Consider the following 115,343-nt stretch of genomic DNA (forward strand, 5'->3'; position numbering starts at 1 on the left):
CCGTGTTTCCTTTATCTCAGTCAAAGCGCTCCAGTCCATACGCCGCTAAACGGGCGCTTGCGCTTTTTTGATAGAGTCAGGCATTTTTTAAAGATTGCTATAATCTAAGAAATATAATGTGAAGAAGGAGTGAATTCGATGAACCTAACGGCATCCACCATTTATCTTAAGGAAAATAATTTTTTCCTTGAGGTTTATCTAGATCCTTTTAATAAACGTATCCGTGTGGATGATTATCGTGGAAACACAAATTTACTTCTCAAGAAAGCCGAAGAACTTGTCCAGCAGCATCAAGCCGAAAAGTTAATTATTAAAGGGCGCAGTGAAGATTTTCTGCTTTTTTTTGAAAATGGCCTTCAGCCTGAGGCAGTTGTTGAGCGCTATTTTCTTGGTTCGGATGCCCATTTCTATTCAAAGTTCTATACTCCTGAGCGCAAGAAAAATGACCACTGGCTGACCGAGGATGGGATGATCCAAAATATTTATCAATTAGACACATCTATTCAAAAAGCCTATCCACCAAAGGAATATGAATTAAGAAAGGCCGACGAAAATTGTGCTGTGGAGCTAGCAGCATTGTACCGTCAAGTCTTCCAAATCTATCCTACCCCATTGCATGATCCCGATTATGTAACAAAAACGATGCAGGAGGGGACAATCTATTATGTCTTTTTTCATGAAGGAAAAATTGTCAGTGCTGCATCAGCCGAAATTAATTCCTTTTATAAGAATGCTGAATTAACAGATTGTGCAACATTAATAGAACATAGGAAATATGGTCTTATGAAAATTATTCTTCAGGAACTTGAAGCAGAACTGAAAAGACAAGGAATTTTTTGTGCTTATTCGATAGCGAGGTCGTTATCCTTTGGCATGAATGCCGTTTTATTTCAGCTCGGATACTCGTACCGGGGAAGATTAATGAATAATTGCTATATCTATGACAAGTTGGAAAACATGAATATGTGGGTAAAGAATCTGGCAAACCGCTAAGATTTCGGCTTCACGTGACAACTTTTCGGCACCCTAGCATTTGTTAGAAGGGCAGGTGAAATAAATGCTCCAATTAACCGCTTTAACGCAAGAGGTTCTTACAGCTATTCTAAAAGGGATTGATGAAGGAATCCATGTAGTCAATACAGAAGGAAAAACGATTTTTTATAATGATGTGGCCGCAAAGCACGATGGTATGGATGTGAAGGAAGTTCAGGGGAAGTATTTAATTGATGCATTTCCTTCCCTAACGGAAGAGTCAAGTACCTTGCTTAAAGTGATTAAAACAGCTAAGCCTATTTACAATCAAACACAGGTTTATATGAATTTACATGGAACAAGGATTGATACAATTAATACTACATTGCCAATCTTTCTAGGGAAAGAAATCATTGGTGCTGTAGAAATTGCAAAAGATTACTCTCGAATGAAGATACTTGCAGAAAGATTATTAGATTTACAAAAGGGCTTGAAAAATAACAGTAAGAAAAAGGCATTGAAGCAAGTAAACTATACCTTTAATGATTTAAAGACAATTAACCCCACCTTTATCAGCATGAAGGACGAAGCTAGGAAGCTGGCAAAATCAGATTCTCCCATCCTCGTTTATGGTGAGTCTGGAACGGGAAAAGAGTTATTTGTTCAAGGGATTCATCAAGAATCATTATGTAGGGAAGGGGCATTTATTGCCCAAAATTGTGCGGCCATACCCGAAACCTTGCTTGAAAGTATTCTTTTCGGCACGGCAAAGGGAAGCTACACAGGAGCTGTTGATCGAAAAGGGTTGTTCGAACTTGCAGACGGTGGAACGCTTTTTCTTGACGAATTACATACGATGCCGATTGAATTACAAGCAAAGCTTTTAAGGGTCCTAGAGGATGGGATGGTTAGAAGGGTTGGGGGTTCGCAGAATATCTCTGTTAATGTTCGGGTTATCGCAGCGATGAACGTCCATCCAAGCAAGGCCCTCCAGGATCAAAGGCTGCGTTCAGACCTATATTACCGCTTAAATGTCTTCACTTTTTCACTGTTACCGCTAAGAGATAGAAAAGAAGATATTCTTTATTTAACGGATTATTATATAAAGGAATATAATCAAAAACTTGATAAAAATATTAAGGGGCTTGAGGAAAAGCTGGAGTTATTCTTCCTGAACTACCAATGGCCTGGCAATGTCAGGGAACTAAAGCATACCATTGAATATATGATGAACGTTTGTGCAGCGGGAATGTTAAGACATGAAGATTTACCAATCATGCTTAGACATCTAGCAGCCCCTGCTAAAGGTTATGGCGGGGTATCCGAAGGTCTTTCATTAAGAAAAAATATCGAAGAATTAGAAAAAAGACTGATCACGAATGCCCTTGACTTGTGCGATGGGAACATTAACCAAGCTGCGAAGCTTTTAGAGATTCCAAGGCAAACTTTACAATATAAAATGAAAAAAATTACAAAGTGAGCTGCCGATTTTCCGGCGCTTTTTTTATTTAAAGGAGACTGAAGTATAGGAATTTTCAACAAAAGGTGATTCCAGCGCTATTTTAAGTAGTTGGCATAATTCTTGCAAGGTATCTAGTATAGCGAGATGGGAGGAATTCACAATGAAACAATTTTTATATAAACCTAAAAGGCATTGGAAGGATATAGAGCTGTGGAAAGATATTACTGAAGAGCAATGGAACGATTGGCTCTGGCAATTAACGAATACAATCCGCACCTTAGAAGATTTAAAAAAAGTGATTCACTTAACCCCAGATGAAGAAGAGGGCGTCAGAATATCGACGAAGACCATCCCCTTAAATATTACACCTTATTATGCATCCTTGATGAATCCTGATGACCCGCGCTGCCCAATTAGAATGCAATCGGTGCCTATTTCTAAAGAAATTTATAAAACGAAATATGATCTTGAAGACCCTTTATATGAGGATGAGGATTCGCCGGTACCTGGGTTGACACATCGCTATCCTGACCGTGTCCTCTTTCTAGTAACCAATCAATGTTCGATGTATTGCCGTTACTGTACAAGAAGGCGTTTTTCAGGGCAAATAGGGATGGGTGTACCTAAGAAACAACTCGATGCTGCTATTGCCTATATCCGGGAAACGCCGCAAGTTCGCGATGTGTTGATTTCTGGCGGGGATGGATTGCTAATTAATGATAATATTTTGGAATACATCCTGAAAAACTTGCGGGATATCGACCATGTTGAAATTATTCGGATTGGGACGAGGGCTCCTGTTGTGTTCCCGCAGAGAATCACTGAAAACCTGTGCAATATTTTGAAAAAGTATCATCCCGTCTGGCTTAACACTCATTTTAATACCTCGATTGAGATTACAGAGGACTCAAAAAGAGCCTGTGAAATGCTTGCAAATGCTGGTGTTCCCGTTGGAAACCAGTCTGTTATCCTTGCGGGAATCAATGACAGTGTTCCAATCATGAAAAAACTAATGCATGATCTTGTAAAAATTCGCGTCCGCCCTTATTACATTTATCAATGTGACCTGTCAGAAGGAATTGGCCATTTCCGTGCCCCTGTTTCTAAGGGTCTTGAAATTATTGAGGGGCTTCGCGGCCACACTTCAGGATACGCTGTCCCGACCTTTGTTGTTGATGCACCTGGCGGCGGTGGGAAAATTGCACTTCAGCCCAATTATTTACTCTCGCAAAGTCCTGAGAAGGTCGTCCTGCGTAATTTTGAAGGTGTAATCACTTCCTATCCAGAGCCGGAAAATTATATCCCTGGAAGGGCGGAGGGCTATTTCCAAGAGGTTTACCCCGATATGGAGGAAAAAAGGTCTCTTGCCGGTATCGCCGGTATTATGAATGATCAACACTTTAATCTTGTGCCAGAAGGCCTGTCAAGGCTAAATCGGCGCAAGGACTACATCCAAGATCCGGCCCATTCCTCGCTAAAGGATAAGCGAAGTAAACGGGATGAGTTAAAGGATAAGAAATATAAAGCATTGACACAAAAGGAAATGGCAAGCCAGCATGAAGTTGATCAGATAAAGGACTAGGGGGAGTCTTAGTGGAGAATATATGTGAATGGTGCGGGAGCACGAATATAGAAAGAAAAACCAATTCGGTGTATTGGGAACTGCCCGATGGAACAAGAGCAATCGAAATCACTGAAACCCCAACATTATCATGCCCTGACTGTGCCATGATTTATCAGAGTGAACCGATTGTAAAAGAAATAGAGAATCATTTATATTTAATTGATTGTAAACAGCTTGGAAAAGTAATTACTTTTGAAGAATTAATGAGTATCCCAAGATTATTGAAGAAAAATTATTTTGATTTTTCCTCATAATGAATCAGCAGCCTGATTTCAAGGCTGCTTTTGTTCATTTTGTAGCTTTTTATGAAATGCTGGACGATATCGCAAGTATCCGTTATAGTATTTCATAGAAATACAACGTACCGAATCTAGATAAGAAAGGCGTTTATGTATGATTAAATCATTTTATCATTTTTTAATGAAATATAGGCACCCTGCCCCAAAGGATGCGATTAGTGCCTTCGCTAATCACGCCTATTTAGACCATAGTTTTCCTAAAGTTTCCGAGGACTACCATGAGCTAAGTTCTTATCTTGAGCTGAGTGGTCATTACTTGGAATCAATGTCCGTATTTGATGAAGCATGGCAGCAATATTTGATTTCTGAAAGCAAAATATAAGCTAAATGTTATCGCCACGTTTCCAGGGGCGATTTTTTCTTTTTATAAAGAGCGATATCTTTAATTGTGCATATACTATTGTAATCAAAATTCACGACTAAACAATTGAGAGGATGGGAGGACATGGCGAATAGGAAAAAACCGAAGTATAAGATTGGTGATACGGTCGTGATTACAATCTATGGTACAGTGGGCAGGGTAACAGATGTAACTTTCCAATTTTGAATGGGTATACTACATATCAAAGGAGTGGTAAAAACAAAATGTCTTTGGCTGCTATTTATTTACGTTTGTCAAGGAACGAAGAACAATTAAACATCGAGGAGGTATTAAGTAGTCATCGACAGGCTTTAATTAAACTTGCAAATCAACATCATTTAAGCTTTGACCTATATCAGGAAATTTCTAGTGGTGTAAACACGGAAAGACCTGAATTGAACAAATTGTTGAAGAGTTTGGATCTGTATGATTATATAATTGTGATGGATATTGACCGACTTTCTCGTGACAATGCCTACGCAGAATATATAAAGACCATGCTGATTGCCCATGACATAAAAATTTTGACTCCTACTGGAACGATCGATCTGACCCAAGAAACTAGTGAGATGACATATTCAGTTCAAGCGATGTTGGCAAATTTTGAGTATAAGCAAATCAGAAAGCGTTTAGGTAGAGGACGGCTTGCTGCCGCGGAACAAGGCAGATGGGTGATGAGTAATCAAGTTCCTTTGGGGTATAAAAAGGACCAAAATCAAATATTAAAGATTGTTGAGGAAGAAGCAAGGATTATTAGATACATCTTCGAAAAAACGAAAGATAGAGTCTCTGCAAATGAAATTGCTAAACAATTATTTATGCTTGGTTGGAAGAGCAGAAATGGAAATGTGTTAACCACCGCCCATATTTCTTCTATAAGAAGGAATGTAGTTTATTACGGTGTTGTGGCTGCATGCAGAAGAGTCAATGGGAGAGTAGTAGATGAAGTATTTGTTGAAGCTGCTCACGATCCCATCATTTCGAAACAGCACTGGTTAGAAGTTCAAAAAATATTGGATGAAAATACAACAGGCAATTTCTTTAATAAAAAGAAGGCGACTAGAAGGCTTCAAAATTTACTGTTTTGTAATCACTGCGGTAGAAAAAGATACATTCAAACGGACGGTAGCGGTACGGATTTCATTAAGACATGTTCATACAAAATAAGCAATAATGCCTGTAAAGATAAAGGTATTAAGTATCAGCCTGTTGAAGAATTTGTTATCCAAAAAGTTAAGGAAAAAGAGGTAGACTTTCGTCAAGCATTATCAAAATTAAAAGATTCTGATACATCTAATGAAGAAAAGAAATTAATTGTTCAAATGGATTCCCTTGATAAACAGTTAGAAAAGTTAAATAACAGAGAAAAAAACCTAAAAATAATGCGAATGGATGGAGAAATTACGAAAACAGACTTTTTAGATTTAAGTAAGGAAAATGAAGAGAAGATAAATCAAATTAAGCAGCAAAAAGAATTAATTACAATTCAATTAGAAAATTTAAATCATACAGAAGAAGAACAAGAGCGATTAGAACTTTGCATTAAAACATTAAATAATCTAGACTTATTGGAAGCTGAAGAGTGTAATACTTTCCTTAAAACATTCATAAAGAAAATATGGTTCTCGACAAATGCAACAGCAGACCATAATACCAAAAAAGAACCTCCCGAAGTCACAATAGAAATTGAATGGCTTTAATAGAAAATAAAAAGGAGCGATGGTCGCTCCTTTTTATATTAATTACAAACCATTTTTTCTAATAAATAAACTGAATATCTTTTTTTATCCCTGTCAATTCTTCAAGTGTATCACTGATTAAATTTGTATATCTCTCATCTAACCAGTCTTTAGAGAATTCTGTTTTAGTGCGTATCACAACTTTATTATCATCCAGATAGATAAGCTCACAAGGTTTAATCCATGTTTCAAATTGTGGATTATTGATTTTCTTTTTGATTTCTTGCAATAGATTATTCCATATTTGTTTTTCCATGTTTTTTTCTCCTTATAAATTATTCGATTTCATCCCAATTTCCGCAAATAATATCAATCCGATTTTTATATATTCTATTTTCGATATGTTTTAAAAAAGATAATGAGTGCTTTTTTTCGATTGGTTTTATAACCGTTTTTAAATCAGATGTAAACCATATTTTAAATCTAACTCGATATAAGACAAATTCACTTTGTAATAATAATTCACCCTCAATCATCGATTCGTTTGGATAATGCCTCACATCCAATACAATCAAATTCCATTTATTTAAATCCATCTCTATCATTTTATATATTCCTGTTCATCTCCGAATGGCTCAATCCAAAAAGTAATGTCCGCAGGTAACTCTTGAAGCCACTTTTTAACGCCTTCTTCTCCCTTTATTCGTGGAGTTGCAATACCAGGCTCTAATACCTCTAGATTATTATGGTTTGCCGACCACACGACTTTGAATGGCTCCTGTAGCTCTTTTCCGGGCAGTAATATATTAATTTTCTCTTTTAAGCGACCCACTATGTTCATGATCAGAATTCTGTTTATATTGGGTGAATTCATATGTTTTTCCTCGCTCCTCACCTTATTTCATTTATAAATCCAAGCATACTCTTGTCCCATAAAGCAGTTTTGAAACATTGCTATTGATTCATCACTTACTTCCTCTTGGTAATAGTTAAAATATTTGTCTTTTAAAAATGCTGCAAAGCTTTTTGAGTTACATTTGTTGTTAACAAACTCATGTTTGTCGATTGGAAATGCATTTCGGAATGGAATAATACCAGGTGATTTCGCATGATACACTTCAAAGCGCTCTTCCGGATTCAATAGCAGTATATCTTCCATGAAGAACAATAGACCGGTATGTTTTAGGTTTAACAAATCTAATTTCAATTCAAGTAAGTTGCGGGATTTTTCTGACGCAAGCAGCATTTGATACAGCGTGAAACCTTTCAAATAAACACCTCCTCCTATCCCAAAGGTAGCAGTGGGAAGGAGATGATTGCAAACGACATTTTGGGTAGGAAATTTAAGAGAAAAAATACCAGGATAAAAATCGCTGTATCAAATCAAGGTTAATGACAGTTTTTAAGATACGAAGGACCTATATTTTTACTGAAAAAATAAAAATATATTAAAAATTACGTTTAAGTATTACATAAATGGTCATACTGATAATATCTCGTTAAGGATGGTGTCATTTTTGGAAAAGAGGAATGACGTTTTTGATAAATTTTATGAAAAAAAGAATAAGAAAAAAGTAGAAGATACCCATACTAGAACCACTTTTTTAATGAGGAATGATCTGGTGGATAAAGTAAATGCTCTCTCTACAGAAAAAGGTAAAGGTTTCAAAACACATTTCTTCAACCAAGCTATTGAAAATTTGTTGAAGGAAATCGAATAAATGGTGTTGATAGATGGAAGAAGATTTTTTAATTATCGTGGGTCAGGAATTGAGGAAGCATTTCCAATCAGATGTAAGTGTTGGGATAGGTTCTAATGGATTTGGATTCACCATTAAAAAAACAGGGACAATTATTTTATTTACAATGGATGAATTGCTTGTGTCTGATACTCCAGAAGCTGCTGCTGAGGTTTTAATAAATCAACTAATTGAGACAATGTCTTAAAATAATGGAGGTAATGAATTTGAATTATGAATTTGAGAAGAAACTTGGATTAACTCCACAATTAAATAAATTATTTAAAGCGATACCGGATGAATCGGTGCTGACACCGGAGGATATTGCTGAATTATTAAACAGGAGCAAAGAAACTGTAAGAAGATGGTGTAGAAAAGGAAAATTACCCTCATATAGTTTTGGAGGCAAATATACGATTCTGGGTAACGATTTTAAAAAATTTATGTTGGATTCCCATAGTCGAAGTAAAAAGAAGGAGAACACTATTTCATGAGTTTAAAACTCCACGCTCTAGCTTTTTTAAAAGAGAAAAGGGTGAATTATTACATCATTGATGATGTTATCTTTTTTTCTTGTTTCCATTGTGGTTTTAAAATAGAAATGAATGCGGGCACAACTGAATGGAGCTGTGATTGTGGAAACAAAGGAAATCTAGGCAGCTTAATTAAATTTGAAAAGAATAAGATAGAACTATTGAGTGATCTTGCATTTATAAATCCTAAAAAGGAAAAGTATGAAATAAATTACTTGCTTAACAAATTAAACAATAAAAACCAAGTTGATAGTAAAGACTTGAAATTGATCCAAGATAAATTTAACAAGCTTTGCAAAGAATTAGGAATTTAAAGGAAATGGAGATTTTACTTATCTCCATTTCCTTTTTTTACTTCTTGATGAATTTCTATATTTGATATAACTTTTATTAGAACGAAAAGTACGATACACACATTTCGCACGTTTTGTTCCATTTTATGTAGGCATTCAACCACAAACGCGGTGAAAAAATGGGATAAAACGTTCGTGTCGTGTCCATACTATAGTGGGGTGAATTTATGAATTCTTCAGATAAAATTCCTACTTGGGAAGAGTTAGAAAAAAGTATGGGTAGAAAATTTTATGTTTTGAGAGACATAACTCATCAAGGCATTATGCAAAACGGAGTCTTTAAATATATGGTGGAAAACCCACCAGATTGGTTCAGAGGGATGGTTTTTAAGGTTGGTGTTGACGTCCAACGAAAAAAAACTACTAATCCTAATACGGCAAAGTACGCAATCGATGGGGAAAAGTTAATTGATTTTTTAGAAGCTCATAAACCTGTTCCTTATTTTGCGAAGCTCTTAGGAATGGCTGCTAATACTTTAAGAGTCTGGATAGAAGAAGGAAAAATTAAAGGGCTAACTGCATACCCTTATGGCAAAACAACAATGTTATACAATGTTGATGATTTGCTCAATAGAATCAAGGAACAAGAAATCGCAATTCCTTCTGAGAAGGTGCACCGCCCCGACGATCTTCTTTCTCTATACGATAATTATTTGCCAAATGAAATTTTAAGTACCATTCATGAATATATCAGACACCGCCTATCAAAAACTCCTGGTATCAGTATTGGTGGAGTTTCATTGGTCAAAAAAGGTTTTATTAAGGAAGAAAACGCAGAAGCCCATCGGCGGGCGCTTAAAAACCTTTTTTTCGATATCATAACCTCTATAGAGGGGATACAATTCGATGGAGATACCAAACTAAAGTTTTTTTGGGGACATGATGTTGAAATTTTGGAATTAGAAAAAGTTTCTAATACCGAATTTAGTTTGGATGATTTTGATGAAGAATGTGTAAGCCTGCTAAGTGAAAAGTATAGCGACATTACTCTACAAAAACATCTGCTAAATGTTTTAAAACCTTTTTATTGTTTTTATTTAATGAAAAAAGAAAAGGTACTAAAAAAAGAGAAACGTAAAAATAAAACGTCTTTCGAAGAAAGATACCGAATGCAAGAGGATTTTGAAGATATAAAAACGGCAATTCTTGATGTTTTTAATAATGTTGTTATTTTTGAACCGGCACCTGATGAAAAGAAAAAATCTTATTTAACCAGAGAGCAATATGCAAAGTTATATGCTAGGGTAGAAGAAAAATATGGAATTTACAAACTAGTTCCATTAGAATTAGGTTTCCGTTTGGGTCTACGCGCCAAGGAGACAACCTTGGTTGCCGTAGAAGATTTTTGGATTGATGAAAATGGATTTTTAAAAACCGATGAAAACGGATTTGGATGGCTCTTCCTTCCTGCTGCGAAATGTAAAGGTGGTAAAAATGGAGGCGCAGAAGAGAGGGGTAAACTAATTCCGCCAGCAACAGTGAAGTTAATAAACGAATACTTGGAAGAATTGTACAAAAAGTGCCCTTTTGAAACTCATAAACAGGATGCTGGAAGAACATTTACTACCATTTTCGGAAAAAAAGTTTATGAAACAGGTCATGGCTTTTTAATTCGCGATTCCAGATTTCCAGAGAGGTTTGACAAACCGACCACAAAACAAACGGTTCAAAAATTTATACGAGAGACTCGTGGCGAGTGTGGTTTCTTAACTTCTAACCAAAAAAAATATTTACACTATCATGATGGAAGGCATTCGCTAAACGAGTGGATAGAAACAGCCATCGTCGAACCAAAACTTAGTAAGTTTACTGATTTTGTTGCTGATTTCCAAGTTCATCATTCAAGTTCCGGTGATATTGGAAAATCCAATTATCGAAATAAAGATATAATCGATACCTATACAGCCATTATCAATATAAGTATCAATTTTCCATTAGAGTTACCAGCTCTTAGAGAGTGGGAAATTAAGCACCTGTATAGAGAAAAATATGAGAAAATGATTAAAATCGATGAAAATACATCGATTATGATAGAAACGGACAAAATTAAAATTAATGATGTTTATAAAAAGAGTCCTGATGCTCTTAAACCGAGATTGAGCCCCGAGGAAGAAAAACATTTGGCTGCAAGGTATAAGGAATTACAGGATCTCTTGAATTCCACTACTCAACCGCCAAGTGAGGGTAATGCAATGGAATGGGCTACTAAAAGAATGCACTGGTTGGATGAGCTTGAGAAAATTAAGGAACATTTAGCGTAGGTCAATTTCTTCTAGGAGAGGAGAAAAACAATGGAATTCGAAGATTTTATGAAATATAAAAGGCGCTTAAAAGAAATAGGGGTTTCTGTTCCTGATTATTATTTTTTTATTGATGATACAAATCAATTAACTCCTGTGCAAATAGGTAAAATATTTGGAAGATCCCCAAAAGTCGTACGGGATTGGTTTTCTAAAGGTCTCAAGAAACAAGGTCGAATACAAAGTCAGGATCCAACGCGACGAAAAGTGTCTGGATATGAATTAAAAAGATGGTGTTACAAAAAAGATATTGAGGAACTTGCACAGGATGATAAATTCCGCTACTTTTTTGACTGATGAATAAAAAACTCATCAGTCTTTTTTTAATTAGAAACTAAAAAATGAAGGCATCTCAATATTGAGTTGCTCAAGTGTTTTATAATATTTTGTATGGAGTATATAGCCATATAATTCTTCCAGGGGTCTGTTCTTTTAATCGTTCAAATAATTCGGAAGCATAAGGCGATAATCCGGTACAGACATCGAAGGACTTACAAAATGGGCAGTTTTTTTCTTCTTCATCTTCATGACATATAATTTCAGGATAGTAAACACCATCTTTATCTAAAGCAATTACTATGTAATATTTTACATTTTTAGTTTCAAAGTCAATACAATAAAAATCGTTCTCTTTATCCCAGGGTCCAGTTGAATCGTTTATGAATCTTTGGGAAACATTTGAAATTTCAAGGTCATCCAGGAAATTTGAAATTGCAAACACCACCTTTTATTTATCTTTAGTAAAATCTAAAAAATTATGCATACTTTATCATCACTATGTGAAAAATATTTAAGTTTGAAACAGAAAATTAAAAGCATATTCGTTGTAAGTGAAACAAATAATTGAGAATTTTGATATAATTGTCAATATACTAGTGATAAATTTGGAACTGAATCGAATCCAAGTCACATTAACGCAGTTGTTCTGATGATACGGAAATCTATTTAAATTGAAATTGGAGAAAATGGCGATATGAAAATGTCAAAGACGGGTTGGTCTCTTGTTGCGGCAGCGGCAACAACGATAGTTCTTGGGTATGCTAAAAAGGGGAAAATTCCTTTTATTTCATCTAAGGCAGTTTCTGATATAACAAAAGTTGCTTCTGATGCTGTAATTAATGAAGAAAAATCATTTGGTGGACTTAAAGAGAGTGTGATAAATGGGATAGCGAAAAATACTTATAAAGGTGTGAAAGCATTTATTGACGGCAATGAATTAGTGTACCAGTTTAGATCTAATTCGAATAAAACGGTTCTAGAGTCGAAATTTATAATAGAAGCTGGAAAGTTAGTTATGACTTTTGTATCGGGGAATTATGGAAACCAACCTAATGCACCATTGTTTTTTAAAGATAATCTAGTAGAAGCAATGAATAAAGCCAATGAGAATTTGTAAAATGATTATATGATGGAGTTTATGTCTGTGAAATACACTCGGGTAATACCGAATGTATTTCACATTTTTGTTTGTAAAACTAAGATATAAACTTTCCTGCTCGAAGCATTATTAATATTTTTGTATGGTAATATATACTAAATAAAGTAAATAAAAATGCGTGGGTGAGATTTTTGAAAAAACCAATGGATTTAAACTCTTTAATAAGCAGTTATAACTTTTTAGCAAAAGAAACTTTTAATGAACTTCTGAGCTTTTTTGATTTTGATTTAAGAAAAGATGAAATAGAGCAGATTTCAAAGTTTATAGCTAACTTAACAATTGAAAATAAATATTTTGGTTATTTTTATTTGGGTTACAAGATACCTCAAATAGACAAAGAATTTGATTTACTTAGATTTGGAGAAAACTATATCTTAAATGTTGAAATAAAATCCATCTTAAAAATAGATGATGCAAAGGCACAACTAATTAAGAATAGATATTATTTAACTTCCTTAGGCAAGAAAATAAAGTCGTTTACTTATGTTGCAGAAGATAACAGTCTATATCAACTAGATGATGATGATAACTTTCAACAAATAGATTTTGGGGTATTTGAAAAACTTTTGACCAGTCAAAAGGTCGAACACCATTCGAATTTAGATGACTTATTTGATCCTTCTGATTATCTTGTATCTCCCTTCAATGATAGTGAAAGATTCAATATTGGCTCTTATTTTTTGACCAAACAACAACAGCAGTTTAAGAATGCCATATTAAAAAGTTCCGCAAAATTTAAAATTATTGAGGGTCTACCAGGAACAGGAAAGACATTGTTGCTCTACGATTTAGCTAAAGAATTTAAAAAGGATCATGAAATTGTAATTATTCACACAGGAACCTTAAATACGGGGCATTTGATATTGAATCAACAATATAAATGGAACATCATTCCTATTAAAGCGTGTAAAAGGATTGAGGAAATCAAACCTCAATATATTTTTGTTGATGAGACTCAAAGAATGAGACCTTACCAACTTGACTATCTTATTAAATATGTAATAGAAAATGATATATTTTGTATTTTTTCAATTGATCCAAAACAAATTCTCTCCATTCAAGAGTGGGATTACGATAATAAAGGTACACTCATGAACTTGGATGATTGTGAAGTATATAAATTAAGTAAAAAGATTAGAACAAATAAAGAGCTTGGTGCTTTTATTAAAGGTTTATTTAACTTAAATCATATGAAGCATTGCAATAATACCGATAATATATCTATTCACTACTTTGATGATATTGATCGAGCTAGAGGATTTGCAGAAGGATTGGAAATAGAAGGATGGCAGGTTATCGACTATACCGGAGAAAATTGGAATGGGTATATAATCGAAAGAATGAGATTATACAGAGGATTAAATGCGCATGGTGTTCTGGGGCAAGAGTTTGATAAGGTTCTTGTTTTAGTAGGATCTACTTTTTACTATGATGAAGATGGTGGTCTTGCTGTAAAAGGAAAAAATCATTATGATCCGGAACGGATGCTTTATCAATCAGTTACCCGTGCAAGAAAACAAATAATGTTGCTTATTGTAAATAATCCAGAATTCATGACTGAGCTCATTAATGCATTGAATAAAAAGAAAAAGCAATTGTCATATAAATAAATACCTTCGACTAAATGATGAATTAGTACAACAGGGTGTATAATCAAAACAAAATTGTCTTAAATGGCTGCCGAGCATTCTACAAATATATTGAATGGTTTTTGGATGGTGTGCATCAAAATAATAGGAAGATTGAATATATTAAGGAAGTGCAAGAGATATGGGACAATGAAAAAGCGACCTAACGAGGTCGCTTTTTCGGCATTTTTAGACTATGGACGTTTATTTTCTTAGCGTTGTTCCTTATGATGGTGTTTTAGTAATTTAACCTGATTTTCCGTTTTTCCTGATTCGGAACAAAGTGAAAACATATCTCCATCGATTGCAAAAACATACGTATCAGCTGTGTTTATTTCCTTTTTATCGTTAATAACAATTTTCTCGTACGGTATATATATTTTTACAATGTGGGTATAGCTAGCCTCACCTTGAGCAGGTTTAGCTTCTTGTATCCAGATACGAATATTTTCTGATTTAACTTCTCCCCATCCAATTGACTTTGCATTGTATTTTTTATGGTAAAAATTTGATGCAATATGGTGTATGTATGGTCTCGATAGTATTTGGTACATAAATGTTTTTGTTGTTTTGTCTTTTATTTCTACTACTTTACCTTCACCTGCAACTTCTGCAGAAGCACTGCTACCAACAAAGAAGAGTGCTATTGCTAACATTAATAAAATTTTTTTCATGAGGTTCACTCCTATATTGGAATCTTTATTCTCTAACTTTGTCCTCCATGCAATTCCCATAAAAACATTCCATTATTTTGCTTGAGTTGTTGTTTCACCAGTTCTAGTTCGTAGAAGCTTAGGTTTGTTTTTTTCACAATTTCTTCGTTAGTTTTTCCTTTTTTTAGGAGTGTTCTTGCTTGCTCGTATCTTGACATTTCAAACTCGAAATAACCATGATAGAGCTTGAGTTGTTCTCTTACGTCTTTTAATTCCACATAACTTGTTGGTATCATGCGAACAAGCTCTTCATCCGTTTTTCCGATTTGAATCAGGCTTCTTGTGATTCGATACCTTTCATTTACAGCTCCTGTGCCATAACCCGTCCAATAACCGTCATCCCAAGCGGTATCATAGCATTCTTTACAATGAAGGCATTTATCTTGGTCTTTCTTAACAAAACCTGTAAGACTGGTTACAGAAATTAAGAAAAAACATATCCATACTTTCTTCATGGCGCTTACTCCTTTGGATTATACGGATATGTTGCTAAGTGCGTGTGGTTTATTAGTTTTACCTCTGGTCCAACGGAAATTCGGTATGTCATTCGGTCCTTCCCTATTGGAACCCAATGCCCACCATCGGTCGGCTCAATATCAAATGTAATTTCCAATAAAAAGCCGCGGAAGTGATCTACTCTTCTTGTTTGCATCACTTCTATTTTCCATGGAGCGACAATAGGTGAAAAATCCTTATAAATATTTGGATAATAATAGCTACGCAAATCTTTTTCAATATAAGGTGTCAGCATGTTCATGAGCATATCCTGCAGCCTTAGTTCTTCAGAGTCTTGAGTTGGTTTATTGACATTAGCGAGCGCTGATTTTGCAGTGTTTTTCCTGAGATCAGATTTACATCCATGTAAGTTGGCTTGTAAAATAGCAGGACCCAATTTCTCTGTTTTTGAGTTGGAGGGTCGAACCTCGACAATTGCATTTTTAGGAATTTTTGCAGATATCTCATCAAACTTACCTACCCATGGGTTTCCACCAAACCAGCTTGGGTTATGTTCTTTAACAGGATACATCTTAAATCGCCAACTGATTTCGCCAGGTATTTGGGCGAATCCTTCGTATTGATCATAATGTCCGAATGATGAAGGCTTCGGAAGCCAATCTGAATAAATGCCCACACTTTGACGTTCTCTAATTGGGCTTGATGGTGAAGAAGTATAAGGCTTTTTAACTTTTGTAATTAAAGCAGTTCCTTGAGCGTTAGGAGTACCTTTAACCGGATGAAGAACCACGCTGCATGGATATGATACTCCTTTGCTTGTTTGAGCATGAGCAACACCTATATAAGGGAAAATTAGCAATAGCAATGCGGTTGAAAATTTCAACATAAAACCACTCCTAAATTCAGTTCTCCCGTCTACACTGAATGCGTCCTTCTTTTCCGGAGATATTTTTTTGGATTGTAATGTTATTAATTTTTACGCCATTTTCAGGTGTATCCGTCAACGTGATATGAATTCTATGAAGCGGTCCTGCATGATGCCCTGAAAAATTTAACGCACTCATGTGAATGACATGTCTTCTTCCATCACCGTTTATTCTTTCGATTTTATCTATATTGGGGCACATAAAAAAATCAGGGTACGATTTGTCGATATAGTTGAAGTACCGTTGATATAAGGTTTCATCAAGCAATTCTTCCTTAGAGGCTCCCACACTTTCATTTTTCCAACCAACCAGGAGCCAATCAAATAGTTCAATGGATTTTAATCGAATATTTTTATGATTCCGAGTCAAAATCACCTCACCATCGGCTAGCAAGCATTTTTTTGTTTGTTTTTCAGTGATACAGTTATAAGCAGGTTGGATAATTAAAACATCACCATTTTTCATTTGTATTTTTAAAACAGCGATTGGTGTTTTGTGATTTTCTGGCTTAGTTGTTTCTTTTACAGAACTTGTTGCATTAATCCAATTCACAACTTTATTGATGACGACTTCTTCATAACCATCAGTTTCTTTAAATACGCGTGATCCTCCAGAGGAGCGGTTTATTTTAATAAAATTGATGTCATGTGTTACTAAGGGGGATATTGCCTTAGTTGATGGTATCTGTGCGAAAAAACCTGTAAACATCAGGATAAAAATAATAATCTTTTTCATGATCAAAATACACCTCTGGTTGTTCAGTCTTTTAGTAAACTACAGCATGTATTCGTTAATAACCTATTTCATCGAGTGGGCAAAAACGGAGACAACTTCTGGTGTTCTTATATTAGTATCTCCTGACTTATCATTAATAAATTTGTTGTTTATTGATAAAAGGATTATAAATCATTAAATGAATTATTATTTGGAGTCACGGGGAAATTATACATATAGTAAAATCGGAATAAGTATACCGAAGAAGTGAAATGGGTGAAAACATTTGAAGCCCTGGAATGGCTAACCACTAACAAAAATCCATCAGCTTTAGCAAGTGATCGCTTCGGCGAAACCGCTAATGCCATCAAATTTGTTGAAAAGCTTTACGAGCTTGGTGCTCTAAAGGTCAATGTGATTGGTATCCTGGATGAACCGGAACGAATTGAGGAGGAGGGCGGTCCTTACGCCACAGCACTGATTGTAGAATTACCGCAAGAAGATAAACGAGAAAAGCTCATCCAATTTTACAAAAAGGAAATGGAAGAGCAAGGCATTGAAGAAGGCGAAGGAATTTTGGAATGGAATGAAAGCAAGATGAATGAAGGAAAGCTGGATTTTGGCTGGGGCTAATAAAGGTGGGAGAATTTCATGAGGAATAAGTTAAAACCCATTTTAATCACTATAATCGTTATAATTGCTGTGTATTTTGCCGGTAAGTATGCACTGGATACATTATTTGGGGATATGTGCGGAAATGACATTAAACAAAAAGTTCTTTCTCCTAATGGTGAAAATGTAGCTTATATCTTCGAAAGAAATTGCGGTGCTACAACGGGACTTTCTCCACAACTATCCATTTTAAATAAAGGTGAAAAATTTCAAAATGAATCAGGTAACACATTTAGGACCGATAAAGAATTTTCCGTTGAATGGCTAAACGATAAGAACCTGAACGTGATTTATGATAAAACTTCGGAAAATTACGAAATGGATAAAAAGGTGAATGGCATAAAGATTCATTATATAAGCAAATAGGATATAAAAAAATGTGATTAAAAGGGGAGTTTGGAAGGTTTGCGAGAGATGGAAATAGAATTTGAAAAATTAAATAAGGTAATTAAAGAGTTACCTGAAGGCGAAGCGAAGCTTTTTCTTTTACATATTTTAAAAAAAGTCTATTTCTTAAATGAGAAGGATGATTGGGGTTTTTCTGAAGAAAAATTTGTAAAAGATATAAGAAAGGTTTACAAAATGATTTTAACCAATGAAAAGGCTGAAAAGAAGGAAGAAGGACCATTTAAAATGATTCATATTCTCTTTAGTCTATCTGCTGCTGGGACATTTAAGAATGTCCTTAAAAATTTAGGTCTCCTAAATGAAGAAAAGGTTATTTCATTTTGGGAGATGTTTTCTGTGGGTCCGATTTGGCATTTGCATGATGAAATTGGACAACAAGCTAGGTTTGATTGGATGGAAAAAATCCACACTAATGAAAATAGTGAATTTGATGAATATAAGGAATATTTTCAAAAGGCATTAAATCAAATAAAATCTATTCCAGAAAGTGTACCAATTACAATATGGACTTCCGAAAGCGCTCATGAACAGACAGGATTGCGGTTTGTTTTGCATTTATTGAAGGATAGAAACAATAGCATTTCTGTTATTAACACGACTAAAGAATACAATGAACTTTTTCAGAAAAGAAAAGTAAAATATACTGTTTTGCATTCAGGTGAAATCATACCAGAAAAATTGCAATTAATATATGAGCAAGGGAAGGGTGAAAACTTTACAGACCATGATATAGAGGAGGTGCAAAAAGAATGGCAATACCTTGCGGACAATCAAGATAATTTAAGATTATGGAGAAACGGGAGAATCCATTGTGTTTCGGAAGATTATTTAGATGAATTTATTGTTAAGGCAGCAAAAAGATTGCATGGAAAAACAAAGACAAAAGTATTCATAAAATCTGCAAGATTAATCGGTGAAGTATTGGGGCATTTAGACCAATTTGTAGGGGATTCTTTCTTGGAATATCGCCTTAAAAAAATGATAGAAGCAGGGGTATTTGAGGCAGAAGGTAGTCTTGAAGCTATGAGACTTTATAGTATTAGATTAAAACAGTAATGGGTGAGGATATCGAAAGTTTCTGTAGTTTAATAAAAATGATTACATAATAATATCGGAGGTGTTGGTATGATTAACGTTAGAAATGCCGAAAGTTACCTTAAAGATAAGATCGGTGAAGATGCCAATGATATAAAAAAAGTTTGGGAAACTTTTAAGGATTTTTGTAAAGAACCAGTTGAAGGGGAAGAAGATAAAGAAATACTATTTCAATGTGGTGTTTATGATTTTACTGGAGAGGAATTTTTTCATTTTGATTTTGTACGTCAGTTTACTGTATATGATGAAGACGAATATTCTAATATGGAACAGCTTCACTGTGAATTTTTATTTAAACCAACAGTTGAGTTAAGAAAATTAGAGGTATCAGAATGGTCAATGGATTATGATGATATAAATGATTTTTTCAATAATATTGAAAACCTTCAGGAGTTTAAAATACCTTTGAATATAAAGCCAATAAAATCAGAAATATATCGGGAGGAAATTTAATTCTTAATATCATAAAGAGATGCTTGCTTATCGAAATTAATTGAAGTATGTTTTGAGAATAAGTCGATATATAAAAAAATGCTCAGAGTTTTTTATACCCTGAGCATTTTTTTATGTCGATTATTGTGTTAATTCGTTTGTTTATTCAAATGCTAATTTCGCTGTGATTTTAGCCTTTAATTCGAACTTTGTACTTCAAAATCGAACTCGTTGATTGAAAAATGAGAGGGTTTATTCCTCATTATGCTTGATGGTCTTGATGGTTTCCAGGAGTAGGCTGATTTGATGTATTTTTTAAACTTTCATCGAGAGCAATTTGTAAAATGACAAAGGCTAAAGCTATAAAAGGCATTCCAATAACAAGATTGCCATCGTCAGTTAAGTATTTATAGATAGCAAATTTCAAGAAAAATATATCTGCAGCAAACAATGCCATAAAAAATACTGTAACAATCAAAATTACCCACCAGCAAACAAGAAGAATCCTTTTGTTAAGGCTTTTATTTACTCTAATTAATCTTTTCGATAGCCTAAATAATGAAAATGCTAAACTAAAAAACGCAATATCAAGAATTACTTTCGGGTTTTGTATTACCAAACCAATCGCAAGTAATACAATTCCTAATCCTACTAAAAAAAATTTCTTCATCCTTATTTCCCCTTTTTTCCTATATTTCCAACTTTTATTATTAAATAACTTGGACACCGTGTAAATAAAAAATTTTCTTTTAAATTAAAATCACATAAATAATAGAAAGGATATTTGATAAGATAAATATTCTCTTAATTTTGTCTTCTGAGAAACCAGTAAATAGATATGAAACAATCACAGTAAGACCGCAACCAAAAAATAACGATAAACATATCTTAAATATAAATAAAAAACCAGATATCAAACCTTCCCCCTCCTCTTAAACACCCTGCTTAATAATTTATTTTTAAGAGCTCTTTCCCTTTCTTTTGTATTAGGTGTAAGCAACATGTATTTACCAAAAGGTATTAAAAGTTAAAACTTGTACCATAATAGCGGTGTTCAAAAAACGACCGTTTAATTGATTTATTTTCAACCAATTTAAATTGGTATTTTTTGAGCTAATTTCATATTAAAAGTGTTCGAAAAAGGGTACGAAAAATATATTGTCCGTAAAAAAATATATTTACCCTTTTTCGAACAGAATTGGAGGGAAAAATGAAGTTGGGATATTGCAGATGTTCTACTGCTTTTCAAGACATGCTCATGCAAATTGAAGCACTAAAAGCTGCTGGTGTGAAAGAGGATAATATATTCAAAGAACATGTATCAGGAATGAAAAAAGATCGTCCTGAGTTAAAACGATTGCTTGAATACGCCCGTGAAGGGGATGAAATTGTTGTTTTCAAGCTCGATCGCATCAGTCGCAGCTTAAAACATTTAGAGGAACTCGTGGAGGAATTTCAAAACCGTGGGATTGAATTTATTTCCATTCATGAAAAAATCGATACATCGACCGCTATGGGGAAATTCTTTTTCCGTATGATGGGATCGATTGCTGAACTTGAGCGCGACATTATATCAGAACGCACAAAAGAACAATTGGCTGCCAAAAAGAAAAATGGTATTAAACTGGGTCGACCAGCTGTTGATAAAGAAATATTGAAAGATGCCTTTACTTTATACGAATCAAAACGTTATTCAGTAAAAGAAATTACAGAAAAATTCGGTATCAGCCGAACCACATTTTATGATTATTTAAAAAATCGTCCTGCCAATTAGGACGATTTATTTATTTTTACATGTCGGTATTTGTTCTTTCATTTTATAAATATAATGAAACGTTACTTTAGTTGGGTTAAAATAAAAAGGAAAATAATAAAAATATATCAAAAGTCTCAATAGAGGTGATTCTAAATTATGGAAATTAATAATAATGAATTTGTCAATTTTATTTGGAAAAATGCTGAAATCCTACGCGGTCCATATAAAAAAGAAGAGTATCAAGATGTGGTTTTGCCACTAGCTGTTTTAAGAAGATTTGACTGTTTATTACAACCCACAAAAGAAAAGGTTTTAGAAAGGGCTAACACAGTAAAACATGACGCAATATTAAATAAAATTACTGGATACGATTTCAATAATATTAGTAAATTTGATTTTCAAACACTATTACAAGATCCTGATAATATAGCGGCAAACTTACGCAACTATATTCAAGGATATTCGTCAAACGTTCGTATTATATTTGAGCGTTTTGAATTCGATAAGCAAATTTCAAAAATGGACGAACATAATCTTTTATATAGTGTAATTCAAATGTTTTCTAACATTGATCTAAGTGTGAAGCGTGTTTCGAATATGCAAATGGGATACATATTCGAAGAATTTATCCGTCGTTTTTCTGAAAATGCTGAAGCAGGCGATCATTATACTCCACGCGAAGTTATTCAATTAATGGTCAACCTTATTTTAAACGAGGATCAATCTGAATTAATGCAAGAAGGTAAAATTGTTCAGATAGGGGATTTCGCCTGTGGGACTGGCGGTATGTTATCAGAGGCAACTCGTTTCATCCAAGAGTTAAATCCTAACACACAAGTTGAAGTTTTTGGGCAAGAAATTAATCCGAAATCCTATGCTATTGCATGCGCCGATTTATTAATTAAAGGACAAAATGCTGGTCATATTGCATTTGGTAATTCTTTAACGGATTCGGATGGACACAAAGGGTTACAAGTTCGTTATGCACTTATGAATCCTCCGTTTGGTGTGGATTGGAAACATTATGGTGAATCCATAATAGCAGAACACGATGATAAAGGAACTGATGGACGTTATGGAGCAGGTCTCCCACGTACATCAGACGGTTCACTTTTATTTTTGCAACATATGGTATCAAAAATGAAACAAGATGAAAAAGGAAGTAGGATGGCAATTATTTTAAATGGGTCCCCACTTTTTACTGGTGATGCCGGTAGTGGAGAAAGTGAAATACGCCGCTGGTTAATCGAAGAAGATTTGTTAGAAGGTATCATAGCATTACCTGATCAATTATTTTACAACACAGGTATTTCTACATATATTTGGATTCTATCAAATAGAAAAAATGATAATCTAAAAAGTGGTGCTATTCGTAAAGGCAAAGTTCAAATAATTGACGCTTCAAGTTTTTTTGTAAAGATGCCTAGAAGTATGGGAAACAAACGTAATGAAATTACAGAAATGCAAATAGCTGAAATAACACGTCTATATGGTGAATTTAAAGAAAATGAATATTGTAAAATTTTCGACGGTGTTGATTTCGGGTACAGAAAAATTACAGTAGATAGACCACTTAAATTAAATTTTAAAATCTCAGTAGAACGTATTGAAAGCCTATATTATGAATCCACCTTTGGTAAATTATTTGATGAAGGAACTTATTTAGAGCTAAATAATAAAAAAGAAAAAAAACCAACTGATATAAAAAAACTAGCAATTTTAGAAGAAGGAAAAGAACTTCAAGAAAAGATAATTTCTATATTAAATGATAATACATCAGAAAAATTATATAAAAATCGTGACGAATTTTTAAAAGTGTTAAAACTAATATTCAAAAATGTACCGGAAGTAAAGGTATCACTCTTAAAGAGTATATATATGGGTTTATCAGAACGTGACGAAACTGCTGACGTATGCCAAGATACCAAAGGTAAAATTGAGGCTGATCCTATGCTTCGTGAAACTGAAATTGTGCCACTGAAAGACAGCATCTATGAATACTTCGAAAGAGAGGTTCTTCCGTATGCGCAAGAACCTTGGATAGACGAAAGTAAAACTAAAATCGGTTATGAAATACCGATTACACGCTTTTTTTATCAGTATGAACAGCTTGAAGGTTCTTCTGTTTTGAAGCAGCAAATTCAAAATTTAGATGATAGCATTCAAGAGATGTTAAAGAAGGTGCTTATATAATGAGCTACAAGACATATGAGTTATATAAAGACAGCGGTGTTGAGTGGATTGGCAAGATCCCGAAACATTGGGTGACAAAAAGGGCTAAATATATTTTTAAAGAACTTAGCATTAAAAATCATCCAAATGAAGAATTACTTTCCGTGATGAAAGGGAAGGGACTGGTGCCAAGAAAAGATGTTGAATCTGGTGTAGTAATGGCTTTTAAAGATTTACAAAATTTTAAATTAGTATATCCTTATCAATTTGTTATTCATTTGAGAAGTTTTCAAAGTGGTTTTGAAATGTCTAAAATAAGGGGAATAGTTAGCCCTGCTTATTCAGTTTTTGAATTGAGAAATTGTGAAGATTCTCCATCATTCTTTAAATATTTATTTTATTGTGAAACTTTCATTAACTATATTTCATCTCTTGTTTTAAGTCTAAGGGATGGAAAGCCTATATCTTATCAGTTATTCGGAAATATGTTACTTTTTTTACCACCAAAAAATGAACAAATAAATATTTCTGATTTTCTTGATAACGAATTATCAAAAATAGATTTTATTGTAAACAACAAACAAAAACAAGTTGATACTCTAAAGAAATACCGTCAGTCTCTTATCAATGAAACCGTATTACGTGGGTTAAATCCAAGCACAAAAGCGAAGGATAGCGGTATGAAATGGATTGGAAAAATTCCTGAACATTGGGATTTAGTAAGACTTAAATATTTAGCAATTAATAAAAGTGATAGTTTTGTTGATGGTCCATTTGGGTCAGATTTAAAAACAGAACATTACACGGAATATGGCGTTCCTATTATTCAGCTAAATAATTTAGGAGACGGAGTCCATATAAACAAAAATACTAAATTTACTTCTGAGGAAAAAGCAGATAGTTTAAAGAGAAGTAATACGTTTCCAGGGGATATTGTTATAACAAAAATGATGCCAGTCGCAAGGGCAGCCATTGTTAATTATGATTATGATAAATATTTAATTTCTTCCGATTGCATTAAATTTTTAGCAAACGAAAAAATTGTAGATAAAAAATTCATTATTTATTCAATCAATGCAAGATATTTTAGAATTAATGCTGAATCGTACTCAACTGGGTCAACCAGACTTAGAACCAATTTATCTTTGGTGAAGAATTTTAAAATTGTTTTCCCACCAAAAGAGGAACAAATAGAAATTGCTAATTATCTCGATAGAACCACTCATGAAATCGATGAAACTGTATTAAAAATAAATGAACAGATAGAGATTTTAAAAAAGTATCGTCAATCCATTATTTACGAAGCTATTACAGGCAAAATTGATGTTCGAAATTACAAAAAACAAAATATGGAGGTGAAATTATGATCTTAACGCCAGATATATTAAAGGAACGTGCATTTCAAACAGTGGTCAAAGAATATTTGACCACTGTAAATGGTTATTTGGAGGGAACAAATCAGGATTATAGTCGTCAATATGCATTTGATGAAACTCAGTTATTTGCTTTCCTCGAAGAAACCCAGGAAAAACCATTAGCCAAACTTAAAGAAATTTATAAAGGGCAATACAAACAAAAAATTCTTTTTCGATTAGATACTGAATTAAAACGACGTGGCATCGTTGACGTCCTTCGTAAAGGTATTAAAGATTACGGTGTACAAATTGATTTAGCATATTTTAAACCACCTACAACCCTAAATCATGATTTAATAGCCCTTTATAATAAAAATCGTCTCTCTGTCACAGAGGAATTGGTCCATAAAGAAGGTGAACGAATTGATCTTGTCATTTTCTTAAACGGTTTGCCGGTTCTAGCATTCGAGTTAAAAAATGAGTTTACAGGTCAAAATGTAGATGATGCAAAATATCAATGGATGCATGAACGAAGCGGTAAAGACCTTTTATTCCGTTTTAAACAACGTGTTATTGCTTGTTTTGCTATGGATACAAATGATGTATTTATGGCAACTAAGTTAAACGGTACAAAAACATTCTTTCTTCCATTTAATAAAGGATTTAACGGTGGAAAAGGCAATCCTTCCGTTGAAGGTAAACTAAAAACCCATTATGTATGGGAAGACGTTTTGTCTCGCGATAGCATACTTGAAATCCTTTTTAAATTCGTTTATTTAAAAGTGGATGAAGAAGAAGATGATGAAGGGAATATCATTACAAAAGAAACATTGATATTTCCACGTTATCATCAACGAGATGCTGTCCAAAAAGTTTTAAATCATGCAACAACATTTGGACCGGGGCAATCTTATTTGATTCAGCACAGTGCCGGAAGTGGAAAAACAAACTCAATTTCATGGTTATCGCATCGTCTTGCAACTTTGCATAATGATTTTAACGAGTCGGTTTTTGAAGGTGTTATTGTCGTTACAGACAGAAAAGTCTTGGATAAACAATTACAAAAAGCTGTTTATCAATTAGAACATAAAGCAGGTATGGTAGTAAAAATCGAGGAAGATTCATCGCAACTTGCTGATTCATTAAATAAAGGTATCAAAATTATCATTACAACTATTCAGAAATTCCCATACATATTAGATAAGCTAGGTACTTTAAAAGATAAGAATTATGCCATAATAATTGATGAAGCACACTCTTCAACAAGCGGTAAGAACATGGCAGCGCTAACGACAACACTAACTCTTGAAGAAGCCCAGAAGCTTGATGAAGAAGCAGAAGAAAATCAAATTGATGCTGATGAAAAAATACTTGATGAAATTAATCGTGTAGGTAAACAGTCTAATATTAGCTTCTTTGCTTTCACGGCTACCCCAAAAGGTAGTACGTTAAAAATGTTTGGAACTGAGGATGCTGAAGGAAAGCCGCATCCGTTCCATTTATACAGCATGAAACAAGCGATTCAAGAGGGATTTATCATTGATATTCTAAAAAATTATGTCTCATATAAAACCTATTATAAAGTTGCAAAAAAAATAGAAGATGATCCTGAATTTGAAAGTGCAAAGGCTACAAAAGCTATTTCACGATTCGTAAGTTTGCACCCGCATAACATCGAACAAAAAACAGAAATCATAATTGAACACTTTCGAAAAGTTACAAGTAAAAAAATAAACGGACAAGCTAAAGCAATGGTTGTTACAGCTTCCCGTTTACATGCTGTAAGATACAAGTTGGCATTTGATGCTTATATTAAGAAAAAAGGTTACAAAGACATGAAAGCGCTTGTTGCATTCTCTGGTACGGTGAAAGATAAGGGTGAGGAATATACAGAGCCTGGCATGAACAAATTCTCTGAAAAGCAACTGCCTAAAAAGTTTGATAGCGATGAATATCAGGTTTTACTTGTAGCTGAAAAATACCAAACTGGATTCGACCAGCCAAAGCTTCACACGATGTTTGTAGATAAAAAATTATCTGGACTTAAAGCTGTTCAAACTTTATCAAGGCTTAACCGGACACATCCCGACAAAGAAGATACATTCATTTTAGACTTTGTAAATGACCCAGATGATATTCGAAAAGCTTTCGAACCATATTATGAGGATACTGTTTTAAAAGGCGATATCGAACCAAATGAGCTTTATAGCATTCAACAAGAAATTGAAAGTTATATGGTGTTACATGAGGATGATGTTCAAAAATTTGTTGATATCATTTATAAAGACAAAAAAACAAAGCGAGATACAGAGTTATCGAATAACTACATCGATTCTGCTGCGGATCGTTTCAAACGTTTAACCGATGAAGAACAACGCGATTTTGTTAGCAAAGCAAAAAAATTTAACAGCATTTATATGTTTATACTTCAAATTACACCATTTAAAGACGTTGATCTTCACAAATTGTTTGTGTATCTTCGCTATCTTTTAAAGAAAATTTCTATAAAAGGAACAGGAAATATTGATTTAGATGATAAAGTAGTGCTGGAATATTACACGATAAAAGACAAGGGTAAAAAAGACATCTCGCTGGGTGAAGATAGTGAAGAGTATTCTGTTTCCATTACAATCGGTGGTGGTCGCAGTGGAGAAGAACCGCCAACAGACCCTTTAACTGCTATTTTGGAGAGGTTAAACTCGAAGAACGGCACAGAGTTTGGTGAGCATGAAAAGTTAAACATCCAACAAATTGTCGATATTGCTTCTAGTGATGAAACACTTCGGACCCAAGCGAAAAACAATCCGTATGATGATTTCATTTTAGGCTTTAGAAAAAGGTTTATGGATTACGTTGTTGAAGGATTTGAAAAAAACCAAGGGTTTTTTGGCAAGGTACTTGAAGATGATATTTTCCGAACACAGTTAGAAGAATATATGGGTGAACATGTTTTTAACGTATTAAAATCAAGTGATAACGACCCTGACCCCGATCATGTAAATTAATCTTGAAAAAACAAAACGCCTATTTTTGCTCCTTTAGGCGTTTTGTTGTATATTTTCAAACAGGAAAAGGAGGGAGATAAATGAGTGATATTCAAGCACGTTCAAAAAGTATTTATGATACATTGAATAATCAAAAATATGAAATAGACTATTACCAAAGGGAATATCGGTGGGAAACTAAGCAAATTCGTGAATTACTTGAGGATTTAACGGATAAATTTCTTGATAATTATGATCCCAACCATGAACCAAGTGAAGTTGAAAAATATGAAAATTATTTTTTAGGTTCAGTTGTGATAAGTAAAAAAGACGGAAAAAAATATATTATTGATGGTCAACAGCGCCTAACCTCAATTTCTTTGCTGTTAATTTTCCTTCATAATCTACAAAAAAACAGGAATCAAAGGAAAGTTAATATCAGCGAACTAATCTTTTCGGAAAAGTTCGGTGTAAAATCCTTTAACATGAATGTTGAAGATCGTACACCTTGTATGAACGCTTTATATAATGAGCAACAATTTGATTTTGAAGGGAGTCAAATAGAATCTGTTCGAACGATTGGAGCTAGGTATGAAGATATAAAACAACTTTTTTCTGATGAATTACAAGGAGATGCTCTTCCTTATTTTATCGATTGGTTACTCCATAAAGTAATGTTGGTACATATTGAAGCGGATAATGATGAGGATGCCTATACCATTTTTGAAACTATGAATGATAGAGGGCTAAGCCTTAATCCAACAGATATGTTGAAGGGTTATTTATTGGCTAACATTAAAGATGAACGGGCAAAAGAGAAAGCCAATTCATTATGGAAAAAGAGGATTTTGGAATTAATAGAAAAGGGAAAAAACGAGGAAGTTGATTTCTTTAAACACTGGTATAGAGCAAAATATGCACAAAGTATTCGTGAAAGAGGTAGAGGCAAAGAAAATAAGGATTTTGAAAAAGTAGCTACCGCATATCATAAATGGACTCGTGATAATAAAGAATTGCTAAATCTTCAAAAAAGTCAGGATTTTGAAGAATTTATTACTAAACACTTTGATTTTTATTCGAAGCAATATCTGCATATATTAAAGGCTGCCGCCTTATATACTAAAGGCTTAGAATACCTTTATTATAATAGCCATAATAATTTCACACATCAATATCATTTATTGTTGGCACCTTTAAAGGTCACAGATAGTCAGGATATTGTTAATCGTAAGTTAAATCTTGTCTCATTTTACATCGATATGATGATCGTGAACAGATTCATTTCATTTACAACTTTAAATTATTCTGCGATTGCATATACAATGTATAACCTAACAAAAGATATCCGGGACAAAGACTTGGATGAATTAAAAATTATCCTAAAGTCAAAAGCAAAAGAGATTAACAAAATAGAGAAAGTAAAAACATTTTATCTTCATCAACAAAACAAAAAATATGTTCACTATTTACTTGCACGAATTACACATCATCTCGAAATAGAGAGTGGTATTGATTCCAAATTTGAATCCTACGTAACGAAAGAATCGAAAAATCCATTTCAAATTGAGCATATTTGGGCAAATAAATTTCAACGGTTTGCAAGTCAGTTTCAAACGGAAACAGAATTTCAAAATCATCGAAATCATGTCGGTGGGCTTCTATTGTTACCCAAAGATATTAATCAAAGCTACGGAGATAAGGACTATCCTGTAAAAGTGTCGAAATATTATGGGCAAAACTTACTGGCAAAGTCTCTGCATACTAACTGTTATCAAAATAACCCAGGCTTTTTAAATTATAAAAATAACAGTCAATTACCATTTAAAGCATACAGCACATTCGATAAAGATGATTTAGAAGAAAGAACAGCACTTTATGAAAAAATATCAGAGCAAATCTGGAATACGGATATCATTGACAATTTCTAATCACATAAAAATGAAATAATTTAAATCCATGCATCAATTTGAGGTTAGAAAGTAAATAAATAACTGATAAAAGAAATTTTTATGAAAAAATGTTGGATATATTCCAACATTTTTACTTTTTACTTAATAAATTTAACATTTCAATGGGATAATTTTTTGATTTAATCCAAACAATATCTTCTTCGTTTAAAGAAAACCATTCACCATTAACTCTTTTGTTTTTAAAAATGTCATGAAAGGCACTTTCCAGTTTAGTGTCGTTCCATGTTTTTATTAAATAAACAACTTCCAATTCAAATGGAATCTTCACACCAAATCCATTAACAATTCTATCGTACGGATCTTTAGCTTTACCAATTTTAATAGCGCCCTTTGTATTTTCTTTAACAAAATAGACATATCCGTAACCTAGCTTTTGAATATACAAATTATAATTATTTAAAATGGCAGCTTTTTGTTCTCTTTCGTTTTTTGTTAAATGGTGTTTTTGTATATGTAAAAGTTGATTTAAATATTGTATGATATTATATATCTCCTCGTCTAAACCGTAAGCTTGCAAAATAGATTCTTTCTCTTGCTGCTCACGCTGGAGACGTTCTATCCGCCGTTGTTCACGTTGTATTTTAAGCGAATTTCCCTTCTCAAATTGCTCCCACTGTCGTGCCTCTTGTAATTTTCGATGAATACCTTTCTTACGTATCTCTTTATTGTCCACATTTACTTTTTTATTTCTATGTTTGAGAAAAATTTTATATCCAATAACCCAAAATTGGTATCCTGCAATTCCTATGATTATGAAAGGAGATATAAAAGTGTACCCGGGTGGATTACATATAAATAATCCAAAAAATATAAAAAGCAAAAATAAACGTTGAGGCTTCGAAAAGAACCATCCGAAAAAAAACAAATATATAATAAAAATAAAAAAATTCATTGTCTGTTCAAACACCCCCATATAGGTCTTTTTAATGGCATATATTAAAATTAGCAAGAAATATAATCATATTATTTTAATGAATTTTAGAAGTTAGTATTAATGTGTAAAAAGAGCCCATTGCCGCTTGAATTGATTCAAACCGTTACTAGAATTCAAACATGGAGTGAAGTCTTTGTCCAAAGCAAAAAGATATTACAATTTAATTCATGTTGAGCCAGAAGGGTATTTACCGAAAAAGGGCTCTCATCGGTTTGGACTGAAATTTCAGTCAAAATCGCATCGTAATGGAAAAAGTGCAGCGGTAATTCAAATGAATGGATCGATGGCTGGTCCAACAGAAAAAAAGAATAAATGGAAATGTGATTCAACTATCGGAAAAGTCCTTAGTTGGTGTTATGAAAACCCAGCAAATCCAATTGATATTGTCCATTGCCTGAATTTATTTTCATATGTTGACCCTCACCCCAAAAATCTATCTGGTATGAATGAAAAAGCCTTAAATAGCGTAAAAAACGATAATTGGATAAAAACAATTTGTAAGGACGTGGATTACATTATTCTTGCTCATGGAAATTGCAAGGGTATTGATAAAGTAATTGTAGATAAAAGGATAAAACAAGTCTTAAAATGGTTAGAAAAATATGATTTATACAGAGTAGGAGAGTTAACAAACAAAGGTAATCCAAAGCATGGTAGATCGTGGAACAATAGCCCGGTTCTAACCTTGCACAGAGAAAAAGTAGACATTATTGAATATATTTCTTAAAAAACCAGAAATATAGGATTTTTGTATAAGAAAGAAATAGAATTTTTTGACTCACAAAGATAATTTGTATTTAAAATGAAGCGATTTATCGCTTCATTTTTATTTCTAGTGAAAGAAATGGTAGAAAGTAGTATAATAATTGTTTGAAATAAAGTAAAAAACGGGGGTGGAAAATGTCAAGGTTTATCGATCGTTTTGAGAACCATGCTCTGCATAAAAGCCTGGAGAACAGCATCAATACTGTCAATGAGCTGTTAGAAATAGAAAATGCACAACCTGATGCTCTTATCGAGCTTGAAAGGGTCAAACAGGTATTGTTTTATTTGAAAGAATTACTGGACAATTGCGATCCAAATCTTGTTCATATGGGATATTTGGATAGTATTCAAAATAGTTGCATTAACAACGTCTTAAGCTATTTAAATAATTTTAGAAATGACCGCAATATATCTCAACTGCATTCAGCCAATAATCATTTAGATAGCTACATTCCAAGCATGACAAATATCGCTACTACGAAATTCCCACATGATGTTGAAGGCATTAGAGAATCAATCGTTTCTTTTCGTAGATCTGCAGCTCAGCATTTACGGAATACAGAGGAAGATTATAGAAGAGTAGCTGCAGCTAAAACAGAATTGGAACAGGGGTTTAGCCAAGTATCTTCGACGGTGGAAGTCCAAAAAGGTCGACTTGATACAGCTATTTCTGATTTCCAACAACAATTCTCCAATTCTGAAGAAAGCAGAAGAGATAAATTTTCTCAGGCGGAAGAACAAAGAAAAAATGATTTTGAACTACTCGAATCAGAATGGGATGAAAAATTTAAAAACTTAAAAGATGGTTCGGAAACGACTTTTAATGAATATGTCGCATCCTTTCAAGATAAGGAAAAACAATTGCAGGAAAAGTTTAAAAGTCAAGCCGAACAATACATTCAAACTCTTGAAGGATACAAAAGTAAAGCTGCTCAAGTGCTAAATATTATATCCAATACCAGCATGGCTGGGGGATATCAACAAGTTGCAGATCAGGAAAAATCATCCCGGAAATTTTGGAGAACAGTTACAATGATAACAATGGGTTTACTTGTTATTGCCTCCATCTACAGCTTTTTTCATCCAATAGGGGATAAATCTATTTGGACGGAAATCGCCAAAAGAGTGTCTGTTGCAGCTACACTTGCTACGGTTGCCGGTTATGCTTCTAGACAAGCGAAAATTCATTTAGATGCTGAACGTCGCTACAGACGAATGGAATTGGAACTGACTACATTAAGTCCATACCTAGTTGAACTGGAAGATGAAAAACGAAAAGAAATTTTGGCTAATATGGTGGACCAGTTTTTTGGGAAAGCAAACGAGGAACAAGTGCAAGGAAATTCTTCTAACCAATCAAATCCGGAAATTTCAAATAGTGTTACTGAATTATCAAAGTTATTTGAAAATGTTTTGTCATTGATTAATCCGAAAAAATAGCATCGAATGCTTCGATGCTATTTTTTCGTTTATCCATTTAGGGTTGGCTGTGTCAGAGAATAATTTACCCAATTATGTGCAGAATAACGATAATAATGAATATTAAATAATCTTTGAGGAGGAATAGCACTCGTATGGTTGAAACAATAATTATTAATGCGTCTGATTGAGTAAAAAACCACTTTTAAAATTTTTATATGATGCTTCTGACAAATTATTAAAGACAAGATACCAAATAAGTTCCAAAAGCATATTTTGCTATGAGGTGATCTCATGAAAGCGAAATATGCAGAACGAGGGACATTCGATGCCGAAAAAGCAGCCAGGGGACTGGTTGAACTGACGAATAAAATGAAGAAACAACCTGATAAGGATAAAAAAGGGAATGACAAGATAAAGTAAACTCATGTATCATCTGATATATGAGTTTTTTGTTTTAAAAGCTTATAAACTGCCTTAATTACAAGGTTCAATTACCGATTAAAAATAGAAAAGTAACAGATGTTAAATGGCTGGATGGAAAGTATGTATATGAAGTGAATAAAAGTGACGGCCTTTTCAATGAATCGGCCTTACAAATACTTTCAGAATATGACGGAACTGTGATGGAGCAAGAACAAATTGATATTGAATATATGTTTTTTTTCGGTGATTTAGTTCAAGTAAGCGGTTATGGTGCAGACCTATTTAAGGTCGTTGGCTTCCGAACGGAAATTTGGCGTTATAAGGAAGATGCTTGGGAAGATGTCATTTATGAGCTTTCGAGAGTAAGTGATGGAGAATGGCTCGAAGCGGGAGAAGAAGAGATTACATTAGTAGCCGATGCAGAAAATGCTGACACGTTCATTCAAAAACTAGGTCTCCTTTACTTAGTGAATAAGCAGGAAAAGTTAGAAAAAAGTCCAAAAACCCAGAACCTGATAAGGAAAGCAGAATTTGAAGAAATGGATCGAAAAAATGAAAAAAAGGAATTAATCGATAATTTATTGGACATATTTAATGATTACCGGATTTTATTTGAATTGTTTCAAGATCAAGAATATTATCAAGTGATGCGGGTAATCCTTAGGAAATTAGAAAGTCTTGTCGGCAACGATGGGAAAAGCCATGTATAGCCCCTCTTACCACCTTGCCAACTCAAATAATAAATAAAAAACGAACGGAATGCCTGCCCATTTTATTAAGGAAAACAACGTATTGATTATCTTTTCAAATAGTCGAAGGGTGTGACTATCCTCCTTATTAACGTCTTCCATCCATGCCTCAAACTTTAATTGTATATTGGACATTTTATCTCTCCTCAAGTGTTCTTTTTAACAGCCTATGCTTGTCCAATCAAAAAAAGACATCTTCTTTTCCAGAAAATAATATGTTCGAAATAATACGGTTTTATACCGAATCAAATAGTGATTCCTTTCCAAAGTAAATAGCATGAAAAAGCCATGTACATCATACATTCTCTAAAAAGGGGGCGATGCTATGAGAGAAATTCAAGTATTTATTGATACAGAGGAGATTGCCGAATTTTTCTTTCATGAGCTTGTAAAAAGGGGATACGTTCCTAGTGAAGAAGAATTAGAAGAAATCGCAGATATAACCTTTGAATATTTGGTTGAAAAGAGCATTATCGACGAAGAAGATGAGGATGAATAGTGAATCCTTAAATCAAGAAGAGGAAAAAGATCCCTTCTTTATATATTAGATTTTTAATAATTCTTAAAAAAGATATTAATCGACAAAAATAGTGGATATTCTACAGAGGATTCGACAAAGCGCATCGCTAATTATTAGAGTAGACAAATAATTCTAATAATTGGAGGTAAATGATGATCAAAGTATTAACAAATAGAGCATGTATTCAATATGATGTGACGATCTTTCAAACTCCAAAGTACCGAGAGAATAAAGGGTTTAAAGAGGTCTATCGTGTAACAATCCCAGCGAATAGCCGTGAGCAGTGTTTACAGGAAACCTTTAGCATCTTTAATGTGACCGACAGAATTCCAGTAAATTATCAGGGCAGATTTCTTTCAACAGGAGATATTATTTTAATTGATGAAGGCCGAGGCGGCCAATATTATTACCAATTGAAGCCTGGTGGTTGGTTCCCTATTAATCGAATAATCATACGCTGAATGTTATTTTCAAAAAACCTAAGGAATCCCTTAGGTTTTTTTCTGCTTACCTCTTTCGTCCGCCTGTTGCATTATGCTCTTTTGCATGTGCATCATGCTCTGCCGCAATTGCCTCTGCAGGTATGTGATTATTTTTCTTAGGTGAATTGGTTCGGCTTCGATGTTTTTTACCCATTATCATTCTTCCTCCTTTTAAATCTAGAAATAGCTTCCCACAAATTTAACAAATCATGTCTTTTTCAATGAAAGGTTTTTCATTAAAAATTGTTTATGATATAGTGTCTATGGTACGGACTAACTGTACTTACTTTTGATAGGGGGTTAATTTATGAGCGTACATATTGGTGCCAAAGAAAATGAAATTGCGGAGACGGTATTGCTGCCTGGGGACCCGCTTCGGGCAAAATATATAGCAGAGACCTTTTTAGAAGACGCGAAATGTTATAACGAAGTTCGGAATATGTTTGGCTACACGGGTACGTATAAAGGGAAAAGAATTTCTGTTCAAGGAACTGGAATGGGCGTCCCGTCCATATCGATTTATGTAAATGAATTGATGCAAAGCTATCATGTCCAAAATCTAATTCGAGTCGGTACTTGCGGCGCGATTCAAAAGGATGTTAAGGTTCGCGACGTTATTTTGGCGATGACCAGTTCCACTGATTCGAACATGAACCGGCTTACCTTTGGGCATGTTGATTTTGCCCCGACTGCAAACTTTGAATTACTGAAACATGCCTATGATGCGGGGATTGCCAAAGGACTTAATTTAAAGGTAGGAAATATCTTTACGGCTGATTCGTTCTATAATGACAACGCAGACCTTGAAAAATGGGCTAAATATCAGATACTTGCGATCGAAATGGAAACCACAGCTCTCTATACTTTAGCCGCTAAATTTGGCCGCAAGGCTCTTTCGGTTCTTACTGTCAGCGATCACATCTTAACTGGTGAAGAGACGACAGCTGAAGAAAGACAAGTGACCTTTAATGATATGATTGAGGTTGCTTTAGAAGCTGCATCTAAAGAATAATGATGTTTCCCCCTTCCTATGGAAGGGGTTTTTCCATTTTAGGAGGAACAACGCTAGGTAATGGAGAATTTATTTAAACAAGCGAGGTGAGTAAAATGAAAGAGCAGCTCAAAATAGATATAACGGGAATGACCTGTGCCGCCTGTTCAACCAGAATCGAGAAGGTATTGAATAAAATGAACGGTGTTGAAGCGAATGTCAATTTGGCGATGGAGAATGCAGCTATTTCGTATGATGAAGATGTAGTTTCTAGTCATGATATCATATCCAAAATTGAAAAACTTGGTTATGGTGCAACAGAAAAGGTCCAGAGGGAGACAAAACAGCAATATAAGGAAGAAGAAATGAAACAGAAGAAACACAAATTTTTCCTTTCAGTGATTTTGTCCCTTCCGCTTTTGTATACGATGCTAGCTCACTTGCCCATCGATACGGGAATACCTATGCCACAGATTTTAATGAATCCCTGGTTTCAATTACTATTAGCAACGCCGGTGCAGTTTTATATTGGCGGCCAGTTTTATGTTGGTGCCTTTAAAGCCCTTAAAAATAAGAGTGCTAATATGGATGTACTTGTCGCGTTAGGAACATCAGCTGCCTACTTCTACAGTCTTGCGGAAGGAATCAAAACAATTGCAAACCCCTTTTATATGCCACATCTTTATTTTGAAACAAGTGCAGTATTGATTACCTTAATCCTTTTGGGTAAATTATTTGAAACCTTGGCAAAAGGAAGAACAACGATAGCGATTTCCAAACTATTAAACCTACAGGCAAAAGAAGCAACAGTAATTAGAGAAGGGAAGGAATTTCAAATCTCGATTGAAGATGTGAAGGTTTCTGATCGATTATTAGTAAAACCTGGGGAAAAAATTCCTGTTGATGGTCAAGTAATCTTAGGGCAATCATCTGTTAATGAATCGATGATAACGGGTGAATCCATACCAGTAGAGAAATCTGTTGGTGATAGCTTAATTGGCTCAACCATAAATAAGAATGGAACCTTAACAATGAAAGCGACAAAGATTGGTAAAGATACAGCCCTTGCTGGTATTATAAAGATTGTTGAGGAGGCTCAAGGCAGTAAAGCGCCAATTCAACGAATTGCCGATACCATTTCTGGTTACTTTGTACCAGTTGTTGTCGTCATCGCCTTGTTTACCTTTTTAATTTGGTACTTATTTGTAGACCCAAGTGATTTCCCATCCGCACTGGAGACAGCGATTGCGGTTCTGGTTATTGCTTGTCCTTGTGCACTTGGGCTTGCCACACCAACCTCAATCATGGTTGGGACTGGAAAAGGGGCTGAAATGGGTATTCTTTTTAAAGGCGGTGAGCATTTGGAAAGGGCCCATAAGATCAATGCGATTGTTCTTGATAAAACGGGTACTATTACAAAAGGGCAGCCAATTGTTACTGATTTTATAGCTTTTCAAGAGGAGAAAAAAGTAATCCAATATCTAGTATCCGCCGAGAAATCTTCTGAACACCCCCTGGCTGAGGCCATTGTGAAGTATGGGATGGAAAAGAGGTCAAGCACTCTTCCTGTCAAACGGTTTAGGGCTATACCTGGTTATGGAATTGAAGCAAAGATAAACGATGATGAAATATATGTTGGTACTCGTAAGTTGATGGATTTAAAAAGTATTGCTCATACCGATATTGAAAAGGACCTGCTCCGCTTTGAAAACGAAGGGAAAACGGCAATGTACATTGCTATTAATTCAACCATTATGGGAATCGTTGCAGTGGCGGATACGGTAAAGGAAACGGCAAAACTGGCGGTTCGGGAATTAAACCAATTGGGTATCGATGTTTATATGCTGACAGGTGATAATGAACGGACCGCAAAGGCGATTGCCGCAAAGGTGGGAATTAAAAATGTTATTGCCGAAGTCCTTCCGGAGGAAAAGGCCAATCATGTGAAAAAACTACAGCAAAAGGGAATGGTCGTTGCAATGGTTGGGGATGGAATAAATGATGCACCAGCCTTAGTAGTAGCTGATATTGGAATTGCCATTGGCACGGGGACAGATGTTGCAATCGAAGCAGCCGATATTACAATACTTGGCGGGGAACTGACCTTAATTCCAAAAGCAATGGCATTAAGTAAAACGACTATGAAAAATATTCGTCAAAATCTTTTCTGGGCGCTCATTTATAACTCTGGAGGGATCCCTATCGCTGCATTAGGATTTTTAGCACCATGGGTCGCCGGAGCAGCAATGGCATTTAGTTCAGTGTCTGTCGTCACTAACTCACTACGCCTAAAGCGAGTGAAGATATAAACATTAACTTTTCTTTGTAAATTTTATAAAAAAGATGTTATTCTAATCACTAAGGGTTTAAACTTTTATATATTTGAAAATAGCTTCTGAAAATTTGAAAAATTAACTCGCTGTAACTGAAGCTATCAGTGGGTACATTTCTAATTTTTATGGTTAATGAAAGTGGTGAAGGCTTTGGATGAAGAGAAAGTTGAACAGGAACAACCAGCAGAAAACAAATTGAGTTATATTCGGTTGAAAAAATTTCACTTTATAATGCTGTTGTTTTTGGTTGTTTTTCTGTCTGCGGGGATTACAACATTTGCCCTTGCATTTGGAAAAGGAAAGGTAGTACAAGTTAACACGGAACGGCCGGAATTTAATAAACTCTATGAAGCCTTTGATACATTAAAGAATAAGTATTATAAGGAGCCAAATCAAAAAAAGCTTATTAATGGCGCTATTAACGGTATGGTTGAGGCGCTCGATGACCCATACTCTGATTATATGAGTAATGAGGAAGCAACAAGTTTTCACAGCAGTATTTCTTCTTCCTTTGAAGGGATTGGTGCTGAAATTCAGGAAAAGGACGGACACATTGTCATCGTTTCACCGATAAAAGGCTCTCCTGCTGAAAAAGCCGGCTTAAAACCGAATGACATGATTATGTCTGTGGATGGAAAAAGCCTTCAGGGCATGAATTCTACCCAAGCGGTAACATTGATACGCGGGAAAAAAGGTACGAAGGTTGAGTTGTCTATTCAACGTCCTGGTATGGATGCTCCCATGACTGTGCCAATTGTCCGCGATGAGATTCCAATCGAAACTGTTTATGGTGAAATGGTTGGGGATGGTATTGCGAAGGTGCAAATTACTAGTTTTTCAAACAATACATCCAAGGAACTTGTTACAACCTTGAATGATTTACAAAAGAAGGGCATGAAAGGTCTAGTTTTAGACTTGCGCCAAAATCCTGGGGGCTTATTAGAACAAGCTGTAACTATTACCAGCATGTTCGTTCCTAAAGGAAAGATTATTGTAAAAGAAGAAGATCGGAATGGAAAGATAACAGAAATCCCTTCGCGAAATGAGGGGAATCCAGACCTTCCATTAGTAGTTTTAATTGATAAAGGCAGTGCAAGTGCATCTGAAATTCTTGCCGCTGGGGTAAAGGAATCCGCTGGCATCCCGCTTGTGGGTGAGAAGTCATTTGGAAAAGGAACAGTTCAAACGGCGGAGGATTTCAAAGATGGCTCGAATCTAAAATATACAATCGCAAAATGGCTGACACCGAATGGGAATTGGATTCATAAAAAAGGAATCAAGCCCGACGTGGAGGTAGCCTTACCTAAATATGCTGAATTACCAATTATAAATCCTGATAAGGAACTAACACTTTCTACCGCATCAACAGAGGTTCAAACAGCCCAGAAGATGTTGAAAGCGGTTGGTTACGATCCAGGCCGTGAAGACGGATTTTTCGATGAAAAAACAAAGGCAGCCGTAAAAACCTTTCAAAAAGCTCAAAAGCTTCCAGCGAATGGTGTTTTAAAAGGCGAGTCCACCATGAAGTTAATGGATCTTTTAAGAGAAAAAATCAAAAAAAGTGATACCCAGCTGCAAAAAGCAATGGAAGTATTAAAAGGTAGAATGAAATAAGGTTGAACCCAATTCCCTATGGAGTTGGGTTCAATTTTAATTAACAGACAATAAAAAGTTAGGGGGAAATAGAAGATGAATACGGCAGAGGTTTATATTTTATCTGGATTTTTGGGTAGTGGAAAAACTAGCCTTTTAAAACGATTGCTGGAGGATGAACGAAAGTTAGGCAGGAGAGTAGCGGTAATGATGAATGAATTAGGCAAGGTGTCGATTGATTCTGATGCTGTTACGGGTGACGATGTTGCACTAAAGGAACTGTTAGGCGGCTGCATTTGCTGTTCCATTAAGGACAAACTTGAAGCACAGCTTCAAGGATTATTTTTTGAGGAAAAACCGGATGTTATTTATATTGAGACCACTGGCGCAGCCCACCCTGTTGAGGTCCTCGATGCGATCCTTTCTCCATTGTTTGCGGACAAACTTATGATGAAAGGTATTATAACCACGGTTGATGGCACAAGATGGATGGATAGAAAGTCACTAAACCCGCAGCTTCAGCAGCTTATCCTCGAACAGGTAAGGCATGCAGATTTAATTATTATTAATAAAATGAATGAATTAAGAGAGGCCGACCAGGCAAAGATTACATTTGAAATTCAGGGCATCAATCAGAACGCAAGGTGTCTATTATCGAACTATTCACAAATACCCATGGACTATGTTAGAAAGCTTTCGGTAACAGTTGGAAATTCAGGGGAGGTACCCCAAAAAATAAATTTAAATTTAACGACGTTTGTTTACCAATTTAAGACTGCAATAAGCCATACAAGGTTTGAGGAGTTTTTAAGAGGATTACCTGATTCGATTTACCGGATCAAGGGTTATGTCAAGTTTGATTATTCAGATCAGCCTTTTTTATTTCAATTTTCATATGGGATGCCTTTGTACATGAAGGAAGAGATGAATTTGCCATTAAACCTCGTCTTTATTGGTGAAAATATTGATTGGATTGAGATTCAGGCTCAATTAGTAAATCTTGAAAAAGAAGATAAAACTCTGTAATGGGTGAATGATAATTTCCTCTTCAGGTAACTCTTTTAATGTAACAAAAAAAACCATTAAAAGGGGGTCTTGAATGAAGAGGGCAGTTTGCTTGATTGTGTTGATTTTTATTCTCCTAAATGGTCATGGGGTTTATGCAGCATCCCATATAAGCTATAAAATAGATATGCCGAACTGGAACGAAGTGAATCATTTACTGCCAAGGTACACAAAATTCACAGTAATGGACATTGAAACCGGAAAACAATTTAAGGTGCAGAGGCGGGCCGGAAGTCACCATGCTGATGTGCAGCCTTTGACCCCAAAGGATACAAAGGTAATGAAAAAAATATACGGGGGTAAATGGAGCTGGAAACGCCGGGCTATTATTGTTATCCATAAAGATCAATGGATAGCCGCCTCGATGCACGGGATGCCGCATGGGGCAGGTGCATTGGAAAATAACTTTCCAGGTCACTTTTGTATTCATTTTTATGGGAGTACCACCCATCGAACCAATGCAATGGACTTTTCACATATGCTCATGATCTTAAAGGCGTCCGGAAAATTAACTGATTACTTAGGTAGTGCGAACCCATATGAGGTGATAAATGCTTATATGGCGGGATTGAAACAGCAGGATGTCAGGATTGCTTCACAAACCTCCTTGCAAAGGATGAAATGGAAACCAATTTTAACAAAAATTGAAAATGTAAAGATAGCAAGGATGGAACTATTGCCCCCTGAAGACTTAAGAGCAGAAATTAGTTTGAATGTTCCTGTAGAAATTGATTGGTACATAGAAGGCAGAGGCAGACAAACGTTTAAAGGAGAAATTCATTTGGTGCGATTTTCGCCTTTTGATGCTTGGAAGGTGGACTCAAAGCATTTTTTAAAAGAAAACCAGCTTCGATAATGGCTAAAGAAAAACACCTTTAATGACGGGAGCCCGTTAATAAAGGTGTTTTACTTTCATAGAAAAAACTATATTGGCTGCTCGCCGAATTTGATAAAAGTACGTTCATCCTCAATTAAGCCGCATGCGCCACATTGAATACGGTAATCCGGGCCATTGTATGGAATGTGAAAGGGTTCCAAATCGTTTTCTCCAAACTCGCGGACGACCGCGCCCGTTTGAGGATCGAGTTTCACAGATTGGGACACTTGTTGAATGATATTAAAGCGACTTCTGTTTGTCTTACAATTGGGACATTTGTATGGGGTGGACATATGTTTCTCCTTTCTTCATGTAGTTAAAATCTATTTTTTGCAATAAGGTTGTTAAATATGTAACAATGCAATGGAAGGCAAAAGGGGGGAATCATTTGTTAGAAGAAAAAGTGGATTTTGCCGTTTTATTAAACGAATATCGGACAATTTGGAATAACCGTTTATTAAGGACAGAGAAAATAGGTAGTAAAGCGACTTTGCTAGAGGTAATCAAACGGGAACTGTTGGATGAAAACTCACATCCGAGAATTAGGAAAAATAAATATGAGAAATATTTTTCTGCTATAAAAAGAGTGACTGATTCCACAATCTCGTCAGATGCAAAGCTGAAGTTAATTAAAATTCATAATGAAATAATGGAAGAGCTAAGTTAGGAGAGAATAATGTGAAAAAGATTATCATTATTTTTATGGCTGTACTATGTTTAAGTATCGTGGCATCATGTAGTAATCAAAAAGAAAAAGCTGACACGCTGCCTAAAATGGTAAAAGTAGACTTGTCGATAAAACCTGATAAAGGTGAAGTAACACAACCGATTACCTTTGAAGCGAAGGTCACCCAGGGAAAGGAAATCGTAAAGGATGCGGAGGTCATCTTTGAAATTTGGCGAGCAAACGATGAAAAACATGAAAAAATGGAAATTAAACATGCCGAAAATGGAATCTACCGCCTTGAAAAAACGTTCAGCCGGGAAGGAACCTATTATATCATTTCGCACGTCACAGCTAGAGATATGCATAATATGCCAAAGAAGGAGTTTACAGTTGGAAAGCCTAGCGAGCCTGAAGATTCCAAGCATAAGGACTCTATGGATGGAATGAACATGGACGAACACCAAGATCAAGATAATCATGATAAATCGAATAAAGGCAATTAATTTCATTTACTGCTAAAAAGACAGCCATTGATGCTGTCTTTCTTGTTAGTTGATTTCTTATATTGCAGATTAATCGAAGCCAATAGGGATATTTTCTACATCTTCTTGGAGAAAGGGCATGATAATGTATAAAATACCATCACGGATTTCTGTTGTTATCTTGGTTACTAAGATCGGATAGGGGAGTGTTATTTCCTTTTTAAACGTTCGATTGGTACGTTCTTTTAAATAATATTTACAATTCTGCTTTAATGCTTTAAATTCCCCGCTGATCGTTAAAAGCTGCTGATGGACAGAAATATGAAGATCCTCCTTTGCAAGACCAGGAATTTCAGCTTCAATGACAAGTTTGTTATCGTTTTCGAATAAGTCACATTTTGGGAGATATTCTTTTACCGTTGTTAAAGGAGTTTGGGAAAGGTTGGTACTTGAACTAGTTGTATGATGATCATTAAAAATTTGATTCCAAAATTTTTCTGATTGAAATTGTTGGGCCACATCCAGCCATTCCTTGAGTTTATCTACTTCCATATATGTCACCCCTATATGTCATCACTAGTTATATCCTATTTTCTGTTAACAGGAACATTCGAAGAATTTGTTATTAGATGATTTCCGTTACGTCAATTTGCGAAAATTGCATATCAACATTTTTGGGAATTTTCACCTCCAACATGGAGTCCTTATAGTTAGCGGATGCTCCTTTCTTTTTTACGATGGCAGGAAGGGTAATCGTATGTTTATCCTCAGGCTGCGGGATATGCTCTACAATCAGTTGATTGGATGTATGATAAATACGGAGCTGCCTTACCCATTCATCATTTTTTATTGGAATTCTGACAAACACAAAATCATGGGTCTCAAAGGCTGTTGAATTCAAAATTCCAGTTGTTTGCTGCTGGGGCGGAGAAGATTGGGAACCTGTGAACATTTCTTGGGGGTTCATCATTCCTCTCATGTTGCCGGGCATAACTTTTCCCATGAGATCTTGGACAAAATTCTCGATTTGGTCAGGCTTCATTTTTGACATGGAATCCTTCATATCTTTATTAAAAGGAAACATATTCCAGGGGAACATCGTAGCACATCCTCCAAGGTAAGTCTTAAATCGGCAGCCGCTGAAAAAGGCACACCGTTTTTCTTTGATATCTCATATTATGCAATCACATGCTCTTCCGTTATTAAAACTTCCTTCGGGTCGTTTTTGGGAGAACGTAATCAGCATGTTCTTTTTATTAAAATTTGCATATATAAACGATTCTTTTTAACATATAGTAAATAGATAAATGACAGAAATAGAGAGGTAATGGCATTGAATAAGAAAACGGCTTTAATAACAGGAGGAGCTTCTGGTATTGGCAAAAAAACGGCAATACATCTTGCTGAAAAGGGGTATCATCTAGTGATCAATTACCGTACTAGTGAATCTGAGGCCCTAACTTTAGCAAACCATTTGACTAACTGTTTTGGCACGAAAGTTATTACAGTCCAAGGGGATGTGGCGATCAAGGAGGATTGTATTCGAATTGTAAATGCAGCACGCTCTGCCTATCCAACCGTGGATGTTTTAGTTCATAATGCAGGTCCTTATATACATGAACGTAAAAAAATGATTGATTACTCTTTTGAAGAATGGAACTACCTATTACAGGGGAATTTAAGTGCTGTTTTCTATTTGTCTAAACTGATTATACCTATGATGCGGCTACAAAAATGGGGAAGAATCATTACTTTGGGATTTGATCGGGCGGAAACCGCACCAGGCTGGATTTATCGTTCTGCCTTTGCTGCTGCAAAGACGGGATTAGCCTCGCTAACTCGGACAATTGCCATTGAGGAAGCGGAATTTGGGATAACAGCAAATATGGTCTGTCCAGGTGATATTATCAACGAGTGGAAGGAAAATAATATTGAAGAGTCAATCGCCGCATTAGACGGAAATGATTCAATCGAAAGGCAGGGTACAGGGGAGGATATCGCGAGAGTCATTGCCTTTCTTACAGACGAAAAGTCAGACTTTATTACTGGAAGCATTATCCCGGTAACAGGCGGTGTTGACGTACTGGGAAAGGTTATGAAGATTTAGTAAAAAGGTTCTGATACTTTTACAATTTTTTGAAATCATTGATTTCCTGGAATGAAAATGGTTCCTTTTGTTGATAATAGACTTAATCATCTATGAAAGGAGCAAAGAAAATGAGTTTTAACATCAACAGAATTAATCCAAATCAAACCCAAGTATTTTTTCATGATGGCCGCTTTGAAACATTAACGAATGAGGAATTAGATGAATTTTTGCTCCAAATGGGTCTTAGTGATGTAAACCAAACAATCGAACAAAGTGTTACGGAATAATAAGAACTAATTTTTAAAAAAATAAAAGCAATCGGCCAGGAGCCGATTGCTTTTTATGCTTCCAACAAATGCGAATCTTCTGTCTCGACAATACTATTACGCATAAGATAAAAGGTGTATTGATCTTTTGGAATTTCATACAAATCATATACTTCGCCGTTCGCATTCAATTGCTCATAGATTGCCTTCCTAGTTTCATTTGCTTTTACAATATACGGAAGCTTTTCGGCAGCTTTGATGGAGCGTATATTTACCTTCCGAATACGCATAAAAACTGTCTCAATCCCCACCTCATAAAAAAGCTCTTGAAAAAAGGCATCCTTAGCCGGGTTATTATAACCCTTACCATGAAATTGTTTTCCTAGCCAAGTTCCTAAAAATCCGGCCTTCTCTTCAATATCAAAAAGATTAATCGTACCGATAGGCGCTCCCCATTCATCAAGAATGGTCCGTGAAATTAATTCACCGCGCTCTTCAGCCTCAATGGTTTGTTTGGTCATAAATAAGAATTCTTCATAGGAATCAGCTTTTTGGCGTACAAAAGGGAAGACATCAGGGTGCGTCATTAATTCGTACAATGTGTGGCTGTCATGAAGATCACGTTTTTTAAGCATGAATTTCCCTCCATTAGGGCAGTTCGATCCCATGTCAAAAGATGGATCCACCCTCGAAATTTTTTATAAAGTTGCTAAAAAATTTCGGGGTGGGAATCGAACCCACTAGAACCAGTTAAACTGGTGGCGCACCATTTGCCTTCCCTATTTCATTTTTTTGTTAACGGATTATGTTCGTAAACCCCCAAATTTTTTCAGGTCTAAAACAGTTTCACTTAGAGTATGATACAAGAAAAAAGGAAAAAAATAAATAGTTTTTTTGTTGATTTTTCGATAATATTTTTTGCCAAATTTCAACAAAATTCTACGTTTCTAAAAAGACGATTTCACCGCCAATCATCGTCCATTTTGGCTTTGCTAAGTAATGGAAAGGATGATGACTCCAAAGGACTAAATCCGCATCTTTCCTTTCTTCGATACTGCCAACATTTTGGTCTATTTTTAAATTCCTTGCGGGAAGAATGGTAATTCCCTCTAAGGCTTTTTGCTCTGGTAAACCTTCACGGACGGCAAGACCTGCACAAATATTAAGGTATTGAATAGGTGTATAAGGATGATCGGTGGTAATCGACACCTCAACACCATGATTAGTCAGTTCTTGATACGTTTTCCAGGTCTTATTTTTTAATTCGACTTTCGATCTCCTTGTTAATGTGGGACCGACGGATACCATTAAATTCCTTCCCGACATTTCACTGGCGATTAAATGTCCCTCAGTACAATGCTCAATTCGTAAATCAAGATTAAATTCTTCGGCAAACCGGATGGCCGTAATGATGTCATCAGCACGATGGGCATGAACTCTTACAGGGATTTCTCTTTTTAGAGCCATTACAATTGGGGCGATTCTAAGTTCATCGGGGTTATCCGCATGAATCGCTTGGTAGAAAGCTTCCCTAAGCATTCCCATAATCCCCATCCGTGTAATTGAACCATTATTGCCCTGGCTATGAATCCTTTTTGGATTTTCTCCTAAGGCTATTTTTAATCCAGCAACCTTTTGAACAATCATTTTCTGGATATTTTTCCCGGTTGTTTTGATGACAGAGGTGGTTCCACCAATTACATTTGCACTACCTGGCATAATATGCGCTGTAGTAATTCCGCTTTTTACCGCATCTGTGAAGGCGGGGTCCAATGGATACACACCGTCTATTGCCCTTATATGGGGTGTGAGTGCTTCGGCTGTTTCATTGGCATCATTCCCGGCCCAGCCAGTGCCTTCATCATATAGTCCTATGTGGGTATGAACATCAATAAAGCCTGGAAAGAGAAATAATTCTCCACAATCGATTATTTTTACATTTAAATCAGTTGTGATATTATTTCCGACCTTTATGATTTTTCCGTCTTCAATTAGGACATCTCCATATTTAATTGGTTTAGATGTAATCGGGTAAACCGTTGCATTTTTCAAGAGTATTTTTGTCATAATAAAACCCTTCTGTAAGTTGTTTATAGTATTTTATCCATTTTACCAACTAGGGTGCTTGAGTAAAAGCGAGTGTCGATGTCATTTTTATTTAAATTGGTGGAAATCACACAAAAGGCGAAACCTTTAAATCTTCTTTGCGTAAATAATAGGGAAGAAAAAATTTTTTAACCATTGGGGGGGAAATGAAAATGGTGAAAAGTGATGAAAGGTTACTGGCGGCGGGTATTTATGTGTTAAGCTTATTCTTTCCAGTTTTAGCTCCATTAATTATTTGGCTGATAAAGAAGGATGAGTCATCATTTATTGATTATCATGGCAAGGAATATTTTAACTTTTTGATTTCCTATGCTGTTTACTTCTTTGTTAGCGGAATATTAACCATAATTATTATCGGTTTTGTGGCAATGGCCATCTTAGGAGTTATGTTATTTGTATTTACCATCATTGCAGCAATTAAAGCCTATGAAGGAAATGAATATCGCTTCCCGTTGATATTTCGGCTAATTAAATAAAATGCTTAAAACCCGGCAAAAAATTTTGTCGGGTTTTTTTGAACGTTTTTCTATTTCAAACGTCATATGAATGAAATAGATGAAAAAACAAGGGGGAAATGACATGGAAGAATTAGCAAAGTATGCGCCTATATTAGCTCCAATTCTTATTATTCAGCTAATTTTATTTATCGTAGCAATTATTGATCTAGTGAGGATAGAGAAAACCAATGGGCCAAAGTGGTTATGGGCCCTCATTATTTTATTCATTAATATTATTGGACCGATTCTTTATTTTGTCGTTGGAAGGAGAAGTAACTAATGTCCCTGATTCAAATAAGCGGTTTAAAAAAGAGCTTTCAAGGGACAGAAGTAATTAAAGGCATTGATTTTACTTTAGAAAAAGGGAGATGTATCGCTTTATTAGGACCAAATGGGGCGGGGAAAACCACAACCCTAAGAATGCTGTCTGGATTAATGAATCCGACGAGTGGAACGATTAGCTTTACCGATGCCAAAAAAGGCGAGGATATCCGCGATTTAATCGGGTACCTCCCGCAGTTCCCTGTCTTTTACGAATGGATGTCCGGACTTGAATTCTTGTCCTATGTAGGCAAATTAGCTGGTTTAACAAGTAAGGAAGCGAAGGAACGATCACTAGAACTTTTAGAGCTTGTCGGTATATCTGATGCAAAAAATCGAAAAACAGCTAAATATTCAGGTGGGATGAAGCAAAGATTGGGAATTGCTCAAGCCCTTATTCATCGCCCCCAGCTTATTATGTTGGATGAGCCTGTATCTGCCTTAGATCCAATTGGCAGAAGAGAGGTATTGGATCTTCTTGAAGGCTTAAGGAAAGAAACAACCATTCTATTTTCAACACATATTTTAAGTGATGCGGAAGAGGTTTGTGACGAGATTCTGTTCTTACATAACGGTAAAATTGTCGAATCCGGGACGATGACAGAACTCCGTGAACGGCACCAGCAAGCCAAACTTGACCTGTACTTTAAAGGGAAATCTGAAGGATATACCCCATATTTCTCAAATCATGAATTAACACTATCTGTTATGACAGAAGGGAATCGAGTTAGTATTTTTGTGAGGGATATAGCTCTTGCAAGAAAGGCATTTTTACAGGAAATTGCAGAACGCAACTGGCCGCTTGAGAAGTTTGAAGTAAGCAGCATGACCCTTGAAGATGTATTTATGAAGGTGGTGGGAAAATGAGTCAATGGATGACCTTATTACAAAAAGAGATGTTGGAGATGTGGAGAAATTTCAAGTGGATTTGGGTCCCGATTACCTTTATTTTATTAGGCGTCAAGGAACCAATCACCAGTTATTATATGCCGCAAATTCTTGATGCAGTTGGCGGACTGCCTGAAGGGGCGGTGATTAATATTCCGACACCTACAGCTGCGGAAGTGTTAATCAGCGGTTTAAGTCAATACACAACACTTGGTGTGCTAATTATTGTCCTTACAACGATGGGGATTATTGCTGCTGAACGAAAAAGTGGTGTGGCTGCGATGATTTTAGTCAAACCTGTTTCTTTTCATTCGTTTGTAACGGCTAAATGGGCCGGAAGTATGATTTTAATGTGGTTATCCTTTTTTATTGGCTACTTATCAACTTGGTATTATACCGGTTTGTTATTCGAATGGATTCCATTTAGTGAGTTTTTTCAATCCTTTTTCTTTTATGCACTATGGCTTACTGTCATTCTAACCGTTACAGTGTTCTTTAGTGCCTCGCTCATGGCACCTGGGATGTCGGGGTTTATCTCATTGGCTGTCGCTATTATTATCAGTTTAGTAAGCAGCACGCTTTCCAATTGGCTTGAGTGGAGCCCAGCACAATTAACAACCTATGCAAACGAAATTTTAATGGATAAGGAAATTCCGGACAGTACGTTACCAGCTAGTCTTTTAGCTGCGGTCTGTATTATTCTTTTGTTATATTTTAGTGTGTTTATTTTTAGGAAAAAAGAGCTTGCAGCATAAATTACCGAGAAGGGCCTACGTTGTAGCTCTTCTTTTTTCTATCTGAATTCGGAAATCTCCTATCATTTTTTAGACTACTACTAAATAAACTGGTATAAGAGGAATGGATAAGGAGTTTTTCTAGATGAAAATTCACGAATATTACCGGGAAACAGCTAATATAAACTTAAATGGTAGTATAGCATCACTAATACCAACAATTTTGATTGTGGTTGGAAACCTTTCTTTTATTAATAATAGAGAAATCATGCTATTAACGATACCATTTTTAATTTATAGCTTGATTAGCTTTCAACTCTATCTTTTTAGAATGAAACAGTCGATTGCGATTAGTAGGAAAATGACAAAATCTAAAAGCTTCCATCAGTCTTTTTTTGAAGCCAGTCATTTATTAGTTTTAAATATGAATACTCACTCATCAAAGTTGCTGCTTTATTTTCCAAACGGTCATTTGGCAGGAATGATTAAAAGGTACCGTGGAATGGGGTTAAATAATCTAAGACTTTCAAAAGTGTATGCCCTCTATAATTCATATGGTAACGCAATTGGTTTTTTTGTGATAAAACATAGAAAAGTAATCAGGGTAGAGGTATACGATCAAAGAAGGAAGTACTTAGGCATGCTTAGAAAAAGGAACCAAGGTTTTAGGAAAAGCAAAAAGGAGTTATTTGATGAAGAAAGAAGGTATGTCGGTGCCGTAGAAGGATCAGCTGTTTTTATGGATGAGCAGGTGGTAAATAACAGCAATCGGCATCTTGGACGACTTCGCAGGGGATGGATGCCGTTAGAATGGAGTCCGCTATTCCCAGAGCCCAATACGCCCGTGTTATCATTTAGGGAGAATCTTTCGGAAGAGGATAAGCTTCTCAGAATGTCCTTGTTAATTAATGAGTTCGTTATTGAGAGATAAAACACTGAGCGGTTCCCCTCATGAACAAAGTTTGATATGATATATAATAAACTTTACTAGTATTGTGGGGGTTTTTCTGTGCAAATCGACTTAATAAAAGGTCATGGGTCTGGAAATGATTTCTTAATCATTGATGAAATATCGAATGAGTATTCTTTTTCTGAAAACGAACGAGCGGAACTTGCCAGATTGTTATGCAATCGTAATAGCGAATTAGGGGCGGACGGGATACTTTTCGTCATGGACAGTGAACATGCCGATGGAAGAATGCGTGTCTTTAACTCCGATGGCTCAGAGGCCTCGATGTGTGGAAATGGTCTCCGCCTTGTGGCTAGATACATTTGTGAACAGCAACGGCTGAATGAAGCAGTGATTGAAACAATGAAGGCAAATTTAAAGGTGAGCAAACAAAAGGACCTAATCCCGGATATCCACACCTACCAGGTGGAAATTTCCCCAATCCTGTTTGAATTAAATGCATTGCCCTTAAATTTAAATAAGCCCACGTTATACAATGAGAGAATTGAAGAGCTTTCTTCTGAGTTAAGGTTTACCGCACTGGCTGTACCTAACCCGCATTTAATTGCCATAGTCGATACAGCACAGCTTGAAAGTGATATACAAAAACAGCTTAGTGAAAAAGTGAATGGACCGAATGAGTTATTTCCTGACGGAGTGAATGTGAGTTTCGTGAAGCAATTACAAAAGGGGTCAATCTATGTAAGGACTTTCGAACGTGGGGTTGGCTTTACAAATGCCTGTGGGACAGCGATGTCAGCATCGTCACTCGTCACCTGTTTACAAGGTTTAAATGAATTTGAAAAAGTCACAAACGTTTATAATAATGGTGGAATGGTGCAATGTGTTGTCCATAAATATGAAGGGAAATATACAATTGATCTAATCGGCAATGCTACTTACCTTTACAAGGCTGCTGTCAATGTAAACCTTGAGGAAGGTTCCTTTACACAGTCAGTTAGAACGGATTTTTCCGAACAACAGACCTATGAGCAACTGCAAACAGCAGCATCGCAATTTATCGAACCAACGTTGAAAGGATAAGGCTTGCCTTATCCTTTTTTTGCTAATAGGAAAGTATAAAAATTTTTCAAATTTTATACTTTCCTATGTCGCATAAATTCAACTACGCCTCATGAACCGTCCTAACGGACTCGCCAATTTGCGAGTTTTCATTTACCTGCTCCTTTTTTTAAAAAATCTAGAATAGGTGCAAACGGCTGGATTTGTTTTGTTTGGAAGTAATTCTTAAAAGGATCACGATGCTCGCGAATTCGCTTGAGGGCATTTTCCATGTTAAACGAGACAAGCTTAAGTTGTTCATCCACTTCCTCCCAATAAAGTGGAGTGGCAACACCGCCATGCTCATTTCCCCGCATTGAATAAGGAGCAACAATCGTCTTTCCTTCACTATGCTGGACATAGTCAACATAGAGCCTATTCCCACGCTTTTTCTTCATTCGTTCAATGGTGAAGGAGTCAGGGTCCTTGGATATTAAATACTCTGCAATAAAGCTCGTCAAAAGTCTTGTATCCTCGTAAGAGTAAGCATCCTCCGGCAAGGGAAGGTAAATTTGTAAGCCCTTGTTGCCTGAAGTTTTAATGAAACCAATCAAATTTAATTGATCGAGGACCTCTTTTATTAATAGGGCTGCTTTTATCGCCAATTGGAAGGCATCCTTGGAGGGCGGGTCTAAATCAAAGACAATCTCACTCGGCCCCTTACTGTTAATCGTTTGAAAAGGGACATGGAACTCAATTGCCAGCTGATTTCCCAGCCATACGAGCGTTTTTAAATTGTTGCACAGGATATAATCAATCCCATCAGAGGTATGTGTTTGCACGAAATCCGGTGCATAGTCGGGGCAGTTTTTTTGATAAAAGGCCTCCCCAGACATGCCGTGTGGATAACGGATGACGGTTAATAAACGATTTTTTAAAAAGGGCAGCATATAAGGAGAAATTTCCCTTAAGTACAAAATGTAATCTGCTTTCTGAATCGCGGGGTTTTCCCATAGCGGTTTATCAGGATGTGTGATATCCAAGTCAGCCGGCAGGTTTTTCTGTGCGAAAATGAAGCGGTCATATGTACAGGATGCTGGTTCTAAATCAAAACGAAAGCGGTCAAAATGGGGCTCACGCATTTGATTATCGTACAGCTCTAAATATTTTACCTCCAGGCATATGGCGGGCTCAACATATATAAATTGGGCATCTTCCTTCCGCATATTTTGTTTAACGGTTTGTTTTAATGCATCTTTTTCCTCCGGTTTAAAGCCGAAAAGAACCTGGCCAACTCCATAAATCTGATTTTCCTTATATACCCCAACGTAAAAATATCCATTCGATTTATCAAAGGCAGTGACAAAGCAGCTTACATATTTCCAATTTTTGTACTTCAACCATTGCAGTGACCGTTGTCCTTCCTCCCAAAGACTGTTTTTATATTTGGCAATAATCCCTTCTCCGTCGTATAAAACCACCCTTTCCCAAAGTTCATTAAAATCATTGGTGGGCGAAACATACTGTAGCAGCTGGTCGCCATAGGGGTCGGGGTCTAAGTCAAGCCCAATGGTTTGAAATAATTTGCTCAGCGTCTCTTTTCGTTTAAGAAAGGCTTGAGAATGCAGAGGCTTTCCTTTTAATATAAGTAAATCGAAAACCATTAGGCGACAAGGAGAATGGGCTGCCAGCTCCGTTATTTTCTTCTCAGACTTTAATCGGCCGCGCACTTGGATTGCGGAGAAATTGGCTTTATATGTGTTTTCCAATGAGACAAGCTCTCCATCTAGGCGCAGCGGTAATAATGGTTTGAATTCCTTTTCATGGTTTAACAGGAATTTTTTGATTTCAGGAAATTGCGGGAGAAGTGCTTTTCCGTTTCTGCTTGTAAGCGTGATTCCTTGGGAATTCCAGTCCAAAATGGCTCTGAATCCATCATATTTAACCTCGTAGAGCCAATCAGGACGAACGGGAAGATCAAAGGTTAAACTGGGCAGCATTGGCTTCATTAATAGTTGTCCCTCGCTTTTCTTTATTACGGTTATTGTGCACAGATTCATCCATTTCCATTTATTCTTAGGGATTTGATTTTAAGAAAAATGCAAACTAAAAACAAAAAGATAGGAGAATTAGACAATGCATACGATGTGGAAGGGCAGTATTAGCTTTGGGCTTGTAAACATTCCCATCAAGCTCCATACGGCAACAGAGGACAAAGATATCAAGCTGCGTACCCTGCATAATAAATGTCACGCCCCGATTAAATATGAAAAAGTTTGCTCTGTTTGTGAGGAAGAGGTGAAACCAGAGGATATCGTTAAGGCATATGAATATACAAAAGGAAAATTTGTTGTCCTTGACAATGACGAACTCGAAAAGTTAAGAAAAGAAAATGAGGAAAAAGCAGTTGAAATTATTGATTTTGTCAAAATGGAACAAATTGACCCGATATACTACGAAAGAAGTTACTATATGTCTCCAAATGAGGGGGGCGGAAAAGCGTATTCCTTGCTGCGAAAAGCCTTGCTAGAATCACAAAAAGTGGGCCTGGCAAAAATCATTATCCGTTCGAAAGAGCAGTTGGCCGTAATTCGCGTATATGAAAATGTACTGGTGATGGAAACCATTCATTATCCAGATGAAGTTCGTAAAGCTGGGGATGTACCAGCAGTTCCCTCAGAAGATAAAGTGACGAAAAGAGAACTAGATACCGCCATATTACTTATTGACCAACTAACAACGGAATTTGAACCGGAAAAATACACGGATGAATACCGGACGGCACTGCTTGAATTGATTGAATCAAAACGAAATGGACAGGAAACAGTAACATCTGCAACGAAGGAAGTAGCTTCAAATGTCACAGATTTAATGGCGGCATTGCAGGCATCCATTGATCGGACGAAACCAAAAAAAGCAGCATCACCAAGAAAAAAGGCAGCTGCAAAGGTAAAGAAGGAAGCATAAAATTATTTAGCCGATTCGAACATTCGAGTCGGTTTATTTATGGTTATTATGGGTATTGAAAATTGCGAATATATCAAACTCTATTCAAAATACTATGATTGAAATTTCCTAGATTTTGAAATAGGGTTGACTAAAAGGCCAAATTAGGTTAAAATAAAGGTACGCTTTTAAGTTCGTTAAATATTAATTGGTTAAGTAGCCGTAACTGCACGAACAAGTGGGTGATGTCTATTACCCAATTGTGCAGGTGCGTTTTTTTTATTATTTTAACTGCAAAATAAACTTAAAGTGAACAATATTTTTGGGGGTATTTCCATGAACAACGGTAAAGTAAAATGGTTTAATGCAGAAAAAGGATTCGGCTTTATTGAAGCTGAAGGCGGCACAGATGTATTCGTTCACTTTTCAGCTATCCAATCAGAAGGTTTCAAAACTTTAGAAGAAGGTCAATCAGTTTCTTTTGAAATTGTTGAAGGCGCACGTGGACCACAAGCATCTAACGTAAAAGCAGTTTAATTACTTTAAAATGAAAAGGTGATGCACATACGTAGGCATCACCTTTTTATCTATATATTATATTTATCACAAAAGAAATAGTTTCAAAGTTAACAGGATACCGCTAAATGATGTATTTGAAATTTTCCATATTATTTAGCTAACAAACAAAGTATTTAAAACAGTCATGCACTAAGTACAAGGGGTGATCGTTTTGGCGTTTGGTAGAAAAAATGATGAGGAAATCAAATTAGAAGAGACAAAAATTTGGGAATGTACTTCGGAGAATTGTAAATGCTGGATTCGCGATAATTTTAAAAGCACCGATATTCCGCTATGTCCCATTTGCAAAAGTAAAATGAGTCAAGCAACAAAAGAACTGCAAGTAATTCATAATCATAGTAAAAATTTTATGTAATTAAAAGCGGAAGCAGGGAGTAAACATCACTCCCTGCTTTTTATTGCGGTTCTACATTTTGCTTACAATATGTAAGCACCACTGTTTCCTCGTCTTCTTCAAGAGCAAGGTCAAGAATTTTCTCGCTCCCGCGTTCATAAAGATAGTAGTTAGTAATCTTGTCACCATTTTCGTCACTGACAAAAATTACTTTTAAGCCTATCCCTTTATCAGAATAAAGTTCATCCTCTTCATCAACCTCAAGCTCTAAGAAAAATTCATATCGTTCTCCTGATAATAATCCAAATGGATCTTCAAGTTTTTCAAATGTATGGCCAGTAATATTCAAGGGTATCATCCTTTGCTGTTTTTTAGACCTTCTTATTATACACACATTTTGCAGGTAACAGAAAAGATAGACCATTATTCTACTGCACTTGCGGTTTTTAAATTAAAAAAAACACTATAATGTTAAGTGTTTTTTGAAAAAATAGATATGGAGGAGAAGATGAGATTCGAACTCACGCAACGGTCGCCCGTCCTAACGCATTTCGAGTGCGCCCCCTTATAACCACTTGGGTACTTCTCCATTATTTTGGAGCGGGTGAGGGGAATCGAACCCCCGCCGTCAGCTTGGGAAGCTGAAATTCTACCATTAAACCACACCCGCATTGGAACAATGATAATTATAACAAAATAATTGTGATTTGAGAAGAATAAAATCCTTTTTCAGTAAAGAATGATTACTATTTTCAAGATAATTTTCTGATAACGTTCAAAAACACTCAGTATTTGATGGTTTTTGAAAGAAAGTGATTGATTTCTGCAATCGTTTTCAGTATTATATAATCAAGAATAGAATTTTAGGTGGTGATATTTTGTTAACGCCGGAGCGGCATCAAATCATACTTCGATTATTAAAAGAAAAAAATGTGGTTAAAATTCAGGAAATTATGGAGTTGACAGATACTTCGGAATCAACGATTCGCCGGGATTTATCACAATTAGAGGATCAAAAGTTTTTAAAAAGGATTCATGGCGGTGCTTCAAGATTGCAGGGGAAACTTCAGGAGCCAAGTATGGTTGAGAAATCTTCCAAAAACCTTCAAGAGAAACGAATGATTGCCCAATATGCTGCCAGTTTGGTGGAAGCAGGGGATTGTATCTATCTTGATGCTGGTTCAACCGTCATTGAAATGATTGGATACTTACCATTGAAAGAAATCGTGGTTGTAACAAACGGACTAATGCATATCGCTCCATTATTAAATAAGGGTATTTCAACATATTTAATTGGCGGATTAGCAAAACCGAATACAAATGCCTTTATCGGAAGAGGAGCCTTAGCAAGCCTTGACCTTTACCGTTTTGATAAATGCTTTATGGGGGTTAATGGCATACATCCGCAGTTTGGCTTTACGACACCGGACCAGGAAGAGGCACTGGTTAAGCAAAAGGCTATTTCTCTATCAAGAGAGGCCTTTGTTTTAGCCGATAATACAAAGTTTGCAGAAATCTCGTTTGCGAAAATTTCTGAAATTCACGAAGCCTCGATCATTACGAATGAATTAGAGGATGAAACAGAAAAGCAATATGTTAATAGAACAACAATAAAGGTTGTGACAGCATGATATATACATTAACGTTAAACCCCTCTGTGGACTATATCGTTCAGCTGGAAAGCTTTCAGCTGGGAGAGTTAAATCGGACAGTAAGCGAGACGAAGTTTCCGGGTGGTAAAGGAATAAACGTCTCAAGGGTTTTAAACCAATTTGGTACGAAAAGTAAAGCATTTGGATTTGTAGGCGGTTTTACCGGTGAATACATTGACCAATATCTTCAAAATGAAAAAATTGAAACGGACTTTGTAAAAGTAGACGAAGATACACGGATAAATATAAAGCTAAAGACAGGTCAGGAATCGGAAATAAATGCAAAAGGGCCCAAAATATCAGAACAGCAATTCGGATTGCTAAAAGAAAAAATCAAGCAATTAGATGGAGAAGATTTATTGGTGCTTGCTGGCAGTATTCCTGCAACATTACCTGAAACAACGTACGAGGAACTTGTTAAGATTTGCGGAGAAAGTGGAGCACAATTTGTTGTGGATGCCGAGGGGGATTTGCTGAAAAAAGTCCTTCCCTATCAACCATTTTTAATTAAACCTAACCATCATGAGCTCGGGAAATTATTTAATACAACGGTTTCAAGTGTGGAAGATGTGATCCCTTATGGTAAAGAGCTAGTAGAAATGGGTGCCAAGAATGTGATTGTCTCTCTTGCGGACAAAGGGGCTGTTTTGATTAACGGTACTACCTCTATAATGGCAGAGGTTCCTAAAGGTGATGTGAAAAATTCTGTTGGGGCCGGAGACTCTATGGTTGCAGGATTCTTGGCGGCATACGTAAGAACCTTAAATATTGAAGAAGCCTTTCGCTACAGCGTTGCTTCTGGAAGTGCAACTGCATTTTCACTTGGCCTTTGTACAAGCGAAAAAGTTGAAGAACTCCTTTCACAAATTCAGATAAAAGAAATATTCTAGGGGAGAGAAAGTCATGAAAATTACTGAATTGCTTACAAAGAATACGATTTTATTAACTATTAAAGGCAATCAAAAAGCAGGGACGATTGATCAGCTTGTTGATGTATTGTTTAATGCCGATAAAATATCCAATCGTGACGAATTCAAAGCAGCTATTTTAAAGCGCGAAGAACAAAGTACAACAGGCATTGGCGATGGCATCGCGATTCCCCATGCAAAAACAAAAGCAGTAAAAGAAGCGGCTATCGTGTTCGGTAAATCGGCTGACGGCGTAAATTACGATTCATTGGACGGGAAACCTGCCCATCTATTCTTTATGATTGCCGCTCCCGATGGTGCAAATAATACCCATTTAGAAGCATTAGCACGTCTTTCCGGTCTGCTAATGAAAGCAGAGGTACGCTATGAACTATTGAAGGCAACTACCCCCCAAGAAGTTATTGACACGATAAATCAATTTGACAAAGAAGACAAAGAAACAGCTATTGCCGGAAATAAGAAACAGGCAATTGTCGCTGTAACGGGTTGTCCGACAGGCATTGCACATACCTATATGGCCGCAGATTCATTAAAGGCCAAAGCAGTAGAAATGGGTGTGGATATTAAGGTTGAAACAAATGGCTCTGGCGGTGCTAAAAATGTTCTAACAAAAGAGGATATCGAAAATGCAGTAGCTGTGATTGTGGCCGCAGATATCAATGTGGAAATGGAGCGATTCAAAGGAAAGCATGTTATTCAAGCGGCTGTTGCCGAAGGAATTCGCCGACCTGGGCAATTAATCAACAATGCCTTAAAACAGGATGCACCTGTCTATAGTGGAAATGGAAGTAAGAGCAATCAAGAATCGGACCAAAAGGGTTCTCGAACAGGCTTTTATAAGCACTTAATGAATGGTGTATCCAACATGCTGCCGTTTGTTGTCGGAGGTGGTATCTTAATCGCGATCAGCTTCATGTTCGGCTATAACTCTGCAAATCCAGATGACCCTTCTTACAATCCAATTGCAGCCGTGATTAAGGCCATAGGTGGTGATAATGCATTTGCCTTAATTGTTCCTGTCCTTGCCGGATTTATTGCCCTCAGTATTGCCGACCGCCCAGGTTTCGCACCGGGGATGGTAGGCGGTATGATGGCTGCCAGCGGTGGGGCTGGTTTCCTTGGCGGATTAATTGCCGGTTTTCTGGCCGGTTATATTGTTCTTCTTCTTAAAAGGCTATTTGCTGGTCTTCCTAGATCACTTGAAGGAATAAAGAGTATCTTAATTTATCCTCTGTTAGGAATTGCGATTACGGGATTTATTATGCATTATGTGATTAACAACCCAGTATCCTGGATAAATACTGAAATTTCCCATTGGTTAACTGGTCTTGGAACTGGTAATGCTGTCCTATTAGGGATTGTTCTTGGATTAATGATGTCCTTTGATATGGGCGGTCCTATCAACAAAGCAGCCTATGTATTCGGAACAGGTTTATTAGCAAGTGGTGTTTTTGAGCCAATGGCTGCGATTATGGCCGCAGGAATGGTGCCGCCGCTAGCCATTGCGATTGCAACTAGTCTTTTTAAGAATAAGTTTAACGAACAAGATAGGGATGCAGGTAAGGCTTGCTATGTCATGGGATTATCCTTCATTACGGAAGGTGCGATACCATTTGCTGCAGCTGACCCGTTTCGTATCATTCCTTCTGTAATGGCTGGTTCGGCTATTGCAGGGGCCTTATCCATGGCATTTGGCATTGGACTTAGAGCACCGCATGGCGGAATCTTCGTTGTCCCATTAGTGGATAACGGTGCGTTAATGTACGCATTAGCGATTTTAATTGGTTCCGTTGTTTCAGCCTTATTAATCGGTTTCCTTAAGAAGCCATTAAAAGCATAATAAATTAAAAGCCGGTAAACAAATGTTTATCGGCTTTTAACACTAAGCCTCTTTACGTGGTTTTATCGAAATTAATGCCACAATCGCTCCAATAATACTGAGACTGCTCAGTAAAATAAAAATCCAATGATTTGAATATTTCATTAACACTGCAATAATCGGAGGACCTGCTGCGACTCCGATAAATCTCATTGAATTGTAAATCGATGTGATTGTACCCCGTTCTTTTTTCTCCACGCCTTCAGTAATTAAGGCATCAAGGCAGGGGAGGCCTAAACCTATACCTATACCACTAATTACAAACATGCTAATCATATACCACAACTTAATTGATAACCAAAGCCCAGCTATGGAGAGAGCTGCGGCAACAATACCGCCAAAAGTCAACCATTTCATTAATACTTTATTTTTCTTAATAATTTTTCCGGCAACAAAGGAAGAGAAACATAAAGCACCAAGTGGTAGTGCTAAAAAGAATCCTTTTTTGATATCCTTTATCCCATATTCTTTTTCAAATATTTCCGAAAGATAGAACAAGATACCAAAAAGAACAAGCATAAGAATTCCACCAATAAAAAAGATAGCATAGAGCCATCGGCCTTTTTCAGTAAAGGTTTTCTTTACATTAGCGAAAAAAACTTTAAAGGGAACTTTTTTCTCGGTTGATTTTGGACTTTTTACAAGAAAGATCATCAAAAAGACAGAGATTAAGCAAAATACCGGGAATGAGAAAAATGGTAAAAACCAAATAAAGCCTGCTAAAAATGCTCCTAAAATTGGGCTTAAAACCTTTCCAAATGTATTAGAGGTCTCAATTAGTCCCAAACAACTGCTGACGTCATCATCATTTTTAAACATATCACCCACCAATGGCATGACGATGGGAGCTGCCCCTGCTGCTCCAACCCCCTGCAATGCCCTTCCTGCTAAAAGAAGCCAATAGGCATCATCCAATTTCCAGGCGGCCCATCCGGAAATAAGCCCGCCAATTCCAGCGATAATGAGACTTGGAATAATGACCTTTTTTCTACCTATATGGTCAGATAGATATCCAGCAACTGGAATTAAAAATATCGCCACAATTGAATAAACGGTGATAATCATACTTGATTGAAAGGAAGAAATTGATAATTCCTTTTCCATTGAAGGTAAAACAGGTATTAACATTGAATTTCCCAATGTCATGACTAAAGGAATGGAAGACAGTGAGATGATTGCCCACTTTTGATTAGAAACCTCATTTGACCGCTTCTGTCCAGCAGCAGATTGTTTCTTCTTTGCTGCTTTTGGATTTTGGCTTAATTGTTCAATATGCTCCATTAATCTTCAATCCCGCCTTCATAAAATGTCTACTATTAATATTCACCTATTTAGTTTTAAAAAACTAAGAATTAAAATCCTTTTAATGGAAGTTAAAGATATGATCTTTATTTATAATTCCGAAAATTAGAAAAACAAACTCTTGACAATGAGTGATGAAGTGTAATAATATAAGAATCAATACAATGAAGTAAAGGCATTGACGAAGAGTAGTAACTTTTACGGATTGTTTAGAGAGCTGATGGTTGGTGCAAATCAGTGAAGACGTATAAGTGAATGGACTTCTGAGCTTCCAAACCGAACCTCCTTTATGGTCAGTAGGCTTTGGCGAAGATCTCATCGTTACAAGAGACAGATATTAACAGCATTCGCTGCGATATCGGTAAAGTGAGCTGATTTTAGCTAATTAAGGTGGCACCACGGGTCTTCCGTCCTTTTTGGATGGAGGGCTCTTTTTGTTTTCCAAAAATACATATTTTTAAATCGTTGAGCAAGAGGAGTACACATATTTGTTTCTTTCCAGAGAGTCGGGGCAGGTGGAAACCCGATAAGAAGGGATTTGTGGAATGGACTTGCGAGAGGCATCTTGAACCTATAAGTAGGGATGCACGGAGTTCCACCGTTAAAAGGATAGGATATCGGACTAAAGGTCCTGTATCTGAAAGAGGAAGCGGGTGTAGTATATCTGCTTCAAAGAGAGGTGGTACCACGATCATAAGAATCGTCCTCTATATGCGTAATTAGTTTTGCGCATATAGAGGACGATTTTTTTATTTCAGAAAGGAGTCATGTATGAAGACAAAAACTGGCTACATCATACAAGAAATTAAAGGTGATACATTAACCCCTATTTCCATCTTACAAAAGATTAAAGGAACCAAGAAGTTTTTATTAGAAAGTTCACATAAGTATAATGACTCGGGGCGTTATTCATTTATCAGTACCGATCCAGCATTTGAACTCATTTCAAAAGGAGATTGTAATGAAATTACCCATCGGAATGGTGAAAAGAAAATTCTAAAAGGAAATCCTATCGAAGTATTAAAGGTGCTTATACCACCAAAGACTCATGAAGAATTTCCCTTTCCGTTTATTGGCGGCGCCATTGGGTTTGTTGGTTATGACATCATTAGGCAGTTCGAGGTCATTGGAGAAGAGTATCCGAACGGGATGGAAATGCCTGATGTCCATTTAATGTTTTATGAAGAAGTCATTGTTTTTGATCATCATGAAGAAAAGGTGTTGATATGCGGTTGCCCACTCTCAGCAGAGAGTGATGAAGCTACTATTGAAAAAAGGATAAAGCAAAGGATCGAAGAAATAAAGCAGCCTACTTTTCACGATGATGAAGAACCTTTTCATCTTTCTGGATTTCATTCAGACACAACAAAGGAGGTCTTTATAAAGAATGTAGAAATTGCTAAGGAACATATTCTAGCAGGTGATATTTTTCAGGTGGTCCTTACAAGACGTATGACATCATCATTTAGCGGCAATCCATTATCCCTTTATCGAAGGCATCGGGCGCATAATCCAACACCATATATGTTTTATATCGATTTTGAAGCTTATACCGTAATTGGATCATCGCCTGAAAGCTTGATAAAAACTAGGGGCAAAACAGTCATATCGAATCCTATTGCAGGTACAAAAAGAAGAGGTAGCAATAATGAAGAAGATCTGTTGATAGAACAAGAATTGCAAAATGATGAAAAAGAATTGGCTGAGCATAAGATGCTCGTCGATCTAGGAAGAAATGACCTAGGTAAAATTTGTGAATTTGGTACGGTTCAAGTTGATAAGTATATGGCAGTTGAAAAATATCGTCATGTGATGCATCTTGTATCAGAAGTAAGCGGACAGCTTACTTCTGATAATACAGCAATTGATGCATTGGCGGCCTGCCTGCCGGCTGGGACAGTCTCTGGTGCTCCCAAAGTTAGGGCAATGGAAATTATCAACTCATTGGAAAAATCAAAACGCGGTCTATATTCTGGAGCAGTCGGTTATTTATCGGCAGATGGAAATATGGATTTTGCGCTTGCCATTCGAACAATGATATTAAAAGAGGGAAACGCATATATTCAAGCGGGTGCAGGAATTGTGTATGACTCGAATCCAGAATCAGAATATCAAGAGACAATAAATAAACTAAATTCATTCTTGGAGGGCGAGAAATGATTTTATTGATTGATAATTTCGACTCGTTTACATTCAACCTTTACCAGTATCTAGGGGAATTAGGGGAGGAAATTATGGTTTTTAGAAATAACAGGCTTAGCATGGAGCAGATCAAAGAATTAAATCCTAAAGCAATTATCCTATCCCCTGGACCAGGTAAGCCGGAAAACGCAGGGATTTGCATTGAAATAATTCAGACTTTCTTCCAAAGGATTCCGATTTTAGGAATCTGCCTTGGCCATCAAGCCATCGGTGCGGCGTTTGGTGGTGAAATCAAAAAGGCTGATTTAATCAAACATGGTAAAACATCGATGATTTCGCATAGTGGCGATGGATTATTTAATGGACTAATGGCACCGTTAGAAGTAATGCGCTATCATTCATTAATTATTGAAAAAAGTTCTTTTCCTGTGGAATTGCAAAATATCGCTCAGTCAATTGATGACCAGGAAATCATGGCAATTAGACATAGTCAATATCCCGTCTTTGGCCTGCAGTTTCATCCTGAATCGATTGGAACACCATCTGGGAAACAAATATTAAAAAACTTTTTACTTGAAATAGAAAGGATGAGAACAATTGAAGAATTATTTACTCCAGTTAGCTGAACGTGAATCATTTACTGAGAATCAGATGAAAGAAGCTGTGGATTTCATATTAGGAGAGGAAGTGTCAGAATCGGAAATTGCAGCCTTTTTAATGGGATTGAAATCAAAAGGAGAAACAGTGGAAGAAATTACTGGGATTGTAAAGGCCATGAAGGCCAATACGCTTACCTTTAATAAGAAATTCTCAGGTGTTCTCGATAATTGTGGAACAGGAGGGGATGGTTCCTCAAGCTTTAATGTAAGCACCACTTCCGCTTTTGTCATTGCTGGGGCAGGAATTCCTGTTGCCAAGCATGGGAATAGAAGTGTTTCAAGCAAGACTGGAAGTGCGGATGTTCTTGAATACTTAGGTGTAAATCTAAATTTGTCCGCAGAAAGTACAGAAGAAGTCCTCCAGGATATCGGATTGTCCTTTTTATTCGCACCAAATGTTCATCCAAAATTAAAGAAAGTGATGGCGGTTCGAAAACAATTGAAAATTCCAACCGTATTTAATTTTATCGGACCACTGACAAATCCAATAGAATTGGACTATCAATTGCTGGGTGTGTATCGGAGAGATTTATTGAATGTGTTTGCTGAAGTACTTCTAAAATTGGGCCGCAAGCGAGCAATTGTCATTAATGGTGCAGGCTTTATGGATGAAGCATCACTTCAGGGAGAAAACCATCTTACTATTTTAGAGGATGGAATTATTACCAAGCAATCATTCTATCCGGAAGAAGTGAATCTCCCACAATATGATAACAGCTGTATAAAGGGCGGGGATTCGAAGGAGAATGCAGAAATACTAATTAAAGTGTTAAAAGGTGAAAAAGGTGCCTACCGTGACACGGTATTACTAAATTCAGGACTTGGAATTTTTACAGCGGGAAAAGCTAACTCCATTTTGGACGGCATCGAAGTAGCGAGAGAAATCATTGATACGGGTGCGGCTTATGAAAAATTAAAAACTCTAATAGAAAAATCCCAAGCAACAGGTCAGAAAGAGGCGATATAAATTGGAAACAATCTTAGATAAAATCATTGACCATAAGAAAAAAGAGGTTTCCATGCTTCGTGAAGGGAAACAACCATTACTGGATGCGTTGCAACCGAGAAAGTCTTTTATTCAGAAGCTGCAAACAGCAAATGAAATATCCATTATATCTGAATTTAAGCGCGCATCACCTTCAAAAGGAATAATTAATAACAAGATAGAGCCGTCCTATCAAGCGGGTTTATATGAAGAATACGGGGCTTCTGCTATTTCAGTCCTGACTGATCAAACCTTTTTTAAAGGATCTTTCTTAGATTTACAAGCTGTTCGTCGCAAAGTGAACCTGCCTATTCTATGTAAAGACTTTATCATTGATCGGCTGCAAATTGATCTCGCCGCCTTAAATGGAGCTGATATCATTTTATTGATTGTGGCAGCATTAGACGAAAATAAACTAGTAGAACTTTTTCAGTATGCGAAGGGCTTAGGCTTGGAGGTATTGGTGGAGGTTCATAATCTGGAGGAGCTGGAAAAAGCGCTTAAGACAGGTGCCAAGCTTATTGGGGTGAATAATCGAGACTTAAAAACGTTTCATGTCTCGCTTGAAGTAACAGAGATATTAGCTTCTATCGTAAAAGGGACTGGTGCCTATCTCATCAGTGAAAGTGGAATTCAACATCAAGAGGATGTGGCGCGTGTTAGAAATGCAGGTGCTAATGGGATTTTAGTCGGAGAAGCTTTTATGAAAAGTGCCGATGTAAAACAATCCTTTTTAGACTTTCGTTTGCCGCTTGAGGAAGGTGTAAGAAGATGAAAGTGAAAATTTGTGGAATAACCGATGTGGAAACAGGGATTACGGCCTCCCGATATGGGGCAGATGCAATAGGGTTCGTATTTGCAGAAAGTAAGCGAAAAGTTTCTATTGAAAAGGCAACAGAAATTGCTGCACATTTGCCTAAGGAGGTATTTAAGGTTGGTGTATTTGTAAATGAAACGAAGGAGGAGATAGAAGAAATTGCTTCCTGTGTCGGTCTTACGCATATCCAATTACACGGGGACGAAACAGCATCGTTCAGTGAATCACTTTCCTTACCTGTCATAAAGGCATTAAGTTTTCAAGGAAATGAGAGTCTAGAAAGCTTAAAGGATTTTCCAAGTGACTTTATTTTACTCGACAGTCCAAAGGGAAAATACAGAGGAGGAAATGGTACTGTATTTAATTGGAGAGAGGTCAGCCCTCAATTAATTAGCAGCAAAAAAGTCATCCTTGCCGGCGGTTTGCATGTGGGCAATGTTGAAGATGCGATAAATATAATTCAACCGTATATGGTGGATGTAAGCTCTGGAGTAGAAACGAATGGGAAAAAAGATCTTGAAAAGATTAAGACATTTATTGAAAAGGTTAAAGGGAGCCTAATTGGAGGGATAACAAAATGAACACATATACATTACCAAATGAATTGGGCCATTTCGGCATATTTGGGGGAAGATTTGTACCAGAAACACTGATGAAAGCAGTAAATGAATTAAATGATGCTTATGAAGACGCAAAAATAGATGCAAACTTTCAATCTGAAATTAAAAGATTATTAAAAGACTATGTAGGTAGGGAGACTCCGTTATATTTTGCTGAGAATCTAACAAAATATGCTGGTGGAGCAAAGATTTATCTAAAAAGAGAAGATTTGAACCATACGGGTGCACATAAGATAAATAACGCTATCGGGCAGGCCTTGTTAGCTGTCAGAATGGGTAAGAAAAAAATTGTTGCGGAAACTGGAGCGGGTCAGCATGGTGTGGCAACAGCAACCGTTTGTGCACTTTTAAATCTGGATTGTATCGTTTTTATGGGCGAAGAAGATATCAAAAGACAGGCTTTAAATGTTTTTCGGATGGAACTACTTGGGGCAAAAGTTGTCAGTGTCACCTCCGGAAGTGCCACATTAAAAGATGCGGTTAACGAAGCATTAAGGTACTGGGTCGCAAATGTAGATGATACCCACTATTTATTAGGGTCTGTGATGGGACCGCATCCCTTCCCGCAGATGGTCAGAGACTTTCAAAGCGTTATTGGCAAGGAAACAAAAAAACAATTCCAATTAAGCCAAGGAAAACTTCCGGATGCGGTTATTGCCTGTATTGGCGGTGGAAGCAATGCGATGGGAATGTTCCATCCGTTTATTGAGGACGAAGAGGTAAGTCTATTTGGAATTGAAGCCGCTGGACGAGGTGTAGATACAGAATTTCATGCTGCTTCTTTAACAAAGGGGAAACCAGGTGTTTTACACGGCTCTTTAATGTATCTTTTGCAAGATCAGGATGGTCAAATTCAAGAAGCCCATTCCATTTCGGCCGGACTTGATTATCCTGGTGTAGGACCGGAACATAGCTATCTAAAGGACATTGGCAGGGCAAAATATCACTCCATTACAGATTTAGAGGCACTTGACGCTTTTCAGCTTTTATCCAAGGTTGAAGGAATCATCCCGGCACTTGAGAGTGCCCATGCCATTGCCTTCGCAGTAAAGCTTGCAGCTGAATTGAGTGCTGCTAAGAATTTAGTCGTTTGTCTATCTGGACGCGGGGATAAAGATGTAGATACCGTGAAAACCATTCTCGGAGGGAAGAAATAATATGAACCGTATTGAACAAACCTTTTCACTATTAAAAGAAAACAATAGAAAAGCCTTTGTCCCCTACATAATGGCCGGGGATGGCGGATTAGAGTGTTTGACTGAGCGATTGGAAATGCTGGAGCAATTTGGTGCAACCGCAATTGAAGTGGGAGTCCCTTTTTCTGACCCTGTAGCGGATGGACCAACCATCCAACAGGCAGGGATTAGAGCCCTTGAAAGAGGGACCACGTTAAGGGGAATCATTACAGAACTAGCAAAAGCCCGGGAGATAATATCTGTTCCGATTATCCTCATGACCTACTTAAATCCTATTTATTCTTACGGAATAGATGGATTTGTACGAGATATTCGAAATGCTGGTGTGGATGGATGCATTATTCCGGATCTCCCGATTGAGGAAGAAGAAATGATTACGGCACAGCTTGCTAATGTACAGATAGAATTAATTCGCCTCGTAACGCTTACCACTCCACTGGAGAGAATTAAAACTATTGCAAGCAAAGGAAATGGGTTTTTATACACTGTGACGGTGAAAGGGATTACAGGCGCAAGGAATGAATATGAGGGTGATTTAAACCGATTTTTAAAGGAGGTTAAGGAGGTAAGCCCGATTCCTGTACTGGCTGGCTTCGGAATTTCCAATCAAAAACAAATAACAGAATTATCAACCGCGTGTGACGGGGTGATAGTTGGTAGTAAAATTATCGATTTATTCAAGGCTAATAATCTGAGCGAAATGGCAGATTTAATGTCCGTTTTTAAAAAAGAATCAAAGATGGTCTAGTGAAGAAATCCTTGGAATGGGACCAACTATGGGACAAGCTTTACAGGGGAGTGGAACGACCTTCTTGATAGCGGCGGTTATCTCCTATATAATATAATTATACTGATAATGAAACATCGTATGAAACTTCCAGTTGTGGAAGTTTCGTTTGTTTTTTATAGATTTTTTAAGGAGCGTAGGTTATATGAAGGAAATCACTATTGAAGAACTTTTAACTATAAAGAAACCGATAATCATCGATATACGCTCACCAATTGAGTTTAAGGATGGTGCTATTCCAGGAGCAATCAATGTTCCGTTATTTTCGGATGATGAACGGCAGGTTATTGGAACCATTTACAAACATGAAGGGCCGGCAGTGGCTAAATGGAAGGCAATGGAAATCGTTTCTCCAAAAATTCCTGTTCTCCTTCAGACGATAAAAAAATACGTTTCTAAAGAGACGGAGCTTATCATCCATTGTTGGCGGGGCGGTATGCGGAGCAAGGCAGTCGTGACCTTTTTAGAATTTGCCGGGATTTACTCTTGGCGTTTACTTGGCGGCTACAAGGCATACCGTCATTATATTCTTGAGCAGTTACCAACAATGCTTCCTAACAAAGCGATTGTATTACATGGGTTAACCGGTGTGGGAAAAACTGAAGTGTTAAAGTATTTGAAAGTAAAGGGATATCCAATCTTAGACCTTGAAGAAATGGCAGGCCATCGCGGTTCGATTTTCGGAACGATTGGGCTTGGTGAAGGTCATAACCAAAAAACGTTTGACTCGCTTTTATTTAAAGGACTTGTAGAAATTAAAGGTGCAGAATATTTTCTTGTTGAGGCAGAAAGCAAGCGGATTGGAAAGGCGGTCCAATCGGAGGAATTAATGGCTAAAAGAATGCATGGGATTAATATAAATCTGCACACGCCCATTGAACAAAGGGTTAAACTTCTTGTTTCAGAGTATGTTTTGCCATATAAGGAAGAGCCTTGGTATTTTGAAAAAATTTCTGATGGGATTGAAAAGGTGTTAAGACGTGTAAAGGATATTGAAATCAAAAAAATGCTGGAGCAAACATTAGCGGATCGAAATTATCCAGATATGATTAGGATATTACTCGAACATTATTACGACCCACGCTACGACCATGCTAGACAGGAGTATGAAGGAGAATTTTTTGAAATATTTGCGGAAGATCCAGTGGATGCAGCTGAAAAAATTGCAGCTAAACTTGATGAGTTATTACTCCAGCCTAATAGTATATTAAATAATCAATTTTAATCAAAAATAATATCCCATACCTGAAGCGCACGTTTTTTTAATGTGTGCCTTTTTGTTTTTCTTTTTTTCTAAGGGAATTCTCATTTACTTTTCATCGTGTCTTCCTTTTAAGGGGGTAAAATGATGAAAAGGAGGAATGCAACATGTTATGGGCTCGATTTATTATTGTTGGTTTCTTTTCGTTAACTGCACTTTCTCTTATTTCCTACCAATCTATTGAAATATTTCATGCGGTAATTAATTTTATTCAAGATAAACATCAGTTAAAATAAATGTAAAACTAATGTGAGCGTGAAAAAATGCCAAAACTATTAATTATAGAAGATGAGAAAAATTTAGCTAGGTTTATTGAACTTGAAATGAATTATGAGGGTTATGATACAACAGTTGCTTCCGACGGGCGAACTGGATTACAATTAGCATTTTCTGAAAAATGGGATGCGATTTTACTTGATTTAATGCTGCCCGAATTGAATGGAATGGAAGTATGTCGAAGAATAAGGCAAACAAATAAGACCATCCCAATTATGATGATTACAGCGCGTGATAGTGTACTAGACCGGGTATCTGGGCTTGATAGCGGGGCCGATGACTACATTGTTAAGCCCTTCGCAATTGAAGAATTATTGGCTAGACTAAGGTCGTTACTTAGAAGAGTGGAGGCTTTAGCCACAACAGAACTGACAATCATCACCTTTAAAGATCTCGTTGTTGAGCTTGAATCCTGTGTGGTGAAAAAGGGTGATAAAGTGATTGGTCTTACTAAACGAGAGTATGACCTGTTAGTTATTTTTATGAGCAATATTAATATCGTATTAACAAGAGAAGTGTTATTAAATAAGGTGTGGGGATACAGCACTGGCGTTGAAACAAATGTTGTTGATGTATATGTCCGCTACTTAAGAAATAAAATTGACGTGCAAAATGAAGCAAGCTATATTCAAACTGTACGTGGTACGGGATATGTAATGAGATGATTAAAAGAATAAATATTTATATTAATAGACTTTCATGGCAGACTAAATTGGTAATGAGCGGTTCATCTGCTATTTTTTTAACCTTTTTTTTATTTAGCTTTTTAGAATATCATACCGTTTCAAAATGGATGATGAATCGGGAAGAAATTGCGTTAAACAGAACCATAGCGGATATTTCCACCTTTTATAAGGAAAAGGCGGATCTGTTAACACGAAGGGATTTTGAAAATAGCGGAGGTTTTCTCCGGAAAATGAATGATAAAGACCAGCTTATACGGGTGTATGATCAAACCGGAGAAATCCTAGTTTCTGATAAAAATGGAGAATTCTCAGTATTAGAACCAACTCCTGTAAAAATACAAATGAATGAAAAAGTCTCAATTGAAGGTAATGAAGCACTTATTGCAAGATACCCAATAAAAGCTAATAACTTTACCGCAACGATTGAGATTGTCCGACAATTGTTTAATTATAATAAAATGATGGGCCACCTCTTTTGGGTAATGACCATTTTTGGCATAATAGCTATCCTTTTTAGTGCAATTAGCGGCTTTTTTCTTGCCAGACAGCTGTTAAAACCAGTAAGAGAATTAACGCGGGCAATGAAAAGGATTAAAGAAAATGGTTTTCAGGGAAGAATGGCAGTCTATAAACAAAAGGATGAATTCACAGATCTCACCAATGTTTTTAATGAAATGATGGATGAAATTGAAAAGTCTTTTTTGCAGCAAAAACAGTTTGTTGAAGATGCTTCCCATGAATTAAGGACACCAGTGTCCATTCTTGAAGGACATCTCTCACTTTTGAATCGTTGGGGCAAAAAGGATCCTGCCATTTTAGAAGAATCATTAGGTGCTTCCCTCCAAGAAATTACAAGGTTAAAAAAACTAATTATCACCTTGCTCGACTTAACAAGAGCTGAGAATCCAAGGATGATAAACATGGAAAAAGCAGATATCCATGCCATATTACTGCCACTTTTAAAAAATTTAGAAGTTGTTCATCCCGAATTCCATTTTAAAATGGAATTAGCACCGCAATTGCCAATGATAGCAATATCGGACCAACATTTAGAACAAGTTTTGATCATCCTGATAGACAATTCGATAAAATATGCCAGTGAAAATAAAACAATCTTGATTTCTGCCCAACAAATCGAAAACGGGATGATGATATCGGTAAAGGACAGTGGCATTGGTATAGGTGCTGAACATATAAAAAAGGTGTTTAATCGTTTTTACCGAATTGATAAAGCGAGAAGTCGTGACAGCGGCGGGACAGGTTTGGGGCTATCGATTGCCAAGCAGTTAATAAGAAAGCATAATGGAACCATTTCCATTGAAAGTAATAAAGGTGTTGGAACAATGGTTAAAGTTGTTCTGCCAATCGTATTTACAAAGGATAACGGCTAATTTTTTTATTACCACCCATTTAAGTACTAAAAAGGGTTTCTCAAAAGTTATTTTGGGAAATCCTTTTTTATTTTCACACGAAAAGGGTATACATTAATAAGAATATATTGATTTATGTTAATTTCAGGTTCATTTTATTATGAAATGATAATAGTAATAAAGATTGGTTTTAAGAAACGTATGGTTTAAGGGGGTTCAATGGATGAAAAGTCCAGAAACAGAAAAAAAAGCTTTCCTAGATAAATTTATTGGTCCCAATCTTGGCTATTTGATTGACCAATTTGAAAGGTATAAGGAGGACCCTTCAGCCGTAGATCAGGAGCTGAGGGTGCAATTTGAACAAATGGAAGAGTCGGACTTTTCCATTTATTCAAATACGGTTCCAACGGCCTCGGAACCTCAAGATAATCATCAAGAAAAAATATTAGCAGCAGTAAAACTTGCCGATAATATTCGAACCTACGGGCACTTGGCAGCAAACATTTATCCTTTAGGAAATCACGTACCAGATCGGTCACATCTTGAACTCGGGGAGTATGGACTTACAGAGGAGGATTTAAAAAGAATACCTGCTGAAATTCTTTATAGAAATAGTCCCATATCAAGGGGGACGGCTTTGGAAGCATTTCAGCATTTGAAGGAAGTTTACACTAAATCAATCGCGTATGAGTTTAATCATGTAAACAAGGTCGAGGAAAAGAATTGGTTAATTGAAAGAATCGAAGCAAGCAGTTTCCAAACCCCTATATCAAGGGATAAGAGGTTAAGTACCTTAAAACGGCTGTATGAAGTAGAAGAATTCGAACGGTTTCTGCATAAAACATTTGTTGGTCAAAAACGTTTTTCCATTGAAGGACTAGATGTCATGGTCCCAATTATTGATGAAATTATTTCTAAAGCTGTTCATGATGGTGCTCAATATCTAAACATCGGGATGGCCCACCGGGGTAGATTAAATGTCCTTGCCCATGTACTTGGAAAACCCTATGAAATGATTTTTGCCGAGTTTCAGCATGCACCGAACAAAGAACTTGTTCCCTCAGAGGGTTCGATTGGCATTAATTTTGGCTGGACAGGCGATGTTAAATACCATCTTGGCTTAAACAGACAAATCACGGCAGAAAATACTGTGAAGGCCAAAGTATCGCTTGCTAATAATCCTAGTCATCTAGAATATGTGGGTGCCGTGGTTGAAGGCTTCACAAGGGCTGCACAAGACGAAAAAGAAAAACAAGGATTTCCTGTTGAGAAGCAAAATTCTGCACTTGCGATATTGATCCATGGAGATGCAGCATTTCCTGGTGAAGGGATTGTTGCCGAAACATTAAATTTAAGCCGGCTAAAGGGATATCGAACAGGAGGTACTATTCATATTATTTCCAATAATACAATAGGGTTTACCACAGAATCTGAAGATTCCCGGTCGACACGTTATGCAAGTGATCTTGCAAAAGGCTTTGAAATTCCCATCATCCATGTAAATGCAGATGACCCGGATGCCTGTCTTTCTGCTGCCTATTTAGCGGCAGAATACCGTGCCGTTTTTCACAAGGATTTTCTTATTGACTTAGTGGGCTATCGAAGATTTGGCCATAATGAAATGGATGAGCCAATGACAACAAGTCCGCAAATGTATACCATTATTCATAAACACTCAACCGTTAAAGAAATTTATGCAGAAAGACTGAAGAACGAAGGAGTCGTCAATGAAAGTGAATTAATCGGTATCGAAAAGAATATCCATGATAAACTTGAAACCTCTTTTCGAAAAGCTTCAATGCTGCCAAAGGATTCGGAAATAAAGGTTCCTGAACCTCCTGTTTTTAACAAGGGAGAGGAATCAATTATCACAAATGTTCCTTTAGAAACCTTGCAAAAGATAAACAAAGAATTATTAAATTGGCCAAAAGATTTTAAGGTATTTACTAAACTGGAGAAAATTTTAAAGAGGCGATCTGAGGCATTAACTAAGATGGGAAAAGTTGATTGGGCTTTAGCTGAAACACTTGCATTTGCAACAATTTTAACTGATGGGACGCCGATTCGGTTATCAGGACAAGATTCAGAGCGGGGGACCTTTGCCCAACGTAATTTAGTGCTTCATGATAGCCAAACCGGAAAAACATTCACACCGCTTCATCTTGTTTCTGATGCAAAAGCATCATTTGCCGTGTACAATAGCCCGTTAACAGAAGCGGCGGTGCTTGGTTTTGAATATGGATATACGGTCTTTTCCCCAGAAACCTTGGTTATTTGGGAGGCGCAGTATGGTGATTTTGCAAATGCGGCACAAGTCATATTCGATCAGTTTATCGCAGCGGGCAGGGCGAAATGGGGACAAAAATCGGGCCTTGTCTTATTACTCCCACATGGTTATGAGGGACAGGGACCAGAGCACTCAAGTGGAAGACTGGAACGGTTCTTACAATCAGCTGCTGAGAAAAACTGGACGATAGTAAACCTCTCAAGTGCAGCACAATATTTTCATGTTTTAAGGCGTCAGGCCGCCATGCTTTCGAAGGAGGAAGTACGACCGCTTGTGATTATGTCACCTAAAAGTCTTTTAAGGAATCCAGATGTGTCTTCTGCAGGGACTGAATTGAGTGAAGGTGAATTTAGACCTGTTATGGAACAATTTCCATTAACAAGAGACAACGATAGGGTGGAGCGAATTGTCATTTGTTCAGGTAAAATAGCGATTGACATTGCGGATCAATTAAAAGAAGCGGATAGCTATGAATGGCTTCAAGTGTTAAGACTAGAAGAAATTTACCCCTTTCCAACGAATATCCTAAAGGGAATCTTTACAAGATATAAAAATGTGAAAAAGATTATCTGGGTTCAGGAAGAACCAAAAAATATGGGTGCGTGGAATTTTGTTGAACCGCGAATTAATGGTATCGCTCCTAATGGGATAAAAGTGGATTATGCGGGACGCCGCCGCCGTTCCAGTCCTGCTGAAGGTGAACCAAATGTTCATAAACTTGGACAATCAAAAATTCTAAGCAGCGCACTAACACGGGATGAAAATGGAGGTTCGAAAAATGGCTGACATAAAGGTACCAGAACTAGCTGAATCAATTTCTGAAGGTACGATTGCCAATTGGCTAAAGAATATCGGGGATTATGTTAATCAGGGAGATTATCTAGTCGAATTAGAAACCGATAAAGTGAATATTGAAATTATTTCAGACTTTTCTGGTAAAATCACAGAACAAAAATTTGCTGAGGGAGATACAGTACGGGTTGGCGAGACAATTGCCGTAGTGGATGAAAGTGAAGAAAATAAACCAGCAACGGTAAATGAACCGCAGGAAAAAGTTATATCCCAGAAACCAGTAGATGATGTTGGAAAATTAAATCCAGTAACTGAAAAATTAGAAAAACAGGAAGATGGCAATCAGAGACCAATCGCATCTCCTGCCGCCCGTAAGCTTGCTCGAGAAAAGGGTTTTAATCTTAATGATGTTCCGACGAATGACCCACTTGGTAGAATTCGCAAGCAGGATGTTTCTTCTTTTCAACCTGAAAGTATGAATAGTAATTCCATCTCAAAAGTCGAAAAAAGCAGTGAAAAGGTAAATAGCACTGAAGCTTCAAAGCCAATCATCTATGAGCGGATGTCAAGACGCCGGCAAACGATTGCCAAACGACTTGTCGAAGTTCAGCAAACGGCCGCCATGCTAACAACATTTAATGAAATTGATATGACCGCTGTCATGGATCTTCGAAAACGAAGGAAGGATAAGTTCTTTGATGAAAACGAGGTTCGTCTTGGATTTATGTCCTTTTTTACAAAAGCCGTCGTTGCAGCACTTAAGAAATTTCCGCATATAAATGCGGAAATTCAGGGTGATGAGCTGTTGATCAAAAAGTTTTATGATATTGGTATTGCCGTTGCAGCAGCAGAAGGACTTGTTGTTCCCGTGGTGAGAGATGCAGACCGCAAATCCTTTGCGGAAATCGAAATGGATATCATGGAGCTGGCTGAAAAAGCTAGAACTAACAAATTAGCCTTAAATGATCTACAGGGAGGCACGTTTACGATTACAAATGGGGGAGTGTTTGGATCGTTACTTTCCACACCGATTCTAAATGGCCCTCAAGTTGGTATCCTTGGAATGCATAAAATTCAGCTCAGACCGGTGGCGATTGATAAGGAAAGAATGGAAAACCGGCCAATGATGTATGTAGCTCTCTCTTATGATCACCGAATTGTCGATGGAAAGGGAGCCGTTAGCTTTCTTAGTAAAATAAAAGAATTACTTGAAGACCCGGAAAACCTGCTTCTTGAAGGTTAAATAAATATAATACAAAATAAAAAACCGCTGAGTCCCTTTTCAGCGGTTTTTACTTGGTTTCTTAGTGATATTAACGGTTTTTAAAAGGCCTTAAACCCCTTCGCTGAATTTCATCTTTTAAAATTTTTATCCATTCTTTTTCCTTTTCCTTACCAGACTTTAATGCATCCCGATACGAAACAACCAACTGCTCGTTACTCATAATTTTCAAATTGCGAATGCCTCCTTGGAAAATGGATTGAATATTCAGTTTCAATTATTGTAATGCTTTTTAACCGTTTTGTGAACCCTTATTCAAGAAATTGTTGAAAAGGTTCACAAACTTTTGATTGATTAGTGAAGGCTGTAAAACATTGAATATTCCAAAAAATATGATAACATATTTTTGAAGGCGTTTTTATTATATTTGTTTTGTTTACTTGTACTTAAGGGGGATGGAAAATGTCGGCTATTTTAAATGTAACGATTGGTAAGCTGCTTGAAGATAAAGCTAAATTGCACCCAGAGCATGAAGCTGTTGTTTATTCTGATCGGAAGTTAAGGTGGAGTTATCGTGAATTCGATGATATTTGCCGGAATGCTGCAAAGGGTTTTATGAAGCTTGGGATTGACAAAGGAGAGCAACTTGCTGCTTGGTCAACTAACACCCCCGAATGGCTGGTAACTCAATTCGCAACAGGCAAAATGGGAGCTGTTCTGGTTACGGTAAACACCAATTATCGAACAACTGAACTGGAGTATTTATTGAAACAATCTGATGCAACCACCATTCTTTTAATGGATGCTTGGAAGGACACTTCCTATATCGATATGATTTATGAAATTGCACCAGAATTAAAAGATTCTGAGCCAGGCAAGCTGATATGCAGCCAGCTGCCTTTTTTAAAAAATGTCATTGTCTTAGGGGATAAAAAATATCCGGGAACCTACTCATGGAATGACATAGTTAAGCTTGGTGAAACGGTCTCTGATGAGGAATTAAATAAAAGGATGGAGTCTTTAGAGCCGGATGATGTTATCAATATGCAATATACTTCAGGAACAACGGGGTTCCCAAAAGGGGTTATGCTTACCCATAACAATATCGTTAATAACGGCTTTAATATTGCCAACTGTATGAAGCTCGCAGTCCCCGATAAGCTATGTATTCCTGTGCCTTTTTTTCATTGCTTTGGCTGTGTACTGGGGACAATGGCTTGTGTTTCTGTAGGTGCAACAATGGTTCCCGTCCAGGAATTCAACCCGAAAAGAGTGCTTCAAACCGTCCAAGATGAAAAGTGTACAGGGCTTCATGGTGTTCCTACGATGTTTATAGCTGAATTAAATGATCCTGATTTTGAAAAGTATGATCTTTCATCGTTGCGAACCGGGATTATGGCCGGGTCTAACTGCCCGATTGAGGTAATGAAGGCGGTCATTGAAAAAATGGGAGCTGATGAAATAACGATTGCCTACGGTCAGACGGAATCTTCACCAGTAATCACGCAAACAAGAACCGATGACCCAATTGAATTACGTGTTGAGACAGTTGGTAAAGCACTGCCAAATGTAGAGGTGAAAATTGTTGAACCAGGAACTTTAAGAGAAGTTCCACACGGTGTCCAGGGAGAGCTCTGTACAAAAGGCTACCATGTGATGAAGGGATATTATAAAAACAGCGCAGCAACAAGTGAAGCCATTGATATGGAAGGATGGCTGCATACTGGTGATTTAGCGGTTATGGATGAAAACGGTTATTGTAAAATTACTGGACGCTTAAAAGATATGATTATCCGAGGCGGAGAAAATATTTATCCTCGCGAGATCGAAGAATTTTTATACTCTAATCCGAAGGTTCTTGATATCCAGGTGATTGGAATCCCTGATGAGGTCTATGGGGAAGAAATAATGGCTTGGATTATTTTAAAAGAAGGAGAAACGGCTGAAGCCAATGAGATGAAAGAATTTTGCAAAGGGAAGATTTCCAAACATAAAATTCCACGCTACATTGAGTTCACTGATGCGTACCCAATGACTGCTTCAGGAAAGATTCAAAAATTTCTTCTCAGAGAAAAAGCATTGGAATCGGTAAGAAGATAACATTTGATTCATACGAAGAAGATAACAGTTATTGTTGCACATCACTGGCCGAAATGATTATACTAGAAATTGGACAATGAACGAAAGGAACGGTGGCAGCAATGATTCATTTAACATGGCGTAACCATGATACACTCAAAAAAGTAAAATGTGTTCATACGGACGCAAAAAAATTTCTTGTTAATAATGCCTTAACGACAGGGAAAGTCTATGATGTAAAAAATGAAACCGAAGAATTTTATTACATTATTGACAATACCGGAAAAGTAGGCGGTTTTTATAAGGAATATTTCCAAAATGCATAAGTGAAAACTGCAGATATGATGAAAATGCCTGGCTTAACGCCAGGCATTTTACTTTTGAATGAATTTAACTATTATCTTGCATCTGGAAACACTCTGCGGATGGTATCGGTAAACTGATTAAAAAATCCAGAAATCGGTCTACCGTTGCGAATATCTCCTGAATAGGTATTCATTCGGTCATAAAAATCTGGGTTAACGGATACATATACATGGTCGATATCGGAGTCGACTGATTTCACTGCTCGTGAAATTTTATTCTCGATATCTGTTGTTAGTTCGTTTCGAGATGAACGATCCAACTTAGCTGCTACATAAGCATTATTATCGGTTACGATAACATTCGCATGGTCGACTTCAGATAATTTGGCGACTTTATCTGCGGCTTTGTCAGCCACTCTCATTTTTGACTGGTTGTTTCCCACATTATTCCGATTATCATTACCAACATTTGTAAGGTCGGTACGATTTCCATTTCGATCAATATTTAAATCGCTATTGTTAGTACCTGTGATTGCAGGACCGCCATTATTTGGGGTATTATAATTTACCCTAGTTGGTTCTGTTGCATTTCGGTTGCGGGTTGCGACATTATCATTTACGTTATTCCGTGCGCAGCCAGTTAAATAAAGACTAAATATCAGGGTTGCAATGACAAATAAACTTTTTTTCATGATGTTAGAACACTCCTTTGTCTATGTTGTACAAGAGTAGTATTCCTTTTTAAACAAAACCTATTCTAGACTTTGGATTTTATCCAACAGAACAAAAGAAGCATCCCTGGGATGCTTCTTACTATCAACTCTTATTTTTGGTTTAGAGGGACTCCAGTTGTTTTTTTACTTTTATATAGGCTGTGGCTAATCATTGTTTGGATGATTAAGAACAATCCGCCCACGACCCAATAAAGGGGCAGTGCAGCTGGTGATTTAAAAGAAAACATCACAATCATAAGTGGGGACATCAAGCCCATGAATTTCATTTGTTGCTGCTGGGCAGTGGGCATATTAGTTTGTGAAACCTTAAATTGGAAATAGTAAATAACTCCAGCAAGTGCCGTTATAACATAATCAGGGTGGCCGAGGCTAAACCATAAGAATTTATGGTGGGCAATCTCTTGTGACCCGCGAATAGCATAATAAAAGGCAGTAAGAATAGGCATTTGAATCAGCAGTGGTAAACAGCCCATATTTAATGGGTTGACACCATGCTTTTTATATAGACCCATCATTTCTGCTTGAAGCTCTTGTTTCTTTTTTGGATCCTTTTCGGTTTTCATTTTCTTCTGAATAACATCCATTTCAGGCTTTAATACATCCATCTTTTCCTTCATAACCATTTGGTTTTTATATTGTTTAAGCATCAATGGCATTAAGGCAAGTCTGATAATTAATGTAACAAGGATAATAGCCAGCCCATAGCTGCCATTAAATAATTCAGCAACAGCTTGAATAAATATCCATAAAGGATGAACAAGATAATGCTGAAAAAAGTTTCCGTTTGTGCTGCTTGGATCCTGTGCGGAACATGCAGACAGCAATAAGGTTGTTAATGCTAAAAGGGTGATTAGTGTAATTGAAGAACGTTTAGTTTTCATATTTCCTCCTAAAATGTGTTAATAAATATTAGGCAAAACGGAAGGAAACAGGTTCTTCTGGATCATCCTGAGAACATTCTTTTCTACGAATATATTTAACAATTCTTTTCAGAATAAAGCTCACGATTAATAAACTTTTTTTTCTGTAAAAAAGCAATGGGTGAATAATTTTTGTGTCGGCAGGATTGGCTAATGAACCCAAAAATGAGTATTCAACACTCCATGCCCATAAAAACTTTAATGTAATTCCTAAGTAAATACTGATGTAAAGGGCAGTTAATGCATTTATATCCGAATTATCTACGAGTAGTTGAAACAAAAATTATCACCTCACTTAAATACCAATGATATGAGTATATAGGAGATATAGTAAAGAATCAATTTAATCGATGGTAATATACCAGAATATGAAGACTTTGCTAAAAATAAAAAAGCGGTTAATCCGCTTTTTTGGATAAGTCTGTTTTCCAGTGGGCTGTCAGCATTTTATGGGCGAATTCCACGTTTTCTTCAGTGGGCGAATCAACATGGTTTAACTGGTATTCATGTCCAAGTGCTACCCACTTATAGACACCGAGTTTATGATAGGGGAGGATTTCAATTTTTTGGACATTTTCAAGTGTTCCAATAAACTCTCCAAGATTTTGAAGATCTTCCGTCTCGTCTGTAACTGTAGGGACAAGAACATGGCGTACCCAAACAGGAATTTCATGGTCTGATAAAAATTTGGCAAACTCAAGAATATGATCATTCGCCATTCCTGTCAGCTGAATGTGCTTTTTCCGATTGATATGTTTTAAATCAAGTAAAATAAGGTCAGTATACTTCAAAAGCTCTTCAAGCTGCTCTATAAAATGTTTTGCATGAGAGAAACACCCACCCGAAGAATCAATTGCTGTATGAATGCCTTTCTTTTTACATTCCTTGAATAATGCTGTTAGGAATGGAATTTGCAGCAGGGGTTCACCGCCACTAACTGTAATACCCCCGCCTGAAGATTGAAGGAATGGAAGGTAGGACATTAGATCATCCATGATTTCGGAAACGGTCATTTCTTTCCCGCTGCCGATTTCCCAAGTATCAGCATTATGGCAAAACTGACAGCGCAGCAAACACCCTTGCGTAAAAATGACATAACGTATTCCAGGTCCGTCGACAGTTCCTAATGTTTCAATGGAATGAATATTTCCGTTCATGGTAATGATCCCCTTTCATATGGGCAGAGGCTGGACCTAAAGGTCAGCCTCCGTTATTCCTAGTTACATAGATTCATGGAAAGTGCGGTTAATAACATCAAGCTGTTGTTCTTTCGTTAATTTAATAAAGTTAACGGCATATCCTGAAACACGAATCGTTAATTGTGGATACAGTTCTGGATGTTCCATTGCATCGATTAACGTTTCTCTATTAAAGACGTTTACATTAAGGTGATGGCCAGATTTGATTGTATAACCATCCAAGATGGACACTAAGTTACGAACTTGGCTTTCTTCTTCTTTTCCCAATGCTTTAGGTACTATCGAGAAGGTATTTGAAATACCATCCATTGCATAACTATATGGTAGCTTAGCAACAGAGGATAGGGAAGCTAATGTTCCTTTCGTATCACGGCCATGCATTGGGTTTGCACCCGGTGCAAAGGGTTCGCCTAGACGACGTCCATCGGGTGTATTACCTGTTTTCTTACCATAAACAACGTTTGATGTAATCGTCAAGACTGACAATGTATGCACAGAATTGCGATAGGTTTGGTGTTTCCGTAATTTTTTCATAAATGTTTTTACGATTTCAACTGCAATGCTGTCAACACGATCATCGTTGTTTCCATATTTAGGAAAGTCTCCATTTGTTTCAAAATCAACAGCAATCCCTTTTTCGTCACGGATTACTTTTACTTCACCGTATTTAATTGCACTCAGTGAGTCTGCAACAACACTCAAACCAGCAATTCCTGTTGCCATTGTACGAAGGATTTCCGTGTCATGTAAGGCCATCTCAACTCTTTCATAGCTATATTTATCATGCATATAGTGAATGACATTTAAGGTATTAATGTAAAGTCCCGCAAGCCATTCCATCACTTGATCAAATTTCTGCATTACTTCTTCGTAATTCAACACGTCCGCCGTGATTGGCTGAAATTGTGGGCCAACTTGGATTTTTAACTTTTCATCCATACCACCGTTAATGGAGTATAGAAGAGCTTTCGCTAAGTTCGCGCGAGCTCCGAAGAATTGCATTTGCTTTCCGATCTCCATGGCGGAAACGCAGCAGGCAATGCCGTAGTCATCCCCATATTCTGGGCGCATAATATCGTCATTTTCATATTGGATTGAGCTAGTTTTAATCGACATATTCGCACAATATTTTTTAAAGCTTTCAGGAAGCTGCGGTGACCAAAGTACTGTTAGGTTTGGCTCTGGTGCAGGTCCTAAATTATCTAATGTATGAAGGAAACGGAAAGAGCTCTTTGTTACAAGTGAGCGTCCGTCCAAAGACATACCGCCAATTGATTCTGTTACCCAGGTAGGGTCGCCGCTAAATAATTCGTTATAATCAGGTGTGCGGGCAAATTTTACAAGACGAAGCTTCATAATAAAATGGTCAACAATCTCTTGTGCTGCTTCTTCTGTTAGTATTCCGTTTTGCAAATCTCTTTCAATATATATATCTAAGAAGGATGACACGCGCCCTAAGCTCATTGCAGCACCATTTTGTTCTTTAATGGCTGCTAAATAACCGAAATATACCCATTGGAATGCCTCAACAGCATTTTTTGCGGGCTGGCTGATGTCAAATCCATAGCTATTTGCCATTTCCTTAAGTTCTTTCAATGCGCGGATTTGCTCAGCAATTTCCTCGCGTAGACGCATGTTTTCTTCTGTCATAACCTTACTTGTGTTTTTGTGATCCTTTAGCTTTTCTTGAATGAGGAAATTAACACCATATAATGCGACACGGCGATAATCTCCGATAATCCGTCCACGGCCATATGCATCAGGAAGGCCTGTAATAATCGCTGCTTTACGTGCAAGCACCATTTCATCTGTATAGGCATCGAAAACACCTTGGTTATGGGTTTTACGAAACTCCGTAAAGATTTTTTCAATTTCTGAATTTAATTGATAACCGTACGCTTCACAAGCTGCTTTAGCCATCCGAATCCCGCCGTACGGCTGCAGGGAGCGATTAAATGGTTTATCCGTTTGAACACCCACTACTTTTTCAAGGTCTTCATTAAGAAAACCAGGACCGTGTGAAGTAATAGTAGATACTGTTTCAGTGTCCATATCAAGTACGCCGCCATTTTCACGTTCCTGCTTTGTAAGCTCCATCACTTGCTCCCAAAGTTTGTTGGTTGCGTCTGTTGCATCAACTAAGAATGAGTCGTCTCCTTCAAAAGGCGTGAAATTTTTCAAAATAAAGTCACGAACATTCACTTCTTTTGCCCATGTACCTTTTATAAATCCTTGCCATTGTTCCATTATTTTTCACCTCTTAAGTTTTTGAAAAAATATATAACAGATTTGCTATTTCTATCTTAATATCAGTATAACAGGACAGATGTGAAAAGTGTCACATGAAAAAAGGGTAATTGTTAAGATATTGTGAAGTGCTGCTATCAAAGGGTTTTTTTGCCTTGAATTTGAATATTTTATGAACGATAATATCTGATTTTATAATCTGTATTATAAAAAGGAGAAAAATATAGAAAACTGTTATATAAGACAAAGGCAATAATATCAACGTTTCAATAGTGGAAATTTATGAAACAGACCCCCTTAATGCAAGGAAAAGAACAGGAAGAAGTTCTCCTGCTCTTAATCAACAACAATATAAGCAATCATTGGACCATTATGTGCGCGATCTCCATGAACCTCGCAAATGAGACGGTAGGTACCTTCTTTATTGAAATGCAGTGGAACAACCGTTTCTTCCCCTTTTTTTACAATCCCTTTAATCTTTGTTCCTTCAATATAGAAAGGATGCTCCTCACCGTTGATTCCGCTAATAAACAGCCTTACTTTTTCCCCTTTTTCTAAAGAGATGGTACCAGGGTCCCAGCGATAAGCTTCAATTTCCTTGCCATTTTTCATTTTTGTCTTGAATTCCGCTGTAACCATGTGGATTTCGCGGATTTTTTCCTTTGAAAGTTGATTAAAGACAGCTGTGTCTCCTGCTTTTAACATAAACCAGGCTGATATCGATGCAAGCACGACACCTACCGCTAAAAAGAAAAGCAGTGTCTCCTTTTTTATTACTAAAAATTTCATAAGCGCCTCCCTTAATTTGTCCTATTTAATACTTATGCAGGGCAGGCTACTAAACTTGTCTCTTTTTTAAACTTTTACACCATTGTTTTTAAATATACGGCTGCAATTAAACGCTGAGCTATGATTGTACATTAAATAAAATGTCTACAATAATAATAAATACACTTAAATTAGAGGAATATTTCTTTGTTTTTCCTATAGAAAAGTTTATAGTAAAATCAGGAATAAAAATAGGTGGTTATTTTGTTGGGGATTAGAAAAGAAAAAATATTAAAAGTTGTTAAGTTTATTTTCCCGCTGTTACTTTTGATTTTTGCTATTGTAGAAATGAAAAAATTCACAAGAGATTTTAATGGTCAGTTATTAAGAAACGAACTTAATCAGCTGAATGCCGGGACATTAGTATTGATTTTAGCTATTACCTTTGCGGCTGTTTTACCCATGTTGATGTACGATGTGATACTAGTCCGGATCTTAAAGTTAAAGGTTCCTAAAAGGGAATTATTGGAGCAATCATTCATAGCCAATTCCTTTTCGAACTTAATCGGCTTTGGTGGATTAATAGGGGCCATGTTAAGGACTTATTTCTTTCACAAGCTTGAACAGGATAAGCGAAAACTTTTAGGGATAATTGCTACAGTGTCCCTTTTTTACTTAACGGGGATTTCTGTGCTATCGTGGATTGTAACCATTAGATATCGTCACTTTCCCCTGTTTATCGATACAAAATGGCTCTATTTTGCCGTTTTAGGTTTAGGTTTATACTTACCTGTTTTCCTATTCATACATATAATAAAGTCGAAAAAGAGTAACCATACGTTGATAACCGCCAAAGTAGCGGCAAAACTAGTCTTAGTTTCCATAGTTGAGTGGCTTGCTGTGTTTATCGCTATTTGGATATTAAGCAGATTATTGGGAATTCCTATTTCTTTTGAAAATTTATTCCCTGTTTATATTGTTGCCGCCTGTGCCGGTATTATAAGTATGATCCCAGGTGGGCTGGGTTCTTTTGATTTGGTATTTATCTGGGGGATGCAGGATTTACAAGTACCTGAAGAGAAGGTCCTCGTTCTGCTATTATTTTACCGGATTGGCTATTACTTCGTTCCATTTATTATCAGCCTAGTTTTCTTTGTTAAGCTCTATTGGGAAAAATGGAACCAATCATGGAATTACCTGCCGAAAGCGATTATTCAAGGATTAAGTCATATCATCTTAACGATACTTGTTTTCTTATCCGGTTTAATCCTGCTTTTATCGGCAAGTGTGCCGGGTATTATGTCCAGGCTAAAGATAGCTCAAGAGCTTTTATCATTTCCAATTATTAACGTTTCCCATCAATTATCTGTAGCGGCTGGATTTTTGCTGCTAGGTTTATCACGCGGTATCGAATATAATGTGAAAAGGGCATATGAGTTGTCGATGTTTGCCCTGATTCTCGCAGCACTATTCTCCATTTTTAAAGGGATTGATTATGAAGAAGCGATTTTTTTAATTATCGTAGCGCTGTTACTTAGGGTATCAAAAGGTCAATTTTATCGGGAAAGTTACGTGCTGACATGGGGAAAAACGATTTTTGACTTTACTGTCATTCTTATTATTACTTCTATGTATCTAATAATAGGGTATATTAATTTACCCATCTCTAAATTTACAATCCCGCCAAAACTTCTACCTTATGTGATTGTCGATTATCGGGATTTGTTTACGAGTGCAATTATAGGACTTGTTATAGCATTATTGATTCTTTTAACGGGATACTTAATCAGTTTGCCTAAAAAGTGGAAGTTGGAAAAATCCCTTGGCCAGGAAAAAGAAATTATTAATCATTTAACGAAGTATCAGGGAAAGGTGTTGTCCCATTTAATCCTTTTACATGATAAATTCATTTTTTGGAACAGCACTAAAAATGTTTTAATACCTTTTCAACAATATGCAGACAAATTAGTTATTCTTGGAGACCCGATAGGTGAAAAAAGTGAATTATCCAATGCGATTGAAGAATTTCAGGATATCGCCGACCTATACGGTTTTACTCCCGTTTTTTATCAGGCTAGTGATGATATGCTGCCCTACCTTCACGGACATGGCTTTGCCTTTTTTAAATTAGGCGAGGAGGCCTTTGTCAACTTAAAAACTTTCTCCTTATCAGGATCCAAAATGAAGGGGCTGCGGTCATTAAGAAATAAATTTGTGCGGGAAAACTATTCGTTTGAATTAGTAAAACCCCCTTTTTCAAAAGACCTATTGGCTGAATTAGAAGAGATTTCAAACGAATGGCTTCAGGGAAGAACCGAAAAGGGTTTCTCACTAGGTTTCTTTGATGAAGATTATTTAAATAAAGCGCCAATTGCGATTGTGAAAGATGAAAATAAACAAACGCTTGGCTTTATGAGCATCATGTATGTTTATGATGATTTTCAAACCATTTCTGTTGATTTAATGAGATTTAAACCTGAAGTCCAGTCAGGCGTGGTTGATTTCCTTTTTCTTTGTTTATTTGATTGGGCAAAAAAGCAGGGTTATGAACGCTTTAATATGGGAATGGCACCTCTAGCTAATGTGGGATTATCGAAATTTTCCTTTTTAAGTGAGAAAATTGCCGCGCAAATTTTTCTGCACGGACACTTTATTTATCACTTCCAGGGTTTGCGGAAATTCAAAGAAAAATATACAAATAGTTGGGAGCCTAAATATTTGGCTTATCGAAGAAGATCTTCATTACCATTTATAATGGCACAGATTACCTTATTGATATCGAAAAAAAGGGCATAAAATGGTTGAACCGGCAGGGTATACCTGTCGGTTTTTTTACCAATTTTACAAAAACTATTTATCTATTCATGGTGATTCTGTTAAAATCAAATAGAAATAAATGTAAGGGTTAAGGTGTCATCCAATGAAAAAATTGTTTTCTTTCTTCATCATTATATTATTGATATTTTCCAGTCAATTAAACGCAATTGCTGCAAAAAATCAGCACCTAGCTTTAAAAAGCAAGGGAGCCGTTCTATTAGATTCTGAAACTGGTGCTGTTCTCTATGCGAAGAATGCTGATAAAAGACTGTACCCTGCAAGTCTTACCAAAATTGCAACCGCTATCTATGCGATTGAGAAAGGAAATTTAGATAGCATAGTGACGGTTAGTAAAAATGCCGTGGAACAAGACGGTACAAGGGTATATTTAATTGAAGGCGAACAAATTACATTGAAGAAGCTTATTCAAGGGATGCTTATCAACTCAGGTAATGATGCAGCCGTTGCCATCGCCGAGCATATTGACGGCAGCGTTGAGCGTTTTGCCGCCAATTTGAATAGGTATTTAAAAACGACGGTTGGTGTAAATAATACGAATTTTTCTAATCCTAATGGACTGTTTGCTAAAAACCATTATACGACCGCAATGGATTTAGCAATAATAACAAATTACGCCATCAAGAACCCCGTTTTTACTGAGATATTTGGAACAAAAGTACTTAAATGGGAAGGGAAGTCCTGGAAAACCACGCTCCTCACCCACCACCGCATGCTTAAAGGGGAGTTACCCTATAAAGGTATAACTGGAGGGAAAACAGGCTTTACGACTGAAGCAAAACAAACACTGGCAACGACTGCTGACAACGGGAAGCTTAAGTTGACAGCTATTGTCCTAAATTCTGACCAAAAGAAAGATAAATATGACGACACAGCCATTTTATTTGATTATGGTTTTAAAACGTTTCACCATGTGACGCTAAAGCAGGGTGAAATTTTTAAAATGGATACTAAAGAATATTATCCTGAAAATGACACAGTCATCACAGAAAATGTAAATGGCTGTATTAAAAGGTTAAATAACGGAGGGGCACTATCGATAGAAAATAATAATGGTCAAGTGATCCAGCTAGTATCGCTTAAATATAAGGAGCCTATGCCCAAGAAGGTACCGAAAAAGATTGAGAAGCCAACAGAAAATAAACAGCAGCTTTACGGAGCTAATGCTTTATATGGGATTATCTTCATTGCAGCCGCAGGGGTCTTGATCGGTGTTCGAAAGAAATTTACTCGAGGATACTAACTGTTTACTTAATAAGCCATGGAAAGGATGATTCCTTTTCATGGCTTATTTTTGTGTTACATTTGTTGCAAATAGCATAAGGGCTGAGAGCAAAACCATAGAAATAACCAAGAGCCAAGCCAAATTCATATTTCCAGATTCCATGGCGACATAAATGGCTGTAGGAGCTGTTTGTGTCTTCCCGGGGATGTTACCAGCGAACATGAATGTGGCACCAAATTCACCTAGTGCTCTTGCGAAGCTTAGGACTAATCCGGTAATAATGGACTTTGTTGATAATGGCAGGGTAACAAGGAAAAATACATTCCATTCGTTAGCCCCATCAACCCTGGCTGCCTCTTCAATCCCTTTATCGACGGACTGAAAACCAATTTTTACCGTTTGATACATTAGCGGAAATGCGACAATGGTCGAAGCAATCACTGCGGCCAAGGGAGTAAAAATAACAGAACGTGCAAACAGTTCTTCAATCAATATCCCAACAGGGCTATTCCTGCCGAAAAAGAAAATCAATAAAAATCCAATCACCGTTGGCGGCAAAACTATCGGAAGCATCAGAAAGGTTTCGACTAATATTTTCCCCTTGAAATGCCTATCTGATAAGATCCGCCCAAATAATATCCCGATAACAAACACGAGGGTGACTGAAATAGACGCTACTTTTAGCGATAATAAGATGGGGGTCCAGAATTCATTCTGCATTATGTACATCAATCCAATACTTTAAACCTATATTTTTGAAAAATTGTTCTTGCCTTTTAACTTTGTAAATAATCATAAATTAGGAAGCCTGCTAATTTGGCATATAATCATTCATAAATCATTATAGCTAAAGGAACTCAATCATTAAAGGCAGAAATCCAAAAAAACTGCCATTCGGCAGTTTTTTTAGGAATACTTACGCTTGATCAAAATTAATAGGGCGTGAATCAAATGAAGCGGGAGAGTCGATTTGATCTTTGTCATCAACAAAACTTCGTGTTCCCACGAAATCACTTTTATCCCCAAAGTTTTGCCCGTATCCTTGGTTCTTTTTATCGGAATTATGCCATTCTGCTAAAAGATTTTGACCAATATTTACGGCTGAGGCATTTTCGAAGGAATTAATTTTAATCATGAAGATATTAATATTTATATATGGAGCCGGAGCTGGCATGGTCATCTCCTCCTTAACCTTGCTTTTAAATATATGCCATTTCTGAACGATTATGAAGGAAGAGTAATATATGGATTAAATGATGAAGACATTTCGTATCATGGTAGAAGGGGAGAAATCGCGTTACTTTTATTTTTTAAAAAGGAACAAAAGGGGGTGTATTGATGGATATGGAAAAATTAAAACAATGGATGGATGTTGCCAAGAATATGCATGGGGGCGAATTCTGGAATAATATTTTTGACCAGGAATTCACCAAGCAATTTATGAATGAACAACAGTTTAAATCACCCGAAACAAACAGTGAAAGGCAGCCGGTACAGGAAGACAAAAATTCACGGCCATTTCCCGTAATCGATGTATTAGAGGGTGAGAAGGAAGTGATTATCATCATCGAACTTCCGGGGGTAATGAAAGAGAATATTGAATTAGGGCTTAATGGCAATATTCTAACCATTAAAGGTAAGGCGCTGCCAATCCATCCACAATTAAATACAACCTATTCTGAACGATTTTATGGCGAATTTCAGAGACAGATTACATTATCTGATACCGTCAGTCCCAATCAGTTGAGTGCTAAATTTTGGAACGGGTTATTATTTGTAAGTTATCAACGTATAGTCGAAAAGGGCGAAATCATTCCAATTGACTAGTAAACCAGTTTTGTTTTTAAAAGTGGACATGTTAAGCTGTTTTTCCCATATAAATGAAAATAAGGTGCAGAATAAGGGAGCGTTTGTGAGCATGTCATTAAAAAATTATTTCCTTATCTTCAGCAAAAATGACGATAAAAAGGAATTAAAGGAAAAATTGCTGTCCCTAGAAATGAATTTGAAAGAGTTGAAGAAAACCTTACAAACCCTCCAGGAACAAACATCACCCGACAAGGCTGCCAAACATAGGGATCCCCCAATTATTATTGAAAAAATTAATATAGAAAAAATCATTTTGGACAAATACGAGCTAAATAACAATTTTGGTCAGCTTGGAATTAAAGAATTAAAAGGGAAATTAAATATAGGGGCCACTTATGGGAGTGAATATTCACCAAATTTGGAGGACGAAGAATCAGCAGAGGAAAAAGAAAAGGATAAAAAAGTAAAGATGTCCGCAGCGCAAATGGGTCCTAAGGTAAATATTAAGACAAAACAGGAGGATTAAAAAAGACTAAAGTTAAATCCTTTAGTCTCCTGAGAAATAATTATTGGAGCCTGCTTTCTACCTGTTGGCATACTTCTTCGGCAGACAGGCCGTTTGCGTCGATAACGGAACCCTTTGTATAGGTATCCTGCATTCCCATTACGTTTGAATCCAGGCCTGTGACCACACAGCAATCACAATTTTCGGCATCGGACTCCTGCTTTAGTTCCACTACATCATATCCCTTTTCTCGTAATGCTTGTTGAACATTTCCTAGTGATTGTTCTACTCCAACTTTTGCCATACAAAACACCTCCTCCTCTAGATTATATTGCCTAACTTTACCGTAAATATTCGGAATAAGCAGCTATAATCTTCCAAAAGCTAATAGGGGAGGTGTGCAATATGGGAAAACGGAAAAAGGATCCATCAACCATTGGGCTTAATTCCTCACAGGTGGAAGGCCAAGGAACAACAACAACAGAAACAGGCACAAGAGCAGCATCATCATCGAGAAAAAAACAAAAACAAAGCTAAAAGAAGGGCACCCTGTTTACAAACATGGGTGCCCTTATTGATCTTATTTTTGTCCTTCAGCACTTTCAAGGTACTCATCATAGGTCATTTGCTTATCAATTAATCCATCAGTAGTTAATTCGAAAATACGATTAGCAATGGTTTGAATGAATTGATGGTCATGGGAAGCAAACAGCAATGAACCCTTAAAGTTAATGAGCCCATTATTAAGAGCAGTAATGGATTCTAAGTCTAGATGGTTAGTGGGCTCATCAAGAAGCAGCACGTTTGCGCCATTTAGCATCATTTTCGAGAGCATGCAGCGAACTTTTTCGCCACCGGAAAGAACACTTGCATTCTTTAATACTTCTTCACCAGAGAATAGCATTCTTCCCAAAAAGCCACGTAAAAAGCTTTCGCTGTCATCCTTTGGTGAGAACTGACGGAGCCAATCGACAAGGTTTAATTCACTGTTTTCAAAATACTCGGAGTTATCCTTAGGGAAATAAGCCTGTGTTGTGGTAATTCCCCATTTAAAGGTACCGCTATCCGCTTCCATTTCGCCCATAAGTATTTTAAATAGAGTGGTCTTAGCAACTTCGTTCGTTCCGACAAGAGCAATTTTATCACCTTTATTCACGATGAAGTTAATATTATCAAGGACCTTAACACCATCAATGGTTTTCGATAAACCTTCTACTCTTAACAAATCATTGCCGATTTCACGGTCTGGTGTAAAACCGACAAATGGATAACGACGAGAGGACGGTCTAATATCATCAAGTGTAATTTTGTCTAATAACTTCTTCCGAGAAGTTGCTTGCTTTGATTTTGAAGCATTTGCACTAAACCTAGCAATAAAGGCTTGTAGTTCCTTTATTTTTTCTTCTTTCTTTTTGTTGGCGTCAGAAGATAATCTGCTAGCTAACTGGCTTGATTCATACCAGAAATCATAGTTGCCAACATAGACCTGGATTTTTCCGAAATCTAAATCAGCGATATGAGTACAAACTTTATTTAGAAAATGACGATCATGGGAGACAACAATGACAGTATTTTCAAAATTAATGAGGAAATCCTCCAGCCACTGAATCGCTTTAATGTCCAAGTGGTTTGTCGGCTCATCTAGAAGTAAAACATCGGGTCTGCCGAACAATGCTTGTGCCAGCAGGACTTTCACTTTTTCAGAACCTGTTAATTCTGCCATCTTTTTTTCATGAAGATCTTCGCCAATTCCAAGACCCTTTAAAAGAATAGCTGCTTCTGATTCGGCTTCCCAGCCGTTTAAGTCCGCAAATTCACCCTCGAGCTCTGCAGCTTTCATGCCATCTTCATCCGTGAAGTTTTCCTTCATGTAGATCGCGTCTTTTTCCTGCATGACTGAAAATAGTCTCGTATGGCCCATAATGACAGTTTTCAATACTTCGTTTTCTTCATATTCAAAATGGTTTTGCTTTAACACAGCCATTCGCTCATTTGGACCAAGATGTACAGTACCCGTTTGTGCCTCAATTTCACCGGATAGAATCTTTAAAAATGTTGACTTCCCAGCCCCGTTTGCCCCGATTAGACCATAGCAGTTACCGGGTGTGAATTTAATGTTTACGTCTTCAAATAATTTCCGTTCACCGTATCTTAAACCTACGTTACTTACAGTAATCATAATTAATATCCTCCAAAACAAAATATCTTCTAATTATACCATTAATATAGGGTGATAGCGAATCCTTTACGTTTAAGCCGTTTAATTAAGAAAAATTTTCTAAAAAATTTTCTTCGTTTTCACACTTTATTCATATTTTTATTGTAGAATTGGTTTATGAAGCAAGTTAAAGAGGGTGAGAAGTATGACGAAAAAACAGCTTACTGAACTCGTTAACAAATTAAAAAAGGCAGGAATAAAAGCGAGTTTAACAAAACCGAAATCCAATTACCTTTTATCTTTGCAGCAAATTAAAAAATATCCTTCATCTGTGAATTAAATAGAAAAGCGTAAGCTTCCTTTGCACGGCGTATGGACTGGAGCGCTTCGACTGAGATAAAGGAAACACGGAGAGCGGAGCGCATCCGTGCTTGACTTATCGTAGGGAAAAGAGCGAAGTCCACTAGCCGCTGGGCGCTGGAGCTAGACAACCTTAGAAGTTCGAAGATATAAATGGTATTACTACAGAAAATAGGTAACAAAAAGCGATTAATCCTAGGGACTAACCGCTTTTTTTATTATTCAATTTTATCCATGATTTTAGCGTAAACCTCTTGTTTATCAAAGTCTTTCCCCATTGGAAACTTCGCGATGAATTTGTTGTTTTGATCAACCAAATAAGTAAAGGTTGAATGAACAAATTGCCCATTTCCAGGGTCTTTGAATTGAAATTGCATCGCATCTGCAACCTGTTTAATTTTTCTTTGATCATTTTTAATATTTTGCTTTGCGCCGGTTAAGAACACCCAATGATTGTCATTCTTTATTCCGGACCCTTGCATATACCCTTGTAAAATCTCTGGTGTGTCACGATAGGGATCGATGGTAATTGTAACAAATTCAATCTCCTTACCGAAAACTCCACGTTTTACTAAATCTTTTTTCAAGTCGACCATCTTTTGTGTTGTTGTTGGACAGATGTCGGGACAATGTGTATAGATAAATTCAATTAGCTTTAATTTGGTTTGATCCTTACCAAAATTATAGGTATCACCATTCTGATTAATCAAAGAAACGTCTGCAGGTATTTTTGCATTTGCATCACGAACAAGAAAATAAGAAATTCCTGCTGCAATCCCTAGGAACACGGCAAGACTGCAAATTAAATAAATCCTCTTCATAAGTGTTATCCCTCCTACCATAAAGATAAAGAAGTTTTATGGAAAAAGATATGGATATATTGTGAACAAAAGTTAATGCGTCAGGATGGTTTTTCCTTTATACTATACTATTAATCGATGAACTAATGGATAAAAAGCAGCAGGATGCGAAATCTTGGAAGATGGGTGTTTTACATGATAAAAAAGGTGTGGAAATTTTCTTTTCAAATGTTGATAATTATCGTAATTTATCAATTAGGTAATCAAATAGCGCAATTCTTCCAGTTAAAAGTACCTGGGAATGTGATTGGAATAGTGATCCTTTTCGTATTGCTATGGATGGGCGTCATTAAAACGGAACAAATTGAAATGGCGGCAGGGTGGCTGTTAAAACATCTTGGCTTCTTTTTTATTCCGATATCGGTTGGTCTTATGACACTAGGTGATATCTTGGTGAACAAAGGATTGTATATCCTATTTATCCTCATGGTCAGCGCTTTTATTGGTCTTTTAGCAGCAGGGAAAGCTACTCAATCCGTTATTATGAAAAAAGAAAAGGCAGAAGTAAACTATCATGATCACGCTTTATAGTGTTCTATTAACCGTCTCTGTCTATATATTCGTCTGTTTTTTAGGGAAAAAATTTTCTGGTCCGTTTACCAGTCCTGTGTTCTTAAGCACAGCTATCATCATTATCCTTTTACTCTTTTCAAATGTTTCCTATACTGATTATCTTCCTGCAAAAAACATCATGACCTATTTACTTGGGCCGGCAACTGTTGCCCTTGCCTTACCTATTTACAAAAATCGAGACTTAATGATCAAATATATGAGTGCTGCCTTGATGGGGCTTTCTATCGGAACCATTACTACCATTACTTCAGCAATTATTTTAGCCAAATGGCTTCATTTTTCAAATACAATCATCCTAGCGTTGACCGTTAAATCCGTTACTGTTCCAGTTGCAACAGAAATAGGTAGAATTTTAAAAGGAAATATATCGTTAATTGCTGCTTTTGTTATAATGACTGGAATGATTGGAGCGATGTTTGGTCCTAAGCTTTTAAGTTTGCTAAAGATTCATCATCCGTTTGCCCGGGGATTGTCAATCGGAACGATTGCACACGGGATCGGAACGGCAGAGGCAGTGAAAGAAGGGGAGATTCAGGGTGCAGTCGCAGGTGCTGCGATGGGAATTGCAGCCGTACTGACGTCAGTCATCATCCCGTATATCATACCTTTTTTAATCTAATTACCTTTTTATTGACAGACAATTCCAGTTAATGTATTATTTAGAGGAATTTATTTTATTTATAAGGGAGTATGTTTTATGTTAGGTGTCGTTCTTAACTAATCCAATCAATTGGATAGGTTTCATTCCATTCAACTCGTTCAAATTTGGACGAATCGAGGGCTTATTTAGTTATGAGTCGGGAATGAAGTTAAGAACAATGGGCAAGCATATGCATACATCTTTTTCCAATGTAGCTGTGTACACTCGTGTAGACAGTTTTTTTGGGGGTAAATTTTGTATGAAGAATAATGAGTGAATCACTCATTCCTTATGGCCGCAATGACATTGTTCATTGCGGCTATTTTTATTTTTAGGAGGTAATTAAATTGAATTTGCATACGTTTAATACTTTGGAATTTCAACAAATAAAAGAAATAATCGCCAACTTTGCTTTAACGAAAGAAGGTAAAGCGAAAATTGAGTGCCTGACACCATCAACCAATAAAAAGCAAATTGAAGCCTGGCTTGATGAGGTTTCGGAGGCAGTTGAAATTTTGAAAAAAAGTGCCAGTGTTCCTGTTCATGGGTTGGATGGGATGGAGCAGCTTTTGAATAATTTGAATAAGGGTGTTGCACTTAGGACAGATCAGTTAATAAAGCTTTATGATTTTTTGGATTGCTGCGGAAAGATGCGGAGATACATGAAGGATAAACAATATTATGCTCCTAGGGTTACCGCCTATGTGGAGGCGATTGACGAATTACCCGAGCTTGCAAATGAAATCATTCGTTGCATCCGCAATGGTCGGGTGGATGATTATGCAAGTAAGGAATTATTAAAAGTAAGGAAACAAATGGCCATTCAAGAAGAACGGCTTAAAGAAAAAACATTGCAGCTAATTCGCTCCAATAAATATAAAACCTTTTTGCAGGAAAATGTCGTCAGCCAAAGAAATGGCAGATATGTAATTCCTATTAAGAAAGAATATCGGAATAAAATAAAGGGAACGGTTTTAGATACGTCTGCTTCAGGTTCAACCCTTTTTATCGAGCCTGAAGAAATTGCCCTATTCCAGGACCATTTAACTTGGTTGTTTGCTGATGAAGAGATTGAGGTACAAAAGATCCTGCATTATTTGACTGGGTTGGCGGAAGGGAAAGAGCAGCAAATTCGCTTAGCAATCGAAACAATGATCCATTACGACTTTTTATTTGCAAAAGCCAAGTATTGCCGTTCCATTAATGGGGTTAAAGTAGAGGTTAATGAAAGAAATGAAATAAAATTAATAGAAGCGAAGCATCCCTTACTAGGTGAAAAAGCGGTCCCATTATCCTTCAACTTGGGTCATAATCAGAATGCCTTAGTGATCACTGGACCAAATACGGGTGGAAAAACGGTAACCATTAAAACGGTTGGTCTTCTAACCGTCATGGTTCAATGCGGCCTTCATATTCCTGCACAAGAAGGCAGTAATTTAAGCATCTTTGAGCGAATTTTAGTTGATATTGGTGATGGTCAAAGCATTACAGAAAATTTAAGTACATTTAGTTCAAGAATTGTCAATATCATCGAAATCTTGAAGGAAACAAATAATCGGACATTGGTATTATTAGATGAACTTGGCTCGGGAACAGACCCTGGTGAAGGAATGGGGCTTGCAACAGCGATATTGGAAACTCTTTTTGAAAAGGGTGCAACGATGCTGGCAACGACGCATTATAGTGAAATTAAAGAATTTGCCGATTCACACCCTGGTTTTATAAATGGGTCGATGGAGTTTGATATTGTCACGCTTCGACCGACCTATCGCTTAATCATCGGCAGAGGAGGAGAAAGCCAAGCGTTTGCCATCGCCTTAAAGCTTGGAGTACACCCAAAGATAATTGAAAGGGCCCATCACATCACCTACAAGGAAGAAAAGAATTATTTTACTGAGGTAAAGGATACTTGGAAGCTAAAGGAATTAGAAAAACAGGTGATAGTAAACAAATATCAGGAACGAAAGCGAACATCAAAAACGGAGATGAACGTACCAAGTTATCATCAAGGTGACAATGTGAAGATTTCTCCAATCAATGAGTTTGGAATTATCTATAGTGGGCCAGATCAACTTGGCAACTACGTTGTCCAAATAAAAGGAGAAAGACAGTCGGTCAACCATAAAAGAATTGATCTCTATATAGCAGCAAAAGAGTTATATCCAGAGGATTATGATTTTGATATTATTTTCCAAACAAAAGAAAATCGTAAGAAGAGCAAAATCCTTTCAAAAGGACATAAGGAAAATATCACGATTGACTACGAGGGAGAAATTTAATGAAAAAGTGGAGCTGCTTAAAGGCTCCACTTTACTTTTTGTTTTTTATATACTGTCTGGCGAGCAATTGTTTTACTTCATTATAGCTTAATCCTGACTGACTGTTTAATCTCTTTACTTCATCGATATCGGTTCCGACTTTGGTAAAACGTTTGTGTTTTGAAGCCATTGTTTTTATACACTCCTAAAGGAAAGATATATTTCCGGAAATGAAAAGTCACTTTTTTGTACATACTAGTAAAAAAGGAGGCGGTTCCCATTTTTTACGGTAAAAGGGCTAAAGAAGAAGAGGTAGAAACAATTATGGTGGATACCGAGATCTATTCTTGTATGGGCGATTCTTGTATTGGCTGGATGAGAAAAGACTTTGTTGCGGATGATTTACTTTGCCCAATGTGCGGTAATGAGATGATACAGGAAATAAGAGAACTTCCGCAAATGTAATGTCAATACAGACCTTTAAAAAAGACTGTCATGAATATGGACAGTCTTTTATAGTTCACCAAAATCATCCTTTTATAGGTTTTCATTTTGCTGGCGTATTTCATCGCCGCTAATAATGGTATTCGCTTCTTCAAGATATTGATGCATATCAACTGAATCGCCGGCTCTACTTTTTTTATTCGGAAAAAAACCGCCAGAATTGATGGTTATTACAGGCTCTTTTGGCGCTGTTGTAAGATATTCTTCCTTTGTCACCAAAATCATCTCCTTATCTAAAGGTTTTGCATAAGGAAAAGGGTTTATCCGTGCCTTTTTCTCTCCAAAACGGGAAAAAATTGCACAAAAAAGCTCTCCGATGTTCTGGAGAGCTTTTTGATTACTCTTCTCTTTTTGCTAAACAACGATCACATTCCATTAAATAACTTTCTGCTTGTTCCTCCATGATGTGCTGGCCACATTCTGGACATTCCTTTTTAGGCATGTTACGGAAAAATTCTACTGGACTCATTAGCATTTTAAAAATCCCCCTTTATTAATACAGGCTATTTTAATCCGTCTTGTTATAGTACAGTATAAACAAAAAAAAAGAAAATGTGTAGACCTTTTTTAAAAAATTTGCTTTTTTCTTAAAAAATAAGTCTTTTATCACAAGAAACGCTGGTCCCTATTTTTAGTTTTTCTTGTTAAATGAGGCCATATTGGTAAGAATTACGGTGAAAATAAATTTTAGCGGACATTTAGTGCTTCCATAACCTGCTTCTTTACATTACAATCATAGTAGAAATACATAGGAGAAATTGGGGGGATGCTGGTAAATGAATGCAATGTTAGGAACCTTTCATCCTTATTTTATTATAATAGCCATTTGTTTAACCATTGTGGCATCATATACAGCATTGGATATGTTTACCTTAATTAGGTCATCAGTCCAAAATAAACGGCTTTTGTTTCTTGGTGGAACATTGTCGATGGGAATTGGGATATGGGTTATGAATTTCATGGGGCTCATCTCAGAAGATACAAATCGGTTTGCAAGCTATCATATTCCTCTAACGGTTCTTTCCATATTTATTGGAATTGCTTTTACTGGTTTGGCATTTCTACCTTTTTATGGGAAACTCATTCGCTTTTATCATCTTGCTGTGGGTAGTATATTTTTAACATTTGCTGTAATTTCGATTCAAGTGATCGGCCTATATGCAATGAATGCAACTATTAAGTACAATGTCTTGCTATTCCTATTTTCAGGATTATTAATCTTTGCATCATTTTTATTCTCTTTTTGGATACTTTTTTCCTCAAAAAGCTTCACCCAAGCAAATCAGGATTGGTTAAAACCAATTAGTGCATTTATTATGTCGGGGGCAATTGCTGAAGGTCACTTCTTGTTAAAAAGGGCCTCCATTACAACAAGTGATGTATTAAAAGGGTCCGGTACAGATAGTCCCTTCTTTATTTATTTAGTATTATTCGTATCTGTATTAATCATCGGAGGACTTATTGTATCTAGCACCTTAATTAGCAAACAATTAGTAAACACCGATACAAATTTAAAGGACATCAAGGCTGCCCTTGATGCTTCAACAATTGTTGCCATTACAGATCCGCAAGGGACGATTATATTTGTTAATGATAAATTTGAGGAAATTTCCAAATATAATAAGGATGAAATTATCGGACAAAACCACCGTATCTTAAATTCAGGATATCATCCAAAAGAATTCTTTCAACACTTATGGAAAACGATTAATTCGGGACAGATTTGGCGGGGGGAAATCCGCAATAAAGCGAAAGATGGTTCATTTTATTGGGTTGATACCACGATAGTTCCTTTTTTAAATAAGAAAGGGAGGCCCATCCAATATATAGCGATTCGGTCAGATATTTCTGATAGAAAAAGGGCAGAGGGACATCTAAAAGAAACCATTAAAGAGAATACTGATATTAAATTTGCTCTTGATCAATCCTCGATTGTTGCCTTTACAGATGCGAGAGGGAAAATTACGAGTGTTAACGAAAAGTTCTGTGAAATTTCCAAATATAGTCGCGAAGAAATAATTGGGAAAGACCATAATATTCTAAATTCAAGTTACCATTCGAAAGACTTTTTCAAAAACCTATGGAAAACCATCGCCGAGGGCAGGGTATGGAAGGGTGAAATTAGAAATAAAGCAAAGGATGGGACTTATTATTGGGTCGACACTACCATCGTTCCATTTTTAAATGAACTTGGAAGGCCATACCAATATCTTGCCATCCGTAATGATATTACAGAACGGAAGCAAACGGAAGAGGTACTCCACCGTCAGGATAAACTCTCTGCTGTCGGTCAATTGGCTGCAGGTGTAGCACATGAAATCCGAAATCCGCTTACATCAATGAAGGGCTATACCGAATTCTTACAGTTAGATGAAAAAAATCCAGACCGATTGGAGTTTTTGAATATTATTCTCGATGAAATTGAACGGGTAAATACCATTGTTGAGGATTTTATGGTGCTAGCAAAACCAAAGGCAGTCGAATTAGAAGAAAAAAATGTTGTTCCTGTCATTAAAAACGTTGTTTCCCTGCTTGAATTTGAAGCTCGGAAGAAAAATGTTCGTTTGTCTTTTGATTGTAATCAAGATATCATTCAAATTGAATGTGATGAAAACCGCTTAAAGCAGGTTTTTCTGAATTTCATTAAAAATGGTATCGAAGCGATGCCGGACGGCGGAGATCTGCACGTAAAAACCATCATTCACGAGAATAATGTGCAAATTTCGATTCAAGATACTGGAGTTGGAATATCCAAAGAGAAATTAAAGAAACTAGGGGAACCATTTTTCACAACCAAAAAGAATGGGAATGGCTTAGGTCTATTGGTCAGCTTCAAAATTATTGAAAGCCATAATGGAAAAGTGTTTGTTGAAAGTGAACCGAATAAAGGGACCACCTTTAATATTTTACTGCCAGCAAAAATAGCCTAAAACGGAAGATTCTTTCTTCCGTTTTTTTATTACCATTTTTTTCATTCGAAATATTGTCAATAAATTTCTAAAAAATCAATCTACAATCGTAATAAATAGATTAAGATAGTTATATAGGTATTAATGTTATTGAGGAGGGATAATGTGGGAGAAACAAATTTAGTTAAAACAATCTGCGGTTACTGTGGAACTGGATGCGGCCTAGTCCTTGAAGTCGAGGACAACAAAATCATGAAAATCCGGGGCGACAAAGAAGCACCGGTAAATAAGGGGCAAACATGTGTAAAGGGTGCATTTGCGTATGAATATGTGCACGCGAAAAATAGGTTAACAACTCCACTCATTCGCAAGGCGGGTAAACTGGTAGAATCGACGTGGGATGAGGCATATCAATTGATCGCCAATAAATTAACTGAAATTAAAACTACTTGGGGTTCTAACGCCATATCTATGTTTGCCTGCGCTAGGAACACAAATGAATCCAATTTTGTCACGCAAAAATTTATGAGGGCGGTACTTAACAGTAATAATATTGATGGATGTAACCGTACTTGACACGCTTCTAGCGTTGCCGGTCTGGCAGCAGTTTTTGGAAGCGGTTTCCCTACAAATACACTTGAAGACTTTGAAAAAGCAGAAGTATTACTGCTGATGGGTTCAAATACAACAGAGGCACACCCTATTATTGCGAATAGAATGAAAAAAGCGGTTAAAGCTGGGTTGAAAATTATTGTCATTGATCCAAGAAAGATTGATATGGTAAAAGTCGCCCATCGTCATTTACAAATAAATGTTGGCTCCGATATTGCCCTTATCAATGCCTTCATCCGGGTCATTCTAAAAGAGGGCTTATATAACCCTGAATTTATCAAAAAGTTTACTGTTGATTTTGATCGTCTAACTAAACAAGTGGAGCCGTATACACCCGAATATGCAGCAACGATTACCGGTTTAAAGGCGGAAGACATTGTCGCAACGGCAAGGGAATATGCCTCATCAAGTGGTTCGATGATTGCTTATACACTTGGAATTACCGAGCATCACTGTGGGGTAAATAATGTGTTTGATATCGCGAATCTTGCTTTATTAACTGGTAACATTGGAAAGCAAGGAACTGGTATTATGCCGCTGAGGGGACAGAATAATGTTCAAGGTGCCGGTGATATGGGCTGTTTGCCAAACCAATTGACAGGAGCAATGAGCCTGGCAAATAATGATTTTCGAGCTCGTTTCGAGAAGGAATGGAATGTAGAGCTTAACCCCAATGCAGGTGACACGCAAACGAGAACTTTTGATCGTTTGGAGATGGGTGAGTTGAAGGCTCTTTATGTGATTGGTGAAAACCCGCTCCTTGCAGATGTTCATATGAATCATACAAGGACATTACTTGAAAAGCTTGATTTATTAATTGTTCAAGACATTTTCTTAACGGAAACGGCAAAAATGGCTGATGTTGTCCTGCCAGCTCGTTCCTGGGGAGAAGTGGATGGAACTTACACGAATACAGATAGAAGAATTCAACGGGTTCGGAAGGCAGTCGATGCGCACCCTGATACGAAGGAAGACTGGGAAATCCTTTGCGAGCTCTCGACCATCATGGGTTATCCAATGCGGTATACTAATAGTGAGGAAATCTGGGATGAGATTAGAAAACTTGCCTGGGAGATGTACGGCGGTATTTCCTATGAGCGTCTTGAAAAAGAATATAGCATTCATTACCCATGTCCTGATGAGTCCCATCCTGGAACATTGATCTTGCACGAGAGGTTCCATCAACAGGAGACAGCAGTAAGTAAGTCCTCATTTGTTCCAGTGGATTATACTGAGCCATTAGAATTGCCGGACGCGGAATATCCGTTTACGTTAACCACCGGACGGCGCTATGAGTCTTATAATACTCATACACAGACACGCCATTATGCTGCAGGTGTCAAAGTAAAACAAACAGAAGAGACCGTCGATATCCATCCAGATGATGCAATGAAACTGGGTATTACAAATGGCGAAGTTGTCCAGGTTCGTTCTCGAAGAGGGGAACTAGAGGTTAAGGTGAAGGTTACGGAACAAGTGGTCCCTGGCCTCGTGTTCATGAGTTTCCACTGGAGTGAAACACCAACAAATGTTTTAACCTTAAATGAGTTTGACCCCATTTCAGGGACTGCAGAATATAAGGCATGTGCGGTTGCAATATCGAGGATTTAATAGCCTAAACAATTTGGGTAGCGCAGTGTAATCACTGCGTTATTTTTATATTATCAAAAAAAAACAGATCGGGATTACCCGACCTGTTTTACCAATGATTTTGTCCCAGTAGCTTTTCTTTGATAGAAGAACCAGTTAAGACCAAAGGCGATAACGTAAAAACCGATAAAGAAGTAGAAAGCAGTTACAGGAGTCTCAGTTGCTTTAACTGACCAACCGAAAAGCTTTGGAATAAAGAATGATCCATAGGCTGCGAATGCTGCTGAAAATCCGATAACGGGTGCCGCTTCTTTCGGAATAAATAGGTTTGGAATCATTTGGAAAGTGGACCCGGACCCGATTCCTGATGCAACAAAGAGAACTAAGAAAGAAATTAAGAACCCTGCAAATTGTTTGCCATTTAAGAAGAAGATAACTCCTACCGCGCCAATTGCCATAACTACCAAAACATATGCTGTAACCATAGCACCGCCAAGTTTATCAGCCATCCAACCACCTACAGGTCTAGCAGCAGCTGCTACTAAAGCACCAAGGAAGGCGAGTGAGATGTATTCTGGAAATTGCGATCTTAATAATAGCGGAAATGCCGCAGAATAACCAATAAATGATCCGAAAGTTGCAACATAAAGAGCAGTCATAATCCAAGTATGTTTCCGTTTTACAATGACGAATTGGTCTGCTACAGATTGCTTAGCACCTGGAACATTGTCCATTTTAAACATCGCAAGGACTGTCAAAATGATAATAGGAATGACCCAAATGAAGGCCGCGTTTTGTAACCAAACTTCCTGGCCATTGGCTAAGACTTGTTTACCGCCAACTAATGCAAAGGTACCAGATGTAATAATTAATGGTGTAACGAATTGAACAACAGATACACCCATGTTTCCTAAACCGCCGTTGATGCCAAGTGCTGTTCCTTTTTCTTTTTTCGGAAAGAAAAAGCTAATATTGGCTGAAGAAGATGAAAAGTTACCACCGCCAAGACCACATAATGCAGCAAGTAAAAGCATGATTGAAAATGGTGTGTCAGGGTTTTGGACGGCAAAGCCTATACCAATCGCCGGAATTGCTAAGATTGCTGTTGAAATCACTGTCCAGTTCTTTCCGCCAATGGATCCGGCTGCGAAAGTGTATACAAATCGGAGTGTTGCACCGACAAGGCCCGGGATTGCGGCTAGAGTAAATAATTGTTCTTCGGTAAAGTGGAAGCCAATATCATTTAGTCTAACAGCGACAACAGACCAGATTTGCCAAACGATAAATGCCAGCATTAACGATGGTACAGAAATCCATAGATTTCTTCTTGCATGTTTTTTTCCTTCTGCGTTCCAAAACTTTTCATCCTCAGGATTCCAATAATTAATTCGAGCCATGATTAATTCCCCCATATGTTTTCAAATTTATTAATTTACAAGTTGTTGTTGTTTATGATGTTAATATAAACCACATGGTAACATGATTTTTGTGACGTACGTCACAAAAATAGTGAAAGAACTGTGAACTCAGACCCTTTGACAAAAAGTTGTAATATTTATTGCTGATTGGCAAATAAAAAAGAGACCTTTAAATTTGAAGGTCTCTCCTTGGTCTTTAATTTTTTTGGGGGGGTTCGACTTTTTCGTTGAACATTCCTACATAATTTTTTGTCTCACCAGCATCGTCCTTGATCGCTGTAATAGTTAACCATTCCTTATAAATATCATTATTTTTTCGTTTATTCAATATATGACCTTCCCAAATTCCCTTCGATTTTAAGTCATCCCACATGTTTTTGTAAAATTCATTGTCGTGTTCACCCGATTGCAGTACACTTGGTGTTTTTCCGATTACATCTTCTTTACTATAGCCTGTAATTTTTGTGAATGCTGGATTGATGCTTTGGATAATGCCATTAATATCGGTAACACAAATGCCATCTACTGCATGGTTTACGATTTTAGAAGAAATGTCCAGCTTTTCCTGATAGTACAGCCAAACAACAATAACTAAACTGGCAAGTGAAAATTCAGAAAGTGACATGAAACCAATTGCATAGTGACCGGTAAAATTAAAGAGAATCGTCAAAATAATCGGTGGGAAAAATCCACCTAGCCCACCCATTGCCGCTACAATCCCATTTACAATCCCTGCTTGCTTCGAAAAATATAATGGGACCAGCTTAAAAATTGCCCCGTTACCAATTCCCGCAAAGAATGCAACTAATAAACAGCCAAAAGAATATATTGGCAGGGAGGGTGTAAACGACAAAAGAAAACCAGCAAAGGTTAAGCTGAAAAAAACAGCCATTAAAATAAGAAACGGATTAATTTTATCTCCAAGCCACCCGCCTATAGGTCTGAAAAAAGTGGCAAGGGCAATGAAACCCGCTGTCCGTAGGCCCGCATCAACCTTATCCAGCTCAAAATGGTTAACTAAAAATGAAGGTAAGTAAATGGTAAAAGCTACAAAAGAACCAAATGTAATAAAATAAAATAAACTTAAAAACCACAGCTTAGGATTTTTGTAGACCTCTTTTATTTGCTCCGATAATGGGTTATTTACCTTTCTTTCCTGCCTATCACCAAAAAGGAAATTTATTACGGCAAAGATTAATACAACAATTAGGAAAATTTTTATGGTATTTCTCCAACCATATGTATTCGCGAGAATAGGTGCTGAAAAAGAGGTAATCGCCGTTCCGATATTTCCAGCTCCATAAATTCCGTTAATAAAGCCATGTTTTGCTTTCCCATAATATTTGGGCAAAGAGGTTACACCAACCGAAAAGACCGCTCCGCCAATACCTAGTAATAACCCGCCTAGGATTAACATGAACAAAGAATTTGCATAGCTTATTATTGCAATTGGAATGAGCAAAATAATAAAGCTGATTGAAAATAATATTCGAGCACCGTATCGATTGGTCCAGTAGCCAATTGGCACTCGTAGAAGTGATCCCAGGATTACTGGAACCGCCGTGGCCCAAGCAATTTGGGTTGTTGAAAGCTGAATATCTAACTTAATAAAAGGCATAAGTGAAGAAATTAGCACCCAAACCATAAATCCGGCTACAAGGCTGCCTGTTTGAATAAAAAGCTGTTTTGTTCCTTGATTCATAAAAATCCCCCTTAAATCTCATTCTTACATATTACCCTCTAAAAACTGTTGCAAATCAAGAAAGTGAATCCAGTGACATGGTAGAATATTCTACTGGTATTACCTTGTGATGAAGAATTGAAACTTCATAAATCCACTATTGGCTATTCAAAGAGAATTTTATTTACATATTTTATTGGTAGTAGTATATTTTTCCTGTATTAATTATTTCTGTATTTTAGTTTATCTGATTTATTAAAAAAAGGATAGATATCAATGAAAACAAATATTTAGTGAATACTTTGGAAAAAGTAGACTAAGCACCATGCATTTTCAGAGGTGCATTATTAATATACGGTAGATATTTATTTCAATTTCTTAATACAAAAAATAGGTTAGGAAGAGAAAATTATGCGAAAGAAAAGGTATTATCTAGATCCACCTAAAATTCTTGTTCTAGGTTTTGCAGTTATTATTCTACTAGGGTCATTATTGCTAACCATGCCCGTCTCAACCACAAATGAACAAGGCCTCTCATTTTTAAATGCCCTATTTACTGCTACCTCGGCAACGTGTGTAACGGGACTAGTTGTCGTGGATACCGGCACCACCTTTACGATATTCGGTCAACTAGTCATTTTATTTATGATTCAAGTCGGTGGCCTTGGATTTATGACGTTTGCAACCCTATTTGCCTTCCTATTAGGAAAAAGAATTTCTCTAAAAGAAAGAATATTATTGCAGGAATCATTAAATAACCTATCAATGGAAGGAATTGTCCGGTTAGCAAGGCGAATTTTAATATTTACAGCTGTAATTGAAATAGTTGGAGCAGTCCTGCTATCCATTCGATTTTCCAATGATATGCCTATTGGTAAAGCGATTTATTTTGGTATATTTCACTCTATTTCCAATTTTAACAATGCCGGATTTGATATTATCGGTCATTTTCAAAGCTTAACTGCTTATGTAGACGATCCGATTATTGTATTAACAATTTGTGTATTAATTACACTTGGTGGAATGGGATTTATCGTCATGAATGAACTATTTGAATTCCGGCGTTCAAAACGTATATCTTTGCACACCAAAATTGTCTTAATAACAAGTTTCTTTTTATTAATAGGCGGAACGATTGGAATCTTTATCTTTGAATTTTCAAATGAGAAAACATTAAAGCCACTAACCTACTCGGGGAAATTTCTTGGTTCACTATTTCAATCCGTTGCTGCAAGAACGGATGGAGCAAACACCCTTAATATTTCTGATATGACTCAATCATCATTATTATTAACGATACTTTTAATGTTTATAGGGGCATCCCCCGGTTCAACTGGTGGTGGTATAAAAACAACTACTTTTACTACATTACTTGGAGCGGTGTGGTCACAAATACGTGGTAAGGAGGATGTTATTTTTTATCGACAGCGAATTGGCTATGAAACAATCTACAAAGCATTGACCGTTACCTTCAGCGCGTTGTTTCTAGTGATGACTGTTACAATGTTATTAACCGTCTCCGAGCACGGAAAGGATTTTCTCGCGCTCCTTTATGAAGCAACTTCTGCGTTTGGCACTGTAGGTTTATCAATGGACTTATCTCGTGAATTGTCTCACTTCGGAAAAGGATTAATTACCTTTACCATGTTTGCCGGAAGGGTTGGCCCGTTAACGATTGCTTTTGCGGTAACGATGCGCAGAAAGCCTGATTCCTTCCGATATCCAAAAGGAAAAATCATGATCGGTTAATTTTACATCAGGGAGGACTTGTGGTTATGGCTAATCAATATGCAGTAATTGGTTTAGGACGATTTGGGATCAGTATTGCTTCAAAGTTATTTGATTCCGGTCAAGAGGTGCTCGGTATAGATGTCAATGAGGAGCGGGTCGATGAGTCACACCCTTTCGTTACACATGCACTAATTGCAGATTCAACGGATGCAGAGGCACTAAAATCAATTGGAATCCGGAATTTTGATACGGTCATCGTGGCGATCGGGAATGATATCCAAGCGAGTATTTTAAGCGTATTACTTCTTAAGGAATTAGGTGTAAAAAAAGTAATTGCGAAGGCTATTAATAAGCTCCACGGTCAGGTTTTAAGAAAAGTTGGGGCGGATTGGGTTGTCCATCCGGAGCGGGATATGGGTATTCGTGTTGCGCATCAGTTATTATCACCCAATGTATTGAATTTCATTGAAATATCGAAAGATTATAGTGTCGAAGAAGTAAAAATTCCGGATAGAATGATGGAAAAAACGTTAAGAGAACTTGACTTAAGAGCTAAGTTTAATTTGAGTGTGATTGCCATTCGCCAAGATGATGATATTAATATATCACCTTCACCAGATGAGAAAATTGGTTATGGTGACGTATTAGTAGTAATTGGAAAAAACCGAGATTTAGAAAGATTCGCTAATTTAGAATAAAAAAACTCCTAATCCAATTCGATTGGGGGATTTTCAAAATGGATTGGAGTGGATTTGAATGAACTTTTCGAAAATAGAAACATTAGATGAACGGCTTGAGCTAATGAGGATCCTTTCAAAACAGTTCCTATTAAGAGCACACCAGGTAGATATCGAAGGAAGTTTTCCCTTTGAAAATATTCAGGACCTAAAAAATACAGGTTATACCTCATTAACCGTGCCAGCTAAATATGGGGGGGAAGAGATCCCGCTTTATGATTTGATTCGCCTTCAAGAAATGATTGCAGAAGGCGATGGCGCAACCGCTCTTTCCATTGGATGGCATATGGGAATCATCTTAAATCAAAATGAAAAGAAGACATGGGAAGAGCCAATGTTTAAGTTACTTTGCGAAAAGGTGAAAAACGGCTCGTTAGTGAATAGCGCTGCAACGGAGCCTAAAACAGGCAGCCCAACTCGGGGCGGCAGGCCAGAAACGACTGCAGAAAAGAAGGGGCAAAGCTGGGTTATAAATGGCAGGAAGACATTTACGACAATGTCCCCGGTGCTTGATTATTTTATCGTTAGTGTAACAATAAATGAAACCATGGGAGCAGCCAACATTCTCGTTCCTCGTGAAGGAAAAGGAGTGGGGATTGAAGAAACATGGGATAGCATTGCCTTAAGAGGGACGGGAAGTCATGATTTAATTCTAGATAATGTTGTTGTCCCTGAAGAGTATCTAATGGAAATGTTAAGTCCTGAGGGCAGAGGTGTAAATGGATGGCTTCTCCACATTCCAGCTTGTTACCTTGGTATTGCCAAGGCCGCGAAAAGGTATGCTATTCAATTTGCTAAGGAGTATTCGCCGAATAGTATCGCTGGGACAATAATCGAGTTGCCAAATGTCCAACAAAAAATTGGTGAGCTTGAATTGAAATTAATGCAGGCAGAGTACTTTTTGTATGGGATTGCAAAACAGTGGGATCAATCCAATGAACAGGAAAGAAGAAAAATGGGACCGGCTTTAGGGGCAGCAAAATTAACAGTTACCAATGCGGCAATTGAGATAGTAGATTTGGCTATGAGGATAGTCGGAGCAAAAAGTCTTTCCATGAAGAATCCCTTACAACGTTATTATCGGGACGTAAGAGCAGGGATTCATAATCCCCCTATGGACGATATGACAATGCAGTTTTTAGCAAAGAACAGCATTTTGAACCATAAGTAGTTGAAGACCAGCCGTTTATATGAACGGCTGGTTTTAATATAGCTGCGTAACCAATACCCTTGCAAGAAATATCAACCATCTTGTAATCGCTTTCCTCTATTATATATGGTGGAAAATTGAACAGATTATTTTGGCCATTATTAATGATCATAAGGATATCCAATCTGAACCCCATTAATGGCTCCCGGTTCGTCTATTACTTCTAAATTACTTAGATAATTATTTAATTCCATTTGCAGTTCTTTTGGTGCACCTGACTTTAAATGCCAATTGCCAGGTTCATCCACGAAATAAGGGCTCTTAGTAAATTCAGGTCTAATTCTTGGCATAAAACTCTTCCCTTCATTACTTAATTATTCTTTTGCCTTTTATGCTTACCAATTTCACATTAATCCATGCAAAGATAAGACTATAATCGTATTGCATACCCAGAGTTTCCGGTTTATGATGATTAGAAATGATTGTTCCCTTAGGTCATAAAGAACTGTAGTCGAACCGGTTAATCGTAGCTATTTCATCAAATAATTCAAAAATATATAAAAAAAATGAAACTAAATGAAAAATACTTCCGTCTTATCTAATTGAAGGTTGAAAATAGTCATGTCCCATTAGCAGCTCACATAAAAATAAAAGGGATGTTATAATAAGCTAGGAAAAATCAAACTCTAAATACAATTGAACGATTGTCGAAACAAATAGAATAATGACAAAAAATATAGTTTTGAAAAATACATAAAATGGCATAAATTACGATTTTACTTTTAAAGAAAATGTGATATAGTAATTTAGGTTCGTTTACCGAAGTTAATTGGTAAGTGAGGGGAGAATTTAGGAATGAATAAAATTAGATTACCCAAAACATTAAATAATAATCATATTACGTTTCTTGCTATTGCCGTTGTCCTATTTTGGCTGAAAACCTATGCGGCATATCAAATTGAATTTAAATTAGGAATTGATAATAACCTGCAGAAATTTTTGTTATTAATTAATCCATTAAGCTCAGCGCTTTTCTTTTTTGGTATTGCCCTGCTTTTTAAGAAGCATACAAAGCTAATTATGATTAGCATAAATTTCCTGTTATCGTTTTTATTGTATGCGAATATTGCTTATTACCGCTTTTTTAATGATTTCATAACTGTGCCTGTATTAATGCAAACAAAAACAAATGCTGGACAGCTGGGGGACAGTGCAATTTCCCTAATGTCACCGTTCGATATTTTTTATTTTACAGACATGTTTATTTTAATTGCTTTAGCTCTAACAGTTTTTAAGAAAGTTACGGTAACGAACAGAAAGTCTTTTAAAATTGTTCTATTATTTTCAATTACTACCTTTCTATTTAACCTAGGTTTAGCCGAAAAAGATCGTCCGCAGCTGCTTTCACGGTCTTTTGACCGAAATTATTTAGTTAAATATCTGGGTGCGTACAACTTTACCATTTATGATGTCATTCAAAACATTAAATCATCAAGTCAGCGTGCTTTGGCTGACAGTAGTGATATTACTGATGTTGAGAATTATCGGAAAGCGAACTACTCACCGCCAAATCCAAAATACTTTGCTAAAGCTAAAGGAATGAACGTGATATACGTTTCAATGGAATCCTTCCAAAGCTTTATGATTGATTATAAAATGCCTGACGGACGGGAAGTAACACCGTTTTTGAATTCCTTGGCACATGATAACAATACTTTTTATTTTGAGAACTTTTTTCATCAAACAGGCCAGGGGAAAACATCTGATGCTGAATTTTTGATGGAAAACTCATTATATCCTATGGGCCAAGGTGCAGTATTTGTAAACAAGGCTCAGAACACCTTTCAGGCAGCTCCGGCCATCTTGAAAGGGTACGGGTATAATTCAGCCGTATTCCATGGTAATTACAAAACGTTCTGGAATCGAAATGTCATGTATAAAGCATTAGGCTATGATCAATTTTTCGATGCTGATTATTATAGCATGTCAGATGAAAATACAAAGAACTATGGGATGAAAGATAAACCATTCTTTAAAGAATCAATGCCAATGCTTGAAAACTTAAAGCAGCCATTCTATACAAAGTTTATTTCATTATCGAACCATTTTCCGTTTGCAATGGATCCATCAGATACAGATTTCCCTGCAGGTGATTATGGTGATACGGTTGTCAATCAATATTTCCAATCTGCAAATTATATGGACCAAGCATTTGAACAATTTTTTAATGATTTAAAAACATCTGGGTTATATGATAATACAGTAATTGTAATGTATGGTGACCACTATGGCATCTCTGAAAACCATAATGATGCGATGGCAAAAGTCCTTGGCGTTGACGATATTACACCAGCTCTTAATGCACAATTACAACGTGTACCATTATTTATTCATGTACCTGGTGTAAAAGGCGGCATTCAAAAGCAATACGGTGGGGAAGTCGATGTACGTCCGACTGTTCTTCATTTATTAGGTGTTGATACAAAGGATTACATGGAATTTGGATCAGATTTATTATCAAAGGAACACCGTGATTGGGCTTTATTCAGAAATGGTGACTTTGTATCCTCTAAAGGTTACCAAATTAAAGGGAAATGTTATTCGCCAGAAACTGGTGAATTGTTAGAACAGACAGATGTCTGTAAGGATATTGATGGGAAAGTAAATACTGAACTGCAAATGTCCGATGAAATAGTTTATAAGGACTTATTGCGTTTCTACGAGCCTGAAGGCTATACGCCAATTAATCCTGATGACTATGAATATTTAAGTCCTAAAGGAAGTAAAGGGACAAATGCACAATAAATAATGCAGTATTTCGAAAGTCAAAACAAAAAAAGGTTTTTAAAAAATATAAAGCAGAGGACATTTTTACATATGTCTTCTGCTTTTTTTTATTATAAAAAATAGCTATGAGTTTTTGGGTATCATATAATAGATAAAACAAATTATATTGCAAAAGTTAGGAGAAATCGCATGAGAGACGTCACCTTATTAAATATATTTGAACATCATATTGCCCAAAAATATTTGAACCGTTCCGGCCTTGCCCATGCGATTGCTGTAGCCTATCATGCCTTTCAATTAGCGAAAGAACATCATGTGGACGTCGATATTGCGGCTAAAGCAGGACTCCTTCATGATATGGGTCACTATACATGGTATAAAAACGGCAAATGGGATTATGATCTGTACAAGCAAAACGATATCCACCCGATAAAAGGCGCAGAAAGGGCTCATAAGCTCCTGATTCGTCTTGGTGAGAATCCAATTAAAGCTAAAACCATAGCACTTGCCATTCTATTCCATACCGATTCCTTTTTGCCTTCAAACGACATTGTAAGAACACCGCTACAACAAATTGTGAAATGGGCTGATGAGAAGGATGAAGAGGAGGGCGGGATGCATCATTACCGAACGATTGACCATGAACGGGCAAAACAAAGCATTATCCGTTTAGACCAATGGATTGAAAAGGAGAGCGAATAGACGAGAAGGCTGTCCTCATCTTACGAGTACAGCCTTCTCTAATATACCTTATTTCCGACGAAAGCCCTCTTCACGCAAAAATGCCTCCGCTTCTAGATATGTATCGAAGCTTTCATCAAGGTTTAATCCAAAATAAATATTCCATGCATCGTTTTCATTTATTAAAAGGAGAAGATTGTTTTCACCATCAACCCAGCGTTCCCCATTTGAATCTTCATCGACGGCTTCCTCGGCAGCGGTTTTTTCTAAAGGTGATAGAGCTTGAATCGAGTGAGTCAACAATTGTTTTAGTTGATCTGCGCTGAAATCACGAATATTCACCATACCTTTTTCATCCGTATTATAATTCTCAAGCTGTCCGGCATATGCAAAGCCATTTCCATTTGGGTGTAAATGGTAAACGATATTTTTCTTATCTGAGATGCTGTTCGCAAATTGAAAGTTGATACGTCCCAGAGAGACATTTTTTCTTTCTAATTCTGGAAATGATTCGATAATCGCTAATTTTTCATTAAAAGTAAGCATAGTTGTTTCCTCCATCTATTCATGTAAATATCTTTAATCATACAGATATTTTACCCAAACCACAAACCTTATGAAAACGCCCGCTTCGAAAGGTATAAACTTTTGAAGCTTTTTTAATTAATATATTGAAAATATTCTTTTCTAGTGTAAAATTACACTATAGAGGGAAAATAAGGAAAGTTTTAGAGTTAATACCATTTAGTGTAGGAATGAGGGAGATTAAATGGGGCCGAATATGAGGGAAGAGAGAAGAAAAATTTTTCGACAGGAGTTATTTACCTTAAAAGAAGAAGGATACTTAGCAGATACAATTGTAGAGGAAGTTGCAAAGGCGCACAAGCAATACCATATGGATTTACTGGAAATTGAAGCCATTCCTCACCCGCCAGAAACGAATGTACCTATCCAAAAAACAGTAGATGTCAAACCGCCAAAAGTTAAAAAGACATTGACACCAGAAGAGGTGCGCGAAAGAAATATTACTTGGTCATTAAACATAGGTGTTATCTTTTTATTAATAGGTGGCATGTTCGTAGCAACAAGTAATTGGGAATCCATGTCAAGTCTCATGAAAAGCGGATCGATTGCGTTTGTTGCACTATTAT

The 115,343-nt window shown here is 36.7% G+C and carries 123 protein-coding genes, 2 tRNA genes, 3 pseudogenes and 2 other annotated features (1 of these 130 running past the window's edge); of the genes and pseudogenes, 85 read left to right on the forward strand and 43 right to left on the reverse strand.

Annotated features, from left to right (window positions below; translation table 11 throughout):
* The first annotated feature begins 138 nt into the window (after window positions 1-138).
* The 7 genes from ablB to BSO02S_RS01510 all read left to right on the forward strand — a co-directional run bounded on the left by ablB (window position 139) and on the right by BSO02S_RS01510 (window position 6,418).
* On the forward strand, window positions 139-993 hold the full coding sequence (ablB, locus tag BSO02S_RS01485; RefSeq protein ID WP_066061339.1) for a putative beta-lysine N-acetyltransferase: 855 nt from the start codon (window positions 139-141) through the stop codon (window positions 991-993).
* A 64-nt stretch (window positions 994-1,057) separates the two neighbouring features.
* Window positions 1,058-2,452 carry a sigma-54 interaction domain-containing protein gene (locus BSO02S_RS01490; protein WP_066061342.1) on the forward strand — a complete coding sequence of 465 codons (1,395 nt, stop codon included), beginning with the start codon at window positions 1,058-1,060 and terminating at the stop codon, window positions 2,450-2,452.
* Window positions 2,453-2,594: 142 nt separating this feature from the next.
* Window positions 2,595-4,016: a lysine 2,3-aminomutase gene (gene kamA / locus BSO02S_RS01495; protein ID WP_066061344.1), complete on the forward strand. Its 1,422-nt coding sequence runs from the start codon at window positions 2,595-2,597 to the stop codon at window positions 4,014-4,016.
* Window positions 4,017-4,027: 11 nt separating this feature from the next.
* Window positions 4,028-4,312: a YokU family protein gene (locus tag BSO02S_RS01500; RefSeq protein ID WP_066061346.1), complete on the forward strand. Its 285-nt coding sequence runs from the start codon at window positions 4,028-4,030 to the stop codon at window positions 4,310-4,312.
* A 142-nt stretch (window positions 4,313-4,454) separates the two neighbouring features.
* A complete protein-coding gene (locus BSO02S_RS01505) occupies window positions 4,455-4,679 on the forward strand; it encodes a YozE family protein (RefSeq protein WP_174524213.1) in 225 nt (74 codons plus the stop codon).
* Window positions 4,680-4,802: 123 nt separating this feature from the next.
* Window positions 4,803-4,904 carry a YodN-related protein gene (locus BSO02S_RS28700; protein WP_501193480.1) on the forward strand — a complete coding sequence of 34 codons (102 nt, stop codon included), beginning with the start codon at window positions 4,803-4,805 and terminating at the stop codon, window positions 4,902-4,904.
* Window positions 4,905-4,942: 38 nt separating this feature from the next.
* Window positions 4,943-6,418: a recombinase family protein gene (locus BSO02S_RS01510; protein ID WP_066061352.1), complete on the forward strand. Its 1,476-nt coding sequence runs from the start codon at window positions 4,943-4,945 to the stop codon at window positions 6,416-6,418.
* A gap of 58 nt (window positions 6,419-6,476) precedes the next feature.
* Here BSO02S_RS01510 and BSO02S_RS01515 read toward each other — a convergent pair whose 3' ends face one another.
* Genes BSO02S_RS01515 through BSO02S_RS01530 form a run of 4 tightly spaced genes read right to left on the reverse strand, consistent with a single transcriptional unit; the run spans window position 6,477 to window position 7,667 of the window.
* Window positions 6,477-6,713 (reverse strand): DnaA N-terminal domain-containing protein, encoded by a 237-nt coding sequence (locus BSO02S_RS01515; protein ID WP_066061355.1) that lies wholly within the window; start codon window positions 6,711-6,713, stop codon window positions 6,477-6,479.
* A gap of 19 nt (window positions 6,714-6,732) precedes the next feature.
* A complete protein-coding gene (locus BSO02S_RS01520; protein WP_066061357.1) occupies window positions 6,733-7,002 on the reverse strand; it encodes a hypothetical protein in 270 nt (89 codons plus the stop codon).
* Entirely contained in the window at window positions 6,999-7,271 is a 273-nt protein-coding gene (locus tag BSO02S_RS01525; RefSeq protein ID WP_066061360.1) for a hypothetical protein, read from the reverse strand. The genes BSO02S_RS01520 and BSO02S_RS01525 overlap by 4 nt, the downstream gene beginning before the upstream one ends.
* 27 nt (window positions 7,272-7,298) lie before the next feature.
* Complete coding sequence (locus BSO02S_RS01530; RefSeq protein WP_066061363.1) at window positions 7,299-7,667, reverse strand: hypothetical protein; 369 nt, start codon at window positions 7,665-7,667, stop codon at window positions 7,299-7,301.
* Window positions 7,668-7,914: 247 nt separating this feature from the next.
* Here BSO02S_RS01530 and BSO02S_RS01535 point away from each other — a divergent pair, with 247 nt between their 5' ends.
* The 6 genes from BSO02S_RS01535 (at window position 7,915) to BSO02S_RS01560 (ending at window position 11,619) form a co-directional block, all read left to right on the forward strand.
* A complete protein-coding gene (locus tag BSO02S_RS01535) occupies window positions 7,915-8,118 on the forward strand; it encodes a hypothetical protein (RefSeq protein ID WP_066061366.1) in 204 nt (67 codons plus the stop codon).
* Between the two features lie 13 nt (window positions 8,119-8,131).
* Window positions 8,132-8,344 (forward strand): hypothetical protein, encoded by a 213-nt coding sequence (locus BSO02S_RS01540; protein WP_066061369.1) that lies wholly within the window; start codon window positions 8,132-8,134, stop codon window positions 8,342-8,344.
* Window positions 8,345-8,363: 19 nt separating this feature from the next.
* Window positions 8,364-8,630 (forward strand): helix-turn-helix domain-containing protein, encoded by a 267-nt coding sequence (locus BSO02S_RS01545; RefSeq protein WP_066061372.1) that lies wholly within the window; start codon window positions 8,364-8,366, stop codon window positions 8,628-8,630.
* Window positions 8,627-8,983 (forward strand): hypothetical protein, encoded by a 357-nt coding sequence (locus tag BSO02S_RS01550; protein ID WP_066061375.1) that lies wholly within the window; start codon window positions 8,627-8,629, stop codon window positions 8,981-8,983. The genes BSO02S_RS01545 and BSO02S_RS01550 overlap by 4 nt, the downstream gene beginning before the upstream one ends.
* Window positions 8,984-9,189: 206 nt before the next feature.
* On the forward strand, window positions 9,190-11,283 hold the full coding sequence (locus tag BSO02S_RS01555; RefSeq protein WP_066061378.1) for a site-specific integrase: 2,094 nt from the start codon (window positions 9,190-9,192) through the stop codon (window positions 11,281-11,283).
* 30 nt (window positions 11,284-11,313) lie between these two features.
* Window positions 11,314-11,619: a hypothetical protein gene (locus BSO02S_RS01560; protein WP_066061381.1), complete on the forward strand. Its 306-nt coding sequence runs from the start codon at window positions 11,314-11,316 to the stop codon at window positions 11,617-11,619.
* A 79-nt stretch (window positions 11,620-11,698) separates the two neighbouring features.
* On the opposite strand, the gene BSO02S_RS01565 is transcribed toward BSO02S_RS01560, so the two are convergent.
* Complete coding sequence (locus tag BSO02S_RS01565; protein ID WP_066061383.1) at window positions 11,699-12,046, reverse strand: hypothetical protein; 348 nt, start codon at window positions 12,044-12,046, stop codon at window positions 11,699-11,701.
* A 249-nt stretch (window positions 12,047-12,295) separates the two neighbouring features.
* Between BSO02S_RS01565 and BSO02S_RS01570 the strand changes: the two genes are divergently transcribed.
* Both BSO02S_RS01570 and BSO02S_RS01575 read left to right on the forward strand, forming a co-directional pair.
* On the forward strand, window positions 12,296-12,718 hold the full coding sequence (locus tag BSO02S_RS01570) for a hypothetical protein (RefSeq protein WP_066061386.1): 423 nt from the start codon (window positions 12,296-12,298) through the stop codon (window positions 12,716-12,718).
* 164 nt (window positions 12,719-12,882) lie between these two features.
* Complete coding sequence (locus BSO02S_RS01575; protein WP_235846832.1) at window positions 12,883-14,370, forward strand: ATP-binding protein; 1,488 nt, start codon at window positions 12,883-12,885, stop codon at window positions 14,368-14,370.
* Between the two features lie 230 nt (window positions 14,371-14,600).
* Here the strand turns inward: BSO02S_RS01575 and BSO02S_RS01580 are convergent, their stop codons facing one another.
* The 5 genes and pseudogenes from BSO02S_RS01580 to BSO02S_RS01600 all read right to left on the reverse strand — a co-directional run bounded on the left by BSO02S_RS01580 (window position 14,601) and on the right by BSO02S_RS01600 (window position 17,218).
* The gene (locus BSO02S_RS01580) at window positions 14,601-15,062 is read right to left on the reverse strand and encodes a hypothetical protein (RefSeq protein WP_066061392.1); all 462 of its coding nucleotides are present in this window, start codon (window positions 15,060-15,062) and stop codon (window positions 14,601-14,603) included.
* Between the two features lie 32 nt (window positions 15,063-15,094).
* Complete coding sequence (locus BSO02S_RS01585) at window positions 15,095-15,556, reverse strand: hypothetical protein (protein ID WP_066061395.1); 462 nt, start codon at window positions 15,554-15,556, stop codon at window positions 15,095-15,097.
* 5 nt (window positions 15,557-15,561) lie between these two features.
* Window positions 15,562-15,903 (reverse strand): annotated as a pseudogene (locus BSO02S_RS28400) (DUF3888 domain-containing protein); the annotation flags it as partial.
* A 51-nt stretch (window positions 15,904-15,954) separates the two neighbouring features.
* A pseudogene (locus BSO02S_RS28405) lies at window positions 15,955-16,443 on the reverse strand (YoqH family protein); the annotation flags it as partial.
* A gap of 16 nt (window positions 16,444-16,459) precedes the next feature.
* Window positions 16,460-17,218, reverse strand: coding sequence for a hypothetical protein (locus BSO02S_RS01600; RefSeq protein ID WP_066061398.1), 759 nt, complete (start codon window positions 17,216-17,218; stop codon window positions 16,460-16,462).
* Window positions 17,219-17,473: 255 nt separating this feature from the next.
* On the opposite strand from BSO02S_RS01600, the gene BSO02S_RS01605 reads away from it, so the two are divergent.
* From BSO02S_RS01605 to BSO02S_RS01620, 4 genes are all read left to right on the forward strand, one after another.
* Window positions 17,474-17,830, forward strand: a complete 357-nt coding sequence (locus BSO02S_RS01605; RefSeq protein WP_066061401.1) for a hypothetical protein — start codon at window positions 17,474-17,476, stop codon at window positions 17,828-17,830.
* Window positions 17,831-17,848: 18 nt separating this feature from the next.
* Window positions 17,849-18,235, forward strand: a complete 387-nt coding sequence (locus BSO02S_RS01610) for a hypothetical protein (RefSeq protein WP_066061404.1) — start codon at window positions 17,849-17,851, stop codon at window positions 18,233-18,235.
* A 48-nt stretch (window positions 18,236-18,283) separates the two neighbouring features.
* Window positions 18,284-19,333, forward strand: a complete 1,050-nt coding sequence (locus BSO02S_RS01615) for a DUF1835 domain-containing protein (protein ID WP_235846839.1) — start codon at window positions 18,284-18,286, stop codon at window positions 19,331-19,333.
* A 69-nt stretch (window positions 19,334-19,402) separates the two neighbouring features.
* Entirely contained in the window at window positions 19,403-19,825 is a 423-nt protein-coding gene (locus BSO02S_RS01620; RefSeq protein WP_066061407.1) for a hypothetical protein, read from the forward strand.
* A gap of 241 nt (window positions 19,826-20,066) precedes the next feature.
* On the opposite strand, the gene BSO02S_RS01625 is transcribed toward BSO02S_RS01620, so the two are convergent.
* The gene (locus BSO02S_RS01625; RefSeq protein ID WP_066061410.1) at window positions 20,067-20,474 is read right to left on the reverse strand and encodes a hypothetical protein; all 408 of its coding nucleotides are present in this window, start codon (window positions 20,472-20,474) and stop codon (window positions 20,067-20,069) included.
* 540 nt (window positions 20,475-21,014) lie between these two features.
* On the opposite strand from BSO02S_RS01625, the gene BSO02S_RS01630 reads away from it, so the two are divergent.
* From BSO02S_RS01630 to BSO02S_RS01650, 5 genes are all read left to right on the forward strand, one after another.
* Window positions 21,015-21,578, forward strand: a complete 564-nt coding sequence (locus BSO02S_RS01630) for a recombinase family protein (protein ID WP_066061413.1) — start codon at window positions 21,015-21,017, stop codon at window positions 21,576-21,578.
* 138 nt (window positions 21,579-21,716) lie between these two features.
* Entirely contained in the window at window positions 21,717-23,753 is a 2,037-nt protein-coding gene (locus BSO02S_RS01635) for a type I restriction-modification system subunit M (protein ID WP_066061414.1), read from the forward strand.
* Complete coding sequence (locus tag BSO02S_RS01640) at window positions 23,753-25,099, forward strand: restriction endonuclease subunit S (protein WP_066061417.1); 1,347 nt, start codon at window positions 23,753-23,755, stop codon at window positions 25,097-25,099. Before BSO02S_RS01635 ends, BSO02S_RS01640 begins: the two co-directional genes overlap by 1 nt.
* A complete protein-coding gene (locus tag BSO02S_RS01645) occupies window positions 25,096-28,092 on the forward strand; it encodes a type I restriction endonuclease subunit R (protein ID WP_066061420.1) in 2,997 nt (998 codons plus the stop codon). The genes BSO02S_RS01640 and BSO02S_RS01645 overlap by 4 nt, the downstream gene beginning before the upstream one ends.
* A gap of 80 nt (window positions 28,093-28,172) precedes the next feature.
* Window positions 28,173-29,999 (forward strand): DUF262 domain-containing protein, encoded by a 1,827-nt coding sequence (locus BSO02S_RS01650; RefSeq protein WP_066061423.1) that lies wholly within the window; start codon window positions 28,173-28,175, stop codon window positions 29,997-29,999.
* 112 nt (window positions 30,000-30,111) lie between these two features.
* On the opposite strand, the gene BSO02S_RS01655 is transcribed toward BSO02S_RS01650, so the two are convergent.
* Window positions 30,112-30,933, reverse strand: coding sequence for a GIY-YIG nuclease family protein (locus BSO02S_RS01655; RefSeq protein ID WP_066061426.1), 822 nt, complete (start codon window positions 30,931-30,933; stop codon window positions 30,112-30,114).
* Between the two features lie 175 nt (window positions 30,934-31,108).
* Here BSO02S_RS01655 and BSO02S_RS01660 point away from each other — a divergent pair, with 175 nt between their 5' ends.
* The 4 genes from BSO02S_RS01660 to yodN all read left to right on the forward strand — a co-directional run bounded on the left by BSO02S_RS01660 (window position 31,109) and on the right by yodN (window position 34,295).
* Complete coding sequence (locus BSO02S_RS01660; protein ID WP_066061429.1) at window positions 31,109-31,702, forward strand: DUF1643 domain-containing protein; 594 nt, start codon at window positions 31,109-31,111, stop codon at window positions 31,700-31,702.
* 173 nt (window positions 31,703-31,875) lie between these two features.
* Window positions 31,876-33,180 (forward strand): hypothetical protein, encoded by a 1,305-nt coding sequence (locus BSO02S_RS01665; protein ID WP_066061432.1) that lies wholly within the window; start codon window positions 31,876-31,878, stop codon window positions 33,178-33,180.
* Window positions 33,181-33,453: 273 nt separating this feature from the next.
* Window positions 33,454-33,582, forward strand: a complete 129-nt coding sequence (locus tag BSO02S_RS28175; protein WP_268875968.1) for a hypothetical protein — start codon at window positions 33,454-33,456, stop codon at window positions 33,580-33,582.
* 77 nt (window positions 33,583-33,659) lie between these two features.
* Window positions 33,660-34,295 (forward strand): germination protein YodN, encoded by a 636-nt coding sequence (yodN, locus tag BSO02S_RS01670; RefSeq protein WP_501193482.1) that lies wholly within the window; start codon window positions 33,660-33,662, stop codon window positions 34,293-34,295.
* A 6-nt stretch (window positions 34,296-34,301) separates the two neighbouring features.
* Here the strand turns inward: yodN and BSO02S_RS26780 are convergent, their stop codons facing one another.
* Window positions 34,302-34,469, reverse strand: a complete 168-nt coding sequence (locus BSO02S_RS26780) for a hypothetical protein (protein WP_157081361.1) — start codon at window positions 34,467-34,469, stop codon at window positions 34,302-34,304.
* 190 nt (window positions 34,470-34,659) lie between these two features.
* Between BSO02S_RS26780 and BSO02S_RS26035 the strand changes: the two genes are divergently transcribed.
* Together BSO02S_RS26035 and BSO02S_RS01675 are read left to right on the forward strand one after the other, a co-directional pair.
* Window positions 34,660-34,833 carry a YozD family protein gene (locus BSO02S_RS26035; protein ID WP_084374850.1) on the forward strand — a complete coding sequence of 58 codons (174 nt, stop codon included), beginning with the start codon at window positions 34,660-34,662 and terminating at the stop codon, window positions 34,831-34,833.
* Between the two features lie 173 nt (window positions 34,834-35,006).
* Window positions 35,007-35,315, forward strand: a complete 309-nt coding sequence (locus BSO02S_RS01675) for a YodL domain-containing protein (protein WP_066061438.1) — start codon at window positions 35,007-35,009, stop codon at window positions 35,313-35,315.
* Between the two features lie 46 nt (window positions 35,316-35,361).
* Here the strand turns inward: BSO02S_RS01675 and yoyE are convergent, their stop codons facing one another.
* Window positions 35,362-35,490, reverse strand: a complete 129-nt coding sequence (yoyE, locus tag BSO02S_RS28180; protein ID WP_096190858.1) for a protein YoyE — start codon at window positions 35,488-35,490, stop codon at window positions 35,362-35,364.
* Window positions 35,491-35,643: 153 nt separating this feature from the next.
* Here yoyE and deoD point away from each other — a divergent pair, with 153 nt between their 5' ends.
* From deoD to BSO02S_RS01700, 5 genes are all read left to right on the forward strand, one after another.
* Window positions 35,644-36,348 carry a purine-nucleoside phosphorylase gene (deoD, locus tag BSO02S_RS01680; protein WP_066061441.1) on the forward strand — a complete coding sequence of 235 codons (705 nt, stop codon included), beginning with the start codon at window positions 35,644-35,646 and terminating at the stop codon, window positions 36,346-36,348.
* A gap of 95 nt (window positions 36,349-36,443) precedes the next feature.
* A complete protein-coding gene (locus BSO02S_RS01685) occupies window positions 36,444-38,636 on the forward strand; it encodes a heavy metal translocating P-type ATPase (RefSeq protein ID WP_066061443.1) in 2,193 nt (730 codons plus the stop codon).
* Between the two features lie 174 nt (window positions 38,637-38,810).
* Window positions 38,811-40,274 carry a lmo1851 family serine protease gene (locus BSO02S_RS01690; protein WP_501193481.1) on the forward strand — a complete coding sequence of 488 codons (1,464 nt, stop codon included), beginning with the start codon at window positions 38,811-38,813 and terminating at the stop codon, window positions 40,272-40,274.
* A 75-nt stretch (window positions 40,275-40,349) separates the two neighbouring features.
* Entirely contained in the window at window positions 40,350-41,279 is a 930-nt protein-coding gene (locus BSO02S_RS01695) for a CobW family GTP-binding protein (RefSeq protein ID WP_066061449.1), read from the forward strand.
* A gap of 73 nt (window positions 41,280-41,352) precedes the next feature.
* Window positions 41,353-42,174 (forward strand): hypothetical protein, encoded by an 822-nt coding sequence (locus tag BSO02S_RS01700; protein ID WP_066061452.1) that lies wholly within the window; start codon window positions 41,353-41,355, stop codon window positions 42,172-42,174.
* A gap of 68 nt (window positions 42,175-42,242) precedes the next feature.
* Here the strand turns inward: BSO02S_RS01700 and BSO02S_RS01705 are convergent, their stop codons facing one another.
* Window positions 42,243-42,488, reverse strand: a complete 246-nt coding sequence (locus BSO02S_RS01705; protein ID WP_066061455.1) for a DNA alkylation repair protein — start codon at window positions 42,486-42,488, stop codon at window positions 42,243-42,245.
* A gap of 95 nt (window positions 42,489-42,583) precedes the next feature.
* On the opposite strand from BSO02S_RS01705, the gene yoyC reads away from it, so the two are divergent.
* Both yoyC and BSO02S_RS01715 read left to right on the forward strand, forming a co-directional pair.
* Window positions 42,584-42,862, forward strand: a complete 279-nt coding sequence (gene yoyC, locus BSO02S_RS01710; RefSeq protein ID WP_235846834.1) for a protein YoyC — start codon at window positions 42,584-42,586, stop codon at window positions 42,860-42,862.
* Between the two features lie 11 nt (window positions 42,863-42,873).
* Window positions 42,874-43,365, forward strand: a complete 492-nt coding sequence (locus BSO02S_RS01715) for a FixH family protein (RefSeq protein WP_066061462.1) — start codon at window positions 42,874-42,876, stop codon at window positions 43,363-43,365.
* A gap of 69 nt (window positions 43,366-43,434) precedes the next feature.
* Here BSO02S_RS01715 and BSO02S_RS01720 read toward each other — a convergent pair whose 3' ends face one another.
* Window positions 43,435-43,896 carry an Hsp20/alpha crystallin family protein gene (locus BSO02S_RS01720; protein WP_066061467.1) on the reverse strand — a complete coding sequence of 154 codons (462 nt, stop codon included), beginning with the start codon at window positions 43,894-43,896 and terminating at the stop codon, window positions 43,435-43,437.
* A gap of 73 nt (window positions 43,897-43,969) precedes the next feature.
* A complete protein-coding gene (locus BSO02S_RS01725; protein ID WP_066061471.1) occupies window positions 43,970-44,443 on the reverse strand; it encodes an Hsp20/alpha crystallin family protein in 474 nt (157 codons plus the stop codon).
* 234 nt (window positions 44,444-44,677) lie between these two features.
* Between BSO02S_RS01725 and BSO02S_RS01730 the strand changes: the two genes are divergently transcribed.
* Window positions 44,678-45,451, forward strand: coding sequence for an SDR family oxidoreductase (locus BSO02S_RS01730; protein WP_096190859.1), 774 nt, complete (start codon window positions 44,678-44,680; stop codon window positions 45,449-45,451).
* Between the two features lie 110 nt (window positions 45,452-45,561).
* Window positions 45,562-45,720: a hypothetical protein gene (locus BSO02S_RS27420; RefSeq protein ID WP_169802708.1), complete on the forward strand. Its 159-nt coding sequence runs from the start codon at window positions 45,562-45,564 to the stop codon at window positions 45,718-45,720.
* A gap of 53 nt (window positions 45,721-45,773) precedes the next feature.
* Here the strand turns inward: BSO02S_RS27420 and BSO02S_RS01735 are convergent, their stop codons facing one another.
* Together BSO02S_RS01735 and BSO02S_RS01740 are read right to left on the reverse strand one after the other, a co-directional pair.
* A complete protein-coding gene (locus BSO02S_RS01735; RefSeq protein ID WP_066061477.1) occupies window positions 45,774-46,334 on the reverse strand; it encodes a GNAT family N-acetyltransferase in 561 nt (186 codons plus the stop codon).
* A 304-nt stretch (window positions 46,335-46,638) separates the two neighbouring features.
* Window positions 46,639-47,766: an amidohydrolase gene (locus tag BSO02S_RS01740; protein ID WP_066061480.1), complete on the reverse strand. Its 1,128-nt coding sequence runs from the start codon at window positions 47,764-47,766 to the stop codon at window positions 46,639-46,641.
* A gap of 191 nt (window positions 47,767-47,957) precedes the next feature.
* Between BSO02S_RS01740 and BSO02S_RS01745 the strand changes: the two genes are divergently transcribed.
* From BSO02S_RS01745 to dapF, 6 genes are all read left to right on the forward strand, one after another.
* Window positions 47,958-48,281, forward strand: a complete 324-nt coding sequence (locus tag BSO02S_RS01745) for a DUF4870 domain-containing protein (protein ID WP_084374851.1) — start codon at window positions 47,958-47,960, stop codon at window positions 48,279-48,281.
* Between the two features lie 103 nt (window positions 48,282-48,384).
* Window positions 48,385-48,582, forward strand: a complete 198-nt coding sequence (locus BSO02S_RS01750; protein ID WP_066061486.1) for a PLD nuclease N-terminal domain-containing protein — start codon at window positions 48,385-48,387, stop codon at window positions 48,580-48,582.
* Window positions 48,582-49,490: an ABC transporter ATP-binding protein gene (locus BSO02S_RS01755; RefSeq protein WP_066061489.1), complete on the forward strand. Its 909-nt coding sequence runs from the start codon at window positions 48,582-48,584 to the stop codon at window positions 49,488-49,490. The genes BSO02S_RS01750 and BSO02S_RS01755 overlap by 1 nt, the downstream gene beginning before the upstream one ends.
* Window positions 49,487-50,266, forward strand: a complete 780-nt coding sequence (locus tag BSO02S_RS01760) for an ABC transporter permease (protein ID WP_066061491.1) — start codon at window positions 49,487-49,489, stop codon at window positions 50,264-50,266. The genes BSO02S_RS01755 and BSO02S_RS01760 overlap by 4 nt, the downstream gene beginning before the upstream one ends.
* Before the next feature lie 124 nt (window positions 50,267-50,390).
* A complete protein-coding gene (locus tag BSO02S_RS01765) occupies window positions 50,391-51,176 on the forward strand; it encodes a hypothetical protein (protein ID WP_066061494.1) in 786 nt (261 codons plus the stop codon).
* Between the two features lie 78 nt (window positions 51,177-51,254).
* Window positions 51,255-52,238 carry a diaminopimelate epimerase gene (gene dapF, locus BSO02S_RS01770; RefSeq protein WP_066061497.1) on the forward strand — a complete coding sequence of 328 codons (984 nt, stop codon included), beginning with the start codon at window positions 51,255-51,257 and terminating at the stop codon, window positions 52,236-52,238.
* Window positions 52,239-52,366: 128 nt separating this feature from the next.
* Here the strand turns inward: dapF and BSO02S_RS01775 are convergent, their stop codons facing one another.
* Window positions 52,367-54,205, reverse strand: coding sequence for a DNA ligase D (locus tag BSO02S_RS01775; protein ID WP_066061500.1), 1,839 nt, complete (start codon window positions 54,203-54,205; stop codon window positions 52,367-52,369).
* A gap of 127 nt (window positions 54,206-54,332) precedes the next feature.
* On the opposite strand from BSO02S_RS01775, the gene ku reads away from it, so the two are divergent.
* The 3 genes from ku (at window position 54,333) to BSO02S_RS01790 (ending at window position 56,076) form a co-directional block, all read left to right on the forward strand.
* Window positions 54,333-55,163, forward strand: coding sequence for a non-homologous end joining protein Ku (gene ku, locus BSO02S_RS01780; RefSeq protein WP_066061503.1), 831 nt, complete (start codon window positions 54,333-54,335; stop codon window positions 55,161-55,163).
* Between the two features lie 315 nt (window positions 55,164-55,478).
* Window positions 55,479-55,679, forward strand: coding sequence for a cold-shock protein CspD (cspD, locus tag BSO02S_RS01785; RefSeq protein ID WP_066061506.1), 201 nt, complete (start codon window positions 55,479-55,481; stop codon window positions 55,677-55,679).
* 193 nt (window positions 55,680-55,872) lie between these two features.
* On the forward strand, window positions 55,873-56,076 hold the full coding sequence (locus BSO02S_RS01790) for a cold-shock protein (protein ID WP_174524210.1): 204 nt from the start codon (window positions 55,873-55,875) through the stop codon (window positions 56,074-56,076).
* Between the two features lie 40 nt (window positions 56,077-56,116).
* Here the strand turns inward: BSO02S_RS01790 and BSO02S_RS01795 are convergent, their stop codons facing one another.
* The 3 genes from BSO02S_RS01795 to BSO02S_RS01805 all read right to left on the reverse strand — a co-directional run bounded on the left by BSO02S_RS01795 (window position 56,117) and on the right by BSO02S_RS01805 (window position 56,725).
* On the reverse strand, window positions 56,117-56,413 hold the full coding sequence (locus tag BSO02S_RS01795; RefSeq protein ID WP_066061509.1) for a DUF6509 family protein: 297 nt from the start codon (window positions 56,411-56,413) through the stop codon (window positions 56,117-56,119).
* Between the two features lie 139 nt (window positions 56,414-56,552).
* Window positions 56,553-56,644 (reverse strand) — tRNA-Ser (locus BSO02S_RS01800).
* Between the two features lie 7 nt (window positions 56,645-56,651).
* Window positions 56,652-56,725, reverse strand: a tRNA-Gly gene (locus tag BSO02S_RS01805).
* Between the two features lie 142 nt (window positions 56,726-56,867).
* Here BSO02S_RS01805 and BSO02S_RS01810 point away from each other — a divergent pair.
* From BSO02S_RS01810 to BSO02S_RS01820, 3 genes are read left to right on the forward strand one after another with little or no spacing between them, the layout of a single operon-like run.
* Complete coding sequence (locus BSO02S_RS01810) at window positions 56,868-57,686, forward strand: DeoR/GlpR family DNA-binding transcription regulator (RefSeq protein WP_174524211.1); 819 nt, start codon at window positions 56,868-56,870, stop codon at window positions 57,684-57,686.
* Window positions 57,683-58,597: a 1-phosphofructokinase gene (gene pfkB, locus BSO02S_RS01815; protein ID WP_066061514.1), complete on the forward strand. Its 915-nt coding sequence runs from the start codon at window positions 57,683-57,685 to the stop codon at window positions 58,595-58,597. Before BSO02S_RS01810 ends, pfkB begins: the two co-directional genes overlap by 4 nt.
* A gap of 13 nt (window positions 58,598-58,610) precedes the next feature.
* Window positions 58,611-60,476: a PTS fructose transporter subunit IIABC gene (locus tag BSO02S_RS01820; protein WP_066061517.1), complete on the forward strand. Its 1,866-nt coding sequence runs from the start codon at window positions 58,611-58,613 to the stop codon at window positions 60,474-60,476.
* A 42-nt stretch (window positions 60,477-60,518) separates the two neighbouring features.
* Here BSO02S_RS01820 and bcbE read toward each other — a convergent pair whose 3' ends face one another.
* Window positions 60,519-61,796 carry a bacillibactin exporter BcbE gene (gene bcbE / locus BSO02S_RS01825; RefSeq protein WP_066061520.1) on the reverse strand — a complete coding sequence of 426 codons (1,278 nt, stop codon included), beginning with the start codon at window positions 61,794-61,796 and terminating at the stop codon, window positions 60,519-60,521.
* Window positions 61,797-61,986: 190 nt separating this feature from the next.
* Window positions 61,987-62,235, forward strand: a binding site (T-box leader).
* A gap of 38 nt (window positions 62,236-62,273) precedes the next feature.
* Window positions 62,274-62,528: a binding site (T-box leader), on the forward strand.
* Between the two features lie 60 nt (window positions 62,529-62,588).
* Between bcbE and trpE the strand changes: the two genes are divergently transcribed.
* The 13 genes from trpE to odhB all read left to right on the forward strand — a co-directional run bounded on the left by trpE (window position 62,589) and on the right by odhB (window position 76,938).
* Window positions 62,589-63,977, forward strand: coding sequence for an anthranilate synthase component I (gene trpE / locus BSO02S_RS01830; RefSeq protein ID WP_066061524.1), 1,389 nt, complete (start codon window positions 62,589-62,591; stop codon window positions 63,975-63,977).
* Window positions 63,974-64,585: an anthranilate synthase component II gene (locus BSO02S_RS01835; RefSeq protein ID WP_066061527.1), complete on the forward strand. Its 612-nt coding sequence runs from the start codon at window positions 63,974-63,976 to the stop codon at window positions 64,583-64,585. The genes trpE and BSO02S_RS01835 overlap by 4 nt, the downstream gene beginning before the upstream one ends.
* Window positions 64,557-65,585 (forward strand): anthranilate phosphoribosyltransferase, encoded by a 1,029-nt coding sequence (gene trpD, locus BSO02S_RS01840; protein ID WP_066061530.1) that lies wholly within the window; start codon window positions 64,557-64,559, stop codon window positions 65,583-65,585. Before BSO02S_RS01835 ends, trpD begins: the two co-directional genes overlap by 29 nt.
* A gap of 1 nt (window position 65,586) precedes the next feature.
* On the forward strand, window positions 65,587-66,378 hold the full coding sequence (gene trpC / locus BSO02S_RS01845) for an indole-3-glycerol phosphate synthase TrpC (RefSeq protein WP_066061533.1): 792 nt from the start codon (window positions 65,587-65,589) through the stop codon (window positions 66,376-66,378).
* Window positions 66,375-67,001 carry a phosphoribosylanthranilate isomerase gene (locus tag BSO02S_RS01850; RefSeq protein WP_066061536.1) on the forward strand — a complete coding sequence of 209 codons (627 nt, stop codon included), beginning with the start codon at window positions 66,375-66,377 and terminating at the stop codon, window positions 66,999-67,001. Before trpC ends, BSO02S_RS01850 begins: the two co-directional genes overlap by 4 nt.
* Window positions 66,998-68,197 (forward strand): tryptophan synthase subunit beta, encoded by a 1,200-nt coding sequence (trpB, locus tag BSO02S_RS01855; RefSeq protein ID WP_066061538.1) that lies wholly within the window; start codon window positions 66,998-67,000, stop codon window positions 68,195-68,197. Before BSO02S_RS01850 ends, trpB begins: the two co-directional genes overlap by 4 nt.
* 1 nt (window position 68,198) lies before the next feature.
* Window positions 68,199-68,984, forward strand: a complete 786-nt coding sequence (gene trpA / locus BSO02S_RS01860; RefSeq protein ID WP_066061541.1) for a tryptophan synthase subunit alpha — start codon at window positions 68,199-68,201, stop codon at window positions 68,982-68,984.
* Between the two features lie 184 nt (window positions 68,985-69,168).
* Window positions 69,169-70,248 (forward strand): tRNA 2-selenouridine(34) synthase MnmH, encoded by a 1,080-nt coding sequence (gene mnmH, locus BSO02S_RS01865; protein WP_066061544.1) that lies wholly within the window; start codon window positions 69,169-69,171, stop codon window positions 70,246-70,248.
* 143 nt (window positions 70,249-70,391) lie between these two features.
* Window positions 70,392-70,520: a hypothetical protein gene (locus BSO02S_RS28185; RefSeq protein WP_268875969.1), complete on the forward strand. Its 129-nt coding sequence runs from the start codon at window positions 70,392-70,394 to the stop codon at window positions 70,518-70,520.
* Window positions 70,521-70,547: 27 nt separating this feature from the next.
* Window positions 70,548-71,225, forward strand: a complete 678-nt coding sequence (locus BSO02S_RS01870; protein WP_066061546.1) for a response regulator transcription factor — start codon at window positions 70,548-70,550, stop codon at window positions 71,223-71,225.
* Window positions 71,222-72,637 (forward strand): HAMP domain-containing sensor histidine kinase, encoded by a 1,416-nt coding sequence (locus tag BSO02S_RS01875; protein WP_066061549.1) that lies wholly within the window; start codon window positions 71,222-71,224, stop codon window positions 72,635-72,637. The genes BSO02S_RS01870 and BSO02S_RS01875 overlap by 4 nt, the downstream gene beginning before the upstream one ends.
* A 202-nt stretch (window positions 72,638-72,839) precedes the next feature.
* Entirely contained in the window at window positions 72,840-75,689 is a 2,850-nt protein-coding gene (locus BSO02S_RS01880; protein ID WP_066061552.1) for a 2-oxoglutarate dehydrogenase E1 component, read from the forward strand.
* Window positions 75,682-76,938 (forward strand): 2-oxoglutarate dehydrogenase complex dihydrolipoyllysine-residue succinyltransferase, encoded by a 1,257-nt coding sequence (gene odhB, locus BSO02S_RS01885; protein ID WP_066061555.1) that lies wholly within the window; start codon window positions 75,682-75,684, stop codon window positions 76,936-76,938. Before BSO02S_RS01880 ends, odhB begins: the two co-directional genes overlap by 8 nt.
* A 70-nt stretch (window positions 76,939-77,008) precedes the next feature.
* Here odhB and BSO02S_RS01890 read toward each other — a convergent pair whose 3' ends face one another.
* Entirely contained in the window at window positions 77,009-77,140 is a 132-nt protein-coding gene (locus tag BSO02S_RS01890) for a sporulation histidine kinase inhibitor Sda (RefSeq protein ID WP_425320399.1), read from the reverse strand.
* A gap of 248 nt (window positions 77,141-77,388) precedes the next feature.
* Here BSO02S_RS01890 and BSO02S_RS01895 point away from each other — a divergent pair, with 248 nt between their 5' ends.
* A complete protein-coding gene (locus BSO02S_RS01895) occupies window positions 77,389-79,017 on the forward strand; it encodes an AMP-binding protein (RefSeq protein ID WP_066061953.1) in 1,629 nt (542 codons plus the stop codon).
* Between the two features lie 101 nt (window positions 79,018-79,118).
* Window positions 79,119-79,322, forward strand: a complete 204-nt coding sequence (locus tag BSO02S_RS01900; protein WP_066061563.1) for a DUF6501 family protein — start codon at window positions 79,119-79,121, stop codon at window positions 79,320-79,322.
* A 71-nt stretch (window positions 79,323-79,393) separates the two neighbouring features.
* Here BSO02S_RS01900 and BSO02S_RS01905 read toward each other — a convergent pair whose 3' ends face one another.
* The 6 genes from BSO02S_RS01905 to BSO02S_RS01930 all read right to left on the reverse strand — a co-directional run bounded on the left by BSO02S_RS01905 (window position 79,394) and on the right by BSO02S_RS01930 (window position 85,190).
* Window positions 79,394-79,993 carry a YhcN/YlaJ family sporulation lipoprotein gene (locus BSO02S_RS01905; RefSeq protein WP_096190860.1) on the reverse strand — a complete coding sequence of 200 codons (600 nt, stop codon included), beginning with the start codon at window positions 79,991-79,993 and terminating at the stop codon, window positions 79,394-79,396.
* 131 nt (window positions 79,994-80,124) lie between these two features.
* A complete protein-coding gene (gene yidC / locus BSO02S_RS01910) occupies window positions 80,125-80,916 on the reverse strand; it encodes a membrane protein insertase YidC (RefSeq protein WP_066061569.1) in 792 nt (263 codons plus the stop codon).
* Between the two features lie 28 nt (window positions 80,917-80,944).
* Entirely contained in the window at window positions 80,945-81,235 is a 291-nt protein-coding gene (locus tag BSO02S_RS01915; RefSeq protein ID WP_066061573.1) for a hypothetical protein, read from the reverse strand.
* A 118-nt stretch (window positions 81,236-81,353) separates the two neighbouring features.
* The gene (gene pflA, locus BSO02S_RS01920; RefSeq protein ID WP_066061576.1) at window positions 81,354-82,112 is read right to left on the reverse strand and encodes a pyruvate formate-lyase-activating protein; all 759 of its coding nucleotides are present in this window, start codon (window positions 82,110-82,112) and stop codon (window positions 81,354-81,356) included.
* Window positions 82,113-82,175: 63 nt separating this feature from the next.
* A complete protein-coding gene (pflB, locus tag BSO02S_RS01925; RefSeq protein ID WP_066061579.1) occupies window positions 82,176-84,401 on the reverse strand; it encodes a formate C-acetyltransferase in 2,226 nt (741 codons plus the stop codon).
* A gap of 336 nt (window positions 84,402-84,737) precedes the next feature.
* Window positions 84,738-85,190 carry a cupredoxin domain-containing protein gene (locus BSO02S_RS01930; protein WP_066061582.1) on the reverse strand — a complete coding sequence of 151 codons (453 nt, stop codon included), beginning with the start codon at window positions 85,188-85,190 and terminating at the stop codon, window positions 84,738-84,740.
* 246 nt (window positions 85,191-85,436) lie between these two features.
* Here BSO02S_RS01930 and mprF point away from each other — a divergent pair, with 246 nt between their 5' ends.
* Both mprF and BSO02S_RS01940 read left to right on the forward strand, forming a co-directional pair.
* Window positions 85,437-87,965 carry a bifunctional lysylphosphatidylglycerol flippase/synthetase MprF gene (gene mprF, locus BSO02S_RS01935; protein ID WP_066061585.1) on the forward strand — a complete coding sequence of 843 codons (2,529 nt, stop codon included), beginning with the start codon at window positions 85,437-85,439 and terminating at the stop codon, window positions 87,963-87,965.
* Between the two features lie 124 nt (window positions 87,966-88,089).
* Window positions 88,090-89,247: a D-alanyl-D-alanine carboxypeptidase family protein gene (locus BSO02S_RS01940; protein WP_066061588.1), complete on the forward strand. Its 1,158-nt coding sequence runs from the start codon at window positions 88,090-88,092 to the stop codon at window positions 89,245-89,247.
* A gap of 45 nt (window positions 89,248-89,292) precedes the next feature.
* Here the strand turns inward: BSO02S_RS01940 and modB are convergent, their stop codons facing one another.
* Together modB and BSO02S_RS01950 are read right to left on the reverse strand one after the other, a co-directional pair.
* The gene (gene modB / locus BSO02S_RS01945; protein WP_066061592.1) at window positions 89,293-89,949 is read right to left on the reverse strand and encodes a molybdate ABC transporter permease subunit; all 657 of its coding nucleotides are present in this window, start codon (window positions 89,947-89,949) and stop codon (window positions 89,293-89,295) included.
* Window positions 89,950-90,145: 196 nt separating this feature from the next.
* Window positions 90,146-90,403 carry a hypothetical protein gene (locus tag BSO02S_RS01950; protein WP_066061595.1) on the reverse strand — a complete coding sequence of 86 codons (258 nt, stop codon included), beginning with the start codon at window positions 90,401-90,403 and terminating at the stop codon, window positions 90,146-90,148.
* Between the two features lie 164 nt (window positions 90,404-90,567).
* Here BSO02S_RS01950 and BSO02S_RS01955 point away from each other — a divergent pair, with 164 nt between their 5' ends.
* Together BSO02S_RS01955 and BSO02S_RS01960 are read left to right on the forward strand one after the other, a co-directional pair.
* On the forward strand, window positions 90,568-91,056 hold the full coding sequence (locus BSO02S_RS01955) for an Hsp20/alpha crystallin family protein (RefSeq protein ID WP_066061598.1): 489 nt from the start codon (window positions 90,568-90,570) through the stop codon (window positions 91,054-91,056).
* 91 nt (window positions 91,057-91,147) lie between these two features.
* Complete coding sequence (locus BSO02S_RS01960; RefSeq protein ID WP_066061601.1) at window positions 91,148-91,564, forward strand: hypothetical protein; 417 nt, start codon at window positions 91,148-91,150, stop codon at window positions 91,562-91,564.
* A 40-nt stretch (window positions 91,565-91,604) separates the two neighbouring features.
* Here BSO02S_RS01960 and BSO02S_RS01965 read toward each other — a convergent pair whose 3' ends face one another.
* Window positions 91,605-91,847: a YkuS family protein gene (locus BSO02S_RS01965; protein WP_066061605.1), complete on the reverse strand. Its 243-nt coding sequence runs from the start codon at window positions 91,845-91,847 to the stop codon at window positions 91,605-91,607.
* Between the two features lie 101 nt (window positions 91,848-91,948).
* Between BSO02S_RS01965 and BSO02S_RS26040 the strand changes: the two genes are divergently transcribed.
* The gene (locus tag BSO02S_RS26040; protein WP_084374852.1) at window positions 91,949-92,080 is read left to right on the forward strand and encodes a YuzL family protein; all 132 of its coding nucleotides are present in this window, start codon (window positions 91,949-91,951) and stop codon (window positions 92,078-92,080) included.
* A gap of 43 nt (window positions 92,081-92,123) precedes the next feature.
* Here the strand turns inward: BSO02S_RS26040 and BSO02S_RS01970 are convergent, their stop codons facing one another.
* A complete protein-coding gene (locus BSO02S_RS01970; protein ID WP_066061608.1) occupies window positions 92,124-93,722 on the reverse strand; it encodes an ABC-F family ATP-binding cassette domain-containing protein in 1,599 nt (532 codons plus the stop codon).
* Between the two features lie 184 nt (window positions 93,723-93,906).
* Here BSO02S_RS01970 and BSO02S_RS28190 point away from each other — a divergent pair, with 184 nt between their 5' ends.
* Window positions 93,907-94,041 carry a hypothetical protein gene (locus tag BSO02S_RS28190; protein ID WP_268875970.1) on the forward strand — a complete coding sequence of 45 codons (135 nt, stop codon included), beginning with the start codon at window positions 93,907-93,909 and terminating at the stop codon, window positions 94,039-94,041.
* A 238-nt stretch (window positions 94,042-94,279) separates the two neighbouring features.
* Here the strand turns inward: BSO02S_RS28190 and BSO02S_RS01975 are convergent, their stop codons facing one another.
* Window positions 94,280-94,882, reverse strand: a complete 603-nt coding sequence (locus BSO02S_RS01975) for an SCO family protein (RefSeq protein ID WP_066061611.1) — start codon at window positions 94,880-94,882, stop codon at window positions 94,280-94,282.
* Window positions 94,883-95,056: 174 nt separating this feature from the next.
* On the opposite strand from BSO02S_RS01975, the gene BSO02S_RS01980 reads away from it, so the two are divergent.
* The 3 genes from BSO02S_RS01980 to BSO02S_RS01990 all read left to right on the forward strand — a co-directional run bounded on the left by BSO02S_RS01980 (window position 95,057) and on the right by BSO02S_RS01990 (window position 98,413).
* Complete coding sequence (locus BSO02S_RS01980; protein WP_066061613.1) at window positions 95,057-95,452, forward strand: CidA/LrgA family protein; 396 nt, start codon at window positions 95,057-95,059, stop codon at window positions 95,450-95,452.
* On the forward strand, window positions 95,436-96,113 hold the full coding sequence (locus BSO02S_RS01985; RefSeq protein ID WP_066061616.1) for an LrgB family protein: 678 nt from the start codon (window positions 95,436-95,438) through the stop codon (window positions 96,111-96,113). Before BSO02S_RS01980 ends, BSO02S_RS01985 begins: the two co-directional genes overlap by 17 nt.
* Before the next feature lie 368 nt (window positions 96,114-96,481).
* Window positions 96,482-98,413: an endonuclease MutS2 gene (locus BSO02S_RS01990; RefSeq protein ID WP_066061619.1), complete on the forward strand. Its 1,932-nt coding sequence runs from the start codon at window positions 96,482-96,484 to the stop codon at window positions 98,411-98,413.
* Between the two features lie 31 nt (window positions 98,414-98,444).
* Here the strand turns inward: BSO02S_RS01990 and BSO02S_RS27425 are convergent, their stop codons facing one another.
* Window positions 98,445-98,582: a hypothetical protein gene (locus tag BSO02S_RS27425; protein WP_096190862.1), complete on the reverse strand. Its 138-nt coding sequence runs from the start codon at window positions 98,580-98,582 to the stop codon at window positions 98,445-98,447.
* 56 nt (window positions 98,583-98,638) lie between these two features.
* Here BSO02S_RS27425 and BSO02S_RS01995 point away from each other — a divergent pair, with 56 nt between their 5' ends.
* The gene (locus BSO02S_RS01995; RefSeq protein WP_235846835.1) at window positions 98,639-98,857 is read left to right on the forward strand and encodes a cold-inducible protein YdjO-related protein; all 219 of its coding nucleotides are present in this window, start codon (window positions 98,639-98,641) and stop codon (window positions 98,855-98,857) included.
* 72 nt (window positions 98,858-98,929) lie between these two features.
* Here the strand turns inward: BSO02S_RS01995 and BSO02S_RS02000 are convergent, their stop codons facing one another.
* Window positions 98,930-99,121 (reverse strand): hypothetical protein, encoded by a 192-nt coding sequence (locus tag BSO02S_RS02000; protein ID WP_066061622.1) that lies wholly within the window; start codon window positions 99,119-99,121, stop codon window positions 98,930-98,932.
* 112 nt (window positions 99,122-99,233) lie between these two features.
* Window positions 99,234-99,371, reverse strand: coding sequence for a protein YhfH (gene yhfH, locus BSO02S_RS26045; protein ID WP_084374853.1), 138 nt, complete (start codon window positions 99,369-99,371; stop codon window positions 99,234-99,236).
* Between the two features lie 301 nt (window positions 99,372-99,672).
* Here yhfH and BSO02S_RS02005 point away from each other — a divergent pair, with 301 nt between their 5' ends.
* The 3 genes and pseudogenes from BSO02S_RS02005 (at window position 99,673) to fdhF (ending at window position 104,028) form a co-directional block, all read left to right on the forward strand.
* On the forward strand, window positions 99,673-101,826 hold the full coding sequence (locus tag BSO02S_RS02005) for a PAS domain S-box protein (RefSeq protein ID WP_066061626.1): 2,154 nt from the start codon (window positions 99,673-99,675) through the stop codon (window positions 101,824-101,826).
* Window positions 101,827-101,949: 123 nt separating this feature from the next.
* A pseudogene (locus tag BSO02S_RS28410) lies at window positions 101,950-102,129 on the forward strand (hypothetical protein); the annotation flags it as partial.
* Window positions 102,130-102,135: 6 nt separating this feature from the next.
* Window positions 102,136-104,028, forward strand: a complete 1,893-nt coding sequence (fdhF, locus tag BSO02S_RS28415) for a formate dehydrogenase subunit alpha (RefSeq protein ID WP_342352020.1) — start codon at window positions 102,136-102,138, stop codon at window positions 104,026-104,028.
* 74 nt (window positions 104,029-104,102) lie between these two features.
* Here fdhF and BSO02S_RS02020 read toward each other — a convergent pair whose 3' ends face one another.
* Window positions 104,103-105,404 carry an MFS transporter gene (locus BSO02S_RS02020; RefSeq protein WP_066061631.1) on the reverse strand — a complete coding sequence of 434 codons (1,302 nt, stop codon included), beginning with the start codon at window positions 105,402-105,404 and terminating at the stop codon, window positions 104,103-104,105.
* 217 nt (window positions 105,405-105,621) lie between these two features.
* Entirely contained in the window at window positions 105,622-107,127 is a 1,506-nt protein-coding gene (locus BSO02S_RS02025; protein WP_066061635.1) for a nitrate/nitrite transporter, read from the reverse strand.
* A 390-nt stretch (window positions 107,128-107,517) separates the two neighbouring features.
* Here BSO02S_RS02025 and BSO02S_RS02030 point away from each other — a divergent pair, with 390 nt between their 5' ends.
* From BSO02S_RS02030 to BSO02S_RS02040, 3 genes are read left to right on the forward strand one after another with little or no spacing between them, the layout of a single operon-like run.
* Complete coding sequence (locus BSO02S_RS02030; RefSeq protein WP_066061638.1) at window positions 107,518-108,855, forward strand: TrkH family potassium uptake protein; 1,338 nt, start codon at window positions 107,518-107,520, stop codon at window positions 108,853-108,855.
* Between the two features lie 26 nt (window positions 108,856-108,881).
* Window positions 108,882-109,535, forward strand: coding sequence for a potassium channel family protein (locus BSO02S_RS02035; RefSeq protein ID WP_066061641.1), 654 nt, complete (start codon window positions 108,882-108,884; stop codon window positions 109,533-109,535).
* Between the two features lie 58 nt (window positions 109,536-109,593).
* Window positions 109,594-110,745, forward strand: coding sequence for an acyl-CoA dehydrogenase family protein (locus tag BSO02S_RS02040; protein ID WP_066061644.1), 1,152 nt, complete (start codon window positions 109,594-109,596; stop codon window positions 110,743-110,745).
* A 140-nt stretch (window positions 110,746-110,885) separates the two neighbouring features.
* Here the strand turns inward: BSO02S_RS02040 and BSO02S_RS02045 are convergent, their stop codons facing one another.
* Window positions 110,886-111,074: a hypothetical protein gene (locus BSO02S_RS02045; protein WP_066061646.1), complete on the reverse strand. Its 189-nt coding sequence runs from the start codon at window positions 111,072-111,074 to the stop codon at window positions 110,886-110,888.
* Between the two features lie 505 nt (window positions 111,075-111,579).
* On the opposite strand from BSO02S_RS02045, the gene ltaS reads away from it, so the two are divergent.
* Window positions 111,580-113,529 carry a lipoteichoic acid synthase gene (ltaS, locus tag BSO02S_RS02050; RefSeq protein WP_066061652.1) on the forward strand — a complete coding sequence of 650 codons (1,950 nt, stop codon included), beginning with the start codon at window positions 111,580-111,582 and terminating at the stop codon, window positions 113,527-113,529.
* A 171-nt stretch (window positions 113,530-113,700) separates the two neighbouring features.
* The gene (locus BSO02S_RS02055; protein ID WP_066061655.1) at window positions 113,701-114,213 is read left to right on the forward strand and encodes an HD domain-containing protein; all 513 of its coding nucleotides are present in this window, start codon (window positions 113,701-113,703) and stop codon (window positions 114,211-114,213) included.
* A gap of 48 nt (window positions 114,214-114,261) precedes the next feature.
* On the opposite strand, the gene BSO02S_RS02060 is transcribed toward BSO02S_RS02055, so the two are convergent.
* Entirely contained in the window at window positions 114,262-114,738 is a 477-nt protein-coding gene (locus tag BSO02S_RS02060; RefSeq protein ID WP_066061658.1) for a hypothetical protein, read from the reverse strand.
* Window positions 114,739-114,961: 223 nt separating this feature from the next.
* Between BSO02S_RS02060 and BSO02S_RS27720 the strand changes: the two genes are divergently transcribed.
* On the forward strand, window positions 114,962-115,343 hold the 5' end (the start) of the coding sequence (locus tag BSO02S_RS27720) for a hypothetical protein (RefSeq protein ID WP_066061665.1). Its footprint extends 3,026 nt past the window's final position; 382 of the gene's 3,408 nt are visible here — the first part of the coding sequence; the start codon lies at window positions 114,962-114,964; its stop codon lies beyond the right edge, outside the window.

Origin of the sequence: Neobacillus soli NBRC 102451 (assembly GCF_001591665.1) — a bacterium.
Classification (GTDB): Bacteria; Bacillota; Bacilli; order Bacillales; family Cytobacillaceae; genus Neobacillus; species Neobacillus soli.

Coding starts and splice junctions, on each gene's coding strand:
- BSO02S_RS01795 (WP_066061509.1), bottom strand. CDS start 56,413: ATGATACCCTTGAATATTACTGGCCATACATTTGAAAAACTTGAAGAT.
- BSO02S_RS01755 (WP_066061489.1), top strand. CDS start 48,582: ATGTCCCTGATTCAAATAAGCGGTTTAAAAAAGAGCTTTCAAGGGACA.
- BSO02S_RS28185 (WP_268875969.1), top strand. CDS start 70,392: ATGTTATGGGCTCGATTTATTATTGTTGGTTTCTTTTCGTTAACTGCA.
- mnmH (WP_066061544.1), top strand. CDS start 69,169: ATGAAGGAAATCACTATTGAAGAACTTTTAACTATAAAGAAACCGATA.
- pflA (WP_066061576.1), bottom strand. CDS start 82,112: ATGAACGGAAATATTCATTCCATTGAAACATTAGGAACTGTCGACGGA.
- BSO02S_RS01510 (WP_066061352.1), top strand. CDS start 4,943: ATGTCTTTGGCTGCTATTTATTTACGTTTGTCAAGGAACGAAGAACAA.
- yhfH (WP_084374853.1), bottom strand. CDS start 99,371: ATGCTAATGAGTCCAGTAGAATTTTTCCGTAACATGCCTAAAAAGGAA.
- BSO02S_RS01930 (WP_066061582.1), bottom strand. CDS start 85,190: ATGAAATTTTTAGTAATAAAAAAGGAGACACTGCTTTTCTTTTTAGCG.
- pflB (WP_066061579.1), bottom strand. CDS start 84,401: ATGGAACAATGGCAAGGATTTATAAAAGGTACATGGGCAAAAGAAGTG.
- BSO02S_RS01550 (WP_066061375.1), top strand. CDS start 8,627: ATGAGTTTAAAACTCCACGCTCTAGCTTTTTTAAAAGAGAAAAGGGTG.
- BSO02S_RS28190 (WP_268875970.1), top strand. CDS start 93,907: ATGACGAAAAAACAGCTTACTGAACTCGTTAACAAATTAAAAAAGGCA.
- ltaS (WP_066061652.1), top strand. CDS start 111,580: ATGAATAAAATTAGATTACCCAAAACATTAAATAATAATCATATTACG.
- BSO02S_RS01610 (WP_066061404.1), top strand. CDS start 17,849: ATGAGGAATAAGTTAAAACCCATTTTAATCACTATAATCGTTATAATT.
- odhB (WP_066061555.1), top strand. CDS start 75,682: ATGGCTGACATAAAGGTACCAGAACTAGCTGAATCAATTTCTGAAGGT.
- BSO02S_RS01490 (WP_066061342.1), top strand. CDS start 1,058: ATGCTCCAATTAACCGCTTTAACGCAAGAGGTTCTTACAGCTATTCTA.
- BSO02S_RS01760 (WP_066061491.1), top strand. CDS start 49,487: ATGAGTCAATGGATGACCTTATTACAAAAAGAGATGTTGGAGATGTGG.
- cspD (WP_066061506.1), top strand. CDS start 55,479: ATGAACAACGGTAAAGTAAAATGGTTTAATGCAGAAAAAGGATTCGGC.
- BSO02S_RS01525 (WP_066061360.1), bottom strand. CDS start 7,271: ATGAATTCACCCAATATAAACAGAATTCTGATCATGAACATAGTGGGT.
- BSO02S_RS28700 (WP_501193480.1), top strand. CDS start 4,803: ATGGCGAATAGGAAAAAACCGAAGTATAAGATTGGTGATACGGTCGTG.
- BSO02S_RS01570 (WP_066061386.1), top strand. CDS start 12,296: ATGAAAATGTCAAAGACGGGTTGGTCTCTTGTTGCGGCAGCGGCAACA.
- BSO02S_RS02025 (WP_066061635.1), bottom strand. CDS start 107,127: ATGAATCAAGGAACAAAACAGCTTTTTATTCAAACAGGCAGCCTTGTA.
- BSO02S_RS02045 (WP_066061646.1), bottom strand. CDS start 111,074: ATGCCAAGAATTAGACCTGAATTTACTAAGAGCCCTTATTTCGTGGAT.
- bcbE (WP_066061520.1), bottom strand. CDS start 61,796: ATGGAGCATATTGAACAATTAAGCCAAAATCCAAAAGCAGCAAAGAAG.
- BSO02S_RS01655 (WP_066061426.1), bottom strand. CDS start 30,933: ATGAATTTTTTTATTTTTATTATATATTTGTTTTTTTTCGGATGGTTC.
- BSO02S_RS01955 (WP_066061598.1), top strand. CDS start 90,568: ATGGATATGGAAAAATTAAAACAATGGATGGATGTTGCCAAGAATATG.
- BSO02S_RS01835 (WP_066061527.1), top strand. CDS start 63,974: ATGATTTTATTGATTGATAATTTCGACTCGTTTACATTCAACCTTTAC.
- BSO02S_RS27425 (WP_096190862.1), bottom strand. CDS start 98,582: ATGGCTTCAAAACACAAACGTTTTACCAAAGTCGGAACCGATATCGAT.
- BSO02S_RS01740 (WP_066061480.1), bottom strand. CDS start 47,766: ATGACAAAAATACTCTTGAAAAATGCAACGGTTTACCCGATTACATCT.
- BSO02S_RS01870 (WP_066061546.1), top strand. CDS start 70,548: ATGCCAAAACTATTAATTATAGAAGATGAGAAAAATTTAGCTAGGTTT.
- BSO02S_RS26040 (WP_084374852.1), top strand. CDS start 91,949: ATGGGAAAACGGAAAAAGGATCCATCAACCATTGGGCTTAATTCCTCA.
- trpA (WP_066061541.1), top strand. CDS start 68,199: ATGAACCGTATTGAACAAACCTTTTCACTATTAAAAGAAAACAATAGA.
- pfkB (WP_066061514.1), top strand. CDS start 57,683: ATGATATATACATTAACGTTAAACCCCTCTGTGGACTATATCGTTCAG.
- BSO02S_RS28175 (WP_268875968.1), top strand. CDS start 33,454: ATGAAAGCGAAATATGCAGAACGAGGGACATTCGATGCCGAAAAAGCA.
- BSO02S_RS01615 (WP_235846839.1), top strand. CDS start 18,284: ATGGAAATAGAATTTGAAAAATTAAATAAGGTAATTAAAGAGTTACCT.
- BSO02S_RS01725 (WP_066061471.1), bottom strand. CDS start 44,443: ATGTTCCCCTGGAATATGTTTCCTTTTAATAAAGATATGAAGGATTCC.
- BSO02S_RS01720 (WP_066061467.1), bottom strand. CDS start 43,896: ATGGAAGTAGATAAACTCAAGGAATGGCTGGATGTGGCCCAACAATTT.
- yidC (WP_066061569.1), bottom strand. CDS start 80,916: ATGAAAACTAAACGTTCTTCAATTACACTAATCACCCTTTTAGCATTA.
- BSO02S_RS01560 (WP_066061381.1), top strand. CDS start 11,314: ATGGAATTCGAAGATTTTATGAAATATAAAAGGCGCTTAAAAGAAATA.
- BSO02S_RS01850 (WP_066061536.1), top strand. CDS start 66,375: ATGAAAGTGAAAATTTGTGGAATAACCGATGTGGAAACAGGGATTACG.
- BSO02S_RS01585 (WP_066061395.1), bottom strand. CDS start 15,556: ATGAAGAAAGTATGGATATGTTTTTTCTTAATTTCTGTAACCAGTCTT.
- BSO02S_RS01775 (WP_066061500.1), bottom strand. CDS start 54,205: ATGAAGCCAATGCTGCCCAGTTTAACCTTTGATCTTCCCGTTCGTCCT.
- BSO02S_RS01600 (WP_066061398.1), bottom strand. CDS start 17,218: ATGAAAAAGATTATTATTTTTATCCTGATGTTTACAGGTTTTTTCGCA.
- BSO02S_RS01620 (WP_066061407.1), top strand. CDS start 19,403: ATGATTAACGTTAGAAATGCCGAAAGTTACCTTAAAGATAAGATCGGT.
- BSO02S_RS01735 (WP_066061477.1), bottom strand. CDS start 46,334: ATGCTTAAAAAACGTGATCTTCATGACAGCCACACATTGTACGAATTA.
- BSO02S_RS01515 (WP_066061355.1), bottom strand. CDS start 6,713: ATGGAAAAACAAATATGGAATAATCTATTGCAAGAAATCAAAAAGAAA.
- BSO02S_RS01705 (WP_066061455.1), bottom strand. CDS start 42,488: ATGTCCACCCCATACAAATGTCCCAATTGTAAGACAAACAGAAGTCGC.
- yoyE (WP_096190858.1), bottom strand. CDS start 35,490: ATGGGTAAAAAACATCGAAGCCGAACCAATTCACCTAAGAAAAATAAT.
- BSO02S_RS01900 (WP_066061563.1), top strand. CDS start 79,119: ATGATTCATTTAACATGGCGTAACCATGATACACTCAAAAAAGTAAAA.
- BSO02S_RS01875 (WP_066061549.1), top strand. CDS start 71,222: ATGATTAAAAGAATAAATATTTATATTAATAGACTTTCATGGCAGACT.
- BSO02S_RS01975 (WP_066061611.1), bottom strand. CDS start 94,882: ATGAAGAGGATTTATTTAATTTGCAGTCTTGCCGTGTTCCTAGGGATT.
- BSO02S_RS01625 (WP_066061410.1), bottom strand. CDS start 20,474: ATGAAGAAATTTTTTTTAGTAGGATTAGGAATTGTATTACTTGCGATT.
- BSO02S_RS01960 (WP_066061601.1), top strand. CDS start 91,148: ATGTCATTAAAAAATTATTTCCTTATCTTCAGCAAAAATGACGATAAA.
- BSO02S_RS01765 (WP_066061494.1), top strand. CDS start 50,391: ATGAAAATTCACGAATATTACCGGGAAACAGCTAATATAAACTTAAAT.
- BSO02S_RS01520 (WP_066061357.1), bottom strand. CDS start 7,002: ATGATAGAGATGGATTTAAATAAATGGAATTTGATTGTATTGGATGTG.
- BSO02S_RS01980 (WP_066061613.1), top strand. CDS start 95,057: ATGATAAAAAAGGTGTGGAAATTTTCTTTTCAAATGTTGATAATTATC.
- BSO02S_RS01665 (WP_066061432.1), top strand. CDS start 31,876: ATGTCAAGGTTTATCGATCGTTTTGAGAACCATGCTCTGCATAAAAGC.
- BSO02S_RS01950 (WP_066061595.1), bottom strand. CDS start 90,403: ATGCCAGCTCCGGCTCCATATATAAATATTAATATCTTCATGATTAAA.
- BSO02S_RS01640 (WP_066061417.1), top strand. CDS start 23,753: ATGAGCTACAAGACATATGAGTTATATAAAGACAGCGGTGTTGAGTGG.
- kamA (WP_066061344.1), top strand. CDS start 2,595: ATGAAACAATTTTTATATAAACCTAAAAGGCATTGGAAGGATATAGAG.
- modB (WP_066061592.1), bottom strand. CDS start 89,949: ATGCAGAATGAATTCTGGACCCCCATCTTATTATCGCTAAAAGTAGCG.
- BSO02S_RS01745 (WP_084374851.1), top strand. CDS start 47,958: ATGGTGAAAAGTGATGAAAGGTTACTGGCGGCGGGTATTTATGTGTTA.
- ku (WP_066061503.1), top strand. CDS start 54,333: ATGCATACGATGTGGAAGGGCAGTATTAGCTTTGGGCTTGTAAACATT.
- BSO02S_RS01645 (WP_066061420.1), top strand. CDS start 25,096: ATGATCTTAACGCCAGATATATTAAAGGAACGTGCATTTCAAACAGTG.
- BSO02S_RS01970 (WP_066061608.1), bottom strand. CDS start 93,722: ATGATTACTGTAAGTAACGTAGGTTTAAGATACGGTGAACGGAAATTA.
- BSO02S_RS01630 (WP_066061413.1), top strand. CDS start 21,015: ATGAAGTTGGGATATTGCAGATGTTCTACTGCTTTTCAAGACATGCTC.
- trpB (WP_066061538.1), top strand. CDS start 66,998: ATGAACACATATACATTACCAAATGAATTGGGCCATTTCGGCATATTT.
- BSO02S_RS01700 (WP_066061452.1), top strand. CDS start 41,353: ATGAAGAGGGCAGTTTGCTTGATTGTGTTGATTTTTATTCTCCTAAAT.
- BSO02S_RS01675 (WP_066061438.1), top strand. CDS start 35,007: ATGATCAAAGTATTAACAAATAGAGCATGTATTCAATATGATGTGACG.
- BSO02S_RS02030 (WP_066061638.1), top strand. CDS start 107,518: ATGCGAAAGAAAAGGTATTATCTAGATCCACCTAAAATTCTTGTTCTA.
- BSO02S_RS01650 (WP_066061423.1), top strand. CDS start 28,173: ATGAGTGATATTCAAGCACGTTCAAAAAGTATTTATGATACATTGAAT.
- BSO02S_RS01820 (WP_066061517.1), top strand. CDS start 58,611: ATGAAAATTACTGAATTGCTTACAAAGAATACGATTTTATTAACTATT.
- BSO02S_RS02035 (WP_066061641.1), top strand. CDS start 108,882: ATGGCTAATCAATATGCAGTAATTGGTTTAGGACGATTTGGGATCAGT.
- BSO02S_RS01695 (WP_066061449.1), top strand. CDS start 40,350: ATGAATACGGCAGAGGTTTATATTTTATCTGGATTTTTGGGTAGTGGA.
- BSO02S_RS01635 (WP_066061414.1), top strand. CDS start 21,717: ATGGAAATTAATAATAATGAATTTGTCAATTTTATTTGGAAAAATGCT.
- BSO02S_RS01685 (WP_066061443.1), top strand. CDS start 36,444: ATGAAAGAGCAGCTCAAAATAGATATAACGGGAATGACCTGTGCCGCC.
- BSO02S_RS01555 (WP_066061378.1), top strand. CDS start 9,190: ATGAATTCTTCAGATAAAATTCCTACTTGGGAAGAGTTAGAAAAAAGT.
- BSO02S_RS27420 (WP_169802708.1), top strand. CDS start 45,562: ATGAGTTTTAACATCAACAGAATTAATCCAAATCAAACCCAAGTATTT.
- BSO02S_RS02040 (WP_066061644.1), top strand. CDS start 109,594: ATGAACTTTTCGAAAATAGAAACATTAGATGAACGGCTTGAGCTAATG.
- BSO02S_RS02055 (WP_066061655.1), top strand. CDS start 113,701: ATGAGAGACGTCACCTTATTAAATATATTTGAACATCATATTGCCCAA.
- BSO02S_RS02020 (WP_066061631.1), bottom strand. CDS start 105,404: ATGGCTCGAATTAATTATTGGAATCCTGAGGATGAAAAGTTTTGGAAC.
- BSO02S_RS01985 (WP_066061616.1), top strand. CDS start 95,436: ATGATCACGCTTTATAGTGTTCTATTAACCGTCTCTGTCTATATATTC.
- BSO02S_RS01965 (WP_066061605.1), bottom strand. CDS start 91,847: ATGGCAAAAGTTGGAGTAGAACAATCACTAGGAAATGTTCAACAAGCA.
- BSO02S_RS01905 (WP_096190860.1), bottom strand. CDS start 79,993: ATGAAAAAAAGTTTATTTGTCATTGCAACCCTGATATTTAGTCTTTAT.
- BSO02S_RS01890 (WP_425320399.1), bottom strand. CDS start 77,140: ATGAGTAACGAGCAGTTGGTTGTTTCGTATCGGGATGCATTAAAGTCT.
- BSO02S_RS01540 (WP_066061369.1), top strand. CDS start 8,132: ATGGAAGAAGATTTTTTAATTATCGTGGGTCAGGAATTGAGGAAGCAT.
- BSO02S_RS01750 (WP_066061486.1), top strand. CDS start 48,385: ATGGAAGAATTAGCAAAGTATGCGCCTATATTAGCTCCAATTCTTATT.
- trpE (WP_066061524.1), top strand. CDS start 62,589: ATGAAGACAAAAACTGGCTACATCATACAAGAAATTAAAGGTGATACA.
- deoD (WP_066061441.1), top strand. CDS start 35,644: ATGAGCGTACATATTGGTGCCAAAGAAAATGAAATTGCGGAGACGGTA.
- BSO02S_RS01940 (WP_066061588.1), top strand. CDS start 88,090: ATGAAAAAATTGTTTTCTTTCTTCATCATTATATTATTGATATTTTCC.
- ablB (WP_066061339.1), top strand. CDS start 139: ATGAACCTAACGGCATCCACCATTTATCTTAAGGAAAATAATTTTTTC.
- BSO02S_RS01880 (WP_066061552.1), top strand. CDS start 72,840: ATGAAAAGTCCAGAAACAGAAAAAAAAGCTTTCCTAGATAAATTTATT.
- BSO02S_RS02000 (WP_066061622.1), bottom strand. CDS start 99,121: ATGATTTTGGTGACAAAGGAAGAATATCTTACAACAGCGCCAAAAGAG.
- BSO02S_RS02060 (WP_066061658.1), bottom strand. CDS start 114,738: ATGCTTACTTTTAATGAAAAATTAGCGATTATCGAATCATTTCCAGAA.
- BSO02S_RS01580 (WP_066061392.1), bottom strand. CDS start 15,062: ATGAAAAAAATTTTATTAATGTTAGCAATAGCACTCTTCTTTGTTGGT.
- BSO02S_RS26780 (WP_157081361.1), bottom strand. CDS start 34,469: ATGTCCAATATACAATTAAAGTTTGAGGCATGGATGGAAGACGTTAAT.
- BSO02S_RS26035 (WP_084374850.1), top strand. CDS start 34,660: ATGAGAGAAATTCAAGTATTTATTGATACAGAGGAGATTGCCGAATTT.
- BSO02S_RS02005 (WP_066061626.1), top strand. CDS start 99,673: ATGAATGCAATGTTAGGAACCTTTCATCCTTATTTTATTATAATAGCC.